The organism is Pseudacidovorax sp. (genome assembly GCF_017991995.1).
Taxonomy (GTDB): Bacteria; Pseudomonadota; Gammaproteobacteria; order Burkholderiales; family Burkholderiaceae_C; genus Xenophilus.
This window is the reverse complement of sequence record NZ_JAGOPN010000016.1, coordinates 56,249-168,931: the sequence shown is the minus strand read 5'-3', so window position 1 is coordinate 168,931 and position 112,683 is coordinate 56,249. Positions and strand designations below refer to the sequence as shown.

105 protein-coding genes (1 of these 105 running past the window's edge) are annotated in these 112,683 nt (G+C 70.5%); 66 read left to right on the top strand and 39 right to left on the bottom strand.

Going from position 1 to position 112,683, the window contains the following annotated elements:
- The 9 genes from KBC94_RS20855 to KBC94_RS20815 form a co-directional block, all read right to left on the bottom strand.
- Positions 1-382, bottom strand: partial view of a PPC domain-containing DNA-binding protein gene (locus tag KBC94_RS20855; protein ID WP_294374566.1) — the 5' portion only. It extends 44 nt beyond the left edge of the window; only the first 382 of its 426 coding nucleotides appear in the window; the start codon lies at positions 380-382; the stop codon falls past the left edge of the window.
- Between the two features lie 33 nt (positions 383-415).
- Entirely contained in the window at positions 416-1,396 is a 981-nt protein-coding gene (gene denD / locus KBC94_RS20850) for a D-erythronate dehydrogenase (protein WP_294374561.1), read from the bottom strand.
- A 14-nt stretch (positions 1,397-1,410) separates the two neighbouring features.
- Complete coding sequence (locus KBC94_RS20845; protein ID WP_294374559.1) at positions 1,411-3,468, bottom strand: amidohydrolase; 2,058 nt, start codon at positions 3,466-3,468, stop codon at positions 1,411-1,413.
- Positions 3,469-3,486: 18 nt separating this feature from the next.
- Positions 3,487-4,476, bottom strand: a complete 990-nt coding sequence (locus KBC94_RS20840; RefSeq protein WP_294374557.1) for a tripartite tricarboxylate transporter substrate binding protein — start codon at positions 4,474-4,476, stop codon at positions 3,487-3,489.
- A gap of 57 nt (positions 4,477-4,533) precedes the next feature.
- Positions 4,534-4,899, bottom strand: coding sequence for a cupin domain-containing protein (locus KBC94_RS20835; protein WP_294374556.1), 366 nt, complete (start codon positions 4,897-4,899; stop codon positions 4,534-4,536).
- A 23-nt stretch (positions 4,900-4,922) separates the two neighbouring features.
- Positions 4,923-5,930 carry a zinc-binding alcohol dehydrogenase family protein gene (locus KBC94_RS20830; RefSeq protein WP_294374554.1) on the bottom strand — a complete coding sequence of 336 codons (1,008 nt, stop codon included), beginning with the start codon at positions 5,928-5,930 and terminating at the stop codon, positions 4,923-4,925.
- Positions 5,927-6,817 carry a 3-keto-5-aminohexanoate cleavage protein gene (locus KBC94_RS20825; RefSeq protein ID WP_294374552.1) on the bottom strand — a complete coding sequence of 297 codons (891 nt, stop codon included), beginning with the start codon at positions 6,815-6,817 and terminating at the stop codon, positions 5,927-5,929. Before KBC94_RS20825 ends, KBC94_RS20830 begins: the two co-directional genes overlap by 4 nt.
- A 79-nt stretch (positions 6,818-6,896) precedes the next feature.
- Positions 6,897-7,661: an SDR family oxidoreductase gene (locus KBC94_RS20820; protein ID WP_294374551.1), complete on the bottom strand. Its 765-nt coding sequence runs from the start codon at positions 7,659-7,661 to the stop codon at positions 6,897-6,899.
- Positions 7,662-7,705: 44 nt separating this feature from the next.
- A complete protein-coding gene (locus KBC94_RS20815; RefSeq protein ID WP_294374548.1) occupies positions 7,706-8,572 on the bottom strand; it encodes a dioxygenase in 867 nt (288 codons plus the stop codon).
- A 124-nt stretch (positions 8,573-8,696) separates the two neighbouring features.
- Between KBC94_RS20815 and KBC94_RS20810 the strand changes: the two genes are divergently transcribed.
- A complete protein-coding gene (locus tag KBC94_RS20810) occupies positions 8,697-9,728 on the top strand; it encodes a LacI family DNA-binding transcriptional regulator (RefSeq protein ID WP_294374545.1) in 1,032 nt (343 codons plus the stop codon).
- A gap of 18 nt (positions 9,729-9,746) precedes the next feature.
- Here KBC94_RS20810 and KBC94_RS20805 read toward each other — a convergent pair whose 3' ends face one another.
- Entirely contained in the window at positions 9,747-10,697 is a 951-nt protein-coding gene (locus KBC94_RS20805) for a tripartite tricarboxylate transporter substrate binding protein (protein WP_294374583.1), read from the bottom strand.
- 110 nt (positions 10,698-10,807) lie between these two features.
- Positions 10,808-11,839 (bottom strand): tripartite tricarboxylate transporter substrate binding protein, encoded by a 1,032-nt coding sequence (locus KBC94_RS20800; RefSeq protein ID WP_294374539.1) that lies wholly within the window; start codon positions 11,837-11,839, stop codon positions 10,808-10,810.
- Between the two features lie 142 nt (positions 11,840-11,981).
- Between KBC94_RS20800 and KBC94_RS20795 the strand changes: the two genes are divergently transcribed.
- From KBC94_RS20795 to KBC94_RS20700, 20 genes are all read left to right on the top strand, one after another.
- The gene (locus KBC94_RS20795) at positions 11,982-13,436 is read left to right on the top strand and encodes an FAD-dependent oxidoreductase (protein WP_294374536.1); all 1,455 of its coding nucleotides are present in this window, start codon (positions 11,982-11,984) and stop codon (positions 13,434-13,436) included.
- A gap of 70 nt (positions 13,437-13,506) precedes the next feature.
- Positions 13,507-14,352 (top strand): IclR family transcriptional regulator, encoded by an 846-nt coding sequence (locus KBC94_RS20790; RefSeq protein WP_294374533.1) that lies wholly within the window; start codon positions 13,507-13,509, stop codon positions 14,350-14,352.
- Between the two features lie 60 nt (positions 14,353-14,412).
- Positions 14,413-15,705 (top strand): aconitase X catalytic domain-containing protein, encoded by a 1,293-nt coding sequence (locus KBC94_RS20785; RefSeq protein WP_294374529.1) that lies wholly within the window; start codon positions 14,413-14,415, stop codon positions 15,703-15,705.
- Positions 15,702-16,205 (top strand): DUF126 domain-containing protein, encoded by a 504-nt coding sequence (locus KBC94_RS20780; RefSeq protein WP_294374525.1) that lies wholly within the window; start codon positions 15,702-15,704, stop codon positions 16,203-16,205. The genes KBC94_RS20785 and KBC94_RS20780 overlap by 4 nt, the downstream gene beginning before the upstream one ends.
- A complete protein-coding gene (gene ilvD, locus KBC94_RS20775; protein WP_294374522.1) occupies positions 16,202-17,914 on the top strand; it encodes a dihydroxy-acid dehydratase in 1,713 nt (570 codons plus the stop codon). The genes KBC94_RS20780 and ilvD overlap by 4 nt, the downstream gene beginning before the upstream one ends.
- Positions 17,915-18,017: 103 nt before the next feature.
- On the top strand, positions 18,018-18,992 hold the full coding sequence (locus KBC94_RS20770) for a tripartite tricarboxylate transporter substrate binding protein (protein WP_294374519.1): 975 nt from the start codon (positions 18,018-18,020) through the stop codon (positions 18,990-18,992).
- Between the two features lie 437 nt (positions 18,993-19,429).
- Positions 19,430-20,239, top strand: a complete 810-nt coding sequence (locus KBC94_RS20765) for a prepilin-type N-terminal cleavage/methylation domain-containing protein (protein WP_294374514.1) — start codon at positions 19,430-19,432, stop codon at positions 20,237-20,239.
- 31 nt (positions 20,240-20,270) lie between these two features.
- Complete coding sequence (locus KBC94_RS20760) at positions 20,271-20,774, top strand: hypothetical protein (protein WP_294374510.1); 504 nt, start codon at positions 20,271-20,273, stop codon at positions 20,772-20,774.
- A complete protein-coding gene (locus KBC94_RS20755) occupies positions 20,771-22,210 on the top strand; it encodes a hypothetical protein (protein WP_294374507.1) in 1,440 nt (479 codons plus the stop codon). The genes KBC94_RS20760 and KBC94_RS20755 overlap by 4 nt, the downstream gene beginning before the upstream one ends.
- Before the next feature lie 23 nt (positions 22,211-22,233).
- A complete protein-coding gene (locus KBC94_RS20750) occupies positions 22,234-22,752 on the top strand; it encodes a hypothetical protein (protein ID WP_294374504.1) in 519 nt (172 codons plus the stop codon).
- Positions 22,753-22,964: 212 nt separating this feature from the next.
- The gene (locus KBC94_RS20745) at positions 22,965-23,375 is read left to right on the top strand and encodes a hypothetical protein (protein WP_294374501.1); all 411 of its coding nucleotides are present in this window, start codon (positions 22,965-22,967) and stop codon (positions 23,373-23,375) included.
- Entirely contained in the window at positions 23,372-24,082 is a 711-nt protein-coding gene (locus KBC94_RS20740; protein WP_294374498.1) for a hypothetical protein, read from the top strand. Before KBC94_RS20745 ends, KBC94_RS20740 begins: the two co-directional genes overlap by 4 nt.
- Positions 24,079-25,752: a pilus (MSHA type) biogenesis protein MshL gene (locus KBC94_RS20735; protein WP_294374496.1), complete on the top strand. Its 1,674-nt coding sequence runs from the start codon at positions 24,079-24,081 to the stop codon at positions 25,750-25,752. Before KBC94_RS20740 ends, KBC94_RS20735 begins: the two co-directional genes overlap by 4 nt.
- Positions 25,749-26,414, top strand: a complete 666-nt coding sequence (locus KBC94_RS20730; protein ID WP_294374494.1) for a hypothetical protein — start codon at positions 25,749-25,751, stop codon at positions 26,412-26,414. Before KBC94_RS20735 ends, KBC94_RS20730 begins: the two co-directional genes overlap by 4 nt.
- A complete protein-coding gene (locus KBC94_RS20725; RefSeq protein WP_294374491.1) occupies positions 26,411-28,102 on the top strand; it encodes a GspE/PulE family protein in 1,692 nt (563 codons plus the stop codon). The genes KBC94_RS20730 and KBC94_RS20725 overlap by 4 nt, the downstream gene beginning before the upstream one ends.
- Positions 28,099-29,349, top strand: coding sequence for a type II secretion system F family protein (locus tag KBC94_RS20720; RefSeq protein ID WP_294374488.1), 1,251 nt, complete (start codon positions 28,099-28,101; stop codon positions 29,347-29,349). The genes KBC94_RS20725 and KBC94_RS20720 overlap by 4 nt, the downstream gene beginning before the upstream one ends.
- Positions 29,350-29,376: 27 nt before the next feature.
- Positions 29,377-30,555 carry a hypothetical protein gene (locus KBC94_RS20715; protein ID WP_294374484.1) on the top strand — a complete coding sequence of 393 codons (1,179 nt, stop codon included), beginning with the start codon at positions 29,377-29,379 and terminating at the stop codon, positions 30,553-30,555.
- A 283-nt stretch (positions 30,556-30,838) separates the two neighbouring features.
- Complete coding sequence (locus KBC94_RS20710; RefSeq protein WP_294374482.1) at positions 30,839-31,612, top strand: hypothetical protein; 774 nt, start codon at positions 30,839-30,841, stop codon at positions 31,610-31,612.
- On the top strand, positions 31,609-32,730 hold the full coding sequence (locus KBC94_RS20705; RefSeq protein WP_294374480.1) for a hypothetical protein: 1,122 nt from the start codon (positions 31,609-31,611) through the stop codon (positions 32,728-32,730). The genes KBC94_RS20710 and KBC94_RS20705 overlap by 4 nt, the downstream gene beginning before the upstream one ends.
- A complete protein-coding gene (locus KBC94_RS20700; protein WP_366934732.1) occupies positions 32,727-33,428 on the top strand; it encodes a prepilin-type N-terminal cleavage/methylation domain-containing protein in 702 nt (233 codons plus the stop codon). The genes KBC94_RS20705 and KBC94_RS20700 overlap by 4 nt, the downstream gene beginning before the upstream one ends.
- Here KBC94_RS20700 and KBC94_RS20695 read toward each other — a convergent pair.
- A complete protein-coding gene (locus tag KBC94_RS20695) occupies positions 33,407-34,345 on the bottom strand; it encodes a LysR family transcriptional regulator (RefSeq protein WP_294374476.1) in 939 nt (312 codons plus the stop codon). The genes KBC94_RS20700 and KBC94_RS20695 overlap by 22 nt on opposite strands.
- Before the next feature lie 95 nt (positions 34,346-34,440).
- Between KBC94_RS20695 and KBC94_RS20690 the strand changes: the two genes are divergently transcribed.
- The gene (locus KBC94_RS20690) at positions 34,441-35,973 is read left to right on the top strand and encodes an MFS transporter (protein ID WP_294374474.1); all 1,533 of its coding nucleotides are present in this window, start codon (positions 34,441-34,443) and stop codon (positions 35,971-35,973) included.
- A 6-nt stretch (positions 35,974-35,979) separates the two neighbouring features.
- On the opposite strand, the gene KBC94_RS20685 is transcribed toward KBC94_RS20690, so the two are convergent.
- The 4 genes from KBC94_RS20685 to KBC94_RS20670 all read right to left on the bottom strand — a co-directional run bounded on the left by KBC94_RS20685 (position 35,980) and on the right by KBC94_RS20670 (position 39,823).
- Positions 35,980-36,858 (bottom strand): EAL domain-containing protein, encoded by an 879-nt coding sequence (locus tag KBC94_RS20685; protein WP_294374473.1) that lies wholly within the window; start codon positions 36,856-36,858, stop codon positions 35,980-35,982.
- Between the two features lie 4 nt (positions 36,859-36,862).
- Positions 36,863-37,609 carry a Crp/Fnr family transcriptional regulator gene (locus KBC94_RS20680; RefSeq protein ID WP_294374468.1) on the bottom strand — a complete coding sequence of 249 codons (747 nt, stop codon included), beginning with the start codon at positions 37,607-37,609 and terminating at the stop codon, positions 36,863-36,865.
- Positions 37,610-37,770: 161 nt separating this feature from the next.
- Positions 37,771-38,487 (bottom strand): hypothetical protein, encoded by a 717-nt coding sequence (locus KBC94_RS20675; protein ID WP_294374467.1) that lies wholly within the window; start codon positions 38,485-38,487, stop codon positions 37,771-37,773.
- A 10-nt stretch (positions 38,488-38,497) separates the two neighbouring features.
- Positions 38,498-39,823, bottom strand: coding sequence for an EAL domain-containing protein (locus tag KBC94_RS20670; RefSeq protein WP_294374465.1), 1,326 nt, complete (start codon positions 39,821-39,823; stop codon positions 38,498-38,500).
- A gap of 263 nt (positions 39,824-40,086) precedes the next feature.
- On the opposite strand from KBC94_RS20670, the gene KBC94_RS20665 reads away from it, so the two are divergent.
- Positions 40,087-40,833 (top strand): GntR family transcriptional regulator, encoded by a 747-nt coding sequence (locus KBC94_RS20665; protein ID WP_294374462.1) that lies wholly within the window; start codon positions 40,087-40,089, stop codon positions 40,831-40,833.
- A 56-nt stretch (positions 40,834-40,889) separates the two neighbouring features.
- Here KBC94_RS20665 and KBC94_RS20660 read toward each other — a convergent pair whose 3' ends face one another.
- Positions 40,890-41,105 carry an acetyl-CoA carboxylase biotin carboxyl carrier protein subunit gene (locus KBC94_RS20660; protein ID WP_294374459.1) on the bottom strand — a complete coding sequence of 72 codons (216 nt, stop codon included), beginning with the start codon at positions 41,103-41,105 and terminating at the stop codon, positions 40,890-40,892.
- Between the two features lie 114 nt (positions 41,106-41,219).
- Between KBC94_RS20660 and KBC94_RS20655 the strand changes: the two genes are divergently transcribed.
- The 6 genes from KBC94_RS20655 (at position 41,220) to KBC94_RS20630 (ending at position 47,773) form a co-directional block, all read left to right on the top strand.
- Positions 41,220-42,485, top strand: coding sequence for a CoA transferase (locus KBC94_RS20655; RefSeq protein WP_294374457.1), 1,266 nt, complete (start codon positions 41,220-41,222; stop codon positions 42,483-42,485).
- The gene (locus KBC94_RS20650; RefSeq protein WP_294374454.1) at positions 42,482-44,056 is read left to right on the top strand and encodes a carboxyl transferase domain-containing protein; all 1,575 of its coding nucleotides are present in this window, start codon (positions 42,482-42,484) and stop codon (positions 44,054-44,056) included. Before KBC94_RS20655 ends, KBC94_RS20650 begins: the two co-directional genes overlap by 4 nt.
- Before the next feature lie 34 nt (positions 44,057-44,090).
- Positions 44,091-45,080 (top strand): tripartite tricarboxylate transporter substrate binding protein, encoded by a 990-nt coding sequence (locus tag KBC94_RS20645; RefSeq protein WP_294374451.1) that lies wholly within the window; start codon positions 44,091-44,093, stop codon positions 45,078-45,080.
- Positions 45,077-46,489 (top strand): acetyl-CoA carboxylase biotin carboxylase subunit, encoded by a 1,413-nt coding sequence (locus KBC94_RS20640; protein ID WP_294374449.1) that lies wholly within the window; start codon positions 45,077-45,079, stop codon positions 46,487-46,489. Before KBC94_RS20645 ends, KBC94_RS20640 begins: the two co-directional genes overlap by 4 nt.
- A 140-nt stretch (positions 46,490-46,629) precedes the next feature.
- On the top strand, positions 46,630-47,190 hold the full coding sequence (locus tag KBC94_RS20635; protein WP_294374581.1) for a dihydrofolate reductase family protein: 561 nt from the start codon (positions 46,630-46,632) through the stop codon (positions 47,188-47,190).
- Between the two features lie 133 nt (positions 47,191-47,323).
- Positions 47,324-47,773 carry a carboxymuconolactone decarboxylase family protein gene (locus KBC94_RS20630; RefSeq protein WP_294374447.1) on the top strand — a complete coding sequence of 150 codons (450 nt, stop codon included), beginning with the start codon at positions 47,324-47,326 and terminating at the stop codon, positions 47,771-47,773.
- 242 nt (positions 47,774-48,015) lie between these two features.
- Here the strand turns inward: KBC94_RS20630 and KBC94_RS20625 are convergent, their stop codons facing one another.
- Positions 48,016-49,344: a sensor domain-containing diguanylate cyclase gene (locus tag KBC94_RS20625; protein ID WP_294374444.1), complete on the bottom strand. Its 1,329-nt coding sequence runs from the start codon at positions 49,342-49,344 to the stop codon at positions 48,016-48,018.
- A 162-nt stretch (positions 49,345-49,506) separates the two neighbouring features.
- Here KBC94_RS20625 and KBC94_RS20620 point away from each other — a divergent pair, with 162 nt between their 5' ends.
- Entirely contained in the window at positions 49,507-49,983 is a 477-nt protein-coding gene (locus tag KBC94_RS20620; protein WP_043117760.1) for a prepilin-type N-terminal cleavage/methylation domain-containing protein, read from the top strand.
- A 5-nt stretch (positions 49,984-49,988) separates the two neighbouring features.
- Entirely contained in the window at positions 49,989-52,595 is a 2,607-nt protein-coding gene (locus KBC94_RS20615; protein WP_294374441.1) for an EAL domain-containing protein, read from the top strand.
- 44 nt (positions 52,596-52,639) lie between these two features.
- Here the strand turns inward: KBC94_RS20615 and KBC94_RS20610 are convergent, their stop codons facing one another.
- Positions 52,640-53,719 (bottom strand): LacI family DNA-binding transcriptional regulator, encoded by a 1,080-nt coding sequence (locus KBC94_RS20610; protein WP_294374438.1) that lies wholly within the window; start codon positions 53,717-53,719, stop codon positions 52,640-52,642.
- 96 nt (positions 53,720-53,815) lie between these two features.
- Here KBC94_RS20610 and KBC94_RS20605 point away from each other — a divergent pair, with 96 nt between their 5' ends.
- The 5 genes from KBC94_RS20605 to KBC94_RS20585 all read left to right on the top strand — a co-directional run bounded on the left by KBC94_RS20605 (position 53,816) and on the right by KBC94_RS20585 (position 59,255).
- Complete coding sequence (locus KBC94_RS20605) at positions 53,816-54,808, top strand: tripartite tricarboxylate transporter substrate binding protein (RefSeq protein ID WP_294374436.1); 993 nt, start codon at positions 53,816-53,818, stop codon at positions 54,806-54,808.
- A gap of 11 nt (positions 54,809-54,819) precedes the next feature.
- Positions 54,820-56,565 (top strand): L-arabinonate dehydratase, encoded by a 1,746-nt coding sequence (araD, locus tag KBC94_RS20600; RefSeq protein WP_294374434.1) that lies wholly within the window; start codon positions 54,820-54,822, stop codon positions 56,563-56,565.
- An 8-nt stretch (positions 56,566-56,573) separates the two neighbouring features.
- On the top strand, positions 56,574-57,383 hold the full coding sequence (locus KBC94_RS20595) for an aldolase/citrate lyase family protein (protein ID WP_294374432.1): 810 nt from the start codon (positions 56,574-56,576) through the stop codon (positions 57,381-57,383).
- A gap of 31 nt (positions 57,384-57,414) precedes the next feature.
- On the top strand, positions 57,415-58,380 hold the full coding sequence (locus tag KBC94_RS20590) for a tripartite tricarboxylate transporter substrate binding protein (RefSeq protein ID WP_294374429.1): 966 nt from the start codon (positions 57,415-57,417) through the stop codon (positions 58,378-58,380).
- A gap of 83 nt (positions 58,381-58,463) precedes the next feature.
- Complete coding sequence (locus KBC94_RS20585; RefSeq protein ID WP_294374426.1) at positions 58,464-59,255, top strand: sulfite exporter TauE/SafE family protein; 792 nt, start codon at positions 58,464-58,466, stop codon at positions 59,253-59,255.
- Between the two features lie 20 nt (positions 59,256-59,275).
- Here KBC94_RS20585 and KBC94_RS20580 read toward each other — a convergent pair whose 3' ends face one another.
- Positions 59,276-60,298, bottom strand: a complete 1,023-nt coding sequence (locus KBC94_RS20580; protein ID WP_294374425.1) for a LacI family DNA-binding transcriptional regulator — start codon at positions 60,296-60,298, stop codon at positions 59,276-59,278.
- Positions 60,299-60,486: 188 nt separating this feature from the next.
- On the opposite strand from KBC94_RS20580, the gene KBC94_RS20575 reads away from it, so the two are divergent.
- The 13 genes from KBC94_RS20575 to KBC94_RS20515 all read left to right on the top strand — a co-directional run bounded on the left by KBC94_RS20575 (position 60,487) and on the right by KBC94_RS20515 (position 72,480).
- Positions 60,487-61,785 carry a sugar ABC transporter substrate-binding protein gene (locus KBC94_RS20575; RefSeq protein ID WP_294374422.1) on the top strand — a complete coding sequence of 433 codons (1,299 nt, stop codon included), beginning with the start codon at positions 60,487-60,489 and terminating at the stop codon, positions 61,783-61,785.
- Between the two features lie 5 nt (positions 61,786-61,790).
- Positions 61,791-62,564 (top strand): SDR family oxidoreductase, encoded by a 774-nt coding sequence (locus KBC94_RS20570; protein WP_366934731.1) that lies wholly within the window; start codon positions 61,791-61,793, stop codon positions 62,562-62,564.
- A gap of 10 nt (positions 62,565-62,574) precedes the next feature.
- Positions 62,575-63,444 carry a carbohydrate ABC transporter permease gene (locus tag KBC94_RS20565; protein WP_294374421.1) on the top strand — a complete coding sequence of 290 codons (870 nt, stop codon included), beginning with the start codon at positions 62,575-62,577 and terminating at the stop codon, positions 63,442-63,444.
- 10 nt (positions 63,445-63,454) lie between these two features.
- The gene (locus tag KBC94_RS20560; RefSeq protein WP_294374418.1) at positions 63,455-64,270 is read left to right on the top strand and encodes a carbohydrate ABC transporter permease; all 816 of its coding nucleotides are present in this window, start codon (positions 63,455-63,457) and stop codon (positions 64,268-64,270) included.
- 11 nt (positions 64,271-64,281) lie between these two features.
- The gene (locus tag KBC94_RS20555) at positions 64,282-65,256 is read left to right on the top strand and encodes an alcohol dehydrogenase catalytic domain-containing protein (protein WP_294374417.1); all 975 of its coding nucleotides are present in this window, start codon (positions 64,282-64,284) and stop codon (positions 65,254-65,256) included.
- A gap of 10 nt (positions 65,257-65,266) precedes the next feature.
- Positions 65,267-66,337 carry a sn-glycerol-3-phosphate ABC transporter ATP-binding protein UgpC gene (gene ugpC, locus KBC94_RS20550; protein ID WP_294374414.1) on the top strand — a complete coding sequence of 357 codons (1,071 nt, stop codon included), beginning with the start codon at positions 65,267-65,269 and terminating at the stop codon, positions 66,335-66,337.
- Positions 66,334-67,284, top strand: coding sequence for a PfkB family carbohydrate kinase (locus tag KBC94_RS20545; protein ID WP_294374412.1), 951 nt, complete (start codon positions 66,334-66,336; stop codon positions 67,282-67,284). The genes ugpC and KBC94_RS20545 overlap by 4 nt, the downstream gene beginning before the upstream one ends.
- A 2-nt stretch (positions 67,285-67,286) precedes the next feature.
- Positions 67,287-68,336 carry a tagatose 1,6-diphosphate aldolase gene (locus KBC94_RS20540; RefSeq protein WP_294374409.1) on the top strand — a complete coding sequence of 350 codons (1,050 nt, stop codon included), beginning with the start codon at positions 67,287-67,289 and terminating at the stop codon, positions 68,334-68,336.
- The gene (locus KBC94_RS20535; RefSeq protein ID WP_294374406.1) at positions 68,333-69,481 is read left to right on the top strand and encodes a mandelate racemase/muconate lactonizing enzyme family protein; all 1,149 of its coding nucleotides are present in this window, start codon (positions 68,333-68,335) and stop codon (positions 69,479-69,481) included. Before KBC94_RS20540 ends, KBC94_RS20535 begins: the two co-directional genes overlap by 4 nt.
- 107 nt (positions 69,482-69,588) lie before the next feature.
- On the top strand, positions 69,589-70,191 hold the full coding sequence (locus KBC94_RS20530; protein WP_294374403.1) for a DUF4337 domain-containing protein: 603 nt from the start codon (positions 69,589-69,591) through the stop codon (positions 70,189-70,191).
- Positions 70,192-70,457: 266 nt separating this feature from the next.
- Complete coding sequence (locus KBC94_RS20525) at positions 70,458-70,811, top strand: alpha/beta hydrolase (RefSeq protein WP_114803130.1); 354 nt, start codon at positions 70,458-70,460, stop codon at positions 70,809-70,811.
- A 323-nt stretch (positions 70,812-71,134) separates the two neighbouring features.
- Positions 71,135-71,923 carry an SDR family oxidoreductase gene (locus tag KBC94_RS20520; RefSeq protein ID WP_294374397.1) on the top strand — a complete coding sequence of 263 codons (789 nt, stop codon included), beginning with the start codon at positions 71,135-71,137 and terminating at the stop codon, positions 71,921-71,923.
- Positions 71,924-71,946: 23 nt separating this feature from the next.
- Complete coding sequence (locus tag KBC94_RS20515; RefSeq protein ID WP_017762155.1) at positions 71,947-72,480, top strand: flavin reductase family protein; 534 nt, start codon at positions 71,947-71,949, stop codon at positions 72,478-72,480.
- A 113-nt stretch (positions 72,481-72,593) separates the two neighbouring features.
- On the opposite strand, the gene KBC94_RS20510 is transcribed toward KBC94_RS20515, so the two are convergent.
- The 10 genes from KBC94_RS20510 to KBC94_RS20465 form a co-directional block, all read right to left on the bottom strand.
- Complete coding sequence (locus KBC94_RS20510) at positions 72,594-72,881, bottom strand: helix-turn-helix transcriptional regulator (RefSeq protein ID WP_294374394.1); 288 nt, start codon at positions 72,879-72,881, stop codon at positions 72,594-72,596.
- Complete coding sequence (locus tag KBC94_RS20505) at positions 72,878-73,198, bottom strand: type II toxin-antitoxin system RelE/ParE family toxin (RefSeq protein WP_294374390.1); 321 nt, start codon at positions 73,196-73,198, stop codon at positions 72,878-72,880. The genes KBC94_RS20510 and KBC94_RS20505 overlap by 4 nt, the downstream gene beginning before the upstream one ends.
- A 137-nt stretch (positions 73,199-73,335) precedes the next feature.
- The gene (locus tag KBC94_RS20500) at positions 73,336-74,343 is read right to left on the bottom strand and encodes an AraC family transcriptional regulator (protein ID WP_294374387.1); all 1,008 of its coding nucleotides are present in this window, start codon (positions 74,341-74,343) and stop codon (positions 73,336-73,338) included.
- A 372-nt stretch (positions 74,344-74,715) separates the two neighbouring features.
- On the bottom strand, positions 74,716-75,108 hold the full coding sequence (locus KBC94_RS20495) for a RidA family protein (protein WP_294374384.1): 393 nt from the start codon (positions 75,106-75,108) through the stop codon (positions 74,716-74,718).
- A gap of 28 nt (positions 75,109-75,136) precedes the next feature.
- The gene (locus tag KBC94_RS20490; RefSeq protein ID WP_294374574.1) at positions 75,137-75,577 is read right to left on the bottom strand and encodes a thioesterase family protein; all 441 of its coding nucleotides are present in this window, start codon (positions 75,575-75,577) and stop codon (positions 75,137-75,139) included.
- A gap of 38 nt (positions 75,578-75,615) precedes the next feature.
- Positions 75,616-77,250, bottom strand: a complete 1,635-nt coding sequence (locus KBC94_RS20485) for an AMP-binding protein (RefSeq protein WP_294374383.1) — start codon at positions 77,248-77,250, stop codon at positions 75,616-75,618.
- 22 nt (positions 77,251-77,272) lie between these two features.
- A complete protein-coding gene (locus KBC94_RS20480; protein ID WP_294374380.1) occupies positions 77,273-78,436 on the bottom strand; it encodes an acyl-CoA dehydrogenase family protein in 1,164 nt (387 codons plus the stop codon).
- A gap of 1 nt (position 78,437) precedes the next feature.
- Complete coding sequence (locus KBC94_RS20475; protein WP_294374378.1) at positions 78,438-79,298, bottom strand: enoyl-CoA hydratase family protein; 861 nt, start codon at positions 79,296-79,298, stop codon at positions 78,438-78,440.
- Positions 79,299-79,350: 52 nt separating this feature from the next.
- Entirely contained in the window at positions 79,351-80,121 is a 771-nt protein-coding gene (locus KBC94_RS20470; RefSeq protein ID WP_294374375.1) for an SDR family NAD(P)-dependent oxidoreductase, read from the bottom strand.
- The gene (locus KBC94_RS20465) at positions 80,118-82,457 is read right to left on the bottom strand and encodes a bifunctional salicylyl-CoA 5-hydroxylase/oxidoreductase (protein ID WP_294374372.1); all 2,340 of its coding nucleotides are present in this window, start codon (positions 82,455-82,457) and stop codon (positions 80,118-80,120) included. The genes KBC94_RS20470 and KBC94_RS20465 overlap by 4 nt, the downstream gene beginning before the upstream one ends.
- A 254-nt stretch (positions 82,458-82,711) precedes the next feature.
- Here KBC94_RS20465 and KBC94_RS20460 point away from each other — a divergent pair, with 254 nt between their 5' ends.
- From KBC94_RS20460 to KBC94_RS20430, 7 genes are all read left to right on the top strand, one after another.
- Entirely contained in the window at positions 82,712-83,965 is a 1,254-nt protein-coding gene (locus KBC94_RS20460) for a styrene monooxygenase/indole monooxygenase family protein (protein ID WP_294374369.1), read from the top strand.
- A gap of 1,055 nt (positions 83,966-85,020) precedes the next feature.
- Positions 85,021-86,619, top strand: coding sequence for an NAD(P)/FAD-dependent oxidoreductase (locus KBC94_RS20455; RefSeq protein WP_294374366.1), 1,599 nt, complete (start codon positions 85,021-85,023; stop codon positions 86,617-86,619).
- A 71-nt stretch (positions 86,620-86,690) separates the two neighbouring features.
- Positions 86,691-87,479, top strand: a complete 789-nt coding sequence (locus KBC94_RS20450; RefSeq protein WP_294374363.1) for a cyclase family protein — start codon at positions 86,691-86,693, stop codon at positions 87,477-87,479.
- Positions 87,480-87,637: 158 nt separating this feature from the next.
- A complete protein-coding gene (gene tcuA, locus KBC94_RS20445) occupies positions 87,638-89,095 on the top strand; it encodes an FAD-dependent tricarballylate dehydrogenase TcuA (protein ID WP_294374360.1) in 1,458 nt (485 codons plus the stop codon).
- Complete coding sequence (tcuB, locus tag KBC94_RS20440; RefSeq protein ID WP_294374356.1) at positions 89,082-90,263, top strand: tricarballylate utilization 4Fe-4S protein TcuB; 1,182 nt, start codon at positions 89,082-89,084, stop codon at positions 90,261-90,263. The genes tcuA and tcuB overlap by 14 nt, the downstream gene beginning before the upstream one ends.
- A gap of 41 nt (positions 90,264-90,304) precedes the next feature.
- Entirely contained in the window at positions 90,305-91,303 is a 999-nt protein-coding gene (locus tag KBC94_RS20435; protein ID WP_294374354.1) for a tripartite tricarboxylate transporter substrate binding protein, read from the top strand.
- A 65-nt stretch (positions 91,304-91,368) separates the two neighbouring features.
- Positions 91,369-92,325, top strand: a complete 957-nt coding sequence (locus KBC94_RS20430; protein ID WP_294374349.1) for a LysR substrate-binding domain-containing protein — start codon at positions 91,369-91,371, stop codon at positions 92,323-92,325.
- Between the two features lie 3 nt (positions 92,326-92,328).
- On the opposite strand, the gene KBC94_RS20425 is transcribed toward KBC94_RS20430, so the two are convergent.
- Both KBC94_RS20425 and KBC94_RS20420 read right to left on the bottom strand, forming a co-directional pair.
- Positions 92,329-92,970: a DUF1109 domain-containing protein gene (locus KBC94_RS20425; protein ID WP_294374346.1), complete on the bottom strand. Its 642-nt coding sequence runs from the start codon at positions 92,968-92,970 to the stop codon at positions 92,329-92,331.
- A complete protein-coding gene (locus KBC94_RS20420) occupies positions 92,967-93,524 on the bottom strand; it encodes a sigma-70 family RNA polymerase sigma factor (protein ID WP_294374343.1) in 558 nt (185 codons plus the stop codon). Before KBC94_RS20420 ends, KBC94_RS20425 begins: the two co-directional genes overlap by 4 nt.
- Positions 93,525-93,706: 182 nt before the next feature.
- On the opposite strand from KBC94_RS20420, the gene KBC94_RS20415 reads away from it, so the two are divergent.
- Genes KBC94_RS20415 through KBC94_RS20400 form a run of 4 tightly spaced genes read left to right on the top strand, consistent with a single transcriptional unit; the run spans position 93,707 to position 96,221 of the window.
- A complete protein-coding gene (locus KBC94_RS20415) occupies positions 93,707-93,997 on the top strand; it encodes a DUF2282 domain-containing protein (protein ID WP_294374340.1) in 291 nt (96 codons plus the stop codon).
- Between the two features lie 18 nt (positions 93,998-94,015).
- Complete coding sequence (locus tag KBC94_RS20410) at positions 94,016-94,870, top strand: DUF692 domain-containing protein (RefSeq protein WP_294374339.1); 855 nt, start codon at positions 94,016-94,018, stop codon at positions 94,868-94,870.
- Entirely contained in the window at positions 94,867-95,712 is an 846-nt protein-coding gene (locus tag KBC94_RS20405; RefSeq protein WP_294374335.1) for a DNA-binding domain-containing protein, read from the top strand. The genes KBC94_RS20410 and KBC94_RS20405 overlap by 4 nt, the downstream gene beginning before the upstream one ends.
- Positions 95,709-96,221, top strand: coding sequence for a DoxX family protein (locus KBC94_RS20400; RefSeq protein WP_294374331.1), 513 nt, complete (start codon positions 95,709-95,711; stop codon positions 96,219-96,221). Before KBC94_RS20405 ends, KBC94_RS20400 begins: the two co-directional genes overlap by 4 nt.
- Here KBC94_RS20400 and KBC94_RS20395 read toward each other — a convergent pair.
- Both KBC94_RS20395 and KBC94_RS20390 read right to left on the bottom strand, forming a co-directional pair.
- Positions 96,183-97,607: a diguanylate cyclase gene (locus KBC94_RS20395; protein ID WP_294374328.1), complete on the bottom strand. Its 1,425-nt coding sequence runs from the start codon at positions 97,605-97,607 to the stop codon at positions 96,183-96,185. The genes KBC94_RS20400 and KBC94_RS20395 overlap by 39 nt on opposite strands.
- Before the next feature lie 52 nt (positions 97,608-97,659).
- A complete protein-coding gene (locus tag KBC94_RS20390) occupies positions 97,660-98,601 on the bottom strand; it encodes a LysR substrate-binding domain-containing protein (RefSeq protein ID WP_294374326.1) in 942 nt (313 codons plus the stop codon).
- A gap of 108 nt (positions 98,602-98,709) precedes the next feature.
- Between KBC94_RS20390 and KBC94_RS20385 the strand changes: the two genes are divergently transcribed.
- From KBC94_RS20385 to hpaI, 4 genes are all read left to right on the top strand, one after another.
- Positions 98,710-99,696 (top strand): tripartite tricarboxylate transporter substrate binding protein, encoded by a 987-nt coding sequence (locus KBC94_RS20385; RefSeq protein ID WP_294374323.1) that lies wholly within the window; start codon positions 98,710-98,712, stop codon positions 99,694-99,696.
- 55 nt (positions 99,697-99,751) lie between these two features.
- On the top strand, positions 99,752-101,278 hold the full coding sequence (locus tag KBC94_RS20380) for a UxaA family hydrolase (protein WP_294374320.1): 1,527 nt from the start codon (positions 99,752-99,754) through the stop codon (positions 101,276-101,278).
- An 84-nt stretch (positions 101,279-101,362) separates the two neighbouring features.
- The gene (locus KBC94_RS20375; RefSeq protein WP_294374316.1) at positions 101,363-102,832 is read left to right on the top strand and encodes an NAD-dependent succinate-semialdehyde dehydrogenase; all 1,470 of its coding nucleotides are present in this window, start codon (positions 101,363-101,365) and stop codon (positions 102,830-102,832) included.
- Between the two features lie 28 nt (positions 102,833-102,860).
- Positions 102,861-103,658: a 4-hydroxy-2-oxoheptanedioate aldolase gene (gene hpaI, locus KBC94_RS20370; protein ID WP_294374315.1), complete on the top strand. Its 798-nt coding sequence runs from the start codon at positions 102,861-102,863 to the stop codon at positions 103,656-103,658.
- Here hpaI and KBC94_RS20365 read toward each other — a convergent pair.
- The gene (locus tag KBC94_RS20365) at positions 103,652-104,623 is read right to left on the bottom strand and encodes a LysR family transcriptional regulator (protein ID WP_294374313.1); all 972 of its coding nucleotides are present in this window, start codon (positions 104,621-104,623) and stop codon (positions 103,652-103,654) included. The two genes, hpaI and KBC94_RS20365, sit on opposite strands and share 7 nt — an antisense overlap.
- A 116-nt stretch (positions 104,624-104,739) precedes the next feature.
- On the opposite strand from KBC94_RS20365, the gene KBC94_RS20360 reads away from it, so the two are divergent.
- Together KBC94_RS20360 and KBC94_RS20355 are read left to right on the top strand one after the other, a co-directional pair.
- Entirely contained in the window at positions 104,740-105,747 is a 1,008-nt protein-coding gene (locus KBC94_RS20360; protein WP_294374311.1) for a tripartite tricarboxylate transporter substrate binding protein, read from the top strand.
- A 23-nt stretch (positions 105,748-105,770) separates the two neighbouring features.
- Complete coding sequence (locus KBC94_RS20355; protein ID WP_294374308.1) at positions 105,771-107,102, top strand: lyase family protein; 1,332 nt, start codon at positions 105,771-105,773, stop codon at positions 107,100-107,102.
- 76 nt (positions 107,103-107,178) lie between these two features.
- Here the strand turns inward: KBC94_RS20355 and KBC94_RS20350 are convergent, their stop codons facing one another.
- The 4 genes from KBC94_RS20350 to KBC94_RS20335 all read right to left on the bottom strand — a co-directional run bounded on the left by KBC94_RS20350 (position 107,179) and on the right by KBC94_RS20335 (position 112,660).
- Positions 107,179-109,425 carry a gamma-glutamyltransferase gene (locus KBC94_RS20350; protein ID WP_294374305.1) on the bottom strand — a complete coding sequence of 749 codons (2,247 nt, stop codon included), beginning with the start codon at positions 109,423-109,425 and terminating at the stop codon, positions 107,179-107,181.
- A gap of 480 nt (positions 109,426-109,905) precedes the next feature.
- A complete protein-coding gene (locus KBC94_RS20345; protein WP_294374303.1) occupies positions 109,906-110,694 on the bottom strand; it encodes a class II aldolase/adducin family protein in 789 nt (262 codons plus the stop codon).
- 103 nt (positions 110,695-110,797) lie between these two features.
- Complete coding sequence (locus KBC94_RS20340) at positions 110,798-111,751, bottom strand: LysR substrate-binding domain-containing protein (RefSeq protein ID WP_294374301.1); 954 nt, start codon at positions 111,749-111,751, stop codon at positions 110,798-110,800.
- A 12-nt stretch (positions 111,752-111,763) separates the two neighbouring features.
- On the bottom strand, positions 111,764-112,660 hold the full coding sequence (locus KBC94_RS20335; RefSeq protein ID WP_294374298.1) for a LysR family transcriptional regulator: 897 nt from the start codon (positions 112,658-112,660) through the stop codon (positions 111,764-111,766).
- Positions 112,661-112,683: the final 23 nt, after the last annotated feature.

The following is a 112,683-nucleotide window of genomic DNA, read 5'->3' as shown; positions in this document are numbered from 1 at the left end:
TCAATTCCAAGTACCCGGTCCCCGCATCCACCTCCCGCCCCAACCGCCACCCCACCATCTCCGCCACGACCAGCTCCACCGTCGTCCGCACCACATTCCCATACCCCACATGCCCGCCCCACACGCGCCCCTGCGCGTCGGCCACGCTCATGTGCAGATGTGCGCCTTGAGGTGACAGCGAGCCCGAGAGGCTGAGGATTTCGAAGGGCCCGGTCCAGCGGGTTTCCTGCTCGGCAGCGGCCAAGCGCAGCACGGCACCGTCCAGGCTGCCGATGCCGGCGACGACGAAGAGGGCCGGGCCGTCGGCGTGATCGACGGCGTGCTGTTCCAGCGTGCGCCGCAGGTCGGCGCCGGGCGGCAGGCGCAGGGGAGTGAAGCTCATGGCGCCATCGTGCCCGGAATGGGCAGTTGGCGCTCAGCGCGCCAGCGCCCGGAACTGCGCGATGACAGCGTCGAAGCTCGCATCCGCCTGCAGCCCCAGCCGCCGTGCACGCTCGCTCTCGAAGCGCGAGGGCCAGCCACCCACGATGCGAGCGACGGCCGCGTCGGGCTTGACGGTGACTCGGGCGGCCACCGCCTGGCCGGCGCTGCGCTCCAGCGCCTGCAGCATCTCCGCCACGGTCACGCTGAGGGCGGGCAGGTTCAACGCGGTACGACCGCCGAACTCGGCGCGGCTGGCCTCGGCCACGCGCAGGATGCCGGAAATGGTGGTGTCGGGCGAGGCCAGGGCGACGGCGGTGGAGGGGTCCACCGGGCAGATGGCGTCGATGCCGGCCAGCGGCTCGCGCACGATGCCCGACAGGAAGCCCGAGGCCGCCCCGTTGGGCCGGCCCGGCCGCACCGACACGGTCATCAGTCGCGCGGCGCGACCATCGATGTAGCCCTTGCGGGTGTAGTCGGCCACCAGCTGTTCGCAGATGAATTTCTGGATGCCGTAGCTGGACTGGGGCGTGGGCAGGGTGTCGTCGCGCACCACGGGCGGCAGCGCCACGGCCTCGTCGCCGCCATAGACGGCGACCGAGCTGGCAAAGAAGAACAGCGGCGCCTGGCCGGTGCGCGCCTGCTGGGCGCGCAGCGCCTCCAGCAGGCGCCGGGTGGCTTCCAGGTTGCTGCGCAGACCCAGCGCGAAGTCGGCCTCGCATTCGCCCGACACGGCCGAGGCCAGGTGGAAGACGGCGTCATGATTGCCCGTCATCAGGCTGTCCAGCCGCTCCAGCAGGTCACCTGCATCGCGCTTGACCCGCCGGTCCGCCAGCAGGCCCGGATCGGCGACCGGATGCAGATCGGTCAGGGTGAGCGTGTCGATGGGCTGGCCGCACAGGGTGCCGCGTTGCAGCAGGCTGCGCGCCAGCAGGGTGCCGAGGAAGCCGGCGCCGCCGGTGATGAGGATGTTCATCCCGCCACTATCGGTTAGATCACCGCGCAGCCACAGCTCATGCGCCAGTTCCCCTGGTCGCCCACGATGATCGGTGCCGACGCAGGCCCGGTGCAACAGCCGGCGCCATGCATCGCCGTCCCACCGGGCGCCCGCGCCATGCCGCTCTTGCGCCGCTGCTGGTAGCCGCCGTACACGTTCACCGGCAGCCAGTCGGGCAGGGGCTTGACCACGGCCGGTGCCTGCGCGGCGAAGCTGCCGCTGCCATGCACCACCGTGCCGCCCACCACCGTCAGCACCGCGGTGATGTCGCGGATGTCGTCCTCGGGCACGGCAAAGTAGTCGTCCGACAGCAAGGCGAAGTCGGCCAGCTTGCCGGGCTGGATGCTGCCCTTGCGGGCCTCGTCGCCGGTGAGGGCGGCGCCCTCCAGCGTCCACATGCGCAGCGCCTCGTCGCGGCTGACCAGGTTGCGGTCGGCATTGAGGCGCGTGTCGCCCATCGTCTTGCCGGTCACCAGCCAGTGCAGCGAGACCCACGGGTTGTAGCTGGTGGCGCGGCTCGAATCGGTGCCGCAGGCCACGGGCAGGCCCATCGCCCGCATGCGGCCGATGGCGGGCGCGTCCGCCGCGGCCTCGCGGCCCCAGGTCTGCGCGAAGACTTCGCCGTCCAGCGACATGCGGTTCTGGATGGCGATGCGTCCGCCCATGGCGGCCACGCGCTCCATGGAGCGCGGCGACAGCGTTTCGCAGTGGTCCAGCGCCCAGCGCACGTTCTTCATCGGCACCTCGCGGTTGACCTTCTCCAGCACGTCGAGGATGCGCGTGGCGGTGCTGTCGTAGCTGGCATGCATGCGGATGGGCCAGCCCTTGCCCACCAGATAGGTCGCCACCTCGGTGAGCTTGCTTTCCATGATGGCCGGCGCGGGCGTCACGCTCTTGCCGAAGTTGGCGGGGTCGGTGGCGGCCCACAGGATGTACTCGCCCGCGCCCACCATGCGCAGCCAGTCGTCGCCCTGGCCGGGCGCGACGCGCTGCGACCAGGCCTGGTAGTCGGCCAGTTCCTGCCCCGGGCGCTGCGCGAACAGGTTGTACGAGATGCGCAGCGTCATCCTGCGCTCGGCCGCGAGCTTGGCGATGCCGCTGTAGTGCTCGGGGTAGTTCTGGCCCCCGCCGCCCGCATCGACCACGCTGGTCAGGCCCAGGCGGTTCATCTCGCGCATGTAGAGCTGGGTCGACAGCGCCTGGTCGTCGTCCGACAGCTTGGGCACGCGCGCGAACAGGGCCACCAGTCCGCCCAGGCTGGTGGCGTTGACCACCAGGCCGGTCGGGTTGCCGGCGGCGTCCTTCTCCAGCACGCTGCCGATGGGGTTGGGCGTGCTGCGGTCGAAGCCCAGCACCCGCAGCGCCGCGCGGTTCAAAAAGGCGCGGTCGTAGAGGTTCATGACGAAGCAGGGCACGTCGCCGGTGGCGGCGTTGATTTCCTGCAGCGTGGGCAACCGCTTCTCGCGGAACTGGTAGGGCGAGAAGCCGCCCACCACCTGCACCCAGTGCGGCGGCTGCGTGCGCTGCGCCTGGTCGCGCAGCATGACCAGCGCATCGGCCAGCGAGGGCACGCCGTCCCAACGCAGCTCCTGCGTGTAGGTGAGCCCGCCGCGGATGAAGTGCGCATGCGAGTCGATGAGCCCCGGCACCACGGTGCGGCCCTGCGCATCGATGACGCGGGTGCGCGGGCCGATCCAGCGCTGCATGTCGGCATCGCTGCCCACGGCGGCGAACTGCTCGCCCACGATGGCCAGCGCCTGGGCCCGCGGGCGCTTGGGGTCTACCGTGGCGATGCGGGCGTTGAGCAGCACCAGGTCGGCCGGGCCGGCGGGCGCGGTGCTGGCACAGCCGGCCAGCGCACCGCCCAGGCCCATGCCCGCGATGCCGCCGGCCGTGGCCAGGCCCAGCGAACTGCGCAGGAACTGGCGGCGCGGCGGCTCGGGCTCGGCCTCGTGGGCGCAGGCGGGGTCGCACCAGTGGCGGTAGCGCGGCGTGTCCAGATTCGTCGTGGTGGCGGCGGCAGTCGCGCCGCCCAGGCTGAAGCGCTTCATGGCGAGGCGGCTCCGGGCTCAGTCGACCTTGATGCCGGAGGCCTTGACGATGCGCGCGCTCTTGGCCGTCTCGTCCGCCAGGAAGGTGTCGAACTGGGCCGAGGGCATGGTGAAGGGCTCGGCGCCCAGCTTGTCGAGGCGGTCCTTGAGGTCGGGCGCCGTCATGATCTTCGCGACCTCGGCCTGCAGGCGGTCGACCACCGGCCGCGGCGTCTTGGCCGGCGCGAACAGGCCGACCCAGAACAGGTACTCGGAGCCGGGCACGCCGGCCTCCACCGTGGTGGGCAGGTCGGGCTGCACCGACGAGCGCTTGCCCGTGCCCACGGCCAGTGCCTTGAGCTTGCCGTCCTTGATGAGCGGCAGGGCCGACACCATGGGTGCGAAGAACCAGTCCACGCGCCCGCCCATCACCTCGGTCATGGCCTCGGGCGTGCCGCGGAAGGGCACATGCTGGGCCTGGATGCCCGCCGCCAGGCGGAACACTTCGGCATTCATGTGCGTGGCCGAGCCGTTGCCGGCCGAGGCGTAGTTGAAGCCGCCCGGCTTGGCCTTGACCTGCGCGACCAGGTCCTTCACATCGGCGAACTTGCCGGGCGAGGTGACCAGCACATTGGGCAGGCTGGCCATGGGCGTAATGCCGGCGAAGTCCTTGAGCGTGTCGTAGCTCAGGTTGGGATAGATCGACGGGTTGACCAGGTGCCCGGCCGAATGCACCAGCAGCGTGTAGCCGTCGGCCGGCGCACGCGCCACCTGCACGGCGCCCAGCGTGCCGCCGGCGCCGGGCTTGTTCTCCACCACCACCGAGGTGCCCAGCGCGGGGCCCAGGCGCTCGGCCACCAGCCGGGCCACGATGTCGGTGCCGCTGCCGGCCGTGAAGGGCACGATCAGCCGGATGGTCTGGCCGCGCGGCCAGTCGCCCTGGGCATGCGCGCTGGCGAAGGCCGTGGCGGCCAGGGCGCCAGCGATGAAGAGGCGGCGGCCGAGGCCGCGGGTCGAGGGGAAGGTCATGTCTTGTCTCCGTCTTTGTCTTCTGTGGGGGATGGGCGATCAGCCGTTGGGGCTGCGCTAAGTCTTCGGCCCTGGCGGCTCGTGCGGCATCACGAGCGCCACCAGCACCGGCCGGTTGCTGCGGTTAACCAGCTGCCGCTTCTCGCCCGGCGCGAAGCGGCAGGAGTCGTAGGGGCCGAGCTCCTGCTCTTCGGTCTGGCCATCGAGCTCGCCGATGACGGTGAGCCGGCCTTCGAGCACGAGGTAGAGCTTTTCCATGGGCGAGCCGTCCAGGCCGGTGTGGCCACCGGGCAGGATCTGGCTCATGCCCATCCACATCTGCTCGGATGGCCCGGCCTCCTTGCCCTGCAGGCGCAGGCAGCGCATGTCGAAATGGCGAGGTGCCTCATAGGCAGGCGCCTGGTCGAAGCGGGTGACGTGCATGGCAATCGTCTCCGTGCTTGCGCTCAGGGCCGCAGCACCACACGGTCGGTGCTGCCCGAGAGCACCTGGCGGTAGGCCTGCAGCGCCTCGTCCAGCCCGAAGCTGCGCGCCACCGGAAAGGGCTTGAGCGTGCCGCGCTCGAAACCCTCGCGCATCGCGTCCAGCTGCGCGGTCGAGGCCACGCAGTCCATGGCCAGCGAGTCGATGCCCACGTAGGTGTGCATGCCCCGATAGAAGGCAAAGATGTCGAAGGGCACCGCCCGGTCGTGGGTGGCGATGAAGATCTGCGTCGCCCCCTTGGCCATGGACTTGTTGGCGGCCTCGAAGTAGGCGCTGCCCACGGTGTTGTAGACCACATCGGCCCCGCGCCCGCCGGTGAGTTCGAGCACGCGGGCGGCCACGTCTTCCTGGCTCGCGTCGATGACGTCGACCGGCGCACAGGCAAAGCCCTCGAAGGGCCCGGGCCGGCGCTGCACGGCGATCACCCTGGCGCCAGCCTGCGCCGCGAGCTGCGCCGCCGCCTGGCCCACCTTGCCGTTGGCGCCCAGCACCAGCACCACCTGGCCCGCCTGCGGCATGCCGCTGCGGCGAAAGCCCTCGTAGGCCGTCACGAAGGGCACGCCCACGGCGCCGGCCTCGTCCATCGAGATGTTGCGCGGGCGCTCGCGCAGCGCGGCCTCGGGCAGCAGCAGGTAGCGCGCATGCGAGCCGTCGCGGGTGATGCCCACGTCGCCGCCGGAGCCGTAGACCTCGCGGCCGATCCAGGCGCTGGGCCCGTCGATCACGGTGCCGGCAAAGTCGCGGCCCGGCGTGCGCGGCCACACGGCCTTCGGCATCAGGCCCAGCGTGGCCTTCACGTCGCTGGGGTTGACGGCGGCGGCACCGACCTGCACCACCGCCATGCCGGCGGCGGGCGTGGGCGCCGGCTGGTCGACGATGGCGAGCTGCAGCGACGCCAGATCGGCGGCCTTCTGCTCCACGCGCAGGGCGCGCGCGGCGCTGTTGACATTGGGGTTCGAGACGGCGTTCATCGTGCGGCTCCTGCGGCCGGCAGGCCGAGCATCTGGCGCGCCTCGGCGGCGCTGGCCACCTGGCCGCCCAGGCTGCGGATGATGTCGCGCGCCTTGGCCACCAACTGGGCATTGCTTTCTGCCAGCACACCGTGCGACAGGTAGATGTTGTCTTCCATGCCCACGCGCACATGGCCGCCCATGAGCCAGGCCTGGGCCACGATCGGGAACTCCATGCGGCCGATGCCGAAGGCGCTCCAGAAGGCGCCGCGCGGCAGCATGTTGCGGGCGTAGAGCAGCGTCTCGGGCGTGGGCGCAAAGCCGTACTTCACGCCCAGCACGAAGGTCCACATGCCGGGGCCGTCGAGCGTGCCGTCGGCGATCAGGTCCAGTGCCAGGTGGATGTCGCCGGAGTCGAAGATCTCCAGCTCGGGCTTCACGCCCGCCTCGCGGATCACGCGGGCCATGCGGCGCACGTTCTTCGGCGTGTTGATCACCACGTCGGGCCCGCTGTTCATGGTGTTGAGGTCCAGCGAGCAGACGTCGGGCTTGATCAGCGCGATGTGCTCGACGCGTCGCTCGGGCGGCAGCAGCGAGGTGCCGGGGGCGTAGACCTTGGGGTCGTCCTCGCTGGGCACGAAGCGCCCGCCCGGGCCGGTCGTGAGGTTGATGACGAGTTCGCGGTCGTGGCGGCGGATGCGCTCGACCACCTCGCGGTAGAGCGCCACCTCCATCGACGGCTTGCCGGTGCCGGGGTCGCGCACATGGATGTGCACCTGTCCCGCGCCCGCCTCGGCCGCGGCCAGGCATTCGTCGGCGATCTGCGTGGGGGTGATGGGCAGGTGCGGGGTCTGCTCCAGCTTGACCAAATTGCCGGTGACCGCGCAGGTAATGAGCGTCTTGTTCATTGGACCCCCACGCTGGTCACTTCGTGTACTGCGCTGCCCCCCGAGGGGGCCTTCGCGCCTTTGGGCAGCCATGCGGCGCTCATAGGTGACGTCCTCCGTCGACGACGATGCGCGTGCCGGTCACGAAGCGCAGCGTGGTGGCCAGCGCCTCGACGGTGGCGGCCACGTCGTCGGGCAGGCCGATGCGGCCCAGCGGCGTGGTGGTGGCCATCTTGGCCTTGAAGTCCTCGCCGCGGCCGGGCACGAAGCCCGACTCCACCGCGCCGGGTGAGACCGACACCACGCGCACGGCCGGTGCCAGCGCCTTGGCCAGCGCATCGCCCACCACGTCCAGGCCGGCCTTGGCGGCCACATAGGCCAGGTTGCTGCCCACGCCGGTGAAGCCGGCGATGGAGGACACGTTCACGATCAGCCCGTCGCCGCTTGACTTGAGCAGCGGTGCGAAGGCGCGGATGGTGGCGAACACGCCGCGGAAGTTGGCCTGCAGCAGCTCGTCGATCAGTTCGTCGGTCAGGCCGTCGAGGTCGGCCGCAGCCACCGGCCGGGTGTGGCCGGCGCTGTTGACCAGGATGTCGCAGCGGCCGTGATCGGCCTTCACCTGCGCGGCGGCGGCCTGCAGGCTGGCGCTGTCGACGATGTCGGCGCGCAGCGCGCCGTGACGCTGGCCTTCGGCCGAGGGCAGGGCGGCGGCGCGGGCGTCGGCGTCCTCGGCCTTGCGGTGCAGCAGCACGCAGGTGGCGCCCAGGGCGGCCAGGCGCTGCGCGCTGGCATAGCCGATGGCGCCCAGCCCGCCGGTGATGACGGCCACCTTGCCGTCCAGGCGTGAAACAGGGGTGAAGCTCATGGTCTTGCAGTCATGAAGAAAAGGGTTGGAAAGAGGAACAGGGATCAGGGAATCGGCGGCCGCGGGAACTTGGTCACGCCCGGTTCCAGCTGGAAGTCGTAGGCCAGCGTGGCGCTCTTGCCATCCGGCTGCAGTGCATAGCGGCCGATCAGCCGGCGCGTGACGCCGAAGGTCGGGTCGCTTTCGAGGTTCTCGTCGTCGTCGGCATAGACCTGGCTGACCAGCACCTTGAAGCCCGGCTTGCTCACCATGAAGTGCAGATGCGCCGGCCGGTTGGGGTGGCGACGCTGGGCCTTCAGCAGAACGCCGCAGGGCCCGTCCACCGGCACGGGGTAGCCGGCGGGGCGCACGCTGCGGAAGTGGTAGCGGCCCTCGGCATCGGTGCGAAAGCGCCCGCGAAGGTTCATGTTCTCCTGCGTCGGGTCCTGGTTCTCGTACAGGCCCACGGGCGAGGCCTGCCACACGTCCACCATGGCATCGGCCAGCGGCCGGCCCTGGCCATCGCGCACCACGCCCGAGACGAACAGCGGCACGCCCGGCGTGCCCGAGCGGGCAATGGAATCGCCACAGGCGCAGTCCGGCGCATTGGCGCGCCAGAAGGGGCCGAGCAGGGCGGAGGGCGACTCGCCCTGCGGATCCTGGTTGTTCTGCAGCGCCACCAGCGTCGAGATGCCCAGGATGTCGGCCGCCAGCACCACCTCGTTCTTCTTCTCGCCGGTGGCCTGACCGAGGGCGACGATGAAGTCCAGCGCCTGCTCGAACTCTTCTTCGCCGAGCTTCACTTCCTGGACGAAGGCATGCAGGTGGCGGGTGAGCGCGGCGATCACCTCGCGCAGCCGGGGGTTGGGGGTGCGGGCCATCGCGTCCAGGGCGATGGGCAGGACCGAGTCGGGGGTCGTCACGATGTTCATGACCGGGGGCTCCGTGTGCAAACGTTTGCACATTATTGGTTCCGATCCAGCGCAAAGCAAAGGGCACAATCGCAGCATTGACACTCTTGACAGCGAGCCCGCTGCCAGGCAAACGTTTGCACACATGAAAGCCACCAAGCCGCCCAAGGTCACCATCCGCGATGTCGCCACCGCCAGCGGCGTGCATGTGTCGACCGTCTCGCGCGCCCTCGATCCGGCGCGGCGCAAGCGCATCAGCAAGGAGGTGCTCGAACTGGTCGAAGAGACGGCCCGCCGCCTGGGCTACCAGCCCAACCGCGCGGCCTCGGCGCTGCGCACCGGGCGCACCCACACCATCGGCGTGCTGCTGCCGGACATCACCAACCCGGTCTTCCCGCCCATCCTGCAGGGCATCGAGGCCGCGGCGGCGGCGCGCGGCTACTTCGTCTTCGTGGCCAACGTGGGCGACCCGCAGCTGGCGCAGCCCATCCTGGCGCGCATGAAGGCGCAGCAGATCGACGGCCTGGTCATGGCCATCGCGCTGCGCGAAGACCCGCTGATCGACTTCGTGCGCGACAGCGGCATGCATGCGGTGATGGTCAACCGTGCCGACGAGAGCGGACGGCTGCCCGCCGCGGTGAGCGATGACCGCCTGGCGATGAAGCTGGCCGTCGACCACCTGGTGGCCCTGGGCCATCGCCGCATCGCCCACCTGGCCGGCCCGCAGACCGTGCCCACCGGCGTGGGCCGCCGCCAGGGCGTGGAGCAGGCGCTGCGCGACCACCGCCTGCCCGCGCCGCGCATCGTCGAATGCGACAGCTACAGCCGCGAGGCCGGCCAGCAGGCCATGCGCGTGCTGCTGGAGAGCGGCGGCAAGCGGCCCGAAGCCGTGGTCTGCTGCAACGACCTGGTGGCGCTGGGCGCCTACGACGTGCTGCGGGCGGCGGGCCTGCGCATCCCGCAGGACATCTCCATCACCGGCCACAACGACATGCCGCTGGTGGACATGGTCGATCCGCCGCTCACCACCATCCGCCTGCCGCACCGCGAGCTCGGCTGGCAGGCGGCGGAGATGCTGTTCCAGGCCATCGAGGGCCAGTCGCTGCTGGCCTCGACGGTGGTGCTGCGGCCGGAACTGGTCGTGCGTGCGTCGACCGCAGCGCCTGCGGCGGCCTGAGCGGCTTCTTCTGCTGAGTTAGCGCTGCACCGCCAGCCCCAGCTGCCGGATGATCCCGCCCCAGGCGTCGTAGGTGGAGCGCGTGAGCGCCGCCAGCTCGCGCGGGCTGGAGGCCTCGGCCTCGTAGGCGCCCTGGCGGAAGAAGGCGCGCGTCTCCGGCTGCGACAGCACCTTGGCGAGCGCGGCGCTCAAGGTGTCGACCACCGCGGGCGGCATGCCGGCCGGGCCGTAGAAGCCCAGCCAGCTCGGCATGTCGACACCGGTGATGCCCTGCTCGCCCATGGTGGGCACATCGGGCAGCAGCGGGCTGCGCTTGGGCGCAGCCACCGCCAGCATGCGCACCTTGCCGCTGGCGCTGTTCTGGATCGCATTGGGCGCGGCGTCGAAGTAGAACTGCACCCGGCCCGCCAGCACATCGCGCGCCGCGTCGGCGCCGCCCTTGTAGGGCACGTGCACCGCGTCCAGCCCGGCCTGGCGGCAGAAGGCCTCGCCATAGATGTGCGACGAGGTGCCGGCGCCGAAGGAGGCATAGCTCACCGTGCCCGGATGGGCGCGCACATAGGCCACCAGCTCCTGCACGGAATGCACCGGCAGGCTGCTGTGAGCCGTGAGCACCAGCGGGCCGCGGGCGCCCAGCGAGATGGGCGTCAGGTCCTTGAAGGGGTCGTAGCGCACCTGCGCCAGCGTCTGCGGGTTCTGCGCCACCACGGACGAGGGCGCATACATCAGTGTGTAGCCGTCGGGCGCGGCGCGGATCACTTCCTCGGTCGCGAGGATGAAGCTCGCGCCCGGCCGGTTCTCCACGATCACCGGGATGCCCAGCACATCGGGCAGCCGGTTGGCGACGAAGCGGGCCTGCGCGTCCGATGCGCCGCCCGCGGCCAGGCCCAGCACGATGCGCAGGGTGCGCCCGGGCTGCGGAAAGGACGCCGCAGCGGCCCGCACCACTGGCCAGGGCGAGAGCACCAGCGCGGTGGCGAGGCCCGTCAGGGCGCGGCGGCGGGACAAGGGAAGGGTGGGGATCGTGCTCACGGAAGGTCCTCGGAGATCGCGTCGGGCGTACAGGGGCATGCGCGGGCTCACTGGGCCGCCTGCAGGCCGACCTGGCGCACCATCGCGCCCCATTGCTCGTAGGTGCGACGGGTCAGCTGCGCAAAGGCATCGGGGCTGTTGGCGCCGGCCTCGTACCCGCCGTCGCGGTAGAACTTGCGCACCTCGGGCAGCGCCAGCACCTGCGCCAACGCGGCATTGAGTCGCTGCACGGTGGGCGCCGCCATGCCCGCCGGGCCGTAGAAGCCCAGCCAGCTCGGCAGGTCCAGCCCGGTGAAGCCCTGCTCCGACAGCGTGGGCACATCCGGCAGGGCCGGGATGCGCTGCTCGGCCGCCACCGCCAGGATGCGCACCTTGCCGCTGCTGGCCGCGATGACGGCCGACGAGGCCGAGTCGAACATGAAGGGCACGCGTCCCGCCATCAGGTCCTTGGCGGCATCGGATCCACCCTTGTAGGGCACATGCACCGAGTCGATGCCCGCCTTGCGCACGAAGGCCTCGCCGTAGATGTGCGAGGAGGTACCCGCGCCGAAGGAGGCGTAGCTCGTCTGGCCCGGCCGCGCCTTCACATAGGCGACCAGCTCGGCCACGTTGGCCGCCGGCACGCCGCTGCTGATCGACAGCACCAGCGGACCGCGCCCGCCCAGCGAGATGGGCGTGAAGTCCTTGAACGGGTCGTAGGGCACCTTGGCGAAGGTGTGGGGGTTCTGCGCCATGGTGGAGGAGGGCGCATACAGCAGCGTGTGCCCGTCGGGCAGGGCGCGCGCCACCTCGCTGGCGGCCAGCATGGTGCTGGCGCCGGGGCGGTTGTCCACCAACACCGCCGTGCCGAGCACCTCGCCCAGGTGCCTGGCCACGATGCGCGCCTGCGCGTCGGTGCCACCGCCGGCAGTGAAGCCAACAACGATGCGGATGGGCTTGCCGTCGACCGGGAAGGCGGCGCCGGCGGCCAGTGCGGCGGGTGCCAGGCAGGCCAGGGCGGGCGCGGCGACCGCGAGCGCCAGCAGGCGGGCCAGCGTGCGCCGACACACGGCACGAGGAAGGAAGGGGCCAGGTCGCATGAAGTCTCCGAGTTCCGTTTTGCACAGACTATCTTTCCGGTAAGCAGCAATTCATGACCGTGTTAACCCTAGATTCGGCGTCATTTGATTGACTTTATGGACCTCATGTCCAAAAAATGAAACCACTTTGACCGACGCCGCCATGAAAACCATCGTCCGCTCCGACGAGCGCATCCTCACTTCCGACATCTTCGACCGCGATGCCCGCGTGGTTCGGCCCGACCATGGCTTCTGGGACGAGCCCGGCCGCCGGGTGCCCATCTACCACCGCTGCGGCGTGCTGGTGGTGGGCGGCGGCCCGTCGGGCACCGCGGCGGCCGCAGCGGCAGCGCGGGCCGGTGCCGACGTGGCCCTGCTGGAGCGCTACAACCACCTGGGCGGCCTGTCGACCGGTGGGCTGGTGATCTGGATCGACCGCATGACCGACTGGGAAGGCCAGCCGGTGATCCGCGGCTTCGCCGAGGAGCTGTTCGACCGCCTGCCGGCCGATGCCGTTGCCGGGCCGGCGCGCGAGGACTGGGGCTCGCAGGACCCGGCCAAGGCAGCCCACTGGTCGCAGCGCACGGCGGCCTATCACGGCGTGGTGACCTGGTCGCCAACGGTGGACCCGGAGCGGCTCAAGCTGCTGAGCCAGGAGATCGTGCTCGAACGCCAGGTCAAGCTCATCTACCACTCCTGGGCGGCCGTGCCCATCGTGCAGGACGGCAAGGTGCGCGGCGTGGTCTTCGAGAGCAAGGAAGGCCGCATGGCCATCATGGCCGACGTGGTGGTGGACGCCACCGGCGACGGCGACCTCTTTGCCCGCGCCGGTGCCGCCTTCGTCAACGACATCGAAGAGGCCGACGTGCACCACTGCATGAACACCTCCTGGCTTTTCGGCGGCGTGGACATGAAGCGCTGGATCGACTTCAAGGCCGGCCAGCCCGAGGCCTTCTCGCAGTTCATGGCGCAGGGGCGCGAGGCCATCGGCCTGTTCGAGCGGCCCTTCGTCTCCTGGCGCGACGACATCGCGCTCTTCATGGGCCCGCGGCAGACCGGCTACTCGGCGCTGGACGTGGACGACCTGACCGCCGTGGAGGTGCGCTCGCACCGCGCCATGGCCGCGCACCTGGACTTCTTCCGCGCCCATGCGCCCGGCTTCGAGAACGCCTTCCTGATGCTGAGCGCGCCGCAGATCGGCGTGCGCCATGCGCGCCGGCTGGTGGGCACGGGCGCGGTGCTGCGCAGCCAGTGGCCGGACGGCGTGCCGCTGGCGGACGAGATCGGCGTCTCGCCCGCGGTGTCGCCCAAGTTCCCCAACATCTCCATTCCCTATGGCGCGCTGGTGCCGCAGTCGCTGGACGGGCTGCTGGCCTGCGGGCGCCACATCTCCTGCGACCGCAACTCGCACGGCTTCATGCGCGAGATCCCTCAGTGCTGGATCACCGGCCAGGCTGCGGGCGTGGCGGCGGCGCTGGCCTCGCGCGGCGGCATCGCGCCGCGCGACGTGGACATCGGCGCCCTGCAGTCGGCCCTGATCGCGCAGGGCGTCTACCTGCGGCCTGGGGCGCCCGCCCGTGCGGCGGCCCCGGCTGGCGAGACCGCCACCACGGCCTGAACACCGGCGTGGCGCGCGCATGACGATCTACAGTGCCCGGTCTTCCTCAGCCGCATCCGCATCCCTGCCCATGACGCCCTCCGACAAGGCCGCCGTGCCCGATTCCTCCGACCTGCGCGCCGAACGCGGTGACACCGTCAGTGCGCTGGAGCGCGGCCTGTCGCTGCTGCGCTGCTTCAGCGAAGACCGGCCCGTGCTGGGCCATGCCGAGATGGCGCGCATGACCGGCATTCCCCGGCCAACCGTCAACCGGCTCGTGGCCACGCTGCTGGCCAACGGCATGCTCAAGCCAGCTGCCGTGGCCGACCGCTTCATGCTGGGCCCGGGCGTGGTGTCGCTGGCGCGCGTCTTCCTCGGCAGCCTGGACGTGCGCGCCGTGGCCCGGCCGCACATGCAGGCGCTGGCGGAAGAGGGCGGGCCCTCGGTGTACCTGGCCGTGCGCGACGGCATGGAGATGGTGCTGATCGAGGCCTGCCGGCCGCGCTCGTCCATGCTCTCGCCGCGCCTGGACGTGGGCTCGCGTGCGCCGCTGCCCAACTCGGCGTTGGGCCGTGCCTACCTGGCGGCACTGACGCCCGCCGCGCGCGAGCAGCTCATCGACTCCATGCGGCTGCTGCGCGGACCGGAGTGGGACGCCATCGCCCAGCCGCTGCAGCGGGCCCTGGCGCAGGCCTCGCGCACCGGCTGGACGCTGTCGCTGGGCGAGTTCCACCGCGAGATCAATTCCGTCTCGGTGCCGCTCATCGGCCCCGGCGAGGAGGTGATGGCCCTCAACGCGGGCGGTGCCGCCTTCGTCTTCACCGAGGAGCGGCTGCGCGAAGAGGTCGGCCCGCGCCTGCGCGAGCTGGCCCGACAGATCGCCGGGGAGATCGGCGGGCGCCTGCCGCTGGAAGCCACGGCCGCACCGCCGCCCTGAGGCGCGCCGCGCACTCCACGACCCCATCCAGAAAAAAAGACAGAGACAAGGACCCGCCCCATGCACCTGAGCGACGAAGAGAAGGCCATGTACGACGGCCGCGACGGCCCGGCCGTGCAGAAGGCCATGGACCTGCTCGTGCGCTACGGCGAAGCGTTGGGCGCCGAGCGCCTGGTGGAGACGCGCAACGTCTGCGCCACCATCACCTCCACCACGCCCTTCCAGCGCGATTTCGCGCAGACCCGCGGCGGCATGGACGCGGTGTTCTCCGAATTCAGCCTGGACAGCCAGGAGGTGGTGCCGATCCCGAAGTTCAAGGTCTTCACCAGCCACCTGCAGCTGGGCTTCGACCCCGGCCAGCCCGAGCGCATGGGCATCGACACCCAGACCCTGCAGTTCTACGAGCGCAGCGAGCGCCACGCCGCCGACCTGGGCGCGCAGATCATGAACACCTGCACGCCCTACCAGGTGGGCAACGTGCCCACCCGCGGCGAGCACTGCGCATGGATGGAATCGTCGGCGGTCGTGTACTGCAACTCGGTGCTGGGCGCGCGCACCAACACCGAAGGCCGCGAGAGCTGCGGCGCGGCCATGCTCACCGCGCGCATCCCCGACTGGGGCTACCACCGCGACGAGAACCGCCATGCCACCCATCTCGTCGAGCTGGACGTGGAGGTCGAATCGGTGCAGGACTGGGGCCTGCTCGGCTACTTCATCGGCGAGCAGGTGCAAAGCGGCGTGCCCGTGGTGCACCGGCGCGAGGGCTTCGGCCGTGCGCCCAACCTGCCGCGGCTCAAGCACTTCGGCGCGGCGGCGGCTTCTTCCGGTGGCGTGGAGATGTTCCACCTGGTGGGCATCACGCCCGAAGCGCCGACGCTGGACCACGCCCTGGGCGGCAGGAAGCCCATCGAGGTCCTGCGCTACGGCCCGGCCGAGCGCCGCGCCGCCTACGAGCGGCTCAACACCACCGCGCGCGAGGCCGAGATCCAGTACGTGATGCTGGGCTGCCCGCACTACACCATCGAGCAGATCTGGGAAGCGGCGCAGCTGCTGGAAGGCCGGCGCCTGCATCCCGATGTGCAGCTGTGGATCTTCACGCCGCGCGCCATCAAGGCGCTGGCCGACCGCAGCGGCCACACCCGCATCATCGAAGAGGCGGGCGGCGTGCTGATGACCGACAGCTGCTCGGCCATGAGCCGCGCCGTGCCGCCGGGCACCCGCGCCGTGGCGCTGGACTCGGCCAAGCAGGCGCACTACCTGCCGGCCATCCTGGGCGTGCAGGCGTGGTTCGGCAGCACAGCCGAGTGCATCGAGGCCGCCTGCACCGGCCGCTGGCAAGGCGGTCTGCAATGAGCGCCCGTCCTGATCTGTCCGACGCTCCGGCCCACGGCGCTAAGGCGGACCCGGCGCCCGACTTCGTGCTGCACGGCCGCAAGGTGGTCGGTGGCGTGGTCGAGGCCGAGGCGCTGGTCACGCACGAGCGCATCTCCGGCTGGGGCGGCATCGATCCGCGCACCGGCACCGTCATCGAGATCGGCCATGCGCTGCGCGGCCAGAGCTTCGCGGGCAAGGTGCTGGTGTTCCCGGGCGCCAAGGGCTCCTCGGGCTGGTCGGCCATGTTCCACACGGCGCGGCTGCTCAAGGCGGCACCCGCCGCCTTCCTGTTCAACGAGATGACCACCAAGATGGCCCTCGGCGCGGTGGTCACCCACGCGCCCGCACTCACCGACTTCGACCGCGATCCGCTGGCCTGCATCGAGACGGGCGACCGCGTCCGCGTCGATGCCGACCGCGGCACGGTGGAAGTGTTCAAGCGGCCCCGCGCCGCCCACGATGGAGACAACCCGGCATGACCGAACGACGACGCACGCTGCGCAGCAACTTCCCGCGCGGCTCCTACCTCTGGTCGGTGCGCAATGCGCACTGGCGCGCCCTGGGCATTCCCGAGGCCGACTGCGAGAAGCCCAAGATCGCGGTGGTCAACAGCTCCTCCGAGCTGGCGGCCTGCTTCAGCCACCTGGACCGCGTGGCCGAGGTGCTGAAGGACGCGATCCGCGCGGCCGGTGGCGTGCCCTTCGAGATCCGCACTGCGGCGCCCAGCGACTTCATCACCGGCGCCGGTGCCCGCGGCGCCTACATGCTGGCGGCGCGCGACCTGGTGACCAACGACATCGAGGTGGCCGTCGAAGGCGCCCAGCTCGACGGCATGGTCTGCCTCACCTCCTGCGACAAGACGGTCCCCGGCCAGCTGATGGCCGCCGCGCGGCTGAACATCCCGACGCTGATGGTGCCCTGCGGCTACCAGCCGAGCGGCGAGTGGCAAGGCAAGCACGTCGACATCGAGGACGTGTTCATCGGCGCCATGCACGCCGTGACCGGCAACCTGCCCGTCGACGACCTGGTGGGCATGAGCCGCGAGGCCATCCGCGGGCCTGGCGTGTGCTCGGGCATGGGCACGGCCAACTCCATGCACATCGTCTGCGAGGCGCTGGGCATGGCCCTGCCCGGCAGCGCCCCGGTGGCGGCGCTGGGCGACAAGATGATGGCGGACGTGCGCGCCGCCGGCACCCGCATCGTGCACATGGTGTGGGACGACCTCAAGCCCCGCGACATCCTGGTGCCCGGCGCCTTCGCCAACGCGGTGCGCGCCGTGCTGGCGGTCGGTGGCTCGCTCAACTGCGCCAAGCATCTGCAGGCGGTGGCCACCGAGGGCGACTGCGGCGTGGACGTCTATGGCCTGTTCGACCAGCTGGGACCGAAGACGCCGGTGCTGGCCGGCGTGCGGCCAGTGGGCGACCAGACCATCGAAGCCTTCGAGGCCGCCGGCGGATGCCGGGCGCTGATGAAGCAGCTGGCGCCGCTGCTGGACCTGGGCGCACCCACCGTCACCGGCGCCACGGTGGCCGACAACCTGCGCCATGCCGAGGTGGCCGACGCCAAGGTGATCCGCCCCATCGACCGGCCGGTCAGCGCCCATCCCGCCATCGTGCTGCTGCGCGGCAACCTGGCGCCGGAGTCGGGCCTCATCAAGGCGGGCATCGGCGAGCGCAAGGTGCGGCGCTTCACCGGCCCCGCGCTTTGCTTCTGGAGCAGTGACGAGGCCATCGCCGCGCTGCGCGATGGGCGGATCCAGCCGGGCCAGGTCGTGGTGATGCGGGGCGCTGGCGTGCGCGGCGGCCCGGCCATGGGCGGGGGCGCCTCGCGCGTGGTCTTCGCCATCGACGGCGCGGGCCTGGGCGACCAGGTGGCGCTGCTGACCGACGGGCATCTTTCGGGCCTGGTGTGCAAGGGCCTGGTCGTGGCCGAGGTGGCGCCCGAGGCCGCGCTCGGCGGGCCCCTGGGCCTGGTGCGCGACGGCGACCTCGTCACCATCGACCTGGACGAGCGGCTGCTGGCCGTGGACTTGAGCGACGCCGAACTCCAGCAGCGGCGCGACACCTGGCAGGCACCGCCGCTGCAGCACGACCGCGGCTGGCTGCAACAGTACCGCCGCATGGTGGGCCCGCTGCCGAAGGGCGCGGTGATGGTGCGCAGCGAGGCGCCCGTCGAACCCGGCGGCTGAGGCCCGGCGCCCTTTCTTCTTCTCTGTATCCCTGTTTCAGGCTGCCGGTCGAAGGCAGCCGGGGCGCCTGTGCGCGCCTTCCTGACGACGAAAGGAATCGACGATGCGACGCAGAACCTTGCTGGGCGCAGGCAGCGCGCTGGCCACGCTCGCCCTGGGCATGGCCACCACCCATGCCGCCACCGACGGCTATCCCAACCGCCCGCTGCGGCTGCTGGTCGGCTTCTCGCCGGGCGGCGGGGCCGATTCGCTCACCCGCGTGATCGCGGAGGGTCTGGGCCGCGAACTGGGCCAGCAGGTGGTGGTGGACAACCGCCCCGGTGCCGATGGCGTGATCGCCGCACAGGCCGTCTCGGCCGCGGCGCCGGACGGCTACACGCTGCTCATGGGCACCAACACGGCGATGGTGGCCGCGCCCACGGTGCGGCCCAAGCCGCCCTACGACCCCTTCAAGGCCTTCACGCCCATCAGCTCGGCCGGGCAGTTCTCGATGTTCCTGGTGGTGCCCGCGAGCCTGCCGGTGCGCAGCGTGGACGAGCTGCTGGCCTGGATCGACAGCGGCAAGGGCGCGCCCTACAACTCGGCCTCCAGCAACAGCGCCTCGGAGCTGGCCATGCTGCAGCTGCTGGGCAAGCGGCCGGTGGTCAACGCCCGCTACAAGGGCGACTCGCAGGCCATGACCGACCTGCTGGGCGGCCAGGTGCAGATGATGTTCACCACCGGCACGCTGGCGCCCGGCTTCGTCAAGGACGGCCGCATCCGCGCGCTGGTCACCCTGCTGCCCAAGCGCAGCGAGCTGCTGCCCCAGGTGCCCACCGCCACCGAACTGGGCCTGGGCAAGCTCACCATCACGCCCTGGGCCGGCTTCTTCGGCCCGCCGGGGTTGCCGCCCGCGCTCACGCAGCGCCTGTCCGAGGCGCTCCAGCGCACGCTGGCCCAGCCGGGCGTGCGGGCCCAACTGGCGGAACAGGCCTTCGATGGGCACGGCATGTCGCCGGAGCAGTTCGCCCGCTTCTTCCGGGTGCAGTACGACGCCTTCGGCGAGACGCTGCGGTCCAGCGGGATCAAGTTCGAATAGCCGGCCCACCAGCGCGGCCTGCTGCGGTCCGCAAGAACGCGCCCCGCGAGTGCGCCCGCGGCAGTGTTCCGGAGCGCAGCCGCCGCGCCTGATGAACGGCGAGGCCAATTCGTTGCTCTCGCGACCTACCACATCTCAGGGCTTATGTTCAGGGTCGAATTGATTGACAGGGGAATTCCCTCGTAGAAAAACCTGTAAATAACTCGACGAGTCGAAATAAACGTTTAAATCGATTGATGATTGACGACTCAAAAAACGTGCAACGCCCACTATTGGTGCAGAACTGACAAGTATTTCACGGTTCATGTAAGAAGAAGGGTTTCTGTCATACCAAATGGATGACAGGCCCCCTAAGCTCCGCCCCCAAGTGAAGTGGCATCTCATTGCCACTTTCCATTGGTGCAATTCGTATTGCGCCCGCAACTTCAGGGGGTTCCATGAATCGTTCATTTGCGCGTATTGCGGCGGGCAGGGCTCGCCAGTCCGGCTTCACCTTGGTGGAAATGGCCGTGGTGCTGGTCGTCATCGGCCTGATTCTTTCGGCGGTCATGATCGGGCGCGACGTCCAGCGCAATGCCGAGTACACGCGCATTCGGCAGACTTTCGTCAATCAGTGGGCAGAAGCCTATAACGCCTACCGACAGCGGATGGGCGTTGCCGTCGGCGATTCACTGGATCACCCGCGTGAAATGGTCAACGGGCGCAACTTCGGCGGCAACGGTACCAGCCTCTCGGGGCAGGACATGACCACCGTGACCGCGCCGCCCGCGGTCTGCAACGCAGCCGCAGGCCCCGGCATGGCGCGGACCATGCAGGCCGATCTGTCGCTGATCACGCTGATGAGACAGGCAGGCGTTGAACTGCCGCCCGGACGCGGCCCGGGACTTGAGGATCGCTACGTCTACCAGGACTCCAACGGCAATCCGCAGGAAATCCAGATCTGCTTCCAGTGGAACCGACCTGGGACACCGTCCGGTTCCGGCAATGTCATGGTGATTTCCGGCCTCACGCCCGACCTGGCACGGGCGCTGTCCGCAGGACTGAAGGGCGCAGTCGACGCCAACAGCGGAACCTTCCGTCAGGAGGGAATTGCCAACGGTGTGATGGCGGCAGGCGCAGTCGGCGCAAATCGCGGCTCGCTCGATTGGACCGTCAACAACACGCAGCGCTATGCACAGCAGGCCAATGCCAACACCTTTGAAGATCAGGTGGCCACGGTCGTTGCCCATTACAGAATGAATCAATAAGCGATTGACTCGGTTTCAACTGGCTTTCGCGATGAATAACAAGTCGGGGCAATTGTTTTCGGCAGCGGTTCGGGGCAGGAATCCGCTGCTCGGCGGTATTGCCGCCTGTCTTTTGCTTTTTTTCTCATGCCTTGCGCTCTGGACTTCTATTTCCTTCTGGAAAAACGCGTCCGCCTCCGATCTAACGACGACCCGCCGGCTCGAATCTGCAAAAGTCGCAGAGCAGCAAGTCGCGGCGCAGAGGGAACGAGCTCGGGCTTCGTCCGAATTCCTGCAGCAGGTGGAGGCAAATCGGCTTGCGCCCGGGCAATGGTCCGAAAGATCGGTGGACACGGGGCCCATCCGCGTCGGCCCGGCCGAAGCCGCCCGCCTGCTGGCACAGGCCCAGACCTTCGATGGCCATGTCTTTGCCCTGGAAGACTTCGACCTGATGGCCAGCGAAGCCGCAGCGTCGATCTTCGGCGAGGGCATCGCCGCGCCGCAGGAACTGGTCATGGCGCTGCGGGGCCGAGCCTACTTCCGGGTGGCGCCGTGAAGCCGTTGTGGAACGTGGCCAGCCTGATCCACTCCGCTCGGGAGTGGATGGAGGGCGGCGTGCTGCACGTGGAGGACGCCAGCGTCGACATTGGCGCGGACACGTTGCTGATCGTCGACTTGGACGACGCAGTGGTCCAGTTCACGCGGCTGACCGGCGATCCGAGGCATGCGGCGGGCCTGCTGGCCCGCCAGATCCGCAGCACGGGATTGATGGATGAACCGCCCGAGGTGTTCTGTCACACCGTCCGCCGCGAAGACCGTCACTATGACGTGCTGAGCACAGCCATGCCGGGCCGGCGCTGGCGCGAACTGCTTGCCTGGACCCAGGCGCAGCGCTTCAACGTCGCCTTGGTACCAGTCGCCGCCCTGCTTTGGCGCAGCCTGCCAGCGGGCGAGGCCCTGGTTTTTCGCAGTGGCAGCCGTTTCACATTCCTGGCGAATGTGGAAGGCCGGCCCGTCCATCTGGGCGTGCAGGCCTTCAGCGACGATCCCGCCGAACTCCGCGCGACTCTCGAACTGCTGGCCGATGGAGCGCTGGCCGAGCTGAGCGCCCAGGATCCGACGCGCGGCACAGCACTGCATTCGCTCACCTGGTACACGCGCCTGGCCCCCGCCGACCGGTTATCGGATCAGGCCGATGCCGATGGCCCCCTTGCCACCCTTGTCGCGGATCGGCTGAAGGTGCCGCTCGTGCATGCGCCCGTGAGTCGAGCGCACCGTGGTGACCTCAGCTTCGTGTCGAGCATCCCGCAGCTCGGCCTGCACTTTCATGTAGGCCTGGCGGCCAATCCCGCGGCACAGCGTTGGGCCCTGCGGGCCGATCAGGCACTGCCCGCTGCCACGCGCGCTGCCTGGGTGCTGGCCTCGCTGACGCTCACCGCGTCGGCGGCGCTCGGCCTGCTTGCCCACCGGGGCGAGGTGGCCAACCAGGCCAGGCTGGCCCAGGCCATCGTCATCGAAGAAGCCATCGCCAGGCACCGGGCCGACGACTCATTGGAAACCACCTATGCGGCCACGGCTGCCTGGGTCGGCAAGCTGGCAGACGCCCGCGCGAATGTGGACATCGTCCAGATGCTGCAGGCACTGCGCCTTGCCTCGGACAAAGGCGTGCGGGTGAACCGGGTCTACACGGTGGCACCGGAGAAAGCACAGGAGAACACGGCGACACCGGGGCCGGCACGTGGCGTCACCGCAGCGACCAGCGCGAGGCCGGCACGCCTGCGGGTCTATGTCGATGCCAACCTCGACCCCGCCTCGGGCCGGCCCGACCATGAGGTGCTGGCGCAGTTTCTGGCGGACCTGGCGCAGCAGGGCTTCAAGGCCGTGCCGGGCGACGGCGCCACGCGTGCCGCGCAGCGCCAAAAGCGCATCGATTTCACCTACGAACTCCAACCCACGGGTGAATCCAACCGTGCGCCGGGGGTGCGGTCGTGATGTTCCAGCGCCGCTGGGCACCCTTGCTGCTGATCGCCGTGCTGGGCGTGGAGGTCGCTGCACTGGGGGCGCTGTCTGTCGGTGCAGGGCTCGGTCCCGCTTCGGCGGGCCGTCCCGGCCCAGCGCCCGCGGCGGTGCCCGCAAAGGGGATGGTTGCAGCGCCCACCCCGGGCATGTCGAACGCCGCCCTCGCGGAAGTCGCAAAACTGGAGGGCCTTCAGCCCCTGGCCGCCGCAGCCCTGCCGATCCGTGCCGCGCGTTCGAACGCGAGCCCGACTCGCACAACGGTCGGCGCAGGCGAAGCCGCTCAGCCGACGGCAGCGCCCCGCTTGAACCTCGTGCTGGTGCGGGAGGGTAGGGCAGGTGGCGTCGCGGTCATCGACGACAAGGTGGTGCGCCCAGGTCAGGTCCTGGAGGACGGCAGTACCGTGACGGCCATCCATCGGGGTGCGATTGCCCTGACGGGACCCTCGGGCGAGGTCACCCGGCTGCCGGTCCTCAACACCTATGCCATCGATGGCAAGGAAAGGAAGCCGAAATGAGGGCGACACGTTGGCTCGTGGCGGCAGCGGGGCTCTTGCTGCTGGGGGCAGCCGGCGGCTACCTGCTGGCACCCTCGGGGCCACAGGCGGAGGCCCCGCCGGCGAGCAGTCCCGCACCAGCGCCTTCTGTGCCCACGCCACAGAAGGCGTCCGAACCGGTATCCGTCGGCCCCCGCGCCATCGATACCACGCCGAAGCAGGAAAGCTCCGCAATGCCCGCCGAGGGCCGCGATACCGCCGCCCCGACCGCGTCTGGTCCTGCCACGGATCGCGTCAATGCCCTTGAGCAGATCAATGCGCGGCTGCAGCGCATGCGCGACGCCAACGACACGGACCCGCTCAAGCTGGAGCAGGCGCTGGCCGATCTGGAGCGGACGTCCGGCATGAAGACCATCGGCGGCGTGGACATCGGTCGGCTGCGCGACAACCTCGTTGTCGTCGCACAGATGCAGCGGCTCACGCAGGAGATGGAGCCCCTGCGCAAGAAGGGCTCCGCGCTGTCCGAAGCCGAGCGCTCGCAGTTGGCAGCGAAGACCCGCGAACTGCAGACGCTCGCGACGCGCCTGAGCGTCGGCACCGCCACACCGCGACAGGCGCCGTCCGAGACGAGGAGCCGTCCGTGACGCGGCAACCCGTGCGTCGCACGGCGGGGGAGCGGGGGAATGCCCGACACGTCTCGGATCGCGAGGCAGGTACGCGCGGCCTTGCGCAGGGCTTCACGGTCGTCGAACTGGCCCTGGTGCTCGTCATCGCCGCCCTGATCGCCGTCTCTGGCCTGCGCTGGCTGCATCTGATGAACACCTCCGGCCAATCGGTGGCCGCGCAGTCGCAGGCCAGCGCTGCGCGAGAGGCTGTGATCGCCTTCGCCCGGGCCAACCGGCGACTGCCCTGTCCCGATCTCATCGGCAATGGGCTCGAAGGAACCTGCGCGTCCGGCACGCGGCAGGGGTGGCTGCCGATCGTTGCCCTCGAAATGGCCGACCGCTCGGACCCGGCCATGCTGGAGACGCGTCCGCGCTATGCAGTCTTCCGGTCCTCCGCCGTCGATCTCGTCCGGCCCGACCAGACGGGCACGGCCGGGCCCGACCAGGCCTTCGTGCGTGCACTCAAGATCGCCGCGGCGCAGCCCTTCGGCGGCGAGCAACCGCATATCGCGCCCACGCCAGCGGGCTGCGCCGCAGCACAGGCCAATGCGGCCTTTGCGTTGCGCGTGCCCGTGCAGCCCGAGGGCCGCGATCTCCCCACGGAGCGGCCCTGCTTCCCGCTCTCGGCCCCCATGTCCAGCGAAACCGCAGCAGGCCTGCTGGCCGTCTTCTCCGACAGAACATGACCCCTTCACGCGCGCTCTCCCTCACCGGCTTCCTGGCCGCCGACCTGCTGTGCCTGGTACTGTCGGGCTGCGTCTCGGGCAAGTCGGCTTTCCTGGGACAGGAAACCGCACCCGGCAACGATCCCGCCATGATGGCCAACGCCGCACAGCAGGTGCTGACCGAGTCGCAGCAGGTGGCCGCTGGGACCGAGGCAATGCGGGCCCAGTTCCAGGAATCCGCCCAGCCGGCAGCCCAGTTGCCCGCCTTCCTGCCTGTGACGCGCGAACCGCTGGAGGAGAGGGTCGTCAGCATCGACATGTACGAGGCGCGGGCCGAGCAGTTCCTCTGGGCCATTGCCAAGGATCTGGGCTTCAACCTGGTGATCGACCCGCAAGTGCTGGCCTCGCCGCAACGGGCCAGCCTGTACCTCAACAAGGTCTCGGCCTCGGAGGCCATGGACGCGGTGGCACGCCTGTTCGACCTGCACGACACACGCCAGGGCAACACGATCCGCTTCTCGGCCGTCGAGCAGCGCCTGTTTCCAGTCGACCTGCTGGGCAGCAAGGTGGCGCTCAACATCCTCTCCGGCGGAGACGTGCTGGGTGCGGACGGCGGCGAGCGCGACGCGCAGCGCGCGCTGCGCGGCACCATCCGCGTGAGCGGCGATGTCGGCATGAAGGAGGATGCCTTCGACACGCTGCTCGCATCGATCGAGGCCATCGCGCTGGACCCTGCAGATGGCAAGAACTCCGAGGAAGGTTCCGTCAAGCCGGTCGTCACCCTCGACCGCCGCAGCCAGACGTTGTTCGTGCGGGCTCGTCCATCGCGCGTACGACAAGTGTCGGAATTCCTCGCGCAGGTCAATGCCGTGCGGCGTCGGCAGGTACAGATCGACATGCAGATCATCGATGTCTCGCTCAGCCAGCGCTATCGGCTCGGCATCGACTGGACCAGCCTGTCCAGCAAGCTGGCCCTGACCTCCGGGGCCCAGCAACTGGCGCTGGAAGCTGCCCGGACCACCTTTCCCAACGGCAGCACGGGGGTGACCCGCGCACTGCGCATTCCCGAGCAATTGCTCGGGCAGGCTCCAGGCGGAGGAAGCGGAGGCGGCGGGCTGGCCTTCAGTTCGGGGGGCGTGTCCGCCGTGGCCAATGCGCTGCGCACCTACGGGACGGTCAAGCTGATCTCCAACCCCACACTGCGGGCGCGCAGCGGCGAGCCGGCCTTCGTGAGCGCCGGGACCAACTACCGCTACGTCTCCAAGGTCACGGCCAATACCACCGCCACCGGAAACCAGGCCGTCACCGCCTACAGCACCGAGACCAGCTCGCTCTTCTCCGGCCTGATGGTGGGCCTGACGCCCGCCATCCGCGAGGACGGATCGATCGAGTTGTTCGTGCATCCGCTGCAGTCGATCGTGCGGCCCAACACGCTTGCGCTTGTCAATCTGGGGCAGGGCAATTCGGTGACCCTCCCCGTGGTCGACTCGAAGAGCGCTGCCACCACGCTGGCCGTCAACAGCGGCGATGTGGTCGTGCTCGGTGGCCTGGCCGACCAGGCCACCGACGTCAACGCGAACGGCGTTCCCGGCTTGAGCGACACACCCGCCGTCGGAGCGCTCTTCGATCAGACCAACAACGGCCAGACCAGCCGAGAGCTCGTGCTGGTGCTGAAGGCGACGCTGCTATGAAGAACCACTCGCTCACGACCCGCCGGCCCTGGCTGCGCAGCCTTAATGCGACCGCCTACCTGGTTCTGATGGCTGGCCTGTGCACAGGTCCCGTCTTGGCGGAGGCGCCCGACGATGCGCAGCCGGCGCCCATCGGCGTGAAGGCCGCCGCCGCAGCGCCGGCCATCATCGCGAGGCCCTCGACGCCGACCGGCGCGCCGCGCGCCGATGGCGCACGCGATGCCCGCACGCGCACGACGGCCGCACAGTCCCCCACCCGGGACCCTCGCCGCATCCCGCGCGAGACCCAGGTCAGTCAGGCGCTGGACCTCTTCGACACCGCCCAGCGCGCGGAAGACCTCGACCTGGCCGGGCAGGCCATCAACGCCCTGAAGGAACTGGTGCCCGAGGACAACCTGGCCCTACTGCGCCGCCGTGCCTGGCTCGAACAGGCCCATGGACACTGGGATGCCGCCCGCGGCCTCCAACAGAAGATATCGATGCGACTGCCGGACGATCTGCAGTCGCAGCTCAACCTGGCGCTGATCGATGCCCGCCAGGGACAGCGGGCCGCAGCCGCCGAGCGGCTGCGCAGGATGAAGCTGCTGCATCCCTCATCGGCCACGGTGGATGCGCTGCTGCGTCAGATCCAGCACCGTCCGCCGGCACAGCCTCAGCCATGAATGCCGTGACGGCCGCCCCCCGCTCCGCGGAGCTGCTGGAGCAGCTGAGCGCGCGCATGTCGACGCTGCTGCAGGAGCGCGGCGCCCTGTCGTCCGTACAAATGGAGTACGCGCGCCAGAAACAGCGTGTCGAGGCCAAGCCGCTTTGGCACGTCCTGATCGATAACGGCCTGGCCCGCGAGCGCGACGTTTGCGAGGCCCTGGCCGCGTTGCTCGGCTGCGACTTCGTGCGCACGGAGCAGATCGGCCCTCCCGATGCCGCCGTGCTGGCCCTCTTCAGCCAAGACATGTGCATGGCCGCGCAATTCCTGCCCCTGCGTCGCGAAGGCCCCGGGCTGGTCCTGCTCCTCGGCGACACCTGGCCAGCCGACGTGGCCCAACTGGTGCTGCGCAGATGCGGCCTGCGCTGCCGCTTCGTCGTCGGCGAGTTCTCGCGCGTGCGCGCGCTGATCCGCGACTGCTTCGTCTTTGCCCAACATCCCGTCGCGCATCTGGTGGACCAGGAGATCCGTCAGCTCGCCCTCGACCAGGAAGGCACGCGCAGCCCCGCCACCTTCCTCGACCACCTGCTGCATCTGGCGGTGCAGGAGCGCGCGACCGACATCCATGTGGTTCCGGGGCCGGCCAGCGCCCATGTACTCTTCCGCGTCGACGGCGTGTTGCATCCCGCCTATGCGCTGCCCACCGGGCTGATGCGCATGGTCAGCTACGTCAAGCTGCTGGCCGAGATGGACATCTCGGAAAAGCGGCGCCCGCAGGACGGCAGCTTTCGCGCGCGGATCGCCGACGTTCCCTACTCGATCCGCCTGTCGACCATCGTGACCGACCTCGGCGAGCGGCTTGTCATGCGGCTTCTTCCCGAGAGCCATGACCTCAAGGGGCTGGTCGAACTGGGTTTCTACGAAGAAGACGCACAACGCATCGGCGCCGCCATGCAGGCACCTTCCGGACTGGTCGTCATTACCGGCCCAACCGGTTCGGGCAAGAGCAGCACCCTGCATGCGGGCCTGCGCATGCAGCGGCTGATCGAGCGCAACGTGCTCACCGTTGAAGACCCCATCGAGTACCGCGTGCCGGTCGCGGGACAGACGGAGGTGAACCGCAAGGCCGGCTATGACTTCCATGTGGCGCTGCGCCACTTTCTGAGGCACGACCCCGACGTGATGCTGGTCGGCGAGATGCGCGATGCCGAGACGGTCGCGGCTGCGCTCGATGCGGCCACCACAGGGCATCTCGTGCTGTCCACACTGCATGTGACGACGGCCATTGGCGTGCTGTCGCGGCTCAATCTGCTGGGCGCCCGACCGCAGGTGCTGGCGGAGAACCTGCTGATGGTTGTCAACCAGCGGCTGGTGCGGCGCAACTGCCCCGCGTGCAGCGTGCCCTTGCCCTTTACCGCGCACCAGAGCGAGTGGCTGGGCCTGCCGCATGGATCGGCCGGCATGCACGGGCCGGGTTGCCCGCTGTGCCGCGGTACCGGCTTCTTCGGCCGTGTGCCGGTGTACGAAATGCTCACCGTGTCGCAACCGCTGGCCGACCTCATTGCCACCGATGCCCCGCGGTCGGCTCTACGCGCGGCCGCCCAAGCCGGCGGCTTCCAGACCATCGACACCAGTGCGAAGCGACGCATCGCCGAAGGCGTCACCACCTGCGAGGAAGTGGAGCGGGCCATGGGGATCGGCCCATGAGCTGGTATTTCTATCGTCTGGTCGATGGTCAGGGTGTCGTGCGCTCCGGCGCACGGCAGTTCGCGGAAAACGACCACGTGCTGGCGCGCGACCGCCTGGAGGCCGAGTTCAACGGCCTGATCCTGCTGTTGACGCCCGTGCCCGCCTGGGCGGTCTCGTGCGGGCAGTCCATCATGGGCCTGTTCGCGCTCACGCTGCCGGAAAAGGAAGTGGCGGCCATGCTGCGCGACCTGGCGGTGATGAGCGGGGCCGGTGTGCCCATTGTGGATGCGGTGACGGTGCTGGCGGAGGACGCCGGCGCAGGCAACAAGACTTTCATCAAGGTGGCCGACCGGATCCTGAGCGACCTGCGCGCCGGCGCGACGCTCAGCCAGGCCTTCGACCGGCAGCCCGCCATCTTCAGCGAACCCGTGCGCAATCTGGCGCGGATCGGCGACGAAACCGGCGCCATGGACCGCATGCTGCAGGAAGCTGCCGACCACCTCGACCGCCTGGTGCAACTCAAGCAAGGCTCGCGACAGGCGCTGATCTACCCGGCCTTCGTCTTTGCGGCGATCTTCGCGGCCGCGGCCTTCTGGCTGTATTACGTCATTCCGAATCTGGCGCTGCTGTTCAAGCAGTTCCACGCCAAGCTGCCGCCGCTGACCGTGGCCGTGATCGACGCCTCCGGATGGCTGGGCCGCAACATCGGCTGGGTGCTCGGCGCCGCGGTGGCACTCCTCGTCGTCGGGGTGGTGGGCTGGAGCGCCAGCGCATCCTTTCGCACATGGGCGTTTCGGGCCTTCCACGCCCTGCCCGTGGCACGCACGTTGAGCACGGCAAGCGGCCTGGCCTTCATCTCCGAATACCTGGCCCTGATGCTGCGCGCCGGCATCGACGTGGTCCACAGCCTGAGCGTGCTCGAGCGCTCCACGCACGACCTGTACTACCGCGAGCGGCTCGTGCTCGTGCGCCAGTACGTCGAGCGCGGCGAACGCCTGTCGAGTGCGATGCGCCGAGTGGGCGGCTTTCCAGCCCTGGTGGTACGCGTCATCGGCGTGGGCGAAGAGTCGGGCACCCTCGACCGGCAACTGCAGCACCTGGCCGCCGACTTCCGCCGAAGGCTCGAACGCGTGGTGGCCTCGTTGGCCGAGATCATCAAGCCCGTCATCGTGCTCGTCGCCGGCGCACTGCTGATCCTGTTCGTCGCAGCCCTCGTGTTGCCGGTCTACGACCTCATCGGACAGGCGATGACGATCCGCCGCTGAGGCGGTTTCTTCGGTGCCCCTGACATCATGACCATGCCCCATTCCAAGCGTCCGATGCGGGTTCGAACCCGGGAAAAGGGCATCGCCCTGGTGGCGGTTGCTGCCTTGGCCACCCTGCTGAGCTTTGCCGGGTTTGCCGCGTACTACGCCGCCTCCACACTGACGCAATCCTCCTCGCGCCTTGGCCAGGACCAGTTGCTGGCGCAGGCCGATGCCATCGTGGAGGCCTTCGCGTCTACCCACGCGAGGCTGCCCTGTCCGGCGGCCCATCGAGGCGGCGCCGAGGACTGCGCGAGTGGCCGGCAGAAGGGCTTCTTTCCCGCCGATGTGGCCGGGGCATACGCTTCCAGCCCGCTGTCGGGCGACGTGATCGGGCTGCGCTACCTGGCCACACCGCGCCTCATGAAAGTGGCGGATGTGTTTCCTGCAGACCCCACGAACTTCGCGCATATCTCCAACGGCCATGACCTGTGTCGTGAGCTGGCGGCCCTGCAGAGCGGGCTCGGGGGCATCGATGGAGGATTGCCCGCGGACGAGATCAGCGCCGGGATGGACGTCTATGGGCTGGCCGCGCCGGGCGCCGCGGGCTTCACCGGTGCCAACACCGACGCCGACGCCCACCTCGAAAGCCCGGGCCAAGAACGGACCCCGACCTACACCGAGCGCGTACAGATGCGCAAGGTGCGTGGTCTTGCGCGCAGCGAATCCTGCGCCACCCAGATCAATGCCCTGAACGTGTTGACCATGGCGCATGCCTGGAACGACGAGATGCCCGCAGTGCGCGAATCGGCCGTGGCGCACTTCACGGAGCTGACGCTGTGGCCGCAGATCAACTCGCTCGCCACCTGGGAGCACGCCGGACTGCGCGTCTTCAAGAAGCAGTTCGAGCAGCGAGAAAAGGTCGTCGAGGGAATCACCGCAGCGGCAGCGAAGGATGCCGCGCTGTGCGCGTTGCTTTATATCCCGGCCTGTGTCGCAGCCGGTATTCAGGAAGGGGCGGCCACCAAGGCCTCGATGGAAGCCATTTCGGCTGCGCGGGAAGAGGCCGTCTTCATCACTCGCATTGCGCAAGCGAACGCCAATCTGATACAGGCGTCGGTCCGGTTGGCACGCTATCAGGCCATCGATCTCTGGCAAGAGCAAAAGACCGTGCTGGAAGCCGTGGACAGACGCGGGCCTCAGATCAATGTGGTTCCGTCCCTCTAAGCAACGTCCACTGAACGCCATGAAAGAGAAGAACACGGGTTTTGCGCTGGTTGACGCTTTGGTCGCCGTCATGGTGGGCGGGGCCATCGTGGCGGCAATCAGCCAGTGGTTGCGCCCGGATGGCATGCACGGCGACTAGACCCAGCAGCGGCGGATCCTGGAACAGGCCCACGCCACACTGACCGGATATGCAAGCGCCAATGCGCGTCTTCCCACCTCCGACGATGGATGGCTGCCTTCTGCTCTTGCACCGAGCGGTGGTGGCAATCGCATCAGGTATTACGTGGCACCCGCGCTCACCAGCATTCCCGCCAGCCACTACACCCCCCATGGCCTGGTTTCAGACGCCAAGGCATCGCCTGGCCTGGACTTCTGTCTGAAGCTTGCCCAGGCGGGCAAAGGCGAATTGCTGGACCTTGGATCGGGAGCCGACTCGGTGAGTGTTGCCGTCGTCCTGGAGTACTCCTCTTCGGCGGCCACGGGAAGCAGTGTCGCGGACGTTGCGCTGCCAGGCACCGAACTGGCCCACGCGCGGGAAGTGCAAGGACGCTTCTCGCGCGGCATTTCGCCGACCGAACTGTTCACTGCACTTGGCTGCCCGGACCGAATCGCCCGCACGGCGTCCGCGACGAAATACAGATGGGCACTCCTGGACATGTTCGAACTGGCGAAGGCCAATACGCAGCACAAGCGAGTGGACCTGCAAGTCGCGCAAGCCCAGATGGACGAGTCGGCGCTGGGACTGGCGCAGTTGCTGGTGACGCAGGCGATCCTGGTGGTGGACGAAGCAGAGCTCGTTCTCGGGCACGGCGGAAAAAAGCCCTACGACGATGAAGCGATCTTCGCGGCGGCGGTGCTGATCTATGCCTCATCGCAGGCGCAACTGGCCACCACCATCGCATTGGTCGTGCAGACCCTGGACAAGTGGCCGGCGCTGCAGGCCACGCTCGTTGCCGCCATCAATGACGCTCAGACCAAGGAGGGCATCGTGGCATTGGCCCTTGAAGACACCGAGCGAGAGCTGAACCATTACCTGGCATTGGGGCTCACGCCATGACACGGAATCTCCAATCTGCAAGGCGGGCGTTTCAAACAGGCGTCACCATTCTCGAAGTCGCAATCGCCCTCGCCATCCTCGGCGTACTCACGATCGCAGCCTGGAAGCTTCAGCAAGGATTTCTCTCGGCAAGCCTGGCCGAGTCCGAAACCGACATGACGAGTCGCGCCGATCAAGCATTGGTCAGCTATCTCGTGCGCAATGCCCGACTTCCCTGTCCCGCGTCCAATGAAAAAGGACTTGAGGACTGCAGCACGATCCAGGGCTATGTCCCGTGGCGAACCATCGGCCTGCCGGACGCCGGCGCCGGAGCTCTCAAGTACACCCTGGGCGCCGACGGGCTGCATATGCGCCCCCCCGGGGCCATCGATGTGTTCGAGCTCGACGGCCGGACCTTTTCCACCATCCAGTTCGACGGGGGCGACCGCGTGGCCCAGCGCTGCGCAACGCTTGGACGTGCGCTGGCTTCGAACCTGGCCCTTGCCTACGAGGTGCAAAGCCCGCTGAAGTCGGATCGGGATCCCGCTGCCGCCGACGCCACCAGCCGGTCGAGCATCGCCCGTGCGCGCACGGCGGCCAATCTATGGCAACTGCTGCACTGCGGCGCAGTCGTCGGCGGCGCGGCTCGCGCTCACAAGGATGCGGCCGTGGCCGCACAGATGATGCGGATCGCCGCTGGCGAGCAGCTGGAGATCGCCGAGCTCAACAACGAAGCCGCACTGGCCGCATTCGTCTTCGCGGTTCTCGACTTCGTCACCCAGCAACTGCGGATCCCGTCGAAGCTCCAGGATGCGGCGATGAACTGCTCCAACGTGACGAGCATCGACGCAGATGACGCTGCAGGGACGGCAAGTCCCGGGCAACTCAGCGCTTCGGCGGAGGCGAAGCTGGCCTGCGCCACCGCGACAACGGATGTCGGTGTCCATCTGAGCTATGTTGCAGCCAGGGCAATGGGTGTGGCCGCCGCCATCGAAAAGCTCACCGGCTCCAACGCCATCGCCCTGCAGAGCCGCCGGGACGAGGACGCGCTCATGGCCCGGCTGGCCCAGCGCACCAGAGACCATGCCAACGAGTCCCTGGCTGGCGGCCTCTATCTGCAGCCGGTGAGCAACCCATGAACACCTCCCGTCGCCCGCGCCCCCGGCATGGCTCGCCACAGAAAGGCTTCAGCCTGGTGGAGCTTTCGGTCGTGCTGATCGTCATCTCCGTGATCCTGGGCGCATTGATGTCCGGCGCCAACATCTACCGTCAGGCCGCGCTGCAGCGCATGTTCAGCGAGTTCGTGCTGGGCTGGCGGGCCAGCTATTTGTCGTATGTGGCGGTCACGCACAACATTCAGCCCGGCGACGACCCAGGCAACCCACAGTACGCCGTCAACGGCGCCGTGGACTCAGCGCTGTGCGGCATTGAGCTGGTCAACGAGATGCTTGCCAGGGGGATCGCGCTGCCCGAAGGTCGTGCGCCCGAGACGCCTGAGCGCTATGTGTACACCGACCAGAGCGGTGCCCCCCACGAATTGCGGGTGTGTCTGGTGACGGTGCCCTGGTCCATCCCTGGGACCGCCCAGGGCAGCTACCAGACCGCGCCGCGGCATGTGCTGCGCATGGAGGGACTGACGCCGGCCGCCGCCATGTCTTTTGACGCGCTGATGGATGGCCGGGTCGATGCCCGATTCGGCGATCTACGCGAGGACTTGGCGGCCGCTGTCACTTCCGCAGCCTCGCAGCCCTGGAGCGGAGACGCCAACGCGCGGCGCAACGACGCGCCCGAGGGCCAGGCCGTGGAACTGATCGGCTACCTGCTGCTGGGGCGCTGAGCCAAGGACGGCGGCACCGTGCTGCGCCCGTCGTGGAACACGCGCGTCACGCAGGTACGCAGCCACTGGTGCGCCTCGTCACCCTCGTGGCGCGGATGCCAGGCCATGCGCGTGGGCTCGGTCTGTACCACCACCGGCAGCTTGAACAAGGCGAGGCCCAGCGGCTCGGCCATCTTGCGGGCGGTGCGGGTGGAGGCGGTGGCCACCAGGTCGGAGCGCGAGGCGGCGATCAGGGCCGTGAAGGTGCTGGGCACCAGCATGGCCACGTCGCGCGCCAACCCCGCCTCGGCCAATGCGCGATCCACGGAGGCGGGCTCGCCCGCGCGGGGCGAGGTGTCGACGTGGCGGGCGCCGGCGTAGCGCGCCAGCGTCATGCGGCCCTTGAGCAGCGGATGACCGGCGCGTGCCGCACCCACCAGCGGCTGCGCGGCCAGAAGCACGGCCTGGGCGCGGGTGTCGGCCCGGCGCACGGCGCCGATCTCCAGGTCGATGCGGCCTTCGCGCAGGGCGCCAGGGTCGTGGGGTGCTTCGGGCAGCCACTGCAGGCTGGCGTGCGGCATGCGTTCGGCCAGCGCCTGGGCGATCACGACGCCATAGGCCACGGCCCAGCCCTCGGGCGCGCTCACGACGAAGCGGCGCGGCTGGGCCTGCCAGTCCTGTCCTGCCGTGGCGCGCAGCGCCTGGGCCTGGGCCAGCAGCTGGCGCACCGGCTCCGCCAGCGCCAGGGCGCGCGGGGTGGGGACCAGCCGGCGGCCGGCTCGAACGAGGATCGGGTCCTCGAACACCTCGCGGATGCGCGCCAGGGTGTGGCTCATGGCGGGCGTGCTCAGGTGCATGCGGGTCGCTGCGGCCGTGACGCTTCCCGTGGCCAGCAGGGCGTCCAGGGCGGCCAGCAGGTTGAGGTCGTACTGTTTCATCGGACGAAATCATCGATTTCGGACATTGCACTGTACGGAATTGCCGGGCATCCGGACACTGCGGCGCATCGCCCATCCCCGGAGCTTCTCCCGCCATGCCGCCGCCCGTTGCCGTGCCGTCGCCCTCGTCCGACTTCCCGCCCGCCCGCCAGCAGCGCATCGCCTTCGCGATGCTCATGCTCACTCTGGCCATGGCGGCGCTGGACCAGACCATCCTGTCCACCGCGCTGCCGGTGATGGCGCGCGAGTTGCCCGGGCGATGGCCGCTCGCCTGGGCCTTCTCCTCGTACCTGCTGGCCGCCACGGTGGTCATCACGCTCTACGGGCGCCTGGCGGACCTGCTGGGCACCCGGCGCGTGCTGCTGTGGGCGCTGGGGCTGTTCCTGCTCGGTTCGCTGGCGTGCGGCGCCAGCCGCAGCGTGCCCCAGCTCGTGCTGGCGCGCGCCGTCCAGGGCGCGGGCGGTGGGGGCCTGATGACGCTGGCCATGCTCAGCGTGGCCAGCCTCTTTCCGCTGGAGCAGCGGCCCCGCTTCCAGTCGCTGCTCGGGGCGGCCTACGGCATCGCGACGCTGTTCGGCCCGCTGCTGGGCGGCACGCTGGTGGAGCACCTGACCTGGCACTGGGCCTTCTGGCTCAACGTGCCGCTGGCCTTGCTGGCCGCAGGCCTGCTGGCCATGACGCTGCCGGCCGGGCGCCGGCATGGCGCGGCCGACGCCCGCATCGACTGGCCGGGCGGTGCGCTGCTGGCCGGGGCGCTGGTGCTGCTGTTGCTGGCCACGCAGCGCGGGCGGCTGGGCCTGCCGCCGGCGCTGGGGCTGGGCCCGTTGCTGGCAGGCGGGCTGGCGTTGGCCGCGCTCTTCCTGTGGCGGCAGCAACGGGCCGCGCATCCGCTCCTGCCGCTGTCGCTCTTTGCGCCTGCGGCCTACCGGGCCGCGAGCCTGATGGCCATGTCCTCGGGCGTGGCGTTGTACGCCGCGGTGGCCCTGCTGCCGCCTTACCTGCAGGACCGCCTGCACCTGTCGCCCACCGGATCGGCCTGGCACCTGCTGCCGCTGATGGGCGGCGTCACCTTCGCCGCCATCGGCAGCGGACGCCTTCTGCGTGCCCGCCGCTCGCCGGTCACCGTGGCCCGCGCGGCCTGCGCGTCGATGGTGCTGGGCTTCGTGCTGCTGGCGGGTGCCCTGCAGTGGTGGCCGACGCAGCCGCTGGCGCTGTCGCTCGGCCTGCTGCCGCTGGGCATCGGCCTGGGGCTGGTCTTTCCGGTGGTGACGGTGGTGTCGCAGCGGACCTCGCCCGTGCAGCACCTCGGCATTGCGACGGCCGTGCCCGTGATGCTGCGCAGCCTGGGCGGCGCGGGCGGCGTGGCGCTGCTGGCGGCGCTGCTGGTGCACCGGGTGGAGGCGGAAATGGCCACGGTCACGGCCGTGGCAGCGGCCGCGCCCGCCGGGCTCGCATCGCCGGCCGTGGCGCAGGCGCTGACCGGCGCCCATGGGCACGGGCTGCGGTCCGTCTTCCTGATCGCCGGGCTGGCCGTGCTGGGCGCCGGACTGTGCACCCGCTGGCTGCCCGTGCGGCTGACGCCCGCAGCCGACGGCGCGGGCAGGCCCGCCGCCCGCCCCGCGACCTGATGGCATTCAGCCGATGAGCGCCGAAGGCGCAGCCCCGTGCTGCGCCGGCGCGTCCGCCGCCCGCATGCGCCCCCGCACCCACAGCGAAAGCTGGGCCGGGGGCAGCGCGGGGCTGAACACGTAGCCCTGCAGCTCGTCGCAGCCCAGGCGCACCAGCGCCTCGCACTGGGCCTGGGTCTCGACGCCCTCGGCCACCAGCCGCATCCCCAGCGCATGGGCCAGGTCGACCGCGGCCTTGACCACGATCTGCACGGCCGGGTCGGCCGCCACGTTCTGCACGAAGTAGGCGTCGATCTTCAGCTCGTTCGCCGGCACGCGCCACAGCCGGCTGAGCGAGGAGTAGCCCGAGCCGAAGTCGTCGATCGACAGGCCGAAGCCGCGCTGGCGCAGCACGCGGAAGAAGTCGTCGGCCGCGCCGCTCGCGGCCAGCGACCAGCTTTCGGTGATCTCGAAGCTCAGCTGGTCGGGCTGCAGTCCATGCTCGCGCATCTGCTCGTCGAAGTAGTCGGCCAGCGAAGGACTGTCCAGTTGCAGCGGCGACAGGTTGATGGAGGCGGCGATCCGCAGCCCTTCCGTCCGCTGCCAGTCCGCCAACTGGCGGCACACGGCGCGCACCACCCAGCGGCCCAGCTGCACGATCAGCCGGTGGCGCTCGCAGAAGGCGATCAGGTCCTCCGGCGGCACCCAACCCACGCGGGGGTGATGCCAGCGCACCAGGGCCTCCACGCCGCTGAGCCGGCCGTCGCAGGCATGCAGCTTTGGCTGGTAGTGCACCTCCAGCTCCTCGCGCTGCAGCGCGTGGGCCAGATCCGCCTGCCATCCGGCCACGGGCCGGACCTGCCGGCGGCGACCGGACTGCAGACCATGGCGGAAGGCGTCGGGCATGGGATCAAAACCGCGACCCGAAGTCGATCGGGAAATCCTTGTCCGGATGATCCGGCGCGCGCGACGGCGGCGCCAGCTCGTCCGGGCCCAGCGGCGCATGGAAGTCGGTGTTGAAGGCCAGGTCGTCGCGCACATGCACGGCGTCGCCGTCGCGCTGGACCACGCCGCGCTCCTCCAGCTCCTTGAGCACCTTGTTGACCATGGGCCGCGACAGCCCCGCGTAGGAGGCGATCACGCCCTGCGAGATCCGCCTGTCGAAGGCATGGTCGCCCTCGGGCGCCAACTGCGTGAGCTCCTGCAGCACACGGCCGACCAGGTGTTCGGCCGACATGGTGGTGCGGCGGCGGATCTGCTTGCGCAGCGCCAGCATCTGCTTGCACTGCATCTGCATCAGCACCAGCGGAACACTGGGATAGCTCTCGCACAGCCGCCGCAGGGTCCACAGCGGCATCACGTAGACCGACGAGGGCAGGGCGGCGATCAGGCTCAGGTCGGACGGCTGCTTCGGGCCGTCCAGGGGCGCGCCCAGGTGCAGGTCGTCGGGGCTGAGGAAGTTGGTGGTGACGGTCGCGTCGTTGGGGCCGGGCACCACCACGCGCAGCAGGCCCGAGCCCACGCAGTACAGGGCGTCGATGTCGTCGCCCACGTTCAGGACGACCTCGTTGCGGCGGAAGTTGCGCAGCTCGATCAGCCGCACCAGCGCCTCGCGCGCGCGGGGCGGTACCGACGAAAGCAGAGGGTGGATGTACATCAGTCGTCTCCTGCACGAGGCCACGGCCCGCGCAGCAGCTTCACGTCAAACCGGATTTCGGGGAAGAGGTGCCCGGCAGGCACCCAGCGTCGCTGGCTGCCGGCCACGCAAGCACCTTTCAGGCCGCACGGGCGCGGTGCGCCCCATTGGCGCACGGATCTTCAGAGCGACGGGGCCGCCGAACGCAGCCAGCGGCCGCTGCCTGGCGGGCGGCCCGGCGGCCGGGTGCCCACGCCACCGAACTGGTAGCCGCCGCCCACGGCGCGCAGTGGCAGATGGCCGCCGGCAATGCGCGCGCGGCCCCGCAGGCTGCGCACCACCTGGTCGATGGCGGCGACGTCGTCGGCGAGCTGGTAGGCCGCAAAGATGGCCTGCATCGCCCCGCGGCCGAGGCGGTGGCCGCGCGTGAGGGCCAGCGACATCATCAGCAGCCGCTCCTCGCTGTTGAGCGGCATGCGCAGACCCGCGCCGGGCAGCACCAGCGTCCAGCCCTCGTCGACCAGCCGGTGGTCGGCGAAGTTCAGGCCGGCCGCGGATGCGCCCGGGGATTCGAGTTGCTCCAGCAGCGGAGCCAGGGCGGGCTCCGCCGAGGCGGCGACGACACGGGAGTGGCGGCTCGCCTGCTCGGCGATGGCCTGCTCCAGCATCCGGTACTGGTGCTGGAGCATGAGATCCAGGCTTTCGCCGTCGTGGCAGGCGCCGTCGGCCGCAGCACCGCAGGTGCAGGCGCTGCGGGCGGCGGGCGCCTCCTTCGGGCCGCGCTCGCGCAGGCCGGCCCAGGGAGAGACCGTCCCCGGCAGCGGCGTGGGCGCGCGGACGGGGGTCATCAACGGCGGGCGCGTCTCGGGTCGCGCCCGAAGGCCGGCGAAGCTGCTCATGCGAATCTCCTCAATGCCAAAAATCGATGTGGGGCCGGGCCACCTCGGGCGCCGCCGCGGCGACCGCCAGCGGCGCCACGCGCCTTGCGGTGGGGCGGCCCAACGCCACTGCCTCGCGCCGGACTGGGCTGCGGGGCACCCCGCGGCCGCAGACCCACTGCGCGCCGGCAGCGCGGGCATGCGCCAGATCCTGTTCGCCGTCGACACCGGCAACGACGGTGTGCGGCACCAGCGCGCCACAGGTGCGCACCATGTCGCGAAGCTCCTGCCGGCCGGCCTCCGAATGGCGGGCACGCAGGATGCAGAGTTCGTCCAGCACCAGCATGTCGGGCCGGCAGGCCTGCAGGCCTTCGAGGCCGATGCTGTCGCTGCCGCTGCCGAAGCGCGAGACGGCGATGCGCACGCCGCGCTCGCGCAGCTTCTGGCAGAAGGCACGGGTGGATTCCAGCACCGGCAGGGCGGCCCGGCCGCCGATCTCGAGCGTGAAGCGGCGTGCCATGGCCGGCCGCTGTGCCAGGGCATCGAACACGCTCGTCCAGTAGGCGTCGTCCAGCGCACTCAGCGGCGAGATGCGGCAGGACAGGTGCAGGCGGGTCATCCGGTCCAGGCGGGCGAGGGTGAGCAGCACCATCGTCCGGTCGAGGTGGCGCGTGAGGTTGAGCCGCTCCAGGGCCGGCACGAAGATGTCGCTGGACAGCGCCTGCATGCCTTCGGCCATCGGCACCAGGCAGGGCGTGCCCCGCAGGCACAGGCTGTCGCCGGGCGACTGGGCGTTGGCCACCTCCTGCCAGTCCAGCGCCACGCGGCTGGCGCCCAGCGCGCCGGCCAGTTCGCTGGCGGCCGACATGTCGGCACGGAAGCGGTCGGCGGCCGCCTGCCAGCCACCGGCCGCACTGGGACTGGGCGTGGCGACGAAATGGGCGTACGCGGACTCTTCCGGGGTCAGCATCCGCGCCTGGTCGCCCTCGATGTCGAGCCAGTCGGCATGCAGGGCGGGCAGGCAGGCCTGGCCGTCCACCGGGAAGGACTCGCGCCCGGCACGGGCCAGCAGGCGCTCCAGCGCGGTGGCATCGCCATCGACCCACAGCACCAGGCAATCGTCGGCCACGCGTTCGGCCCGCAGCGGGTGGCCGAGCCATTGGCGCACGCCATGGAGCAGTTGGGCGCTCAGGCTGGATGCCGCCACCGCGCCGTAGGCCTCGGCAATGGGGGCCGCGTTGGTGATCGAAAGAAAGGCCGCGCGCAGCGGCGGCGCGCTCCGGCCTGCGGCGCAGAAACCGCTTTCAGGATGAGGCGCGACAGCGCCGGCGGGCAGCGGGCCCTGCGTCAGCGCCACGGGCGGAGCGTCGTGCTCTGTACACGCGCCTCCATGCCCAATGCCGCGACTGCCCATGAACCGACTCCTTGACCTTGATGGGGCGGATCGTAGGCAGCGGGTTCCCGGGCCGCAGCCGAAACACAAGTGTTTCTGTAGCGTAGTTAACAAACGTAAATGAAGCCGGTCAGAAACAGGTCAGCGCCTGCGCCAGGCATGGCTGGTGGGAGGGTCAGACTTTGTTGACAATGCGCAGGTTGACCGCCTGAATTGATCCTCATCCTGTGCCCCATCCTTCCGACCTCCTCGCCGATCCCGACTTTTCCCGTTGGGAGAAGGAGGTGGCATTCCGGCTCTTTGCCGACGCCTCCGGCCTCACGTTGACGGTGCCCGAGCAGGTGGCGGCCCGGCTCGGTGACCGGATCCTTTCGGGCGAGCTGGCGCCGGGCGCCCGGGTCGGCGAGCAGGAGGTGGCCGACGAATTCGCCATCAGCCGTGGACCGGTGCGCGAGGCGATCCGCATCCTGGAGCGCGAAGGCCTGATCCAGGTGCTGCCGCGCCGCGGCGCCATCGTGGCGGTGCTGACGGCGCAGGAGTTGCGCGAGCTGTTCGAGATCCGCGCCGGCCTGTTCGACGTCGTGGTGCGCAAGGTGGCGTCGCAGCGGCCACCAGAGCTGCTCGCCCTCATGCGTGCCGGCGTGGCTCGGCTGGAGGCGCTCTCGACCTCGCCCGAGGGCGGCGACGCCTACGCGGAGACGGTGCACCGCCTGCTGCAGCTGACGGCCCGCTTCGCCGGCAACGAGCGGCTGCGCCGGATGATCGCGGCGCTGTCGCTGCAGACTCTGCGCTACAGCAAGCTCGGCCTGGCCTCGGTGGAGCGGCGGCAGCAGTCGGCGCAGTTGTGGATCGAGGCCCGCGACGCGCTGGAGCAGGGCGACACGGCCCGCATGATGCAGCTGGCCCGCGCGCGCAGCGAGGCGTCGGCGGAAGAGGCGGCGCGGCGCCTCGAGGAACAGGCCGGCGGCACGTAGCCCGCCGCGCGGCGCCGGCGCGCCCCGGCTTGGGCCCGCGATGGCCCCGGGCCTTGTCAGCCCAGTACGACCACCGGCTGGCCCTCTGCCACCGCCTCGCCCTCTTTCACCAGCAACTGCCGCACCACGCCGGCAGCGGGTGCGCAGACGGGAATCTCCATCTTCATGCTCTCCAGCACCAGGAGGGACTGGTCGGGCTGCACGGTGTCGCCCTCCTGGACTTCGATCTTCCAGACGGTGCCCGTGACTTCGGATTGCAGGGTGGTGTTCATGGCGTCTCCTTGATGGCCTTGTTGAAGCCCAGATCGTAGTCACCAATAAGATTGTTGACAATAAGAATGTCGGATGCTTCAATGACGCCCGGAGACAACACACGAAAGGGCACCATGACCCGGAATCCGGACGACAAGGGTCCGCAGGCCGACCCCACGCAACGTGCGGGTCGCACCTCGGACGATCCCGCCCCCCGTGGCAGCGCGCTGCAGGGCCTGAAGGTGATCGAGATCGCCAGCACCATTGCCGGCCCGGCCTGCGCGCGGCTGCTGGGCGATTTCGGCGCTGACGTGATCAAGATCGAGCCGCCCGAAGGCGACCCGGTGCGCCAGATGGGCCGCCACGTGCACAGCGAGCAGGGCGATGTGTCGCTGTACGCCGCCTCCATCCTGCGCAACAAACGCAGCGTGGCGCTGGACCTCAAGGACCCGCAGGACCGCGCACTGGCCCGGGCGCTGATCCTGCAGGCCGACATCCTGGTCGAGAACTTCCGCCCCGGCGTGATGGAGCGGCTGGGCCTGGACTACGAGGCGCTCTCGACCCAGAACCCCGGGCTGATCATGGTGCGCATCAGCGGCTACGGCCAGGACGGGCCCTATGCCCAGCGCCCCGGCTACGGCGCCATCTGCGAGGCGCTGGGCGGCGTGCGCCACCTCACCGGCGATCCGGACCGGCCGCCGGCCCGCGTGGCCGTGGCCGCCACCGACTACCTCAGCGCCACCTATGCCGCCTTCGGCGCGCTCGCGGCCGTGCACGAGCGCAGCCGCTCGGGCCGAGGCCAGGTGGTCGATGTGGCGCTCTACGAGGCCGCCTTCACGCAGCTCGAACCGCTGGTGCCCGCATACGAGAAGCTCGGCGTCGTGCCCACCCGCGAGGGGCCCAACTTGCCCTCGATGGCGCCCAACAGCCTGTACCCGGTGCAGGGCGGCGGCTATGTGCTCATCGCCGCCAACAGCAACCGCACCTTCGAGCGGCTGGTGCGCCTGATGGGCCAGCCCGGGCTGCTGGACGACCCGCGCTTCAGCACCATCCGCAGCCGCGGCGAAAAGCCCCACATGCAGGCGCTGGACGCCCTCATCGGCCAATGGACGGCCTCGTTCGACGGTGCCGAGCTGGAAGCCATGCTGCAGGAGGCCGAGGTGCCGGCGTCGCGCATCTACACCATCGCCGACATCTTCCAGGACCCGCAGTTCGCGGCGCGCGCCATGCTGCAGCAGGTGCCGCATCCAGCGCTGGGCCACACCACCCAGGCCGGCGTGGTGCCGCGCCTGTCGGCCACGCCCGGCCGCATCCGCCACACCGGTCCCGAGCTCGGGGCCCACACGCAGGCCGTGCGCGACGAACTGGCGGCCACCCTTTGCGCCCAGGAGACCCCATGAGCATGACCCTACCCCTCGAACTCGATGCCAGCGGCGAATGGGCCGACGAACTGGCCGAGCTGCAGCAACGCCGGCAGATGGCCGCCCGCATGGGTGGCGAGGAAGCCGTCGCCCGCCACAAGGCACGCGGACGGCAGACGGCGCGCGAGCGCATCGACACGCTGTTGGACGCCGGCAGCTTCCGCGAGCTGGGCCGCATCACCGGCCGCGGCCGCTACGACGAGCAAGGCCGGCTGCTGGATCTGCAGCCCGTCAACGCCATCATCGGCACGGGCCGCATGGAAGGCCGCCGCATCGTGGTCTCGGCGGACGACTACACCATCCGCGCCGGCTCGTCCGAGGGCACGCTCTCCGACAAGTGGATCTATGCCGAGCGTCTGGCGCTGGCCCAGCACATGCCGCTGGTGCGCCTGGTGGACACCGCGGGAGGCAGCGTCAAGCTGCTGATGCAGCAGGCCGCCGCCAAGATCCCCGGCTATGGCAACTGGCCCGGCGTGGAACTGCTCAAGACCGTGCCGGTGGTGGGCGTCGCGCTGGGCGCCTGCGCCGGCCTCGGGGCGGTAAAGGTGCTGCTGTCGCACTTCTCGGTGATGGTGCGGGACCAGGCGCAGGTCTTCGCCGCCGGCCCGCCGGTGGTCAAGCAGGCCTACGGCATCGACGTCGACAAGAACGACCTCGGCGGCTACAAGGTCCACCGCAAGAGCGCGCTGGTGCACAACGAAGCCGAGGACGAGGCCGAAGCGCTGCGTCAGGTGCGGCAGTTCCTGAGCTACCTGCCGGCCAGCGCCCATCGGCTGCCGGCACGCACCACGCCCACCGACGACCCGGCCCGTGCGGACGACTGGCTCAAGAACGCCATCCCGCACGACCGCCGCAAGATCTACGACCCGCGCCGCATCATGGCCTCGCTGTTCGACCGTGACTCGGTGTTCGAGATCGGGCGCTGGCAGGGCGGCTCCATCATCACGGCGCTGGCGCGCCTGGATGGCTGGCCGGTGGGCGTGCTGTGCAGCGACCCCAAGGTGGCCGGCGGCGCCATGACCCTGGCCGCGGCTTACAAGACCGAGCGCCATGCCAAGCTGTGCGACACCTTCGGCCTGCCGATGGTCAACCTGGTGGACCAGCCGGGCAATGCCACCGGCCCCGAGGCCGAACTGGCCGGCACGCTGCTCGGCGCCGTGCGCGTGGTGCAGACCATCGAGGACGTGCGCATTCCCTGGCTGAGCATCATCCTGCGGCGCGCTTTCGGCATGGCCGGCGGCATGCATGCGCCCAAGTACTTTCCGGCGCTGAACCACCGCTTTGCCTGGCCGTCGGCGCGCTGGGGTTCGATCCCGATCGAAGGCGGCGTGGACGCGGCCCACAAGGCCGAGATCGAGGCCGCCGCCGACCCGGCCGCCGCCCGCGCCGCGCTGGAGGCGCGCTACCACCGCATCGGCTCGCCGTTCCGCACGGCTGAGCACTTCGGCATCCTGGACATCATCGACCCGCGGGAGACGCGGGCCCTGCTGTGCGACTGGATGGCCGATGCGCGGGCGGTGCTGGAGAACACGCGCGGCGCCCGCGCCTGACGCGCCATCCCGAGAACAAGCAAGGAGACAACCCATGGCCCTTTCCCGCCTCCGGCGCAGCGTCGCCGGCCTGCTGCTCACGCTGCCCCTGCTGGCCACGGCACAGGACTGGAAGCCCGAGCGCACCGTCGAATACATCGTGCCTGCCGGCGCCGGCGCGGCGCTGGACACCGCAGCGCGCGAGATCAAGTCCCTGATCGACCGCGACAAGCTGCTGCCCGTGCCCATGCTGGTGGTCAACAAGCCGGGCGGCGCCGGCATGGTGGCCATGGGTGCGCTGGCCGCGAAGCCGGGCGATGGCCACCTGCTGGCCACGCTGACGCACTCCTCGATCAACAACAAGCTGGTGGGCGAGGTGTCGCTGGGCTACGAGGACTTCACGCCGTTGGCCATCCTGTTCGACGAAACCATCACCGTCGCCGTGCGCGCCGACTCGCCCATCAGGAGCGGTCGCGATCTGGTCGAGACGCTGCGCAAGAACCCGGCGGCGCTGTCCATCGGCGTGGCCACCTCCATCGGCAACCACATCCACGCGGCCATCGCCAAGCCGCTGCAGGTGGCCGGCGTGGACATCGCCAGGCTGACGGTGGTGCCGTACAAGTCCTCGGCCGAGTCCATGACCAACCTGCTGGGCGGTCACCTGGACGTGGTGTCGGCCTCGGCCATCAACGTGGTGCCGCAGCTCAAGGCCGGCAAGATCCGGGTGCTCGCGGTGGCTTCGGCCGAGCGGCTCGGCGGCGACCTGGCCGGCGTGCCCACCTGGCGCGAGCAGGGCGTGGACGCGGTCTATGCCTCGTCGCAGGGCCTGCAGGGGCCCAAGGGCATGACGCCAGCGCAGATCGCCTTCTGGGAAGGCGTGCTGCGCCGCATCTCCGCCACGCCGGAGTGGAATGCCTTCCTTGCGCGCAACTACTGGCGCCCGCGCTTCATGGGCGCCGCCGAGACCGTCAAGTACCTGGACAGCGAGGCCGAGGGCGCACGTGCGCTGCTGGGCGAGCTGCACTTGTTGAAGAAGCAGCCATGAGCGGCCCCGCCGCAGACATGGGCGGCGCGCTCGGCGCGCTGCGCCGGGTGCTGGTCGCCAACCGCGGCGAGATCGCAGTGCGCATCGTGCGCGCCTGCCACGCGCTGGGCCTGGAGGCGGTCGTGGCCGTGTCGGACGCCGACGCGGGCGGGATGGCGTCGCGCCTGGCCGGCGCCGAGGTTCGCATCGGGCCCGCGCCCGCGGCCCAGAGCTACCTCAACATCCAGCGCCTGGTGGACGCCGCGCTCGAAAGCGGCTGCCAGGCCGTGCACCCCGGCTACGGCTTCCTGTCCGAGCGGGCCGGCTTTGCCCGCGCCTGTGCGCACGCCGGCCTGGTGTTCGTGGGCCCCTCGCCCGAAGCCATCGAGGCGATGGGGGACAAGATCGCCGCCACCCGCATGGCCCTGGCCGCCGGCGTGCCCCGCGTGCCGGGCTCGGGCGCGCTGCCCGATCTGGCGGCGGCCGAGGTGGAAGCGGCGCGCATCGGCTATCCGGTGCTGCTCAAGGCCAGCGCCGGCGGCGGGGGCCGGGGCATGCGCATCGTGCGCGAGCCTGCGCAGCTGGCCTCGGCCTTTGCCAGCGCAAGCGCCGAGGCGGGCGCGGCCTTCGGCGATGCCACGCTCTATGTCGAAAAGCTGATCGAGCGCGCCCGCCATGTGGAGATCCAGCTGATGGGCGACCACCATGGGGCGCTCGTGCACCTGGGAGAACGCGACTGCTCCACCCAGCGCCGGCACCAGAAGCTGATCGAGGAAAGCCCGTCGCCCTGCCTCGATGCGGCCACGCGCGAGGCCATGGCCCAGGCGGCGCTCGCGCTGGCGCGCGCCGTGCGCTACCACGGCGCCGGCACCGTCGAGTTCGTACTGGACGAGGCGAGCGGCGCTTTCTACTTCCTGGAGATGAACACGCGCATCCAGGTCGAGCATCCGGTCACCGAGATGGTCAGCGGCCTGGACCTGGTGGCCGAGCAGCTGCGCGTGGCCGCGGGTCTGCCGCTGTCGTTCACGCAGGAGGACGTGCGCCTGTGCGGCCACGCCGTCGAATGCCGCATCAACGCCGAGGATCCGGCCAAGAACTTCCTGCCGCGCCCGGGCACGGTGACGCGCTTCGTTGCGCCGACGGGGGAGGGCGTGCGCTGCGACAGCCATGCGCATGACGGGCTGGTCGTCACGCCGTACTACGACTCGCTGCTGGCCAAGCTGGTGGTGCACGCCCCGACCCGCGGCGAGGCCATCGCGCGCATGCGGCAGGCGCTGGCGGAACTGGTGGTCGAGGGCGTGGCGACCACGGCGGCCTTTCACCGGGAGCTGCTGACGCATCCGGACTTCGTGGCGCGCGGGGTGTGCACGCGGTGGGTGGAGGAGGTGTTGGTGCCGCAGCGGCAGAAGCGGGCGGTGGGGCAAGGCTGAGGAGTCGCGCCGGCAGCGGGCAAGGGCGGCGCCGCAGGGCACAGGGGCCACGGCCGGCGCGCCGATGACTATGCTTGGGCGCGCCCACGGCCGGGCAGGAACGGCCGGCCGCTGCCACTCAAACCCTGCAGCAAAGAACAATGAAGACCCAGTACTACACCGCCACAAGCCTGGATGGCTTTCTCGCCACCGAGGACGACTCGCTCGACTGGCTTTTCGCCCTGGGGAGCGTGAACGAGTCCAGCTATCCCGCATTCATCGCCAACGTCGGCGCCCTGGCCATGGGCTCTTCCACCTACGAATGGATGGTTCGCAACGCCGAGAAGGTGGCCGCCGAAATGGGTTCGCCGTGGCCCTATGCCCAGCCGGCCTGGGTGTTCACGAGCCGCACGCTCCCGGCCATCGACGGTGCGGACATCCGGTTCGTCAACGGCGACGTGCGAGCCGTGCACCAGGAGATGCAGGCCGCCGCGGGCGACCTGAACATCTGGATCGTGGGGGGCGGCGACCTGGCGGGCCAGTTCCACGACGCGGGTTTGCTGGATGAACTCATCGTCCAGATCGGGTCTGCCACCCTTGGCAAGGGAAAGCCGCTGTTTCCTCGCCGCGTGGTCGGGTCAGGCCTGCGCCTGCTTTCCGTTGACCGGATGGGCCCGGGCATGGCGGAGTTGCGGTACGAGGTGCAGCAGGCCGGGCGTTGATGCGATCTGCGCCCGCAGGTCGAAGCGTCGGAACGGGTCAGGCGCCTGTCACAGCGCCTTCGCGTCGAACGTCTGAGGGGATGGGAGGTCGATTCCGGCCTCCGTCCACCCCCAGATCGAAGGAAACCGTTTCATGGATCGCGCTGTCTGGTTCCAAGCATCTCCCGAGGGCGCCAAGGCTGTCGGGGCGCTGCACCACTTCGTCAGCAAGGGCACCGGCCTTCCGAGCCTGCTGACACACCTGGTCTTCCTGCGCGTGTCGCAGATCAACGGCTGCGCGCACTGCATCGACATCCATACGCGGGACCTGCTCGCCGAAGGCATGTCGGTCGAGAAGCTCGTGCTCGTTCCGGTATGGCACGAGGCGCGCTATCTGTTCTCCGAGCAGGAGCGTGCCGCGCTGGCGTGGTCCGAGGAGGTCACGCTGGTGAGCGAGACGCACGCCAGCGACGACGCCTATGCGGCCGCGCTGGCCGTATTCGGCGAGAAGGATCTCGTCGACCTGACGCTCATGATCGCCACCATGAACGCCATCAACCGCATGGGCGTGAGTTTCCGCATGAAGCCGCGGGCGAAGGCGTGAACCGCCGGACCGCCGCGGCGCTTCGGCGTTCGGCGTTCGGCGTTCGGCGCCCATGGGCTCGCGAGGTCCACGGCGTTGTCCTTGCCGAGGGGCACAGGCTGCCGGCGGGCTGCGCGGCGGCAGGGCGGCCGCGATTCGATGCGAGTCTTAAATTAGACATAATACACATTGAATCATTCAAAGCAGTACCGACAGCCCCGTCTGCACCCGGCAGCGCCCCACGGGCGCCGCCCGTCCAGCCCTCATCCCGCCACGCCCACCCGGTTCCGCCCGGCCTTCTTCGCCTCGAACATGGCCAGGTCCGCTTCACGCATCGTCTCGGCCGGGTCGCCCTGGGCGCGCAGCGCGGCCACGCCGACCGAGACGCTGGTGCGGATCGCCTGGTCGGCCGTTCCCGGCAGGGACAGACGCTCCACCTCGGCGCACAAGGTCCGGGCGCGGGACGCCGCCTCGTCCAGGCCGGCATCCTGCAGCACGATGGCGAATTCCTCGCCGCCCAGGCGGGCCAGCACGTCGCCGGGGCGCAGCGCCGTGCGCATGCAGCGTCCCACCTCGGTGAGCACGCGGTCGCCCACATCGTGGCCGAAGCGGTCGTTGATCGACTTGAAGCGGTCGATGTCCACCACGGCCACCGCATGCCGCGCGCCCTCGTCGACGGCCCGCTGCGCGCGCGACAGGGCCGCCTCGAAGTGCCGCCGGTTGGGCAGGCCGGTCAGGCTGTCGGTCTCGGCCCGGTCGCGCAGTTGGGCATTGAGCGCCATCACCTCGCCGTAGGCCGCCTGCAGCGCCTGGCCGCGCTGCATGAGGTCGGTCACGTCGGTCCAGACCGAGGCGACGCCGCCGCGCCAGTCCTCCTCGGCGATGCGGAACCAGTGCCCGGTGCGGGCCTGCAGCGTCACCGGCCGGGGCAGCCGGCCGCCCCCCGGCAGGCCGCAGAGGGCCTCGTAGGCCGGGTCGCCCCCGAAGATCTCGGCAAACTGCCGCCAGAACGCGGCATGGGTGCCGCGGGTGCGCACGTCCGGCAGCGCGGTCAGCACGTGCAGGAACATCTCGGAGAAGTAGCGCGCGTTGCTGTAGAGCAGCCGCCCCTGCGCGTCATGGACGATGAGCCCCACATGGGCCACGGTGAGCAGTTCCAGCATGCCGCGGTCACCGGCATCGGCGGCGGCCTGCTGCTCGGCGGTGACGTCGTTCCAGATCTTGATGCGGCCGCCATCCGGCTGCGGAAACATGCGCAGTTCCAGCCAGCGGCCGCCGTCCGCGCGTTGGTAGCGCACCGGGCCCTCCAGCGCACGGTGGCGGCGCAGCGCCGCCGCGACGCCCTCCTCGATCTCCTGCGCGCCCGCATCGGGATGCTGCAGCCGCAGAAAGGGACGCACCGTGTCCGTGAAATGCAGGCCGACCTTCAGCAGCGGCGCCACCTCGGGGAAGAACTCGGGGTAGCGCGCATTCCAGCGCGTGATGCGCTCCTGCGCGTCATAGACGCACAGGGCCGAAGCGCCATGGGACAGCAGCAGCTGCGCTGCGGCGTCGGCGGGCTCGGGTCGGGTGGTCTTCGGGCGCCGCGGCATGAAATCGTGTCGAGTTTGCAACCGCTGGCATTGCAGCACAGGCCCGGTCCGCTGCGGACACCGACACTGCGCCGTGTCAGAAATAGCATCTGTCCTGCTTTCATTTTTTTACATTCATAGGATGCTGTTGGTATTCCCACTGACTTCTGGATGCCTGCGCGAATGAGAGAACGGCTGCGTGCCGCCACCACCCGTCGACGGTGGTTGTTCGGGTTCACCCTGCTCGAACTGATGATGGTCATCGGCCTGATCGGCGTGCTGCTGGGCATCGCCCTGCCGCGCTATGCCGACTACCGCGACCGCATGAAAGTGGCCGACGCGGTGCGCGACATCGGCGTGATCGCCGCCAAGCTGAGCATGTACGGCCTGGACAACAAGGGCTTTCCGGATTCACTGGCACAGATCGGCTGGACCCAGCCCGACCCCTGGGGCAACCCCTACCAGTACCTGTCGATGGCCGGTGCCACGGTGGGCCAGAAGCGCAAGGACCGCGCGCTGCATCCGCTCAACAGCGACTTCGACCTCTACAGCATGGGGCCGGACGGGCGCAGCGTGCCGCCATTGACGGCCCAGGCCAGCCAGGACGACATCATCCGGGCGAACGACGGCGCCTTCATCGGCAAGGCCTCCGACTACTGACGACGATGCCCGCGAACTGGCAGCGCTTTGCCGTCGTCTTCCGCAGCCGCTGGGGCTGGCGCATCTTCCTGGGCGCCTTCGTCATCGTCGCGCTGCCGCTGCTGGCGGTGTCGCTCATCTCCTACGAGCTGACCGACGCACTGCAGCGCCGTGCCACGCAGCGGCTGATGGCCGAGACGACGAAGGCGGCGAGCCTGAACCTGTTCGACCGCCTTCGCGCGGCCGAGCTGCTGCTGCGGGCCCGGGCGCAGGCCCAGGCCTCGGGCGCGCCCAACGAGGCGCTGGAGCTGCAGGCCGCGAAGGTGTTCGAGGGCATCACGTCCCTGCGCGAGGCGCCCGCCCATGAACGCAGCGAAGTGCTGCTGCAGCCCCTGCCGGGCGGCATCGGCATGCGCCCCGTGATGCGCGTGGCGGCACCCGATGGCGGCGTGGTCGAAGGCCGCATGCGGCCGGAATACCTGCTGGAGAACCTGGCCAGCAGCAGCCACACGATCTGCCTCCAGAGCGAGCAGGCGCCCGGTCCGCACTGCCTCACGCCGCTCCAGGGCGACATGCTGGCACTGGCCCACACCCGCCCGCTGCACCTCGCGCCCGTGTTCGAGGGCGCCAGTTGGCTGATCAGCGCCGCGCCGCAGCGCAATGCCTATCGCTTTCTGCCGCTCGGGACCGGCGCGGCCCTGGCCCAGGCCACGGGCCTGGCCTTCCTGCTGGCGCTGATCGCCAGTTCCTTCTACGCCCGGCGCATCACGCTCCCGCTGGAGACGCTGATCGAGGCCACGCGGGCCGTGCGGACCGGCGATTTCGGCCAGCGCGTCGATGCCTCGGCCATGACCGACGAGTTCCGCGAGCTGGCGGACTCCTTCAACGGCATGGTGGGCGAGATTGGCGCCGACCTGGCCTTCTCGCAGGTGCTCGCGCAAATGGACACCGCCATCCTCGCGCGCCAGCCGCTGCACGACATCGCGGCGCTGGCATTGCAGCACCTGGCACAGTCGGCGCCGCAGCTGCAGTTCATGCTGCGCATCCATCCCAAGGACGGGGCGCCGCCGGAGGCGCTGGTGCTCGACGCCGACCACCGGCGCCTGCGCCACGCACCGTCGTCGCAGGCGTCGTCGCCCGTCGCGCCGTGGCATGCCGAGGTGCTGCCCGTGGCCCAGCGGCCGGACAGCACCTTCACCCTGCAGGTGACGAGCGCCCACGGCGCCCCGTGGCCCGCGCGCACCCGCCACGAGCTCGACGCCCTGTGCGCCCGGCTCGCCGTGGCGGTGCAGGCCGACGAGCGCGAGCGCCAGCTGGTGGCACGGGCCGTGGTCGACAGCCTCACCGGCCTGCTCAACCGCCTGGGCCTGGTCGACGCCGTGGACCAGGCCATGGAGCGCGCCGCGCGCCGCAACCAAAGCCTGGCCCTGGCCTTCATCGACCTGGACGGCTTCAAGGACGTGAACGACGCCTATGGCCACAGCGTGGGCGACCGGCTGCTGCAGCAGGTGGCCTACCGGCTGCGCACGAGCCTGGCCAAGGCCGACGCGCGCCTTGCCCGCATGGGCGGGGACGAGTTCGTGCTGCTGCTGTGCAACGAGCCGCCGGAGGCCCTGCACGCGCTGCTGCACGGCGTGCTGGCGGCCCTGCAGCAGCCCTTCCGCATCGATGCGCTCGACGTGCAGATCGGCGCCAGCATCGGCGTGGCGGCCTTTCCCGACCATGGGCGCGACCACGAGACGCTGCTGAAGAACGCCGACGCCGCCATGTACGCCGCCAAGACGGGCGGGCGCAACCGCGTGGTCGACTACACGAGCACGCTGAACGCGTCCACGGCCGAGCGGCTGGAACTGCGCCGCAGCCTGGCCGGTGCGCTGGCGGCGGAACAGTTCTTCCTGCTCTTCCAGCCGCGCGTGCGTGCCAGCGACGGCGCGGTCGCCTCGGCCGAGGTGCTGCTGCGCTGGCAGCACCCGATCAAGGGCCGCATCCCGCCCGACCGCTTCATTCCCATCGCCGAAGAGGCCGGCCTGATCGGCGAGATCGGCTTGTGGGTGCTGCGCGAGGCGATGCAGCAGGTCAGCCACTGGCGCATGCAGGCCAATCCGCCGCTCACGCGGCTGTCGGTCAACCTCTCGCCGCTGCAGCTGGCGCACCGCGACTTCCTGCCGCAGGTGGAGGCCCTGGCCGCAGAGTTTCCGCAGGCGCGCGGCGCCATCGAGCTGGAGATCACCGAAGGCGCCTTCTTCCGCGACATCGAGGGCTGCGTGCACAAGCTGGGACGGCTGCGCGCCATGGGCTTCGACATCGCGCTGGACGACTTCGGCGTCGGCTACTCGGCGATGAGCTACCTGAGCACCCTGCCGCTGGACACGCTCAAGATCGACAAGAGCTTCGTGCAGGCCTTCGGCCGCCAACCCACGGCCTATGCCATCGCCTCCGCCATCGTGGCCCTGGCCACAGCCCTGGACAAGCGCGTGGTGGCCGAGGGCGTGGAGACCGAGGCGCAGGCGGCCATGCTGCGCCAGCTGGGCGTGGACGAGCTGCAGGGCTATCTCTACAGCGAGCCGGTGCCCGTGGCTGCGCTGACGCAGCCGCCCGACGGCGCCCGCGAACCCGCATCGGTCGGCAGCTAGGGTTGCGCTTGCACGATCCGTGAAGCGCAGCCCGGGCCCGCGCCTCAGCGCCCGACGCGGCTGCTGTCGCGTACGACGAGCGTACAGGGCACGAGCGTGCGGGTGGCCACCGCCGCCTCGTCGCGTGCACCCGCCAGCAGGCCCAGCACGCGCCGGGCGGCCTGCTGGCCGATCTCGTAGCGGGCGGGGCGCAGCGTGGTCAGCGCCGGCCGCAGCCGCACCGAGATCGGTGCGTCGCCGAAGCCGGCAATGGCGGCATCGCGCGGCAGCGCGAGGCCCAGCGAAGACGCCTCCAGGATGGCGCCGGCCGCCATGTTGTCGTTGGCGAAGACCAGCGCCTGAGGCCGGGCACCCGGCGCCTGCGCGGCATGGGCGGCCATCACGCGCGCGCCCGCCTCGTAGTCGTCGTCGACCTCGGCCACGGCCACATCGGGCGGCAGGCCGGCGGCCTGCATGGCCTGGCGGTAGCCGGCGGCCCGCTGTTCGGCGCGGAAGTCCTGGCTGGCCCGCGGCAGCACGAAGCGGATGCGCGTCGCGCCCTGCGCCAGGAAGTGCTCGGCCAGTTGCACGCCCGCCTCGGGATGCGGAAAGCCGACCTGGTGGAAGGGCCGGCCCTCCACCAGCCCCCAGGCCTCCACCACCGGGATGTGGAGCGCCTGCAGCATGGCTTCGGCCGCCGGCGTGTGGTCGTCGCGCGTAAGGATCAGCGCGCTGGGATGCCAGCCCGCGAAGGTGCGGATGGCCGACTCCTCCAGCTCGCGCGAGTACTGCGCATTGGCCAGCAGCAACTGCAGGCCCGAGGCCTTGAGCTCGTCCGTCATGCCGTTGACGAGGTCCGCGAAGGTGCTGCTGGCGATGTTCTGCATCACGGCGCACACCACGCGGCCGCGGCCCGAGGCCAGGCCGCCGGCCATCTGGCTGGGCACGTAGCCCAGGCGGTCCACGATCTCCTTGAGCCGCTCGCGTGCGGCGGCCGACACCTTCTCGGGTGCATTGAAGTAGCGCGACACCGTGATCGCGGAGACGCCGGCCAGGGCGGCCACGTCATGGATGGTGTGCGTGCCCGCCTTGCGGCGCGGCGCGCGGGAAGCGGAGGAGGAAGACGACGAGGAAGCAGGCTTCATGGTTAGCACCGATGGCCGGCAAGCGGCCCGGGCGCCTAGACTAACAGCATGTTAGCGGTAACAGTTACCGCTGACATCCCCAATCAGGAGACTCCCATGCCCGTCGACCGCCGCCTGTTCGCCCAGCTGGGCCTGGCCGCCTGCGCTGCCTGCGCCCTGGGGCCGGCCGCTGCGGCCGAGTCCGCGGCCTACCCCACCCGGCCGCTGACGCTGGTGGTGCCCTACCCGGCCGGCGGCGTGGCCGACCAGTTCGCGCGCAGCTTCGCGCAGGGCCTGTCGGAGCGGCTGGGCCAGCCGGTGGTCATCGACAACCGCGCCGGCGCCAACGGCAACATCGGCTCGGCCTATGTGGCGCGCAACCAGCCGGCGGACGGTTACACGCTGCTGCTGGGCTCGCTGAGCACGCTGGCCATCAACCCGCAGCTCTACGCCAGCATGGGCTACGAGCCGCAGAAGGACCTGCAGCCCATCACCCTCACCCACCAGATGCCCAACGTGCTGCTGGTGGGCGCGCAGACGCCGTACCGCAGCGTGGCCGACGTGGTGGCCGCCGCCAAGGCGCAGCCCGGCCGGCTGGTCTTCGGCTCGGCCGGCAACGGCAACACCATGCACCTGGCGGGCGTGCTGTTCGAGAAGAACAGCGGCACGCAGCTGGTCCACGCGCCCTACAAGGGCGGCCCGCCGGCCCTCACCGATGTGCTGGGCGGGCAGATCCCCATGATGTTCAACAACCTGCCGGCCGTCACCGGCCACAGGCAGGCCGGCAAAGTGCGGGTGCTGGCGGTGGCCGACACCAAGCGCTCGGCCGTGATGCCCGACGTGCCCACCTTTGCGGAGGCCGGCGTGCCGGGCGTGGTCTCGGTGGTCTGGAACGGCATCCTGGTGCGACGCGGCACGCCGCCCGATGTCGCGCAGCGGCTGAACCGCGAATCGGTGGCCGTGCTGCAGCAGCCGGCCTTCCGCCAGCCGCTGGAGGCCCAGGGCTACGAGGTGCTGAACTCCACCCCCGACGAGTTCGAAGCGCTGATCCGCAAGGACGGCATCGCCATGCGCGCCCTGGTCAAGGACGCCGGCGTGAAGATGGATTGAAAGGAAGACGCTTGCGCCGCAGCATCGATCAATTGCGAAGCCAGCGCTGGTTCGCCAGCAACGACATCCGCGGCTTCGCCCACCGCCAGCGCATGCAGCAGCAGGGCCTGTCGCGCGAGGAATTCATGGGCCGGCCCATCGTGGGCATCCTCAACACCTGGAGCGACCTGTCGCCCTGCCACGCCCACCTGCGTGAGCGGGCGCAGGCCATCAAGCGCGGCGTGCTGCAGGCCGGCGGCTATCCGCTGGAGCTGCCCGCCATGAGCCTGGGCGAGGTGATGGTCAAGCCCACCACCATGCTCTACCGCAACTTCCTGGCCATGGAGGCCGAGGAGCTGATCCGCAGCCTGCCGCTGGACGGCGTGGTGCTGCTGGGCGGCTGCGACAAGACCACGCCTGGGCTGGTGATGGGCGCCCTGTCGATGGACGTGCCCGCCCTCTTCTGCCCGGCCGGGCCCATGCTCAACGACCGCTACCAGGGCCAGAGCGTGGGGGCCGGCACCCACACCAAGAAGTACTGGGAGAAGTACACCGTCGGCGAGATCGACCAGGCCGAGTGGATCGCCCTGGAGGCCCGCATGACGCGCGCGCCCGGCACCTGCAACACCATGGGCACGGCCAGCACCATGACGGCCATCGTCGAGGCCATGGGCCTTGCGCTGCCCGGCGCCAGCAGCATCCCGGCCATGGACGCGAGCCACACCCGCATGGCCTGGGCCTGCGGCCAGCGCATCGTCGAGATGGTGTGGGACGACCTCAAGCCCTCGCGCTTCATCACCCGCGCGTCCTTCCTCAACGGCGTGGCGACCTGGATGGCGCTGGGCGGCTCGACCAACGCGGCGGTGCACCTGCCGGCCATGGCGGGGCGCACCGGCATCCCGCTCGGCCTGGACGACTTCGACGCCATGGCGCGCCGCGTGCCGGTGCTGGCCAACCTCTTCCCGGCCGGCGACCGGCTGATGGAGGACTTCTACTACGCCGGCGGCCTGCCCGCGCTGCTGCAGCGCATCGCCGGCGTGCTGGACCTGAACGCGCAGACCTGCACCGGCCGCACGCTGGGCGAGAACATCGCCGGCGCCGTGCCGCTGGACGACGCCGTGATCCGCCCGCTCGACCAGCCCGTGGTGGCCGCCCCCGCCGACTGCCCCGAGGCCGGCCTGGCGCTCGCTGTGCTGCGCGGCAACCTGGCGCCCGACGGCGCGGTGATCAAGCCCTCGGCCGCCAGCCCGCGGCTGCTGCGCCACACCGGGCCGGCGCTGGTGTTCGACTCCAACGCCGACATGCTGGCCGCCATCAACGACCCGGCGCTCGACGTCACCGAGGACAGCGTGCTGGTGCTGCGCAACGGCGGACCGGTGGGCGGTCCCGGCATGCCCGAATGGGGCAACCTGCCCGTGCCCAAGAAGCTGCTGCAGCGCGGCGTGCGCGACATCCTGCGCCTGTCGGATTCGCGCATGAGCGGCACCCACTACGGCACCTGCGTGCTGCACATCTCGCCCGAGTCCGCCGTCGGCGGCCCGCTGGCGCTGGTGCGCACCGGCGACCTGATCCGCATCGACATCGGCGAGCGCCGCCTGGAGCTGCTGGTGCCCGACGAGGAACTCGCCGCCCGCCGGCGCGACTGGACGCCGCCGCCCCAGCCCTATGTGCGCGGCTTCACCCGCATCTACCAGCGCGAAGTCACCCAGGCCCACCTGGGCTGCGACTTCGACGTGCTCGCCGGCAACGCCGCCACCCCCGAACCGCCCATCTACTGACCCGACGCATGCCTGCCTATTCCGATCTGCTCGACAACCCCTTCCGCCGTCGCCTGGGCCAGCCCGGCGCGCCGCTCGGCACCTGGCTCATGTCCGGCGCGGCCAGCACCGCCGAGGCCATGGGCCGCGCCGGCTTCGACTGGCTGCTGGTCGACCTGGAGCATGTGCCCATGGACGAGAAGGACACGCTCGCCGTGCTCCAGGCCATTGCCGGCACCGACGCCTGCCCGGTGGCCCGCCTGGCCGCCAACGACGCCGTGCTCTTCAAGCGGGCGCTGGACCTGGGCGCGCAGACGGTGATGGTGCCCTTCGTCGACAGCGCCGAGGCGGCGGCGCGCGCCGTCTCGTACGCCAAGTACCCCCCGCAGGGCGTGCGCGGCTTCGCGGCCGTGCACCGTGCCTCGGGCTACGGCACCGCGCGCGACTACGGCCAGCGCGCCAACGATTCGGTGTTCACCATCATCCAGCTCGAGACGCCGCAGGCGGTGGCCGCGCTGGAGGAGATCGCCGCCGTGCCCGGCGTGGACGCGCTCTTCCTCGGCCCCGGCGACCTGTCGGCCAACATGGGCCACATCGGCAACATCGCCCATCCGGACGTGCAGGCCGTCATCGCCGACGTGGCCCGGCGCTGCCGCGCGGTGGGCAAACCCTGCGGCATCGTGGGGCCCACGCCGCAGATGGTGGGCAGCTTCGTGCAGCTCGGCTACGACTTCGTGGCCGTGGCCTCGGACATGGGAATGATGATGCGGCAGGCCACGGCCTTCATCGAGGCGATCCGTCCTTCGCTCGCCAAGGGATTCGAGAGCAGCGTGTACTGACGCGCGCCCGACCACATTCAAGGAGACAACGATGAAGATCCGACCGGCCGCCGTGCACGGCCTGCTGTGGGCCGCCCTGGCCTGTGCCGCCGCACTTCCGGCGCAGGCGCAGCCCGCCTATCCCGACAAGCCCGTGACCATGGTCGTGCCCTTCGGGCCCGGCGGCACCTCGGACATCATGGCCCGCATCCTGGAGCGCCACATGGGCGAGCAGCTGGGCCAGGCCATGGTGGTGGACAACAAGGCCGGCGCGGGCGGCGCCATCGGCATGCTGCAGCTGATGCGCGCCCGGCCCGACGGCTACACCGTGGGCCTGTCGGTGATCGGGCCCGAGGTGCTGCAGCCGGCCATCCGCAAGACGGGCTACAGCCACCAGAACTTCGACCACGTCTGCCGCACCTACGCCGTGCCGCTGATGATGATGGTGCCCAAGGACTCGCCCTTCCAGAGCGTGGCCGACGTGCTGGCCTTCGCGCGCAAGAACCCCGGCACGCTCACCTACGGCTCCTCCGGCCGCGGCACGCTGCTGCACCTGGCCATGGAGATGCTGCTCGACAAGGCGCAGGCCAAGGGGCTGCATGTGCCCTACAAGAGCTCGGGCGAGATGGTCACCGGCCTGCTGGGCAAGCAGGTCATGCTGTTCAGCGAGACGCCGACTGTCTCCAAGCAATACGGCCTGCGGCCGCTGGCCGTGTTCGCCGAGCAGCGCCTGCCCGGCTACCCGGACGTGCCGACCATGGCCGAGGCCGGCTGGCCGATCACGGCCTCGATCTGGGGCGGCGTGATCGCGCCCAAGGGCCTGCCCGCGCCCGTGCTGGCCAAGCTGGAGTCGGCCTGTCAGGCCGCGCTGGCCGGCGAGGCGTACAAGAGCGAAGCCCAACGCCTGGAGACGCCGCCCGCCTACCTGGACGGCCCGCGCTTCGCGGCCTTCGCCGCGCAACAATCCGAGGCCTACGGAAAACTCATCCGCGACCTGGGCCTCGCCGACAAGGACTGAACAGCTGAACCCCTCGGCGACGACCGAAGCGGGCTCAGGCGTCGAGGCTCCGTGGCGGCCGCCGCGCCGACCTTTTCTTTCGCATGCCGCCCTCCTTCGCTTCGCTCGCCGCCCTGCTCGGCTCGCCCACCTCGCTGGCCCTGTACCTGCTGTGCGTCGCCATCGCCACCTTCGCCCAGACGCTCTCGGGCTTCGCCTTCGGGCTGGTCTTCCTGAGCCTGGTGGCCAGCTTCGACCTGGCCTCGGTGGCCGATGCGGCCAACGTGGCGACGGTGCTCACGCTGGCCAATGCCTGGGCCTACTTCCGCGCCCACCGGCAGCCGGTGCCCTGGCCGCTGATGAAGCCGGCCATCCTCACGAGCTGCGTCGGCGTGGGCGGGGGCCTGGTGCTGCTGCACTGGCTGAGCGCGGGCGCCACCACGGCGCTCAAGCTGCTGCTGGGCGTGGTGATCGTGCTGTGCGCGTTGGTGCTGCTGCGCCGGGGCGCGGTGCGCGCCACGCTGGCGCCGCCGCGGCAGTTCGCGGCGGCGGGGCTGGTGTCGGGGCTGATGGGCGGGCTCTTCGGCACCTCCGGGCCGCCCATCGTCTACCACCTGTATCGGCAGCCACTGGCGCTGGACGTGGTGCGGCGCGGCCTGCTGCTGATGTTCGCGGCCAATGCGCTGACGCGCATCGCGCTGAACGTGCCCACGGGCGGCTTCTCGCTGCGGGCCGTGCTGCTGTCGGCCATCGCGCTGCCGCTGGTACAGGTGCTCACGCGGCTGGCGTTGCGCCTGCAGCCGCATGTGCCGGCCAACGTGCTGCGCTGGGGCGTGGCGGCGCTGCTGGTGGCCACGGGCGGCTCGCTGGCGCTCGGGGCGCTGCACGCCCGCTGATCGGCCGCGCGTCCGGCGGCTCAGGCGCCCGCGCGCGGCGGCGCGGTGGATTCGCGCACGACCAGCGTCGCGTCCACCTCGTGGTGCATCACGCAGGGCTGGCCGCTCAGCTGCTTGACCAGGTGCTCGCCGGCCCGCGTCCACACCTCGTCGGTGGGCAGGTGCATGGTCGTGAGGCTGGGCCGCAGGTGGCGGCTCCACTCCAGGTCGTCGAAGCCCATGACCGAGATGTCGCCGGGCACCTGCAGGCCGTGGCGCTCGACCTCCAGCAGCACGCCGTAGGCCAGCACGTCGTTGCCGCAGACCACCGCCGTCGGACGCTCGGGCCGGGCCATGAGCGCGCGTGCGGCCTGGCGGGCGTCGTCCAGGCGGTAGTGCACCTCGTAGTACCAGTCGTCGGGCAAGGACAGGCCCTGCTCCTTCAGGGCGCGCCGCACGCCGGCCACGCGGGCCGAGGCCCGGTCGTTGTGGGCCGACATGGCCGCCACCATCGCGATGCGCGTGTGGCCCAGCCCGATCAGGTAGCGCGTGGCGCGCCAGGCGGCGTCCTCGTTGTTGGCGCCGATGGAGGCATAGGGCTTGTCGGGGTGGTAGACGCCCACGTTCACGAAGGGCATCCGCTGCGTGGCCAGCAGGCGCCGCAGGCCCTCGGTGTGCGTGTCGCCGCGCAGGATCAGGCCGTCCACGCCGCGGCTGACCATGTTCTGCGCCTGGCGGAACTCGACCTCGGGGTCGTAGCCGCTGGTGGCCAGCAGCAGCAGGTAGCCCTGCAGCGACAGGTAGCGCTGCAGCGCCTCGATGCCGCGGGCGAACATGGCGTTGTCCACCGTCGGGATGATGGCGCCGATGGTGCGCGTGCGCCGCGACGACAGCGCGCGCGCCGCCGCGTCGGGGATGTAGCCCAGCGCGGCGATGGCCGCGTCCACCTTCAGGCGCAGGGCCGGGCTGACCGATTCGGGGCTGTTCAGCGCCCGCGAGATCGATGCGGTCGACACGCCCGCGTGCTGCGCCACCTCCCGGATGCCGACGGATTTGTTCTTCATCGATGAAACAGTTTACATAAAACCGGTACATCGCCAGCACCACCGTTTTCAAGGGCAAACCCCAATCAAAAACCGTTCTTCTCCCCTGCAAAGGCGGTTGATTGCACCTCTTCAATCACCCACAATTCTGTAAACGGTTACATCGATTCCGCCCGTCGGCATGGCCGACCTGAACAAGGAGACATTCCATGCGTTCCATCCATCGCCCCCTCGCCATGCTCGGCACGGTCGCCCTGGCCACGCTGTCGCTCACGGCGGGCGCCCAGGAGTTCAACTGGAAGAAGCACCAGGGCACCACCCTCACCTTCCTGGCCAACAACAACCCGGTGGCGGCGGCGCTGCTCAAGCACAAGGCCGACTTCGAGAAGCAGACCGGCATGACGCTCAAGGTGGACAGCTACCAGGAGCAGCAGATGCGCCAGCGCATGGTCACCGTGATGAACTCGCGCAGCGACGAGGTGGACCTGTTCATGTCCCTGCCCTCGCGCGAGGGCCTGCAGTTCGCCAAGGCCGGCTGGTATGCCGACCTGACCGACCTCATCAAGACCTCTGCAGCCCCCGACTACGACTTCGCCGACCTCAGCCCCGGCCTGGTGAAGGACGCGAGCTACAACGGCCGGGTGATGGGCGTGCCGCTCAACATCGAAGGCCCGGTGCTCTACTACCGCAAGGACCTGTTCCAGAAGTGCGGCGTGCAGCTGCCCAAGAGCCTGCCCGAACTCGAAGGCGTGGCCGCCAAGCTCAAGAGCTGCGAGCCGGGCGTGACGCCCTTCGTGTCGCGCGGCCTCAAGCCCGCGCTTCCCTTCAGCTACAGCGTGTTCCTGCACAACTTCGGCGGCGACTACATGAAGGACGGCAAGTCGCAGCTGTGCAGCAAGCCGGGCCAGGAGTCGCTGGCCCTGTATGCCAAGCTGCTCAAGGACTACGGCCCGCCCGGCGTGGTGAACTACAGCTTCTACCAGATCAGCAGCCTGTACCGCGAGGGCAAGGCGGCGATGGCCTTCGAGTCCTCCAACGAGCTGCGCAGCGTGATGGAAGGCGGCGCCCGCCTCAAGGACACGGCCATCGCCGTGCTGCCTGCCGGCCCCGGCGGCTCGCGCCCCACGGTGATCGGCTGGACCATGTCCGTCTCGGCGTACAGCAAGAAGAAGGAAGCCGCCTGGTACTTCGTGCAGTGGGCCACCAGCCGCGCCGTGCAGGAGAAGCTGGCGCTGGACGGCGTGGCGCCGCCGCGCGCATCGGTGGCCAACGGCGCCGACTACAAGGCCTGGATGGACGGTGAGCCGGTGCGCCGCGAATGGGCCGCCACCGTCAGCGAGCTGGGCAAGACCGGCACGTCCGAGGTGGGCTACCCCATCGTGGCCAACCCCGCCTCGCGCGAATACGTGGGCCAGGCGGTCAACGAACTTCTGCTGGGCCAGAAGACCGTCGCCCAGGCCTGCGCCGACGCGGACAAGCAGCTCGACGCACTGATCGCCAAGGACTGATGGACGTGATCGCCGAAGACAGCCGCCCGCGGGCGGCCGGGAGCCCCTTCGCCTTGGCGCCGGGCCACCGCGTGCTGGTGGTGGGCGGCGCGGGCGGCATCGGCAGCGCCATCGCGCAGGCCTTCGCCGACGCCGGCTGCGAGGTGGTCGCCACCGGCGTGGACGACGCCGCGCTGGCGGCGTCCACGTTGAAGCCGGCCGCACACCTGCGCCTGACCACGCTGGACGTGACCCGTGACGACGACGTCGCGCGGCTCGCGGGCGAACTGGACGGCCTGCAGACCCTGGTCAACTGCGCCGGCATCCTGGCGCGCTTCAAGGAGTTCGAGGTCGCCACCTTCCAGCGCGTGCTGGACGTCAACCTCACCGGTACCTTCCGACTGTGCACGGCCTGCAAGCCGCTGCTGGCCGCGCATGGCGAAGCCGGGGGCAGCATCGTCAACATCGCCTCGATGAATGCCTTCGCGGCGCTGCCGTGGATCCCGGCCTACTGCGCCAGCAAAGGCGGCGTGGTGATGCTCACCAAGTCGCTGGCGCTGGCCTGGGCCGCCGAGGGCATCCGCGTCAACGCCGTGGCGCCCGGCTATGTCGAGACGCCGATCAACGCCGAAGGCCGCCAGGACGCGGCCCACTACGAACGCATCCGCGCGCGCATCCCGCAGGGCCGCTGGGCCCAGCCCACCGACATCGCGGGCAGCGCGCTCTTCCTTGCCTCGCCGGCCGCCCAGTACATGACCGGCACCGTGCTGGCGGTGGACGGCGGCTTCCTGGCCGGATGAGGAGCCCTGCATGAGCCAATCCATCGGAACCCGCCGGCAGTTGAACATGCTGTCCACGCCGGCCGTGATCTTCACGCTGGCGCTGATCGCCTTTCCCTTCGGCTACACGATCTGGCTGAGCCTGCACGAATTCAGCTTCGGCGGCAGCGCCACGCTCAACTACGGCCGGAACTACCTGCTCATGCTGCAGGACGGCGAGTTCTGGAACGGCCTGAAGATCACGCTGGTGCTGTACCTGCTCTCGCTGGTGCTGCAGCTGGTGCTGGGCACCTACGTCGCGCTGCTGCTGCACTCGTCCAAGAAGCTCTCGGGCATCGTGCGCACGCTGATGATCTCGCCCTTCGTGCTGCCGCCGGTGGTGGTGGGCATGATGTGGCTGGTGGTGCTGGACCCGTCCATCGGCGCGGCCAACTGGCTGCTGCAGAGCGTGGGCCTGCCGCGCTCGGACTGGCTGGCCTCGCCCCAGTGGGTGATCCCGACCGTCGCCTTCATCGACACCTGGCAGTGGACGCCCTACGTGGCGCTGATCGTGCTGGGCGGCCTGCAATCTTTGCCGCCCAACGTGTACGAGGCGGCGCAGATCGACGGCGCCTCGCGCTGGAAGACCTTCTGGCGCATCACGCTGCCGCTGCTGATGCCGACCATCGTCACGGCCGCCATCCTGCGCAGCGTGGACCTGCTGCGCTTCTTCGACATCATCTACATCACCACCCAGGGCGGGCCGGGCAATGCCTCGAACACGCTCAACATCTACGGCTTCCGCAAGGGGTTCGAGTTCTTCGAGATCGGCTACGCGAGCGCGCTGATGATCACGCTCTCCACGATCGTGCTGGGCGCGGTGGTGTTGCTGACCCAGGCGCGCAAGCGCGTGGCCTGGTGAGGAGAGACGCATGCACGACGACGCCCTCATCCGCCGCCTGAACACGTTGCAGATCGCGCTGGTGGGCCTGATCATCCTGGCGCCCATCGCCTGGATGGTGCTGGCCTCCTTCAAGCCTTCCGCCGAGGTCACGGCCTACCCGCCCAAGCTGCTCTTCACGCCCACGCTGGACAACTACCGCCAGCTCTTCGGCACCACGCCCTTCGCCCACTACACCTGGAACAGCCTGGTCATCACCGTCGGCTCGACCGTGATCGGCATCGTGCTGGGCGTGCCGGCGGCCTTCGCGGTCTCGTGGACGCGCATCACCTGGCCGGCCACCGTGACGCTGCTGGCGCGCATGGCGCCGGGCACGCTCTTCCTTCTGCCGTGGTACGTGATGTTCCGCGAGCTGAACCTGATCGGCACCTACACGGCGCTGGTGGTCACGCATGCCGTCATCACCATGCCCATCGTCATCTGGGTGCTGCTGCCCTTCTTCGACAACATCCCGCGCAGCGTGCTGGAAAGCGCGCAGGTAGACGGCTGCAGCGTGCTGCGCATCCTGTGGCGCATCGCCCTGCCGCTGGTGATGCCGGGGCTGGTGGTGTCGGCCATCCTGGCCTTCGTCTTCTCCTGGAACTACTTTCTCTTCGCGCTGGTGCTGTCCAACGGGGACACCAAGACGCTGATCGCCGCCTCGTTCAACTTCATCGGCGAGGGGGCCTCCAACTGGGGCGCCCTGATGGCCGCGGCCACGCTCATCGCGCTGCCGCCGCTGGTGCTCGCCTTCTTCGTGCAACGCCGTCTGGTGTCGGGCCTCGCGCTCGGTGCCGTCAAGGGCTAGGAGCCAATCTCATGCAAGCCGCTGTCTTCCATGGCGACAAGACCATCACGGTCGCCGACATCGAACGTCCCGTGCCCGCCGCCGGCGAGGTGCTCCTGCGCGTGCGCCGCACGGCGCTGTGCGGCTCGGACACCAAGCTCTGGATCAAGGGCGCGACCTTCACGCCCGGCCACGAGATCTTCGGCGTGGTCGAGCAGCCGGGGCACGCCCTCGACGGCCGCCGCTGCCTGGTCTACATCCCGGTGCATTGCGGCCACTGCGAGAGCTGCCGCCGCGGCGACACGCAGATGTGCCTGAACGAATCGGTGCTGGTGGGCTGGAACCGCCCGGGCGGCTACGCCGAATACCTGGCCGTTCCCGAGCAGTGCCTGCTGCCCGTGCCCGACGACATCGAGGACGAGCTCGCGCCGCTGCTGCTGGACACCATCGGCACCGCTGCACACGGCATCCGCTTCGTGCAGAACCTGGTGCCGCCGCAGGGCGCCGGCCCGGTGCTGGTCACGGGCGCGGGTCCGGTGGGCATGGGCGCCATCGTGGCGCTGCTCAACCTGGGCTACACCGAGGTGTACGTGTCCGACCTGAAGGAAGAGCGGCTGCAGCTGGCCGAATCCTTCGGCGCGCGCCGGCATCCGGTGGGCGACAACAGCAAGCGCTTCAAGCTCATCGTCGAGTGCAGCGGCTCGCACGCGGCGCGCTCGCTGGGCATGAACATCGTGCTGCCGCGCGGCGTGCTGATCCTCATCGGCGAGAGCGACGCCCCCTGGCCCGTGCAGGAGACGCCGGCCATCCGCCGCAAGGACTTCTACATGGTGCGCACCTTCTACTTCCCCAAGTCGGACTTCGCGCTCAACGTCGAGCTGCTGCGCAAGGAAAAGGCGCGCTACCGCCAGCTGGTGGACGCGCAATTCGGCATCGAGCAGTTGCCCGAGATGTTCGGCCGCTTCGTGGCGGGCGAGCTGGTCAAGCCGCTGCTGGCTTTTTCCTGAGGCGGCGCGAATGGCAGCGATCCATCTGCGAGGCCTGACCAAGCGCTACGGCGACATCACCGTGGTGCCCGCCATCGACCTGGAGATCCGGGACCAGGAATTCGTCGTCTTCGTCGGGCCCTCGGGCTGCGGCAAGTCCACCCTGCTGCGCGTGATCGCAGGGCTGGAGCCCATCGACGGCGGCGAGCTCTACATCGGCGACACCTGCGTCAACGACGTGCCGCCCGCGCAGCGCGACATCGCCATGGTGTTCCAGGACTATGCGCTCTACCCGCACATGAGCGTCTACCAGAACATGGCCTTCGGCCTGGAGATGCGCGGCATGGACAAGGCCGAGATCGACCGGCGCGTGCAGCGCGCGGCCGGCCTGCTGCACATCGAGCCCTTCCTGCAGCGCAAGCCCAAGGCGCTGTCGGGCGGCCAGCGCCAGCGTGTGGCCATGGGCCGCGCGATGGTGCGCAACCCCAAGGTCTTCCTCTTCGACGAGCCGCTGTCCAACCTGGACGCCAAGCTGCGCGGCGAGGTGCGCACCGAGATCAAGGCGCTGTCGCAGCAGCTCAAGACCACCATGATCTTCGTCACCCACGACCAGGTGGAGGCCATGACCATGGCCGACCGCATCGTGGTGCTCAAGGCCGGCGTGGTGCAGCAGTTCGGCACGCCCGACGAGGTGTACCGCCAGCCGGCCAACCAGTTCGTGGCCGGCTTCATCGGCTCGCCCACCATGAACTTCTTCGACGTGGGTGTGGAAGCCGGCGGCCTGCGCCTGGCCGATGGCACCCTGCTCGCGATGCCCGCCGAGCGGCTGCAGCCGATGCTCGCGGCCGGCCGCGCCAGCGCCGTGCTGGGCATCCGCCCCGAGCACCTGCTGGCGCAGGCCGACGGCCCGCTGCGCACGACCGTGAGCGTGGTCGAGCCACTGGGCTCGGACACGCTGGTGTACTTCGACTTTGACGGCAAGCGCCATGTGGCGCGTGTCGCGCCCGAGCTGGCGGTGAACGCGGGCGCGCCCATCGCGCTGGGCTTCGACGCGGCCAAGGTGCATCTGTTCGACGCCGCCACCGGGGACGTGCTGCGGTGAACGCCTTGTCCCCTTTGCCCGATTCGCTGCGCGAGGCGCGGCCCGTGGTGATCTGCCTGGGGCTGTCGGCCTTCGACCTGACCTGGGGCGTGGACGCCCTGCCCGCGGGCGGCGGCAAGACCCGGGCCGTTGATTTCCACGAAGGCGGTGGCGGCATGGCCGCCAATGCCGCGGTGGCCGCCGCCCGGCTGGGCGCCGACGCGCGCTTCTGGGGCCGTGCCGGCGACGACAGCGCCGGACGCGCCATGCGCGACGAACTGGCCCAGGCCGGCGTGGACGTGGCGCAGTTCCGGCTCTTCGAGGGGGCCCGCTCTTCGGTCTCGGGCATCGTGGTCGATGGCCGCGGCGAGCGCATGATCGTCAACTTCCGCGGCGACGGCCTGCCGGCCGATCCCGCCTGGCTGCCGCTCGATGCGGTGGCCGGCGCGCAGGCGGTGCTGGCCGACCCGCGCTGGCCCGAGGGCGCGCTCGCGCTCTTCCAGGCCGCGCGCCGTCACGGCGTGCCCTCGGTGCTCGACGGCGACATGGCCGAGCCCTGGGTCTTCGACCAGCTGCTGCCGCACACCGATGTGGCCGCCTTCTCGGAGCCCGCGCTCGCCGCCTACAGCGGCGGCGGCCCACTGCACGCGCAACTGGGCGTGGCCCGCGCCCGCGGTTGCCGGCTGGCCGCCGTGACCCTGGGCGAGCGCGGCGTGGCCTGGCTGGACGAAGCCGGCGCCCTGCAGACGCTGCCCGCCTTCGCCGTCGACGCGGTGGACACCACCGGCGCTGGCGATGTTTTCCACGGAGCCCTCGCCTTCGCCCTCGGTGCCGGACTGGCGCCGGTGCAGGCCTTCCGTCTGTCCGCCGCAGCCGCGGCACTCAAGTGCCGGCAGGCCGGGGGCCGCTCGGGCGCGCCCCGGCTGGGCGATGCACTCACCTTTCTTCAAGAGATCCAGGAGCACTGAACATGGCGAACAACCTCCGTCTGGGCAAGCAATGGGGCCTGCGTCGCATGGCCACGCCCGCCGGGCACTTCACGATGGTGGCGCTCGACCAGCGCCCGCCCATCGCCAGCCTCATCGCCAGGAAGCAGGGCATCGCCCCGGCCGACGTGGCCTTCGCCGACATGGTCGCCGTCAAGCGCGTGCTGGTCGACGTGCTGGGCCCGCATGCCAGCGCCATGCTGTTCGACCCCAACTACGCCTTCCCCGCCGGCCTGAAGAAGTTGCCGGCCCACACCGGCCTGGTGGTGACGCTGGAGGACCACCGCTTCCGCGACCAGCCCGGCGGCCGCCTGTCGCATTCGATCAAGGACTGGAGCGTCGAGAAGATCAAGCGCGCCGGCGGCGACGGCGTCAAGGTGCTGGCCTGGTACCGGCCCGATGCCGATGCCGACATCGTGGCCCACCAGCAGCGCTACGTGGCCGAGATCGGCGAGCAGTGCCGCGTCCACGACATCCCGCTGGTGCTGGAGCTCCTGGTCTATCCCTTCCCCAAGAGCGAGCGCCACACCACCGACTATGTGGAGTCGCCCGAGAAGCTGCCCGAGCTGGTACTCGACAGCGTGCGCGAGTTCGCCAAGCCGCATTACGGCGTCGACCTGTTCAAGCTCGAAAGCCCGCTGCCCGGCGCCAGCCTGCCCGCGCATGGCGACAGCGCCGAGTCGCGCCAGGCCCAGGCCCTGTTCGACCAGATGGGCGGCATCTGCCGCGATGCCGGCATTCCGTGGGTGATGCTGTCGGCCGGCGTCACGCCCCAGCAGTTCCTGCGCGTGATGGCGTACGCCTATGCGGCCGGCGCCCACGGCTTCCTGGCCGGTCGTGCCGTGTGGTGGGAGGCGCTGCAGCAGTTTCCCGACCTGGCCGGCTTCGAGGCCCAGTTGCGCCGCGAAGGCACGGCCACGCTGGCCGAGCTGGCCGCCCTCACCGCCCGCGCCGGCAACGCCTGGCAGGCCGACTACAGCGCCTTCGACACGCTCAAGGCCGAGGGCGAGTTCTGCCTGGCCTACGCGGGATGACGGCAGCGGCGACCGACCTGCGCCTCGAACGCATCGAGGCGTTCGTGTTCCGCGCACCGGCGGACCCGCCGGTGCAGACCTCCTTCGGCATCATGCGCGACCGGCCGGCCCTGCTGCTGCGTGCCATCGCGGACGACGGCGCCGAGGGCTGGGGCGAGGTCTGGTGCAACTTTCCGACCGTGGGCGCGGAGCACCGTGCGCGCATGGCGCTGACCTACCTGCCGCCGCTGGCCTGCGGGCCGCAATGGACGAGCCCGCAGCACTGCTTCGAGACGCTCAGCGCCCGGCTGGCCGTGCTGGCCATCCAGTGCGGCGAGCCCGGCCCGCTGGCGCAGATCGTGGCCGGCCTGGACATCGCGCTGTGGGACCTGCTGGGCCGCCGCCACGGCCTGCCGGTGTGGAAGCTGCTCGCGCCTGACCTGGCGGCGCCTGCGCCGGTGCCGCTCTATGCCTCCGGCCTCAATCCGACCGCGCCCGAGAAGCTGGCAGCAGCCAAGCGCGCGGAGGGCTACCGCGCCTTCAAGCTCAAGGTCGGCTTCGGTGCCGACCGTGACGAGGCCAACCTGACTGCCATGCGCGAGGTGATCGGCCCCGCGGCGCCGCTGATGGTCGACGCCAACCAGGCCTGGGACCTGGACGAGGCCATCGCCGCCGGCCGCCGCATGGTCCGGCACGACCTCGGCTGGCTGGAGGAGCCCGTGCGCGCCGACACGCCGCTGGCCGACTGGGCCCGGCTGGCGCGCGAGCAGCCGCTGCCGTTGGCCGGTGGCGAGAACCTGGCCGGCCTGGACGCCTTCGACGCCCACATCGGCGCCGACGGCCTGTCGATCCTCCAGCCGGACCTGGGCAAATGGGGCGGCTTCAGCGGCTGCCTGGCCGTGGGACGGCACACGCTGGCGCAAGGCAAGCGCTTCTGTCCACACTGGCTCGGGGCCGGCATCGGCCTCACGGCCTCCTTCCACCTCAAGGCGGCGGTGGGCGGGCCGGGCTATGTGGAGGTGGACGCCAACCCCAATCCGCTGCGCGACCTGCTGGCCATGCCGGTGTTCTCGCTGGAAGAAGGCGCCGTGCACCTGGGCACGAAGCCGGGCCTGGGCGTGCAGCCCGACCTCGGCGCAGCCCAGGCTTTCCGCATCGCGCTCTAGGCTGCGTCGGCGCCGGCCGTACGGCGTGCGTTCATCGAAGGCTGGGATCATCCCGGCCGCTGCCATCCGGCGGCGTCCAACACCTCCAAGAACGCACGCCTTCCGCCATGTCCTCTTCCGGTTTTCACGTCCACGGTCCGCACGACCACGAACTCCAGCATGCCGCCGAACACGAGGCCGAGCATGCCGCCGCTGCCAAGAAGCAGCGCAGCATCACCAACGAGGTGGCCGTCTTCACCGCCGTGATCGCCACGGTCGGCGCCATCTTTGCCTACATGGGCGGGCTGACGCAGGCCAATGCCGGCCTCTACAAGAACAACGCGGGCATGAAGCGCACCGAAGCCGCCAACCAGTGGAATTACTACCAGGCCAAGAGCACCAAGCAGGCGCTGGCCGAGTTCGCGCGCGACCTGTCGCCCGAGGACCGCAAGCCGGCCATGCAGGAAAAAGCCGCGCGCTACGACAAAGAGAAGGCCGAGATCCAGTTGGCCGCCCAGAAGCTGGACAAGGAGGCCGACGACTGGGACCACCGCTCCGACGCCGCCCTGCACGAGCATCACCGCTGGGCCCAGGCCACCACCGCGCTCCAGGTCTCCATCGCGCTGGCCGCCATCGCGCTGCTCACCCGCAAGCGCTGGCTGGAGTGGGGCATGTTCGGCGTGGCCGGGCTGGGCCTGGTGATCGGCGGCCTCGCGCTCGCCCACGTCTGAGACGACGGTTCGCAGCGCAGCCCCCACGCCGCGGGCCGCCGGTCCGGGGGCCGCGCGCAGAGTTCTATCGATGCAACGACGTAGGTCATCACGCCGCGATTGTTTCGCTGGCGTGAACGTGACGTTCGTCAAAGACAAGGGTTTTCCCTAGATCTTGGGTCCACAATTCATCTCACGGGCCAGCGATTGAACGCAGACCCGAAGCCGGCGAGGCGGGTGCTTTGCCAGCTCTGTTCAACGCAATGCCTGCCTACAGGAGAAAAATCATGACCAAGACCTCGAAGATCATCGCCCTCGCCGCCCTGTCGTTCGCCGCTGTTGCCGGCGCCAGCGCCGAGGAATACCAAGGCGTCGTCGCCCCCGTGTCGGCCTTCAGCCGCGCCGAAGTGAACGCCCAGGGCGTGCAAGCCGCTCGCGCCGAGCAGAACCTGGAATACGTTGGCCAGCAAGTCGCCGTGGCCCCGGCCGCTCCCCGCAGCCGCGCCGCCGTGCAGGCCGAAGCCGTGGCTGCCGCCCACAACCCGACCGCCAACCTGGACTCCAAGGCTTTCGTGAACAGCACGATCCCCACCCAGTACACCCAGGGCAGCCTGTCGGTCTACCGCAAGGCCGGTCTGTAAAAGACCCACGCCGCCCTGCGCCTTGCCCGTTGTCAGCGGGCAAGGCGCAGGGTGGATGCCTTCGGGCACCCCGAAAGCCGGTATGCGAAAGCATGCCGGCTTTCTGCTTTGAGGCGTCGCAGCCGCCTGGGGCCAGGCAGCCCCCGGCCTGCTTCCGTCGCCGGGCTGTCGAGGCCGCGGCCAAGTGTTCGCAGTCTGCGGATAGCCACCGCCGTGCGCGGCTAGGCCCGCGGGGACGGGCGCCGCACCATTCATCCACGCGCCGGGTCGGGCTCGCAGAGCCCGACCTGCGGCGCCGACACCACGGATGAAAGGCAACTCACATGCATCGCTTGGACGGAAAGGTCATCGTGCTGACCGGCGGCGCCACCCTCATCGGCGCGGGCGTGGCCCAGGTGCTCCTGAAGGCTGGCGCGAAGGTGGCGGTGTTCGACATCGACGAGGCCGGCGGCGCGCGCGCCGTGGCCGGCCAGGAGGACCGCGCCCGCTTCTGGCCGGTGGACGTGACCCAGGACGAGGCCCTGAACCAGGCGGTGGCCCAGGTCGCCGCGCATTTCGGCCGCATCGACGGGCTGGTCAACCTGGCCTGCACCTACCTGGACGGCGGTGCCGCATCGGGCCGGCAGGACTGGCTCACGGCGCTGGATGTCAACGTGGTCAGCGCCGTCATGGCCGCCCGCGCGGTGCGCCCGCACCTGGCCCAGGCGGGCGGCGGTGCCATCGTCAACTTCACCAGCATCTCGGCCAAGGTGGCGCAGACCGGGCGCTGGCTGTATCCGGTGTCGAAGGCGGCGCTGGTGCAGGTCACGCGCAACATGGCGATGGATTTCGCGGCCGACCGCATCCGCGTCAATTCCGTGTCGCCGGGCTGGACCTGGTCGCGCGTGATGGACGAGCTGACCCAAGGCGACCGCGCCAAGACCGACCGTGTGGCGGCGGCCTACCACCTGCTCGGCCGCGTCGGCGACCCGGCGGAAGTCGGCAACGTGGTGGCCTTTCTGCTGTCGGAAGGTGCCAGCTTCGTCACCGGCGCCGACTACGCGGTGGACGGCGGCTATTCGGCCATGGGCCCCGAGCAGGCCGTGCCGGCCATTCCGAGGCTGGCCGAATGAGTGCGGTCGCCCATGTCTCCACCATGGCAGCCAACGATGCGGAGCCCGGCGCCGCCACCCTGGCGCCCTGGATCGACGAGGTCCTGCACCCGCGCCTGCTGCGCACCGTGCTCGGCTGCTACCCCACCGGCGTGGCCATCGTGGCCACTCGCACGGCCGACGGCCGGCCGGTGGGCCTGACCATCAACTCCTTCGCCTCGCTGTCGCTGGAGCCGCCGCTGGTGCTGTGGAGCCTGGTGAACCGTTCGCCCAGCCTGCAGGCCTTCCGGGACTGCACGCACTTCACGATCAGCGTGCTGGGCTGCGAGCAGGAAACCCTGGCGCGGCACTTCGCCAATCCGGCGGTCCCCGACAAGTTCGAGGGCATCGCCATCACGGAAGCCCCCGAGGGCGTGCCCGCCATCGCCGGCGCGGCCGCCACGCTGGTGTGCGCCAGCGATCATCACCGCGAGACAGGCGACCATCATCTGCTCGTGGGCCGCGTGCTTCGCGTGGCGCGCAGCGAGACGGCGCCGCTGGTGTTCCATGGGGGGCGATTCACGGGGTTGGCGGCCTGAGACCCGCAGCCGCGCCGAGGTCGCGCTCAGATCGAGCGCAGTGCGTTCGCCACGCTGTTCCGCCGCCAGCTATCCATTGACGCCATGTTTCCCATGGCGAGCGCTCCTCGGCGTCATCGGGACCGAACCGGATCAAAGCTGATCTTGAGGCGGGCCCCGATTGCGTGGGCGAACTTCTCCAGCGTTCGCGTGGATGGCGAACTCCGGCCGGCTTCCAAGCGCGCAATATTGCTCTGCGTCGTTTGCATGCGTTCGGCCACTTCGGCCTGCGTAAGCCCTGCCGCCACCCTCGCCTCCGCGATGGCCTCGGCGAGGGCGAATTCTTCCTCCAGTGCGTCGTAGGCTTCCCGATATGCCGGGTCCTTGGACCACTTCACGTGCAGGTCCTTCAGCTTGGTCATTCGACTTCCTTCGCCCGTTGCCGAGCCAATTCCAGTTCGTGCTTCGGTGTCTTCTGGGTCTTCTTGACGAAGACCCGGACGATCACGACCCGCCGCCTGACCGCGGTCAGGTAGATCGCCCTTGCAATGCCGTCCTTGCCTCGGATGCGCAGCTCCCACAGCTTGTTCTCCAGGTGCTTCACCGTGTCGGAGGGCAATCCGTCGAACCCCACCGCCTCGATGATCGAACCGAGCCTCACCAGCCGGGCCCGCATGTCGATCGGGAGTTGGTCGACTTCGCCATCGACGGCTGCATTGAGGGTCTCGACGGTCCACATGCGCCGATCATATCAAAATTGATATTTTTTCAGGCGTCAGGAACCCGGTTCATTGCTGCGTTGCAGCCCACGCGGCGAGCGCGGCTCGGCACAGTGGCCAACGGCCATCCTGAGCCACGCGGCGGGCCTGCCTGCCTTCAATGCCGCCGCACCGTCTCGCTGGGGTACTCGCCGAAGCGCGCGCGGTAGTCGGCGCTGAAGCGACCCAGGTGGCCGAAGCCCCAGCGCAGCGCGACGCCGGCCACATGGGTGCTGCCACCCAGCAGTTCGGCGCGGGCCCGCTCCAGCCGCAGGTCCTTGAGGTACTGCATGGGGCTCACGCCAAGGAATTCCTTGAAGCCCGCATACAGGCTGCGCACGCTCACGCCGGCCACCTCGGCCAGCTGGTCGGCGCACAGCGGCTCGTGCGCATGCGCCTGGATGTGGTCCTGCACGCGGCGCACATGACGCGGCAGCACCGTGTTGCAGCGCGCGGGCGACGCATGGCTGTGGCTGTGGGGCTGCACCGACAGCAGCGTGGCCGCCACCAGTTGTCCGACCTGCTGGCTCACCAGTCGGTGCTGAGACACGTCGATGTCCTGCGCCATCATTTCCTGCAGGTAGCCCAGCAGGTGCATCCACATGGCGTTGTCGCGCCAGCCGAAGCCCAGCTGGAAGCGCACCGGCGCATCCAGCGCGCGGCCCAGTTGCAGCGCCAGCGTACGCTCCACCAGCGCGCGCGAGACACGCACCATCAGCTGCTGGTTGTCGGCCGACCAGCGCATCACCGTGGCCTCGCTCGGGCTGAGCACCGTGGCCTCGTGCGGGCCCGAGTCGCTGTGCTGGCCGCCGCTGTCGACCTGCGCGCGCCCCGCCAGCGGCATCTGGACCAGGAAGAAATCCTCCAGCGGACCGGGCTGGATCTCGACCTCCGCCCCATAGGCCAGCAGGCTCAGCGACACGTCGCCGAAGCTGGCGTGGTGCATGCGCGCATCCAGGCGCTGGGCGCGGCCGGCCACGTCCAGCCGGTCCGGCTTCATCACGCTGCCCACGCGCAGCCGCGTCTCTTCGAGATCGGCCGAGGTGAAGAAGGGCCGCAGCGGCCGCTTCTCCGGCAGAGGTGCCGAGGGTTGGCGGGAGAAGAAGGCACTGGCAGTGGGGTTCATGACGGGCCTTGTGTCGCGCGTAGCCGGTGGCCGGCGGGTTTAGCCGCGCTGCGATCGATGCAGCGACGGCTTGATCGAAAGCAAGATCGGCGCCACCACTTGCGCGCCGCCGTGGCGCAGTTAATTTAGTCCTCAAGCAATACGGACGCACTCAGGACAAGCACGGACATGCACTGGCGGGGTGCACCTCCTCTCGTCGCCGGGCCTTCCGCGGGAGGGGAAGCCCACTCGACAGGGGGCCGCGCGGCGGCGGCGTGTCGCCCCGCGCTCGCACGCGGCCGCACCGCCACGCGGCACGCCTTCGCTGCCCGCAAAAAGACGAGGCGGCCCGCTGGGGGCCGCCTCGGCAGTGATGAACGAGCAGCCTGCCGCTCAGTCCGGCACCACCGCCGTGACCTCGATCTCCACCTTCGCCCGGTCCTCGACCAGCGCCGAGACTTCCACCGCCGTCATGGCGGCGTTGTAGCAGTTGATCAGCTCGCGGAAGTGCTTGCCGATGGCGGGATAGGCCGCCACGTACTCGCGTTTGTCGGTCACGTACCAGGTCATGCGCACGATGTGCTCGGGGCTGGCGCCGGCCTCGCGCAGCACCTCCACGACGTTCTGCAGCGCCTGGCGTACCTGCTCGCCCAGGTCGTCGGTGTGGAACACGCCCTGCGCATCCCAACCGATCATGCCGGCCACGAAGACCATGCGGCCTTTGGCGGTGACGCCGTTGGCATAGCCCTTGGGGCGCGGCCAGCCGGGAGGAAGAAGAACTTGCATGCGGGACTCCTGCGGGAAAAACGTGGATTCAGTGGGGGGCCGGATCGGGCGCGAAGCGGGTCAGCGCCTCGCGCACGTCCGGCGGGATGTCGATGGCGCGGTGGGTCTGCAGGCTGGTGAAGACCAGCACCTGCCGCGAAGCCACGCGCAGTTCGCCGTCGGCGCCGGTGCACTGGAGCGCCAGCGTGAGCGAGCGGCCACCCGCGCGCTCCACCGCCAGGCCCAGTTGCACCGTGTCGCCCAGCCGGCTGATGGCGCGAAAGTCGCATTCCAGCCGCACGATGGGCAGGCCGATGTGGCGGCCGGCGATCATGCCGGCGTAGTTGACGGCCAGGCCCTCGTTGAACCAGTCCTCCACCAGCTGGTTGAACATCACCAGGTACTGGGGAAAGAAGACGATGCCGGCGGGGTCGCAGTGCGAGAAGCGGATGAGCTGCGTGCGCGCGAAGCGGCCCGGCGGTGCGTCGATGGCGGCCTCGCCCTGGTCGGCGGGGGTGGCGACGCGGATCACGGGGTGGCTCCCGTCTGCGCCGCCTGCTTGAGCACGAAGCGCTGCAGCTTGCCCGTCTGCGTGCGCGGCAACTGCGCCACGAAGACCACCGAGCGCGGGTACTTGTAGGGCGCCACGGTGGCCTTCACGAAGTCCTGCAGCGTGCGGACCATGGCCTCGCCCGGCTCGCCCTGCCCGGCGCGCAGCACCACGAAGGCCTGCACGATCTGGCCGCGCTCGGCGTCCGGCGCCCCGATCACGGCGCATTCGGCCACGGCCGGGTGCTGCATCAGCGCCTCTTCCACCTCGGGCGCAGCGATGTTGTAGCCGGCCGAGATGATCATGTCGTCGGTGCGCGCCTGGTAGAAGAAGTAGCCGTCGGCGTCCATCACGTAGGCATCGCCCGTGAGGTTCCAGCCGCCCTGGACGTACTGCGCCTGGCGCGGGTCGGACAGGTAGCGGCAGCCGGTCGGGCCCTGCACGGCCAGGCGGCCGATGGTGCCCGGTGGCAACTCGTTGCCTTCCTCGTCCACGATGCGGGCGCGATAGCCGGGCACCGGTTTGCCGGTGGCGCCGGGCCGTGCACCGGCCTCGTCGTGCGAGATGAAGATGTGCAGCATCTCGGTGGCGCCGATGCCGTCGATCAGCTCGATGCCGGTCGCCTTCTTCCACAGCGCGCGGGTGGTGGCGGGCAGCGCCTCGCCGGCCGACACGCACTTGCGCAGCGGCGTGGCGCGCAGCACGGCGCCCTGCTCGGCCAGCAGCCGATACGACGTGGGCGCGGTGAACAGCACCGTGGCGCCGAAATCCTGGATGCCCTGCAGCAGTTGCGCCGGGCCGGCCCTCTCCAGCAGCACGGTCGATGCGCCCACATGCATGGGAAAGAGCACCAGCCCGCCCAGCCCGAAGGTGAAGGCCAGCGGCGGGCTTCCGATGAACACATCGTCGGCCGTGGCGCGCAGCAGGTGCGGCGGCCAGCAATGGCACACCGCCATCACGTCGCGATGGAAATGCATGGTGGCCTTGGGCACGCCGGTGGTGCCCGAGGTGAAGCCGAAGAGGCAGGTGTCGTCGGCGGCCGTGTCCACGTTGTCGAAGACCGGCGAGGCCGCGGCCATCAGTGACTCCAGGCCCTCCGGCCCTTCGGCGTGGAAGTGGCGGACGTGCTTCAGCACATCCGTCTTCTGCGCCGCCAGCGCCAGCTCCTCGGCCAGCGCGGCGTCGCACAGGGCATGCGTCACCTGGCCGATCTCAAGGATCGGCACCAGCTCCTTGGCACGCAGCAGCGGCATGGTGGCGACGGCGATGCCGCCGGCCTTCATCACCGCGAACCAACAGGCCGCAAGCATCGGGTTGTTGGGCGCGCGCAGCAGCACGCGGTTGCCCGGCACCAGGCCCATCTGCTTCACCAGCACGTTGGCGATACGGTTGGCCTTGTCCTGCAGCTCGGCATAGGTCCAGCGCAGTCCGGGTGCCAGGATGCAGGGCCGGTCGCCCCGGCCTTCGGCCACGTGGCGGTCCAGCAGTTCGGTGGCGCAGTTCAGCCGCGCGGGCATCTGCAACTCGGGCAGTTCGAAGATGAACTGCGGCTGCTGCTCCGGCGGCGGCAGGTGGTCGCGCGCGAAGGTGTCGACGTGGGCGCTGGCGGTCATGGCGGTCTCCGGCCGTGTCCGCTCAGGCCGCCTTGGGCGCGCCGGCTTCGCGCAGCAACTCGCGGGCGATGATCAGCTGCTGCACTTCGGTGGCGCCCTCGTAGATGCGCAGGGCGCGGATCTCGCGGTAGAGCCGCTCCACCGGCTGCTCGCTGACCACGCCCAGCCCGCCGAACATCTGCACCGCGGCGTCGATGACCTGCTGCGCGCTCTCGGTGGCCGTGAGCTTGGCCATGGCCGCGTCCTTGGTCACCGGCTCGCCGCGGTCGCGGCGCCAGGCGGCGCGGTAGGTCAGCAGCGCGGCGCTGTCGATGGCGGTGGCCATCTGCGCCAGCTTGGCCTGCGTGAGCTGGAAGTCGGCCAGCGCGCCGTTGAACATGCGGCGCGTGGTGGCGCGGGCCAGGGCCTCGTCGAAGGCGCGGCGCGCGAAGCCCAGCGCGGCAGCGGCCACCGAGGTGCGGAACACGTCGAGCGTGCGCATCGCGACCTTGAAGCCCTCGCCCGCCGCGCCCACGCGCTGGCCGGCGGCCACGCGGCAGCCCGTGAAGCGCAGGCGCGCCAGCGGATGCGGCGCGATCACCTCGATGCGCTCGGCGATCTCGAAGCCGGGCGTGCCGGCCTCGACGATGAAGGCACTGATGCCGCGCGCACCGGGCGCCTCGCCGGTGCGCGCGAAGACCACATAGAAGTCGGCGATGCCGCCGTTGGAGATCCAGGTCTTCTCGCCGTCGAGCACGTAGTGGTCGCCCTCCTGCCGCGCGCTGCACTGCATGGCGGCGACGTCGGAGCCGGCATTGGGCTCGGAGAGGGCGAAGGCCGAGATGGCCTCGCCGCGCGCCACGCGCGTCAGATAACGCTCGCGCTGCTCAGGCGTGCCGTGCAGGCTGATGGCGCCGCTGCCCAGGCCCTGCATGGCGAAGGCGAAGTCGGCCAGACCGCTGTGGCGGGCCAGCGTCTCGCGGATCAGGCAGATGGCGCGGGCGTCCATGGTTTGCGCCGATTCGCCGACGGCGTGCTGCAGCCAGCCGCCCGCGCCGAGGGCCTTGACCAGCGCGCGGCATTCGGCGTCCACGTCGTGGCCATGGTCCTGCGAAATGTTCTGCGCGGCCCAGGCGTCGACGGCCTGCGCGAGTTCGCGGTGACGGGGCTCGAAGAAGGGCCAGTCGAGGTAACTCTGGTCCGCCATGTCAGTCCCCTTTGAAGACGGGCTTCTGCTTTGCGACGAAGGCCTCGTAGGCCCGCGTGAAGTCCTGCGTCAGCATGCACAGCGCCTGGGCCTGCGCCTCGGCCTCGATGGCCTGCTCGATGGTCATGGCCCATTCCTGGTGCAGCATGGTCTTGGTGATGCCGTTGGCAAAACTGGGCCCTTCGGTCAGCTGGGCAGCCAGCTTCTGCGCCTCGACCAGCACCTCTTCGGGCGCGCACAGCCGGTTGAAGAAACCCCAGCGTTCGCCCTCCTCGCCACCCAGCGCGCGGCCGGTGTAGAGCAGCTCGCTCGCCCGGCCCTGGCCCACGATGCGCGGCAGCATGGCGCAGGCGCCCATGTCGCAGCCGGCCAGGCCCACGCGGTTGAACAGGAAGGCGGTCTTGCTGCGGGCGGTGCCCAGGCGCAGGTCCGAGGCCATGGCCAGGATGGCGCCGGCACCGGCGCACACGCCGTCGATGGCGGCCACGATGGGCTGCGGGCAGGCGCGCATGGTCTTGACCAGCTCGCCCGTCATGCGGGTGAACATCAGCAGCTCGGGCGCCTTCAGCCGCACCAGCGGGCCGATGATCTCGTGCACGTCGCCGCCGGAGCAGAAGTTGCCGCCGGAGCCGGTGAGCACCACCGCCTTCACGTCGTCGGCCCACTTGAGCTGGTGGAACAGGTCGCGCAGCTCGGCATAGCTGTCGAAGGTGAGCGGGTTCTTGCGCTCGGGCCGGTTCAGCACGATGGTGGCCACGCCGTCGGCGACGGACCACTGGAAGTGCTTGGCCTCGTAGCCGGCCAGGGGGCGCTGGTTGCCGGCCACCAGGGCCGGGTCCACGCGGGGAATGCTGTCGCTCATGCGGTCTCCGTTCTTTGCTGCTGCGTTGGGGGGGTGGAAGGCGACGGCGCGGTCACATGACCTCGCCGCCCGCCACGGAAATGGATTGGCCGGTCACGGCGCCCGCGCCCTGGCCGCACAGCCAGGCCACGGCATCGGCCACCTCGTCGGGCTGCACCAGGCGGCCCTGCGGGTTGCTCTTGACGAATTCGGCCCGTGCGGCCTCGGGGCTGCGGCCCGTCTTGGCGACCACGCGCGCGATGCTCTGGCGCACGATGTCGGTCTCGGTGTAGCCGGGGCACACGGCATTCACGGTGATGCCCTTGGTGGCCAGCTCCAGCGCCAGCGAGCGGGTGAGCCCCACCACGCCGTGCTTGGCCGCGCAGTAGGCCGACACGTAGGCATAGCCCACCTGCCCCGCCGTGCTCGCCACGTTGACGATGCGGCCCCACCCCGCCGCCAGCATGCCGGGGAGCACGGCCTGGCTGCAGACCATGGTGCCGGTCAGGTTGACGGCCAGCATGCGCTGCCAGAGCGCCATGTCCATCTTGTGGAAGGGCGCGCTCTCGGCCTGACCGGCGTTGTTGACCAGGGCGGCGACGGGGCCGAAGCGGCTTTGCGCCTTGGCCAGCGCGGCCGCCACCGCCTCGGCATCAGCCACGTCGGCGCTGACGGCGAACAGGTGCTCGGCATCTTCGGCCGCCACGGCCTGCACGGCCTCGGCGCTGCGGCCCAGCACGGTCACGTGCCAGCCCTCGGCCACCAGCCGCCGCGCGATGGCGGCGCCGATGCCGCGTCCGCCGCCGGTCACCAGCGCGTGGCGCGGGCCCGTGGTGCCGCTCACTTGCCGGCCCCCGCCGCCTCGGCCAGGGCCTTCTCGCGCGCGAAGTTGGCTTCCATCTGTGGCTTGGCCGAGCGGTACTGCTTGGGCCACGCGATGGCCGTGTAGCCGATCTTGGCGGCCTCGGTCAGCGTCCAGGCGGGGTTGGCCAGATGCGGACGGGCCACCGCGCACAGGTCGGCGCGGCCCGCGGCCAGGATGCTGTTGGCATGGTCGGCCTCGCTGATGGCGCCGACGGCGATGGTGGGAATGCCCGCCTCCTGCCGGATGCGGTCGGCGAAGGGCGTCTGGAACATGCGGCCGTAGACCGGCTTTTCCTTCTTGCTCACCTGGCCGGAGGAGCAGTCGATCATGTCCGCGCCCGCGGCCTTGAAGGCACGGGCGATTGCCACGGCGTCCTCGGGCGTGATGCCGCCCTCGACCCAGTCGTGGGCCGAGATGCGCACCGAGATCGGCTTGTCCGCCGGCCAGGCGGCGCGCACGGCGGCGAACACCTCCAGCGGATAGCGCAGCCGGTTCTCCAGGGAGCCGCCGTATTCGTCGGTGCGCTGGTTGGTCAGTGGCGAGATGAAGCTCGACAGCAGGTAGCCGTGGGCGCAGTGCAGCTCCAGCCAGTCCGCACCGGCTTCCGCGGCGGCGCGGGTGGAGGCGACGAACTGCGCCTTCACCTCGGCCATGTCCTCGTGCGTCATGCCGCGCGAGAGCTGGCTCACGCCCTCCAGGTACTGCTGCGGCGATGCCGACAGCAGCGGCCAGTTGCCCGATTCCAGCGGCTGGTCGATGCCGTCCCAGGCCAGGCGGGTGGAGGCCTTGGCGCCGGCATGACCGATCTGGATGGCGAACTTCGCATCGCTGTTGGCGTGGATCCAGTCCGCGATGCGCTTGAAGGCCACCGTATGCTCGGGCTTGTAGAGGCCCGGGCAGCCGGGGGTGATGCGGCCCTCGGGGCTCACGCAGGTCATCTCGGCGAAGACCAGGCCGGCGCCGCCCATGGCGCGGGCGCCCAGGTGCACCAGGTGGTAGTCGCCGGCCACGCCGTCCACCGCCGAGTACTGCGCCATGGGCGAGACCACGATGCGGTTCTTGAGCGTGACGCCGCGCACCGTGTAGGGCGTGAACATGGGTGGCGGTGGCGTCCTGCCCTCGGGCACCGGCACGTCGGCGCGCTGCGCGAACCAGCGCTCGTAGCCTTCGAGCCAGCCGCGGTCGCGCAGGCGCAGGTTCTCGTGGCTGATGCGCTGGCTGCGCGTGAGCATCGAGTACATGAACTGCTCGGGTTCCAACTGGTCGCAGTAGCGCTTGCCGCAGACCTCGAACCATTCCATGGCGTTCCAGGCGGCGTTCTGGATGCGCAGCGTCTCCACGCGGCGGGCTTCCTGGTAGGCCTTGAGCACCTCGGGGATGTGCGCGCGGGTGTCGCCCTGGGCAACAAACAGGCGGGCCAGCTCGATGGCGTCCTCGATGGCCAGCTTGGTGCCGGAGCCGATGGCGAAGTGCGCCGTGTGCACCGCGTCGCCCATCAGCACCACATGGCTGCCGTGTTCGTTCTGCAGCGACCACTGCTCGCAGACCACGCGCTGGAAGTTGATCCAGGCCGAGCCGCGCAGGTGCCGCGCGTTGGTCATCAGTTTGGCGCCCTGAAGGTCGCCGGCAAAGATCTTTTCGCAGAACTCGATGGACTGCTGCTGGTCCGCCTGGTCCAGGCCGTGGGCCTTCCAGGTGTCCTCTGTGGTCTCGACGATGAAGGTCGAGGTGGTGTCGTCGAACTTGTAGATGTGGGCCTGGAACCAGCCGTGCTCGGTACGCTGGAAGTCGAAGGTGAAGGCCTCGTAGACCTTGTTGGTGCCCAGCCAGATGAAGCGGTTGGGCCGCGCCACGATGTCGGGCTTGAAGACGTCGGCGTACTTGCTGCGGATGCGCGAGTTGACGCCGTCGCTGGCGATGATGAGGTCGGCGTCGGGATAGTCGGCGTCGCTGTCGGCCTCGGTCTCGAACACCAGGTTGACGCCCAGCGCCTCGCAGCGCGCCTGCAGGATGTTCAGCAGCTTCTTGCGGCCGATGCCCACGAAGCCGTGGCCGCCCGAGCGGATGCGCCGGCCCTTGAACAGCAGCTCGATGTCGTCCCAGTGGTTGAAGGCCTGCTCGATCTCATCGGCCGTCTCGCGGTCGCAGGCGCGCATGTTCTCCATGGTCGCGTCCGAGAAGACCACGCCCCAGCCGAAGGTGTCGTAGGGCTTGTTGCGCTCGACCACGGTCACCTGGTGACCGGGGTTGTGCTTCTTCATCAGCAGTGCGAAGTACAGGCCGGCCGGTCCGCCGCCGATGCAGACGATGTTCATGGAGAGGCTCCTTTGCGATGGCTTGGGCTGGAGTCTCCTCCTCAATTAGTTTAGTTGTCAAGCAATTTGGACGACACCCGGGTCGCGTCCGCAACTCCTGCAGCGGGCGGACAGGCGCTGCGGCCAGCGGATAGCGGCGGCGCCGGGCGCTTCCTAGCATGGCCCTGCCACGGTCGGGGAAGCCCCGGCTGGCGCATCGCGAATCCCTCCTTCCTTTCCTTCCTCTTCGTCTGCATCCGCCAGGAGAACCATCCATGAGCCGCAAGATCGCCATCGTCGGAGCGGGCCAGTCCGGCCTGCCCCTGGCCCTCGCCCTGCAGGGCCGGGGCGACCACGTCACCCTGCTCACCAATCGCAGCCCGGACGACCTGCGCCGGGGCAAGGTGATGTCCAGCCAGTGCATGTTCGACAACGCGCTGCAGATCGAGCGCGACTTCGGCCTGGACCTGTGGGCAGACGACTGCCCGCCGGTCGAGGGGATCGGCCTCACGGTGCCGCACCCCGAGCAGCCCGGCGAGCGCCTGATTGACTGGTCCGCCCGGCTGGACCGCCCGGCCCAGGCGGTGGACCAGCGGCTGAAGATGCCGGCGTGGATGGAGCTGTTCCGCGAGCGCGGCGGGCACCTGGTGCTGCAGGACGCCGGCATCGCCGAGCTGGAAGAGCTGGCCGCGACGCACGACCTGGTGGTGGTGTCGGCCGGCAAGGGCGAGATCACGCGCCTGTTCGAGCGCGACCCGGTGCGCAGCGTGTTCACGCAGCCGATGCGTGCGCTGGCCCTGACCTATGTGCATGGCATGGCGCCGCGCACGCCCTACTCGCGCGTGTGCTTCAACCTGATCCCGGGGGTGGGCGAGTACTTCGTCTTCCCGGCGCTCACGCTCAGCGGCCCGTGCGAGATCATGGTGTTCGAGGGCGTGCCGGGCGGCCCGATGGACTGCTGGGGCGAAGTCCGCACGCCCGAGGAGCACCTGCGGCAGAGCCTGAAGATCCTCGACACCTACCTGCCCTGGGAGGCCGAGCGTTGCCGCGACGTGCGCCTGACCGACGCCGGCGGCGTGCTGGCCGGCCGCTTCGTGCCGACGGTGCGCCGGCCGGTGGGCACGCTGCCCTCGGGCCGCCAGGTCTTCGGGATGGGCGACGCGGTGTGCGTCAACGACCCGATCACGGGCCAGGGCTCCAACAATGCGACCAAGGCCTTCAAGGTGGTGCACGACGCCATCGTGGCGCGTGGCGATGCGCCCTTCGACGCGGCCTGGATGAACGCGACCTTCGAGCGCTTCTGGGACTATGCCCAGCACGTGGTGCGCTGGACCAACACGCTGCTGGAGCCGCCGCCGCCCCATGTGCTGAACCTGCTGGGCGCGGCGGGCCAGATCCCGGGCGTGGCGCATGCCATCGCCAACAACTTCAACCATCCGCCGGGGTTCTTCCCGTGGTGGACCGATGCGCAGGCATGCGAGCAGTTCATCGCGGAGCACGCGGGGGGCGGGGTGGCGGTGGCGGCCTGAGTGGGCGAGGTTGGTCGGTTCGTCGATGCGTCGCTCGTGGGCTCGTGGGCTCGTCGGTTCGTCGTTCCACGGTTGGCGGTCAGCGGCTGTGGTTGGCTGTGCCCGGTGATCGGCGGACCGGGGCGGTGGTCCGGCCCTGGCGCCGGTGAGGGCGTGTCGGCGCTTCAAGTGGGGCGGTCGGCGCTGCGCGCCGACTCCCCTCCGGTGCTCGGACAGACGGGCCGCGGCAGAACTCGCTACGCGCTTCGCGCTGCGCTCAAACAACTGCCGCGAGTCAGATCACGAAGCGGGCCTGTCCTTCGGCAGGCCCGCAGCCCGTCCGCCCTGCGCTCCTCGGCGCCCCACAGGCGCGCCGCCACGCCCTCACCGGCACCAGGGCCTGCACTGGGGGTGATCGGCCGGCACTACGTCCTGCACCCCACACCCCACACCCCACACTCCACACTCCGCACCCTGTGCCTGTCCCTGTGCCTGCACTCTGCGCCGAAGCGTGCTCACTTGCCGTCCTGGCTGGACTCCTTCCCCCACTGGGGGAAGGCAGGGATGGGGGCCAGTGCGCCGTCGGTTGTTGTGCAGACAAGCCCTGCCCCTTTGATGCCCAACGTGCGTCTCCACGCGTCGGCGCCGGGCCCAGGGCGCGCGGGCGATTTCGGGGTCGGCGAGGAGCGCAGGATGGACGGGCTGCAGGCCTGCCGAAGGACAGGCCTGCTTCGTGATCTGACTCGCGGCGTTTGTCTGAGCGCAGCGCGGAGCGCGTAGCGAGTTATGCCGCGTGCCCGTCCATCCGAGCACCGCAGCGGAGTCGGCCCGCAGGGCCGACCGACCCCGTATGAGCCCGCGCGCCCTGGGCCCGGCGCCGGCGCGCACCCCATGCCCGGCACCGGCGCGCACCCCGGCCCCCCCACCGAGCACACGGAACCCGCCGCCCTCTGAACACCTCGTTCATGGCAACTGCGAGAGACCCGACAACCGAGCCACAAACTTCCGTCGCGATTCGGATAGCCGCCCGCCCGAACCGGATAGCCCCGAACGCAAGCCAAGGCAAAGATGCTCCCATGGCAAGCCCCGCAAACCCAGCCCCCGACGACGTGCTGCTCATCGGCAGCGGCATCAACGGCCTCGTGTGTGCCGCCCTGCTCGCCCGCAAGGGCCGCAAGGTGCGCGTGCTGGAGCGCGAGGCCACGCTTGGCGGCTGCATCCGCACCGACGAGCTGACGCTGCCCGGCTTCCAGCACGACACGCTCTCCACCGCGCATCCGCTCTTCCTCGTCGGCCCTGCCTACGCTGCCCTGGGCAAGGCGCTGCACGAGGCGGGCCTCTCCTACTGCAACACCGACAGCCCCACCGGTGTGCTGATGCCCGATGGTCGGCATCTGGTGCTGTCCACCTCGCGCCAGCTCAACCGCCAGCGCATGGAAGCGCTGCATGCCGGCGACGGCGCGGCCTTCGTGCAGACGCTGGAGGGCATGGCCGAGCGCGCCCCGCTCGTCTTCTCGCTGCTGGGCAACGAGCTGTGGAAGCTGAACACCGCCCGCACCCTCGCCGGCGCCGCGTGGAAGGACGGCCCGCATGCCCTGGCCGGCTTCTTCGGCGAAGCCCTGACGCCCGCCCGGCCCTGGCTGCAGCAGCGCTTCGGGTCGGACCTGGTCGGTGCGCTGCTCGCGCCCTGGGTGCTGCACTGCGGCCTGGGGCCGGATTCGCCGCTCTCCGCGCTCATGGCCCAGGTCGTCGCCTTCACGCTGGAAGCCGTCGGCATGCCACTGGTGCAGGGCGGCAACGCCAACACCGTGCGCGCCTTCGAGCGGCTGATCCGCGAGGCCGGCGGCACGCTGGAGACCGGCTGCGACGTCGAACGCATCCTGGTCGAACGCGGACGCGCCGTCGGCGTGCGGCTGGTCGGTGGCCGCGAACTGCGGGCCGGCGAGGTGGTGGTCAGCGCCACGCCCACGCAGCTCTATGGCCGCCTGCTGGCGCCCGAGCACACCCCGCCCGAGATCGCCGGCCAGGCCCGTCAGTGGCGCTACGGCAAGGGCAACATGCAGATCCACCTCGCGCTCTCCGAGCCGCCGCAGTGGCCCGACCGGTCGCTCGACAAGGTCGGTTATCTGCACCTGAGTGGCGGGCCGGACGCCATCTCGCGCGCCGTCAACGAGGCCGAGCGCGGCCTGCTGCCTGCCGCGCCCACCATCTGCGTCGCGCAGCCCACCGCGCTGGACCCCAGCCGCGCGCCCGAAGGCCGCCACATCCTGTGGATCCAGCTGCCCGAATGCCCACGCGAGCCCATCGGCGATGCGGCCGGCGAACTGGACGTGCCGGCCGGCGGCCAATGGACGACCGCCCTGCGCGAGGCCTATGCCGACCGCGTGATCGCGCAGATCGCCCGCCATGCGCCCAACCTTCCCGGCAGCATCCTCGGCCGCGCCGTGCTCTCGCCCGCCGACCTGCCGCGCCTCAACATGAACCTGGTCGGCGGCGATCCCTATGGCGGCGACTGCGCCCTCGACCAGTACTTCCTCTGGCGACCCCTGCGCGGGCTGCGCAACCACGAGACCCCGGTCGCCCATCTCTGGCACATCGGCGCCTCCACCCACCCCGGGCCGGGACTCGGCGGCGCGTCGGGCGTGCATGTGGCCCGGGCCCTCGGGGCACTGTGACGACTGCATCCGCGCCCCCTTCCCTCTTCATCGCTTCCCTGCTCGCACTCTTCCCCACGGAGCCCACGACCATGACCGCCTCCCTCGCCCAGTTCGCCCAGGACATCGCCACCGGCGCCCTGCGCGTCGTCGACCTGACGCAGACCCTGTCGCCCAGCTTCCCGGCCCTGCAGCTGCCGCCGCAGTTCGGCCAGGTGTGGGCCTTCAAGATGGAGCGCATCTCGCAGTACGACGAGGCCGGCCCCGGCTGGTACTGGAACAATTTCTCCTGCGGCGAGCACACCGGCACGCACTTCGACGCGCCCGCGCACTGGATCACCGGCAAGGACCATCCGGCCAACACGGTGGACACCATCGACCCGAGCGTGTTCATCGGCCCGGCCTGCGTGATCGACGCCAGCGCCCCGGTGGCCGACAACCCCGACTGGCTGCTCACCGTGGACTTCCTGCGCGCCTGGGAAGAGACCCACGGCCGCATCCCGGCCGGCGCCTGGGTGCTGCTGCGCACCGACTGGTCCCGACGCATCGACGACCCCGCCGCCTTCGTCAACATGCGCGAGGACGGCGCCCACACGCCCGGCCCCACGCAGGAGGCCGTGGAATGGCTGATCCGCGAGCGCAACGTGCGCGGCTTCGGCGTCGAGACCATCAACACCGACGCCGGTCAGTCCTATGCCTGGCCGGTGGCCTACCCCTGCCACACGCTGATGCATGGCGCCAACAAGTACGGCCTGCAGTGCCTGAAGAACCTCGACCAGTTGCCGCCCCAGGGCGCCATCGTGCTGGCCGCGCCGCTGAAGATCGAGGGCGGCTCGGGCAGCCCGCTGCGGGTGCTGGCGCTGGTGGGCGCCCAGCGCTGAGCACACCGTCACGCGGCGGAAATGCGCGACCATCTCGCCGCGTGATACCCCCATGACTGCGCCCCCCTGCACCGCAGACTTCCTGCTTCCTAAAGTGCGCCTCGTCCGGCCCGCCCTCGCGGCCGGCGAGACCCCACCAAGGAAGAGACAGTCCCACGATGCAACCCGACGTGCTCGTCATCGGCGGCGGCAATGCCGCGCTGTGCGCCGCGCTGATGGCGCGCGAGGCCGGCGCCAGCGTGCTGCTGCTGGAGGCCGCGCCCCGTGCCTGGCGCGGCGGCAATTCCGCCCACACCCGCAACCTGCGCTGCATGCACGATGCGCCGCAGGACGTGCTGGTCGATGCCTACCCGGAAGAGGAGTTCTGGCAAGACCTGCTCAAGGTCACCGGCGGCCAGACGCAGGAGCCGCTGGCGCGGCTGGCCATTCGCCATTCGGGCCACTGCCGGCCCTGGATGCGGCGCCACGGCGTGCACTTCCAGCCGCCGCTGTCGGGCGCGCTGCATGTGGCGCGTACCAACGCCTTCTTCATGGGCGGCGGCAAGGCGCTGGTCAATGCCTACTACCGCAGCGCCGAGGCGCTGGGCGTGCAGGTGCGCTACGAGGCACCGGTCGCGCAGCTGGAGATCGAGGACGGCCGCTTCGTGGCCGCCCACACGGCAGCGGGCGAACGCATCGCGGCCCGCAGCTGCGTGCTCGCGGCGGGCGGCTTCGAGTCCAACCGCGACTGGCTGCGCGAGGCCTGGGGCCGCAATGCGCGCGGTGAGTTCCCCTCCGACAACTTCCTGATCCGCGGCACGGCCTACAACCAGGGCGTGCTGCTGCGCCACCTGCTGGACGCGCAGGGCGCCGACCGCATCGGCGACCCCACCCAGGCCCACATGGTGGCCATCGATGCCCGCGCGCCGCTGTACGACGGTGGCATCTGCACCCGCATCGACTGCGTGTCGCTGGGCGTGGTGGTCAACCGCGAGGGCGAGCGCTTCTACGACGAGGGCGAGGACTTCTGGCCCAAGCGCTATGCCATCTGGGGCCGGCTGGTGGCCATGCAGCCGGGGCAGATCGGCTACTCGATCATCGACAGCCAGGCCATCGGCCGCTTCATGCCGCCGGTGTTCCCGGGCGTGAAGGCCGACAGCCTGCCCGAGCTGGCCACCCAGCTGGGCCTGCCGGTCGAGGCCTTTATGCGCACGCTGGAGGCCTACAACGCCGCCTGCCGCGTGGGCCGCTTCGACCACACCGTGCTGGACGACTGCCACACCGAAGGCCTGGCGCCCGCCAAGACGCACTGGGCACGGCCCATCGTGCAGGCGCCGTTCTACGGCTATGCGGTGCGGCCCGGTGTGACCTTCACCTACCTGGGACTGCGCACCGACGACACCGCGGCCGTGCGCTTCGGCGGCGTGCCGAGCGCCAACCTCTTCGTGGCCGGCGAAATGATGGCCGGCAACGTGCTGGGCAAGGGCTACACCGCGGGCGTGGGCATGAGCATCGGCACGGCCTTCGGCCGCATCGCCGGCCAGAACGCCGCCCGCGCCGCCCGGCAGCAGCCGCCACGCACCCTGGCGAACGTGATCGCCGACGACAAGGAAAGAGACACCCATGCAAGCGCTTGATGCCATGGTCAAGGAGGCCCGGCAGCTGGCGCTGGGCGAGGTGGTGCCGGCCTCCACCGCCGCCGAGGACGAGGTGGCCCGCCAGCTGCAGATCTGCAATGCCTGCCGCTACTGCGAAGGCTTCTGCGCCGTCTTCCCGGCCATGACGCGGCGGCTGGCCTTTCCGGTGGCCGACGTGCACTACCTGGCCAACCTCTGCCATAACTGCGGCGCCTGCCTGTATGCCTGCCAGTACGCACCGCCGCATGCCTTCGCGGTCAACGTGCCGCAGGCCATGGCCCGGGTGCGGGCCCGCACCTACCAGGACTACGCCTGGCCGCCGGCCCTGGGCCGGCTGTACGAGCGCAACGGCCTCACTCTGTCGGTGGCCCTGGCGCTGGGCCTGGGGTTGTTCCTGGCGCTGGCCGTGGCCCTGAGGGGCGGGCTGTGGCGGGCCATGCCTGCGGGCGGAAATTTCTACGACCTGTTCCCGCACAACCTGATGGTGGGCCTGTTCGCGCCCGTGTTCCTGTTCGCGGTGCTGGCGCTGGCGCTGGGCGTGCGGCGCTTCTGGCGGGCCGTGACGCCAGTGACCGGCGCAGTGGCCGTGAGCGGCCCGGCCGGTGCCGAGGCCGCGGCGGCCATCGCGCAATTGCGCTACCTGGACGGCGGCCATGGCGAAGGCTGCCACGAGGCCGACGATGGTCCCACGCTGGCGCGGCGGCGCTTCCACCACCTCACCTTCTACGGCTTCCTGCTGTGCTTCGCGGCCACGGCCGTGGCCACGCTGTACCACTATGCGCTGGGCCTGCCCGCGCCCTACGACCTGCCCAGCCTGCCGAAGCTGCTGGGCGCCGTGGGCGGCGTGATGCTGATGGCCGGAAGCGCCGGACTGGGCTGGCTGCACCTGCGGCGCCACCCCCTCCACGGCGATGCGGCCCAGCGGCCGATGGACCGCGGTTTCATCGCGCTGCTGTTCCTCACCAGCGCCAGCGGCCTCGCGCTGTGGCTGGCCCGCGGCAGCGCTGCCATGCCGCTGACCTTGTGCCTGCACCTGGGTGCGGTGATGGCGCTGTTCGCCACCCTGCCCTACGGCAAGTTCGCCCACGGCATCTTCCGCAGCGCCGCGCTGCTGCGCTTCGCCGTCGAAAAGCGGCTGCCCAACCCGGCAGCGGCCGGCGGCGAATGACGCCCGCGCCTTCCCCTTTCCAGACCTTGCTCGGAGACACCATGAGGACTTCCACCCACCGCCGCGCCCTGCTGGCGCGCCTGGCCTGCACCGCCCTGGGCGGCGCAGCGCTGCTGCCCGCCCTTCACGCCACCGCCCAGGCGCAGGACTTTCCGCCCCGCAAGCCGGTCACGCTGGTGGTGGGCTTCGCCCCCGGCGGCGCGGCCGATGCCGCCGCGCGGCTGATCGCCAAGAAGCTGTCCGAGAACATCGGCCAGCCGGTGATCGTGGACAACAAGGCCGGCGCCGGCGGCAACATCGCGCACCAGTACGTGGCCGGCCAGCGCACCGACGGCACGGTGCTGCTCTTCGGCTCGGTCGGGCCGCTGACCATCGCGCCGCACCTCATGAAGCTGAGCTACGACCCGTTCAAGGACCTGGCGCCCGTCTCGGGCGGCGTGTACTTTCCCAACGTGCTGGTGGTGCACAAGGGCCTGGGCGTGCACAACCTGCAGGAGTTCGTGGCGCTGGCCAAGCGCAAGAGCATCGACTTCGCCTCCACCGGCGCGGGCTCGGCCTCGCATTTGGCGGGCGAGCTGTTCAACCAGCGCGCAGGCGTGAACATGGTGCACGTGCCCTACAAGGGCGGCGCCCCCGCCCTGCAGGACCTGCTGGGCGAGCGCATCGCCTCGTACTTCGCCGCGCCGCCCACGGCCATGCCGCATGTGGAGGCCGGCACGCTGATCCCGCTGGCCACCACCAGCCTGAAGCGGCCGGCCTACCTGCCCAACATCCCGACCATGGCGGAGTCGGGCTACCCGGGCTTCGAGGCGCTCAACTGGTATGCCTTCGTCGCGCCCGGCAAGACGCCCGCGCCCATCCTCGACGGCTGGAACCGCGAGATCGTCAAGGTGCTGAACGACCCGGCAGTGAGCGAGGCGCTCACCAAGCACGGGCTGACGCCCCAACCGACCACGCGCGCCGAGTTTGCGGCCTTCATGCGCAAGGAATACGACCAGTGGGGCGCCATCGCCCGCGCACGCAAGCTGACGGCGGAATGAGCGCCTGCGCGGCCCCTGGCATGACCGGGCGACGGCGGCCCGGGCGCTGAGGACAATCGCGGGCCATGGAACTGCGCCAGCTGCGTTACTTCGTCCGCATCGTCGAGGCCGGCTCGATGAGCCGCGCCGCCCTGGAGCTGGACGTGGTGCAGTCGGCACTCAGCCAGCAGGTCTCGCGCCTCGAAGGCGAGCTGGCCACGCGGCTGCTGCAGCGCACGCCGCAGGGCGTCACGCCCACCGAGGCGGGGCTCGCCTTCTTCCATGAGGCCAAGCTGACCTTGCGACATGCGGAGCAGGCCGTGCGCTCGGCACAGCAGGCGCGGCTGTCGGGCAGCGTGAGCATCGGTCTGGCCCCCACCACGTCGGCGCTGCTGGGCCTGCCGCTGATGCAGGCCATGCGCGAGCGCTATCCCGAAGTACGGCTGCACATGGTCGAGGGCATGTCGGGCCACCTGGCGGCCATGCTGCGCGCCCGCGAGCTTGACCTCGCGATCCTCTTCGGCCACCGGCCCGATGCGCTGGCGCTGCACGAGCCGGCCAGCGGCGCGGGCCGCGGCTGGCAGGTGCTGCCGCTGATGGAGGAAGCGCTGTTCCTGATCCGGTCGATCAGCCAGCCCGCCCTGCCGCCGGAGGTCGACATCGAGGCGCTGCGCACCGAGCCACTGATCCTGCCCACCGGCCCGCACGGGCTGCGCAGTGCCATCGACGCCGCCTTCGACCGCGCAGGCATCGCGCCGCAGGTGGCGCTGGAGGTCGATTCGCTGGCGATGGTGATGGCCGCCGTGGACGCGGGCCTGGGCGCCACGCTGCAGCCCTGGGCCGCGCTGGGTCGCTATCCGGATGCCGACCGGCGCTTCCACCACGCGCGGCTGGATGCACCGGTGGCCCGCCGCGTCAACCTGCTGTGCAGCCGAGCCGACGAAGAGCTGGCACCCGCCGTGCTGGCGGCGCGCGGCGTGATGCGCGACAGCGTGCGCGCGCTGGTCGAGGACGGCCGCTGGGCGGGCGTCACGCTCGTCTGACGCTCACCAGCGCAGCAGCCGCGGCCCCAGCACGGCGCCGGCAGCCACCGGCAGCAGCATCCCGAGCACGTACCAGGTGGCCAGGAAGGGCGCCGTCAGCTCGGGGCAGTGCAGCGCATACACCGTGGCGCCCGCGCCGCCGGCCAGCAGGCCGGCCGCGGCCCCCGCGCGGCGCGGCCGCGTGGCGGCCATGCCGCGCAGCATCCAGAAGGCGGCCACGAACACGGGCAGCCCGATCAGGCCGATATTGACCACGCAGGTGCGCCAGGTCTGGCCCATCAGGGCCGGCATGCGCACGGTCTGCGGCATGTCGATCCAGCGCCACACGGCCAGCGCCCACAGCAGGCCGACCGCCACCACGGCCAGCCAGCCGGCGCGGCCCGGCCCCACGCCCGGGCTGGCCAGGCGCCGCACCATCAGCAGCCCGGCCGCCGCCACGCACAGCGACACGGCCAGCTTGACCCACAGCATGGGCAGCACCATCACGCGCCACAGGTCGCCGCGCATGCCGTAGCCTGCCTGCATGATCAGCAGCGACAGCGGCAGGCTGCAGGCGAGTGCCAGCCACAGGCGGCGCGCGTTGGCGCCCGCAGGCACCGGCGCCGCGTCCTGCGCCAGCAGGGTCACCAGGTCATCGGTCTTCATGCGGCCGCCTCCTTGTCGATGCCGAGCCGGGCGGCCAGGGCCTTGAGGCCGCGGTGCACGCCCACCTTCACGGCCGATTCGGACATGCCGGTCAGCTGCGCCGTCTCGGCCACCGACAGGCCCTGCAGCTTGGTGTGCACGATGGGCAGGCGGTGGCGGTCGGGCAGCGTCTCCAGCAGCACCAGCAGGTCGCGGCGCGCCTCCTGCGCGTCGGTGTCCGAGTCGGCCACCAGTTCGAGCGCGTCGTCCAGCGGCTCGTGCAAGGCCTCGCGCGAGGACTTCTGGCGCAGGTGATCGATCAGCTTGTGGCGGGCGATGGCATGCGCCCAGGCCGTCACCGGATGGTCGCGCAGGTAGGTGTGTCGCTGGTTGTGCATGGCAAGAAGGCACTCCTGGACCAGGTCCTCGACGTCGTCGGGCCAGCCGAACAGGCGCCGCCGCAGAAAGGCGCGCAGGTGCGCCGCCAGCTCGGACAGGAACTGGCGGTAGGCGGCTGCATCGCCATCGAGTCCCCGAAGGAACAGCATGCGCAGATGGGCTTCGGCGGTACTCATTCGGACAGGCCTCTTTCCATTCGCCTCGGCGGGCCTGCGGGTTACAGGCGCGGCGCTTTTATTTTTTCGTCGGCGATTGTGCCGCCGCGTAACGGCCGCCGCGCCGGGACGGAACTAGCAGACGGTCGCCGCGATGGCGGTGCCGATTCCGACCTTCAACCTTTTCATCAGGAGCCTTCACCATGACCTCGACCCGCCCCCTCGCCTCCACCGCCTTCCTGCTCGCCGCCCTGGCCGGTGGCATCGCCCATGCGCAGGACAGCAAGCCCGCCGACAGCATGGCCAAGATGGAGAAGTGCTACGGCGTCGCCCTGGCCGGCAAGAACGACTGCGCCGCCGGCCCCGGCACCACCTGCGCCGGCACCTCCAAGGTCGACTACCAGGCCAACGCCTGGAAGAACGTGCCGGCCGGCACCTGCACCAGCATGAAGACGCCCAAGGGCATGGGCTCGCTGACGCCGATGAAGTCCTGATCGCCAGGCCGCATCGCCATGCCGCAACCGCCATCGCAACCCGGCGCGGGCCTGGGCCTCAAGCCGCAGCATTTCGACGAGGCGCTCCCCGCCGATGCCGAAGGCCTGTGGTTCGAGGTGCATCCCGAGAACTACATGGTCGACGGCGGCCCGCGCCTGGCCTGGCTGGAGCGCATCGGCGCGCGGCATCCGCTGTCGCTGCACGGCGTGGCGATGTCGCTGGGCGGCACCGAGCCGCTCGACGAAGCCCACCTGCGGCGCCTGCGCGCGCTGGTGGACCGGCTGCAGCCGGTTTTGGTCTCCGAGCACCTGGCCTGGTCGCGCGCGGGCGGCCGCTACCTGCCCGACCTGCTGCCCGTGCTGCGTACCGACGCCGCCCTGGCCCGCCTGGCCGAGCGTGTGGACCAGGCGCAGCAGACGTTGGGCCGCCGCCTGGCCATCGAGAACCCGTCGCACTACCTTCGCCTGCAAGGCCATGCCTGGACCGAGATCGACTTCCTGGCCGAGTTGGTCGCCCGCACCGGCTGCGGCCTGCTGCTGGACGTGAACAACGTGCACGTGTCCTGCCGCAACCTGGGCCAGGACGCGCAGGCCTACATCGACGGCTTTCCGGCCGAGGCGGTGATGGAGCTGCACATCGCCGGCCATTCGCCCGACCCGGTGCATGGCGATGCCCTGCTCGTGGACACCCACGACCGCGCCGTGGCGCCCGAAGTGTGGGCCCTGCTCCGGCACTTTCTGCGCCGGCACGGACCACGGCCCGTACTGCTGGAGCGCGACGGCGACGTGCCCGCCTTCGCCGACCTGATGGCCGAGCGCACCCAGGCGCAGCAGTGCCTGGATGAAGCGTCCAGGCAGGAGGCCCTGGCGTGAGCGCCCGGCCTGCCGTCGTTGCGCGGGTCCGCAAGGCTGGCGACGACGAAGCGTCTCGTGCCAGGACGGGCTGCGCCGGCGACGCCGCCGAGGACTTCGAGCACCTGTTGCACGCCGCCCTGCTCGCGCCCCACGCCGAAGGCCCGCTGGCAGCCCAACCCGGCCTGGCCGTCTACCGCAATGGCTTCCGCCGTGCCTGCATCGACGCGCTCATCGCCAACCATCCAGCCACGGCACGGCTGGTGGGCGAGGACTGGCTGCGCAGCGCCGCCGCCGAATACCTGCAGCACGAATTGCCCACCGAGGCCAGCCTGATGCGCTACGGCGACGGCCTGCCCGACTTCCTGGCCGGGCTGCCGTCCACCGCCGGCCTGCCCTGGCTGGGCGCGGTGTGCCGGCTCGACCGGCTGTGGCTGGACGCCCACCAGGCATCCGACGCGCAGGCGGTGGATGCCGCCGTCCTCGCGCGACTGGCGCCCTCGGCCCTGGGCGCCCTGCGCTTGCAGCCGCTGCCTTCGGCTCGCTGGACCTGGCATGCCGACACGCCGGCCTTCGCGATCTGGCAGGCCGCACGGGCCGGGACGGACGAAGCGGCCCTGGCGCAGCTGCCCTGGCAGCCCGACGGCGCACTGCTCGTGCGGCCGGGTGACACGGTCGAGTGGCATGCGCTGGGCCGCGGCGGCTGTGCCTTCCTCGACGCCTGTGCCCGGCGACAGCCGCTGGTCGAAGCCACCGCCCTCGCCCTGGATGCGGAACCCGGCTGCGCCATCGCCCCGCTCATCGGCCAGTTGCTGGGCTGGCAGGCGCTGTGTCTCGACCTCACCTGGACGACCGAACCATGAACCCGATCGCTGTGCCCCTTCCTCCCACCACCCTGGGCGAGCGCCTCGCCGCCTTCGGCCGACGCGCCGCCTGGCACGACGCCCTCGCGCTGATCGACCGCGTGGCCGTCGCGGCGATCTTCTGGCAGTCCGGCCGCACCAAGGTCGACGGCTGGTTCCACATCAACGACAGCGCCTACGAGCTGTTCCGCACGGAATACCGGCTGCCGCTGCTGCCGCCCGAGCTGGCCGCGCAGATGGCCGCCACAGCCGAGCATGTGCTGCCCCTGCTGCTGGTGATGGGCCTGTTCACCCGCCTGCCGACGCTGGGGCTGCTGGGCATGACGCTGGTGATCCAGCTCTTCGTCTACCCGTCCGCCTGGCCGACGCACCTGTCGTGGGCGGGGCTGCTGCTGTACCTGCTGGTGCATGGCGGCGGCCGCTGGTCGGTCGACGGCTGGCTGCAGCACCGGCGTGGTCGCCCGGCCGGCTCAGGGCTGCGCGGCGTCGACCACCACGAAAGGCACTGACTTGTCGCGCTTGGCCCGATACATGGCGGCGTCGGCCTGGTGCAGCAGGTGTTCCGCACTCGCCTGGTCGGCAGTGGCGGTGGCGAAGCCGATGCTGCAGCCGACGGCCAGCACCCGCCCGGCAATATGCAAGGGCGCACCCAGGGCTGCCTGGATGCGCTGCGCCATCGCGGCCAGGTCCACCGCTGCCGGATTGGCGTGGTCCAGGAAGAGCACGAACTCATCGCCCGCCAGCCGCGCGATGTAGTCGCCCTGGCGGCATGCGCTCTGCAGGCGGTGCGCACATTCGCGCAGCACCGCGTCACCCACCGCGTGGCCATGGGCATCGTTGATGTCCTTGAAGCCGTTCAGGTCGATGAAGGCCACCACCGCCGCGACGCCCGCACGCCGGGCGCGCGCCAGGGCCCGTTCCAGCTCGGCGAACCAAGCCATGCGGTTGGGCAGGCCGGTGAGCGCATCGGTCATGGCCAACACCTCCATCTGGCGGGATTCATGCGCCTGGGTGGTGATGTCGTGCATGGTGCACACCGCCCCCAGGCTGTGGCCGTCGGGCGCGCGCAGCGGGCTCGCATTGCAGCTCACGGTGCGCGGCTCCATGCCCGGTGTGCGGATCACGATGGCCTGGCCCCGCACCTTCTCGCCCGCATAGGCCCGGGCGAGCGGCACCCGCTCGGGCGCCAGCAGGGTGCGGCCGTCGGCCTCGCACAGGCCGAAGTAGGCCGGCCACTGCGCTGGCGGCAACGCACGGGGATCGACGCCGTGCCAATCGCGCGCCGTCTTGTTGAACTCCTGCAGCGTGCCGCTGCCATCGCAGGTCACCACGCCGTCGGGCAGCGCCTCCAGCAGTTCGGCGATGGCGGCGGCGCGGCTCTCACCCAGGATGCGCAGGCGGCGGCTTTCGAGCAGGTCGGCCGCCCGTGCCGCCAGGCGCCGCAGCGCTTCCTGCTGCCGCTCGTCGAGCCTGCGCGGCTGACGGTCCATGACACACAGCGTCCCGTAGCGCCAGCCGGCCGGGCCGATCATGGGCATGCCGGCGTAGAAGCGCAGGTGCGGCGGACCCACCACCAGGCCGTAGTGCGCGAACCGGCGGTCGGCCCGCATGTCGGGGATCTCCAGCAGCTCGGAGCGTTCGATGGCATGGCTGCATACGGCCTGGCTGCGCGGGGTGCCCTCGATCTCCAGACCGCACCGGGCCTTGAACCATTGGCGCTGTGCGTCGACCAGCGTGACAAGCGCGACAGGCACCTCGCAGATCGAGGCGGCTAGCCAGGCCAGGTCGTCGAAGGCCGCTTCGGGCGGCGTGTCCATGATCTGGAGTTCGGCCAGGGCGCGCAGGCGTCCTGCTTCGGTCATGCCGAGGTCGGTGTCGTGGTGGGTGCTGGTCAAGGGCGCCTCCTCAGGTCTTCGTCCGGCTGATGCTAGCCAGGACACGGCGCGCTCAGGGTAGGCCGTGGCGCACTGTCGCCGCGCGCAGGCACTCGAGCAGCTGCACCGCGGCCGGTGGCCTGCGCCGTCCGCGCAGGGTGATGACGCCGACCGGCGGCAGCTCGATGGGCACCGGCAGCGCGATGGCATGGAAGCCCTCGGCCTCGAAGCGCCGGGCCACCGTTTCGGCCACGAACCCGACCGCCCGCAGATCGCGCACGAAGGCAAAGGTGGCGAGGAACGACGCCGTCTCGACCACATCGGCCGGCGGCACCAGCTGGTGGCGGTAGAACTGCTGGTTGAGCTTGATGCGCGACGAGGCCCAGGGCGGCGGCATGACCCAGGGCTGGCCCGCCAGCTCGGCCCAGCTTGGCTTGCGTCGACGCGCGGCGAAGGCGTGGTCGCGGTGCACCACGATGCACATGCGCTCGGTGTACAGGGCCTCGGTCTCCAGGTCGGGCGAGGCATAGCCCGGCTCCAGCCGGCCGACGATCAGGTCCAGTTCGCCCACGCGCAGGCGCGGCAGCAGGCGGGTGAGGTCGCCCTCCTCCACCAGCACGGCGGTGAGCGCGCTGCGCTGCTTGAGCAGCCGCACGGCATCGACCAGCAGGCCGGGCATGGCCACCACCATGGCGCCCACGCTTACGCGGCCGGCGCCGCCGCTGGCCACGGCGGCAATCTCCTCGCGGGTGCGCTGGTAGTCGGCCAGCACCGAGCGGGCAAAGCGCACCACGGTGGCACCGTAGGCCGTAGGCTCGGTGCCACGCGTGGACCGGGTGAACAGCTGCAGCTCGAACATGCGCTCGATCTCGGCGAGCACCTTGGAGACCGCCGGCTGCGTGACCGACAGGAACTCGGCAGCCCGGCCCAGGTGCCGGAATTCATCGAGCGCCACCAGCAGCTGAAGATGCCGGAGCTTGAGGTTGGAGCGCAGCACGCGGTCGATGTCGGCCATGCCGATGAGCATAACCAGAACGGCATGAAGCCAGTCCGCTTCTTCATTGGCTTCTCATGGCCCGGCCGCCCAGAATCCGGCGCACCCCAAAAGAACGGAGACACCGCGATGAACACCACCCGCCGCCATTTCGTGCTGGGCAGCCTGGGCACGGCCGCCGCCACCGCCCTGCCCGCGCTGCAGAGCGCCCATGCCGCCGACTACCCCGAGCGCGCCATCATGTTCCTGTGCCCCTGGCCGGCCGGCGGCACCGCCGACGTGACCATGCGCGCGCTGTGCACCGCCGCCTCGCGCGAGCTGGGCCAGGCCATCGCCGTGGAGAACAAGACCGGCGCCTCCGGCATGATCGGCCTCAAGGCCCTGGCCTCGGCCAGACCCGACGGCTACACCATCGGCCAGATCCCGATCTCGGTCACGCGCTTCTCGCAGCTCGGCATGGTGCAGGTGGACCCGCTGAAGGACCTGAGCTACATCGCCCGCGTGTCGGGCCAGACCTTCGGCATCGCGGTGCGCAGCAACGCACCCTGGAAGACGCTCAAGGACCTGGTGGCCGACGCCAAGGCCCGGCCGGGCCTGGTCACCTACGGCACGGCCGGCTTCGGCGGTGCCACCCATGTGGGCATGGAGGAATTCGCAATGGCGGCCGGCGCGAAGTTCAACGCCATTCCCTTCAAGGGCGGTGCCGATGCGCTGGCCGCGCTGATGGGCGGTCATGTGGACATGCTGGCCGATTCCAGCTCCTGGGCGCCGCAGGTGCGCGCCGGGCAACTGCGGCTGCTGTCCACCTGGGGCGAGCAGCGCTCGGCCGAGTTCAAGGACACGCCCACGCTGCGCGATGCCGGCTACGACGTGGTGGTCGACGCGCCCAACGGCATCGGCGCCCCCGCCGGCGTGCCGGCGCCCGTGCTGGCGCGGCTGCGCAGCGCCTTCAAGGCCGCCGCCGCCAGCCCCGAGTTCACCGCAGCCTGCGCCCGCATCGATGCGCCGCTCATGTACCTGGATGCGCCCGACTACCAGAAGTACGTCGCCGCCACCGTGGACAAGGAGAAGGTGCTCATCGAGCGCCTGAACCTCAAGGCGCTCCTCAAGAGCTGAACCCCTGCAGGTCGCCCCGCCAGGGTGACCGACACAACCGCCCCGCCCCACGACGATGCCCGACGCCGCCACCCTGATCCGCCTGCACGCCAACGACAACGTGCTCATCGCCCGCGCGCCCCTGGCGCTGGGCCAGCCGCTGCCGGAGCTGGGGCTGTGCCTTCGTGCCCAGGTGCCGGCGGGCCACAAGATCGCGGCACGCCGCATCGCTGCCGGCGAGCCGGTGCGCAAGTACGACACCGTCATCGGCGCCGCCGCGCGCGACATCGAGGCCGGCGAGCATGTGCATTCGCACAACATCGTGCTCATCGACTTCGACCGCGACCCGGGCTTCGGCCAGGATGTGCGGCCGGTGGACTATCTGCCCGAGGCCGAGCGCGCCCGCTTCATGGGCATCGTGCGGCCCGACGGGCGGGTGGCCACCCGCAACTTCGTGGGGCTGATCTCCTCGGTCAACTGCTCGGCCACGGTGATCCAGCGTGTGGCGGCGCATTTCACGCCCGAGCGCCTGGCGGCCTATCCGAACGTCGACGGGGTGGTGGCCTTCGCGCAGACCAGCGGCTGCGGCATGTCCTCGCCCAGTGAGCATTTCGATGTGCTGCGTCGCACGATTGCCGGCTATGCCAATCATCCCAACCTGGCCGCGGTGCTGATCGTCGGGCTGGGCTGCGAACGCAATCAGGTGGACGATCTGGTCGCCTCGCAGGGCCTGGCCGCCGGCGAGCGCCTGAAGACCTTCGTGATGCAGGAGGTGGGCGGCACCCGCGCCACCATCGAGGCCGGCATCCGCGCGGTGGAAGCGATGCTGCCCGCGGCCAACGACGTGCACCGCGTGCCGGTGCCGGCCAGCCACCTCAAGATCGGGCTGGAGTGCGGGGGGTCGGACGGCTTCTCGGGCATCACGGCCAACCCGGCCCTCGGCGCGGCGATGGACATCCTGGTGCGCCACGGCGGCACGGCCATCCTGTCGGAGACGCCGGAGATCCACGGCGTCGAATACATGCTCACCCACCGTGCCATCAGCCCGACCGTGGGCCAGAAGCTGCTGGACCGCCTCGCCTGGTGGGAGCGCTACACCCGCGGCCACAACGGCCAGTTCAACGGCGTGGTGGGCCCGGGCAACCAGGCCGGCGGCCTGGCCAACATCTTCGAGAAGTCGCTCGGCTCGGCCATGAAGGGCGGCACCACGCCGCTGCGGGCGGTGTACGAGTACGCCGAGCCGATCACCGAACACGGCTTCGTCTTCATGGACTCGCCCGGCTACGACCCGGTGGCCACCACGGGGCAGATCGCCAGCGGCGCCAACCTGATCTGCTTCACCACCGGCCGCGGCTCCATGTTCGGCAGCAAGCCCGCGCCCACCATCAAGCTGGCCAGCAATACGGCCATGTACAGCCGGCTGGAAGAGGACATGGACATCAACTGCGGCCTGGTGCTCGACGGCGAGCTGGACGTGGCGCAGATGGGCGAGCGCATCTTCGGGCAGATCCTGCGGCATGCCAGCGGCGAGAAGACCAAGAGCGAGGCGCTGGGCCTGGGCGACCACGAATTCGTCCCCTGGCACCTCGGGATCGTGAGTTGACATCCCCCCATGCCGCTCCGCGGCCTTCGGGCGCCCCATGCAACCCTGACGCCTTCCACTCGCCACATTTTTGAGCCTCGCCCCATGTCCCTGACCCTTTCGCGCGCCGAGCTGGTGCGCACCGCCAATTTCATCGATGGCCACTGGCGCGACGACGTCGAGGACTGGCTGCCCGTGACCGACCCCGCGACCGGCGAGCGCATCGCGCAGGTGCCGGATTCCGGGCCGGCCCAGGCCCGTGCCGCGGTCGATGCGGCCCAGGCGGCCTTCGGCGCCTGGCGCAAGGTGCCGGCGCGTCAGCGCGCAGCCATCCTCAAGCGCTGGAACGACCTGGTGATGGCGCATCAGGAAGACCTGGGCCGCCTCATCAGCCGCGAGCAGGGCAAGCCGCTGGCCGAAGGCAAGGGCGAGGTGGCCTACGCGGCCAGCTACATCGAATGGTTCGCCGAGCAGGCCACACGCATGAACGGCGAGGTGATCCCCGCGCCCATGCCGGGCCGGCGCATGTTCGCGCTGCGCGAACCGGTGGGCGTGGTGGCCGCCATCACGCCCTGGAACTTCCCGGCCGCCATGATCGCCCGCAAGATCGCGCCCGCCCTGGCCGCCGGCTGCACTGTGGTGTGCAAGCCCGCCGAGGACACGCCGCTCACCTCGCTGGCCCTGGTGCTGCTGGCCCACGAGGCCGGCGTGCCGCCCGGCGTGCTCAACATCGTCACCGCCTCGCGCGAGCGCACGCCTGCGGTGGTGGATGCCTGGCTGGACGATCCGCGGGTGCGCAAGATCACCTTCACCGGCTCCACACCGGTGGGCAAGCACTTGGCGCGGCGCAGCGCCGACACGCTCAAGAAGCTGTCGCTGGAGCTGGGCGGCAATGCGCCCTTCATCGTCTTCGAGGACGCCGACCTGGACGCGGCCGTCGAGGGCCTGATGGCGGCCAAGTTCCGCAACGGCGGCCAGACCTGCGTCTGCCCCAACCGCGTGTTCGTGCACGGCGCGGTGCACGATGCCTTCGCGCGCAAGCTGGCCCAGCGGGTCGGCGCGCTCAAGGTCGGCCCGGCCAGCGATCCCGCCTCGCAGATCGGTCCCATGATCAATGCCCGCGCGGTCGAGAAGATCGAGCGCCATGTGCAGGACGCCGTCGCCCAGGGCGCGACCGTGCTCGTCGGAGGCCGGCGGCTGGACGCGCTGGGCCCGCACTACTTCGCGCCCACCGTGCTCACCGGCGCCACCGCGCAGATGGCCTGCAGTTGCGAGGAGACCTTCGGCCCGGTGGTACCGCTGACCCGTTTCGACGACGAGGCCGAGGTCATCGCCGCCGCCAACGACACGCCCTTCGGCCTGGCCGCCTACTTCTACAGCCAGGACGTGCGGCGCATCTGGCGCGTGGCCGACGCGCTGGAGACGGGTATCGTCGGCATCAACGAAGGCGCCCTGGCGGCCGAGGCCGCGCCTTTCGGGGGTGTCAAGGAATCGGGCTACGGCCGCGAGGGCTCGGTGCACGGGCTCGACGACTACCTGCACATCAAGTACGTCTGCCAGGGACAGCTGGACTGAACGAGACGAGAGAACGAAAGACTTCGCCATGAGCAATCCCTTCAAGAACGCCCTGGCCGCGCGCCAGGCCCAGGTCGGCCTCTGGCTGTCGATGGCCGATGCCTACGCGGCCGAGGCCTGCGCCACGGCCGGTTTCGACTGGCTGCTGATCGACGGCGAGCATGCGCCCAACAACGTGCTCAGCATCCTGCCGCAGCTGCAATCGGTGGCGGCCTACCCCAGCCATCCGGTGGTGCGGGCCGTCAACGGCGACACCGCCCTCATCAAGCAACTGCTGGACATCGGCGCGCAGACGCTGCTGGTGCCCATGGTGGACACGGCCGAGCAGGCCGCGGCGCTGGTGTCGGCCACGCGCTATCCACCCGAAGGCATCCGCGGCGTCGGGGCCGCCGTGGCCCGGGCCTCGCGCTGGGGCGGGCGGCGCGACTACCTGGACGAGGCCAACGACGAGGTCTGCCTGCTGGTGCAGGCCGAGACCCGCACGGCGCTGCAGAACCTGGAGGCGATCTGCGCCGTCGATGGCGTGGACGGCGTCTTCATCGGCCCGGCCGACCTGGCGGCGTCGATGGGCCACCGCGGCAAGGCCGGCCATCCCGAGGTGCTGGCGGCCATCGACGATGCCATCCGCACCATCGTGGCGAGCGGCAAGGCCGCCGGCACGCTGACCAGCGATGCCACGCTGGCACGCCGTTACCTGGACCTGGGCGCCACCTTCGTGGCCGTGGGCCTGGACATCACGCTGCTGGTGCAGGCCACGCGCAAGCTGGCGGCCGACTTCGGCCGCGGCGCGGGCGTGGGCGCCGCCCCGCAGGCCGGTCCCTACTGAGCATCAGGCCTGGCGCTGTGTTCACCGCCTGAGGCCCACCGCACCAGGTGCGTCAGCACGGTGGCCGCCGCCTCCGACGCCGGCTGCTGCGGATGCAGGCAACCGATGGGCACCGGCGCCCCCGGTACGTCGATGGGCAGCCGGTGCAGCCGACCCGATGCGACGAAGCGGTCCATGTGGCTGTCCAGCCCCACGTACAGCAGCCGCAGTTCGCACACCAGCGCGACGCCGAGCGCCAGCGTGCGCGTGCTCACCCGCGCCACCGGCGGCGGGGCACCGAGCGTGTCGCACAGCGCCGCGAAGGCCGCGTGCGGCGGCGAGCCCTCGGGCGGCAGCAACCAGGTCTCCTTGGCGCAGCGTTGCAGGTCCACGCTGCTGCGCCGCGCCAGCGGATGGTCGCTCGCGCAGTAGACGCCGATGCGGTCCGCGCGCAGCGGCGTGAAGTCATGGCCCGCCGGCACCTGCACCGAGGCCCGGCACAGCACCAAGTCGGCCGTGCGGTCCTGGCACACGGCGGCAATGTCGGCGGCCTCGATCTCACGGTAGTCGAGCCACAGCGCCGGCTGGGCCGCGCACAGGGCCGGCAGCGCCGGCGCGGCGATGGCCGTGCTGGCCGCCGCAATGCCGGCAAGTCGCACCAGGCCGCCGGCGCCGTGCGCGATGCGGGCCGCATCGCCGGCCAGCAGGTCGAACGCGTCCAGAGCGCGCCGCAACGCCGGCAGCAGCAGCGCGCCCTCGCGCGTGAGGCGCACGCCGCGCGCGTGGCGGTCGAAGAGCGTGAGGTCCAGCAGCGCCTCGACCCGGTTGAGCGCCTCGGTGGCCGAGGGCTGGCTCATGCCCAGATCGGCAGCGGCCTTCTGCATCGCCCCCAGCTCGGCCATGCGTACGACCAGTTGCAGTTGCCGCGGACGGGCGTAGTGCAGCAGACGGCGGGCGAGGGAGGCGGCGGCATCGGCGGCGGGCATGGGTCGGGATGGGTTTGGCTATAGGTTGGCCCTATAGCTTAGGCCCAGTCGTGCGTTGCTGCCTGGACAGGCGGCGCCAAGAATCTGCCGCACCCCACATCGCCGGAGACGACCTCATGCAGACCTTCCGCCGCCATGCCCACGCCGGCCTCGACCGCCGCACGCTCCTCGCCCGCGCCGCCTTCGGCGCCGCGCTGGCGCTGTCCGGCGGCCTGGTCGCTGCCCAGAACTACCCGGCCAAACCGATCAGCCTGGTCGTGCCCTTCCCGGCCGGCGGGGCCACCGACACCGTCACGCGGCTGGTCGCCCAGCACCTGGGCCAGGTGCTGGGCCAGACCGTGGTGGTGGACAACGTGGCCGGCGCGTCGGGCGCCATCGCAGCGCAGAAGGTGGTGCGCGCCGCGCCCGATGGCTATACGCTGCTGGCCGGGACCGTCAACGAGGTGGTGCTCGCGCCCATCGTCACGGCCGGCACGCCCTACAAGCATCAGGACCTCGCGCCCATCGGCGAGATCGGCGTCACGCCCTTCGTGCTGGTGGCCAACCCCAAGCTGCCCGCCAACACCATCGATGAGTTGCTCGCGCTGGCGCGCCGGAAGCCCGGCACCCTGAACGTCGGCGTGCCCGGCCTGGGCACACTGCAGCATGTGGCCACCGCCATGCTGGCCAGCCAGGCCAAGGTCGACTGGCTCACCGTGCCCTACAAGGGCGCCGCGCCACTCAATGCCGACCTGCTGGGCGGCCAGGTCGACCTGGCCGTCATCACCCTGCCCTCGGCCATCGGCTACATCCAGGACGGCAAGATCAAGTCGCTGGGCCTGATGAGCCTGCACCGCGACGAACGCGCCAAGGACATCGCCACCATCAACGAAGGCCGCGAGATCAAAGGCTTCACCACCGACGCGTGGATGGGCCTGCTCGCGCCGGCGAAGACGCCGGCCGCCGTGATCGCGGCCATGAACGCAGCCCTGACGCAGACCCTGGCCAAGCCAGAGGTGCGCGAAGGCCTCGCCAAGCTCGGCTACCGCGTCGAACCGGGCACGCCGGCGCAGTTCGGGGAACTGATGGCGCGCGAAGACGCCCGCTACCGCAAGCTCGCCGCCACGGTGAAGCTCGACCGCTGAAGACGACGCCGAGGACGACCGCCTTGCTCTGCCTGTCCGACGACCCCAGTGCCACGCCCGAAGGCGCCGCGGTGCGCCAGATCTTCTCGGCCCGCGCCAGCGTGGCCGGCATCCTGGCCTTCGAGGCCGCACTGGCCCGCGTGCAGGCGCGGCGCGGGCTGATCCCGCAGGCCGCGGCCGAGGACATGGCCGCCAAGGCGCAGCTGTCCTTCTTTCCCGAGGACGAATGGGCCCGGCATCGCGCGGAGGTGGGCCATCCGCTGGTGGCGATCCTCGACACCTGGCGCGCGCAGCTGGCGCCCGAGAGCCGCGAATGGCTGCACTACGGCGCCACCACCGCCGACCTGTTCAATACGGTGCTGGTGCAGCAGTTGCAGGCAGCCGGCACGCGGCTGGTGTCGCAGATGCGCGGCATCGAGCAGCGCCTGGCCGACATTGCCGCCGAACACCGCGCCACGCCCATGGTGGCCCGCACGCTGGGGCGCCATGCGCTTCCCTTCACCTTCGGCATGAAGGTGGCGACCTGGCTGGCCGAGCATGGCCGCAGCATCGAGCGGCTGCAGGGCTGGCTGGCGCGCTACCGCACCGGCATCCTGAGCGGGGCCGTGGGCACCTATGCCTCCTTCGGCGATGCCGGCCCCGCCATCGAGCGCGAGGTGATGGCCGAGCTGGGCCTGGACACGCCCGAGGCCGTGGACTGGAAGGGCAGCCGCGATCGCTTCGCCGAGTTCGGCTGCGCCGTCGCCCTGGCGGCCGGGACGGCGGGCCACATCGGGCAGGAGATCTTCCTGCTGTGCGGCGACGACCTGGACGAGCTGCGCGAGGCCACCGGGGCGGTCGGCTCCTCGACCATGCCGCACAAGAGCAACCCCTCGCTGAGCATCGAGGTGGTGTCGCGCGCGCGCGAAGTGAGCGGTCGTCTGCAGCCGCTGCTGGCCTGGATCGGCATCGTGTACGAGCGCGACTCGGCCCAGCATGGCGAGGTGCTGCGCGACCTGTGCGTCGGCATGGGCGACCTGCTGGCGATGCTGCAGCGGCTGCTCGACGTGCTGGTGGTGATGCCACAGAACATGGCGGCCAACCTGGCGCGCAGCCAGGGGCTGGTGCTGTCCGAAGCCATCACCTTCGCCCTGGCCGGCCGCCTGGGCAAGCACAGCGCGCACGAGAAGATGAAGCAGCTCGCCCGCACCGCCCAGGCGCGGGGCTGCTCGCTGCAGCAGGCGGCCCTGGCAGACCCCACGCTCGCGCCGCTGCTGGCCGAGACGCCAGGGTTGTTCGACGCCACCAGTCACCTTGGCCAGGCGGTGGCGATCACCGATGCGGCCGTGGCTCGGGTGCGCCAGCGCCAGCGCTAGGGCGGACGGTCACACCACAGGCACCGCACGGGGCCCGGCGTCTGGCATCACGGGCCGCCGCAGGCGCGGTCGGTCCTCAGTACCCGCTCGCCCCGCCGTTGCGCCGGTTGTCCGCCGCGCCGCGATAGATGGGGAAGCCGTTGGCGTCGTAGCCCACGGCGATGCCCGACAGGCCGCTGGTCAACCCCGTCACCTGCGCGTTGCTGCTGGTGTTGCCATAGCCGCTGATCAGGCGCGCCACTTCGTCCGCGATGGGCTTGCCGGCTTCGAGCTGGGCGATGCCGTTCTGACCGGTGAAGTTGTCGGCGTTGATCGCGGCCTGCAGGTCCATGCCGTAGACCACATGGCCCAGGAAGGTCTTGACGATGTAGTCGGGGATCGGGCCGCCGCCGGCCGAACCCCACACCAGCCGCATGCGCCCCTCCGCATCGAAGGCGATGGCCGGCGCGATGGAGCTGCGCGGGCGCTTGAATGCGGCGTAGCCGTTGACGTCCAGGCCCGGCGTGCTGGCAGAGAAGTTCGACATGACGTTGTTGATCATCATGCCCGCCGCCTCGATGTGCGCCCCCCAGTGCGTGTTGATGGTGGTGGTCATCGACAGCGCATTGCCCCAGCCGTCGATGATGGCGACGTTGCTGGTGGTGTTCCAGTCCTCCTGGCCGGCCTCGGCCGCGGCTTTTGCCAGGCGCGTCGACCGGGGCGCAGTGTGGCGCGCCAGCACGACGGGCGAGGTCCGGGCACTGGCCATTGGGTCGTAGACCGTCGGATCGGTGCTGCTGAAGGCGGGAATGCCGTCGCCCGTGCCGCCGGCCGAAACCGTCCCCAGCGCCGTGTCGCCGATGAGCGCAGCCCGGCTGGCCAAGTAGGCCGGCGACAGCAGGGCCGCCACGCGCTCGTTGATGTTGGAGTACGCCGGATCGCCCACCACGTTGCGGCGGTCGGCATTGGCCAGCCGGCTTCCTTCGGTCACCAGGTGCAGCCACGCGGTGCTGTTGAAGGCCGTGTCGGCAATCGCCTTGCGCTCCAGCAGCGCCAGGTTGTAGAGCGTGACCACGCCGCCGAAGGACGGCGCCGGCTGCGTGTAGATGGTCATGCCGAAGCGCGTGCCCACCAGCGGCTTGCGCTCCACCGCCTTGTAGCTGGCGAAGTCCGCCGCGGTCATCAGGCTGGGGATGCGGGCGATGGTGCTGGCAGTGCTGGGGTTGCTGCTGGTGCCGGCCGAGGGCAGGACCGACGCACAGGGCAACTGGCCGGTGGTGAGCTTGGCCACGATGGCCGGCGCGATGGTGCCGGCCGGATCGTAGAAGGCGGCGGCGCCGCCGTCGCGCACCTTGGTCAGCGTATCGGCCAGCTCGGCATTGCGGATCAGCGTGCCCACGGGCAGCGGCTGCTGCTTGGTGGTGTCGCTCGGCAGGCAGTAGCGGGCGTTGATGTCGGGGTATTTGCAACGGGCCGCACCGCGCACCGTGCCGGCCGAATTGACCCAGGCCGGCACGCCGCTGCCGGCGGACACCGGGTTGCCGTCGTCGTCGTACTCGCCCGAGTCGGCGTACAGCGTCTGGTACATGTACTTCGTCATCGGAAAGCCGTTGGCGGCGGTGGCGATGCTCTCGTCCCACAGCTTGTTCCATGCCAGGCGGCCATAGGACTTGTGCACCAGGTCCAGCACCGCCAGCGTGCCCGGCACGCCGGCCGCGCGGGCGGAGATGTTGGTATTGCCCTGCTGCGAGGAGATGCTGGAGCCCGCCGCGAGGCCGGTCTTGCAGACATTGAAGCCGTTGGTGGTGCTCACGTCCTGCGCCACGGCCCGGTAGATGTCCGCCACGCCGCCGGTGGTGGCCGGGGCGGCCGAGAAGCCGTCGAAGGCGCGCACCTTCTTGGTCGCGGCATCGTAGTAGGTGATGACCGTGCCGCCGCCCAGGCCCGAAGCGAAGGGCTCCGTCACGTTGAGCATGGCCTGCACCGTGATGGCCGCATCGATGGCGGAGCCCCCCGAAGCCAGGATGCGGCAACCCGCCATCGAGGCCTGCACGTCGGCCGAGGTGACCATCATGTGGGTGCCCGTGATGCCCACGGTCTGGCCATAGGGTGCGCCCGCCTGGAGCGTGCACAGCGCCGGGTCGAAGCTGACGGTGCGCGTGGGCGCCGTGGGCTCGGGGGTTGCGGGTGCCGGCGCCGGTGCGGGCGTGCCTGCGGAAGGCGGCTGTGGGAGGGCTGCGGCCAGGGAAACGTTGGCGCCCGAGCCGCCACCGCAGCCGGTGAGCCAGCCGGCCGCAACGGCGAGGAGCGTCGCCGTCACGGTACGGGAGAGAGGGAAGTGCATGGGATGAAGGGGGTTCAGCGGAAAGGTCCGGAGGACCGATTGAACGTGAAAAAGCACGGAATGTGCCCGCCCCGCTGCGATGCAGATGTCACGCCCTTCACAGTCGAAGGGCGGGTGCAGGGGATAGAGCCGAGGAGCAGGTGCGTTCGGCGACGCGCGGTCCGTCGCGCCTGCAGGCCCTGCCACCCTTTGTTAACGTCAATTCGCTTTTCGTTGCTCCATCAACCGAAAGGGGAATGGACAAACAGTGAAGAATTTCCTATCCCGATACGACACCTCCGCCCTTAAACTTCGCCTGCCTCGGCAACGGGGTGTTTGGCGCCTCCCTGCCAATCCGCAGAAATGCGTTGAAGCCCGACCTGGTCGGGCTTTTTTTCTGGGCTGTCCCCCGATACCACCGGAGCGGCCAGCATGCCGCCATCGCCCCAGCGCCACGCCGCAGGCCACGTCCGGCACGCGTGGCCCGGCCGCTGAGCCCTTTCACTGCCGATAACCCGGATCCGTCTGGTCCAGCATGCGCCTCAGCGCCTGCCAGTCGCGGTTGCGGATGTAGCTGTTCGAGCCGGCGAACTGCTCGGCGGCATGCGCGCACACCGCGGGTGGGGGCAGCACCACGGGCCGGCCGCTGGCGGTGGCATCGAGCTGGATCTGGCAGGCCAACTCCAGGTAGTACATCTCCTCGAAGGCATCGCGCACCGTGGCGCCGGCCGTGAGCAGGCCATGGTTGCGCAGGATCAGCGCCTTGTGCGGCCCCAGGTCGCGCACCAGGCGCTGCTGCTCGTCCAGGTCGAGGGCGATACCCTCGTAGTCGTGGTAGCCGATGCGCTGGTAGAAGCGCATCGCATGCTGCGAAAGCGGCAGCAGCCCTTCCTGCTGCGCAGAGATGGCCACACCCGCACGCGTGTGGGTGTGGAAGACGCAGTCCACGTCGGGCCGGGCCTTGTGCACCGCCGCGTGGATGACGAAGCCGGCCGGGTTGGCCTCCAGCTCGGTCTCGTCCACCGGCTGGCCGTCCAGGTCCACCTTGATGAGGTTGGAGGCGCTGACCTCGCTGTAGAGCAGGCCGAAGGCATTGATGAGGAACTGATCGTGACGGCCCGGCACCCGCAGCGAGATGTGGTTGTAGATCATGTCCGTCATGCGGTAGTGCACGCACAGCCGGTAGCAGGCGGCGAGGTCCTCGCGCGCCGCCCACTCCTGCGCGCTGACCTGGCCGCGCACCTGTTCGCGCCGCGCCTGCAGCACCCGTTGCCAATCCTGGTCGTCCATCTTGCCGGTCTCCTTGAGTGGGAATGCACGGCAGTCTAGGAAGCGACGTGCCGAGGCCCCCATGACATCGGCGCGCGATGCCATAGCGGATCGGTATGCGGTGTTAACCCCGAGCCGCCCGCCGGGGGCGCCGCGGCGCCGCCGAGGATGGCAGGGCCGCCACCTGCTTCAGCAGTTCGTCGCGCAGGGCAGCGGCCGCCGGCGGCAGCAGTCCACGGCGACGCTGGTACAGCGCAAAGCTGCGCACCGCCTGCACCTCGCGAACGGGCAGCACCTCGATGGGCCGGGGCATCGGCTGCGCGCCGCCGAGCAGCAACCGGGGCATCCAGCTGAGGAAGCCGCGGGTCGCCACCAGCGCGCGGATGGCGTTGATCGAGCGCGCCTCCACCGCCACCGCCGGCGCGGGCAGGCCGTGGTCCCAGAAGAGCTGTTGCCATTCCTCGCGCGGACCCATGCGCCGGGGCGGCAGTACCCAGCGCTCGCCCCCCAGGTCGGCCAGGCCCACCGGCGAGCGCGCCAGCAGCCGATGGCCCGCTCCGCAGACCACATGGCAGCCCTCCTGCCAGCCGCTTTCCGAGACCAGCGCCACGTCCTCGTCCTCGGCCGCCGAAAAGCCCAGGGCCAGGTCCACCTCGCCCCGGGCCAGCGCCAGCAGCAGCTCGTCGGACAGCCCCTCCACGATCTGCACCTGCAGTGGCGGATGGGCCGCGAGCAGCCGCTCGATGGCCGGCGGCAGCAGGTGCTCCACGGCGCTGGAGACCGCGCCGATGCGCACCGTGCCGCGCGACAGGCCCAGCAACTCGTTGACCGCGCGCAGCGCCTCGTCCGAGCCGCTGAGCAGCAGCCCCGCATGCGGCACGAGCGCCTGCCCATAGCTCGTCAGCGCCATGCCGTGCGGATGGCGCTCGAAGAGCGGCACGCCCAGCTGCCCTTCCAGCCGCTTGAGCGTGCGGGTGAGGGCCGGCTGCGTCAGCGACAGCGCCTCGGCAGCCCGGCCCAATGAGCCGAGTTCGGCGATGGCCTTGAAGGCCTGGAGTTCGCGCAGGTTCAGCAGCATGGACGGCCCTCCTCAGGCAAGCGTGGGGTTGGCCAGCAGCATGTCCACGAAGCTGGCCGCGGCTGGCGACAGCGAGCGCCGGGCCGGCGTGTAGACGCACACCTCGCGGTGGAAGTCCGGCTCGGCCAGCCGCACCATCGCCAGGCCCCAGGCCCGCACCAGCGGCGCCGAATAGGTCGGACAGACCGTGAGGCCCAGGCCGCTCGCCACCATGCCGAGCGCGGTGGTCATGTACGACACCTCCTGTGTCTGCGGTCCGTTGAGCAGGGCGCGCACCTCGGCGTCCACCTCCGGCGCGATGCGCTGGCGGAAGTCGCGCGTCGGCGCGATGAAGGTCCAGGGGCCCAGCTCGCGCCAGCGCACGCTGCGGCGCCGGGCCAGCGGATGGTCCGCCGGGCAGATCAGCCAGTGGCGGTCGCGCAGCAGCGGGCGTCGCAGCACGGCCTCGTCCACCGGCATGTCCTGGCCCACGGCCACCTCCACGTCGCCCGCGCGCATGCCGGCCAGCAGCTGCTCGGGCAGCGTGTCGGAGACGCGCACCTCCACCTCCGGGTGGCGCTGCCGGTAGGCCGCCACTGCGCGCGGGATGAAGGTACAGGCCATCAGCTGGGGCGCGGCCAGACGAAGCAGGCCCTTCTTCTTGTCGCGCAGGTCGGTGACGCTCGCCACCGCGGTGCTCAGCTCGGCGAGCAGGCGGTGCACCGAGGGCAGGAACTCGCGGCCCGCCTCGGAGAGTTCGACCGCACGCGTGTGGCGATCCAGCAGCTGCACGCCCATCTCGCGCTCGAGCTCACGCACCAGCACGCTCAGGGCCGACTGGGTCAGGTGCAGCTGCCGCGCCGCCGCCGTGAAGCTGCCGGCCTCGGCCACGGCGGCGAAGGCGCGCAGCTGGCGCAGGGTGAGATTCATGGACTTCCTTCATCAATCGATGA

Bases quoted from the DNA above. Each gene is read 5' to 3' on its own strand.
- KBC94_RS20555 (WP_294374417.1), top strand. From the start codon at position 64,282: ATGCAAGCCGCTGTCTTCCATGGCGACAAGACCATCACGGTCGCCGAC.
- KBC94_RS20675 (WP_294374467.1), bottom strand. From the start codon at position 38,487: ATGAGCAGCTTCGCCGGCCTTCGGGCGCGACCCGAGACGCGCCCGCCG.
- KBC94_RS20540 (WP_294374409.1), top strand. From the start codon at position 67,287: ATGGCGAACAACCTCCGTCTGGGCAAGCAATGGGGCCTGCGTCGCATG.
- ilvD (WP_294374522.1), top strand. From the start codon at position 16,202: ATGACCGAACGACGACGCACGCTGCGCAGCAACTTCCCGCGCGGCTCC.
- KBC94_RS20495 (WP_294374384.1), bottom strand. From the start codon at position 75,108: ATGCAAGTTCTTCTTCCTCCCGGCTGGCCGCGCCCCAAGGGCTATGCC.
- KBC94_RS20630 (WP_294374447.1), top strand. From the start codon at position 47,324: ATGGATCGCGCTGTCTGGTTCCAAGCATCTCCCGAGGGCGCCAAGGCT.
- KBC94_RS20835 (WP_294374556.1), bottom strand. From the start codon at position 4,899: ATGCACGTCACCCGCTTCGACCAGGCGCCTGCCTATGAGGCACCTCGC.
- KBC94_RS20725 (WP_294374491.1), top strand. From the start codon at position 26,411: ATGAATGCCGTGACGGCCGCCCCCCGCTCCGCGGAGCTGCTGGAGCAG.
- KBC94_RS20425 (WP_294374346.1), bottom strand. From the start codon at position 92,970: ATGAAGACCGATGACCTGGTGACCCTGCTGGCGCAGGACGCGGCGCCG.
- KBC94_RS20415 (WP_294374340.1), top strand. From the start codon at position 93,707: ATGACCTCGACCCGCCCCCTCGCCTCCACCGCCTTCCTGCTCGCCGCC.
- KBC94_RS20765 (WP_294374514.1), top strand. From the start codon at position 19,430: ATGAATCGTTCATTTGCGCGTATTGCGGCGGGCAGGGCTCGCCAGTCC.
- KBC94_RS20430 (WP_294374349.1), top strand. From the start codon at position 91,369: ATGGAACTGCGCCAGCTGCGTTACTTCGTCCGCATCGTCGAGGCCGGC.
- KBC94_RS20505 (WP_294374390.1), bottom strand. From the start codon at position 73,198: ATGTGGACCGTCGAGACCCTCAATGCAGCCGTCGATGGCGAAGTCGAC.
- KBC94_RS20820 (WP_294374551.1), bottom strand. From the start codon at position 7,661: ATGAGCTTCACCCCTGTTTCACGCCTGGACGGCAAGGTGGCCGTCATC.
- tcuA (WP_294374360.1), top strand. From the start codon at position 87,638: ATGCAACCCGACGTGCTCGTCATCGGCGGCGGCAATGCCGCGCTGTGC.
- KBC94_RS20655 (WP_294374457.1), top strand. From the start codon at position 41,220: ATGACCCGGAATCCGGACGACAAGGGTCCGCAGGCCGACCCCACGCAA.
- KBC94_RS20685 (WP_294374473.1), bottom strand. From the start codon at position 36,858: ATGCCCGACGCCTTCCGCCATGGTCTGCAGTCCGGTCGCCGCCGGCAG.
- KBC94_RS20815 (WP_294374548.1), bottom strand. From the start codon at position 8,572: ATGAACATCGTGACGACCCCCGACTCGGTCCTGCCCATCGCCCTGGAC.
- KBC94_RS20500 (WP_294374387.1), bottom strand. From the start codon at position 74,343: ATGAACCCCACTGCCAGTGCCTTCTTCTCCCGCCAACCCTCGGCACCT.
- KBC94_RS20365 (WP_294374313.1), bottom strand. From the start codon at position 104,623: ATGCCCGCCGCCGATGCCGCCGCCTCCCTCGCCCGCCGTCTGCTGCAC.
- KBC94_RS20390 (WP_294374326.1), bottom strand. From the start codon at position 98,601: ATGGCCGACATCGACCGCGTGCTGCGCTCCAACCTCAAGCTCCGGCAT.
- KBC94_RS20770 (WP_294374519.1), top strand. From the start codon at position 18,018: ATGCGACGCAGAACCTTGCTGGGCGCAGGCAGCGCGCTGGCCACGCTC.
- KBC94_RS20520 (WP_294374397.1), top strand. From the start codon at position 71,135: ATGCATCGCTTGGACGGAAAGGTCATCGTGCTGACCGGCGGCGCCACC.
- KBC94_RS20640 (WP_294374449.1), top strand. From the start codon at position 45,077: ATGAGCGGCCCCGCCGCAGACATGGGCGGCGCGCTCGGCGCGCTGCGC.
- denD (WP_294374561.1), bottom strand. From the start codon at position 1,396: ATGAACATCCTCATCACCGGCGGCGCCGGCTTCCTCGGCACCCTGCTG.
- KBC94_RS20595 (WP_294374432.1), top strand. From the start codon at position 56,574: ATGCCTGCCTATTCCGATCTGCTCGACAACCCCTTCCGCCGTCGCCTG.
- ugpC (WP_294374414.1), top strand. From the start codon at position 65,267: ATGGCAGCGATCCATCTGCGAGGCCTGACCAAGCGCTACGGCGACATC.
- KBC94_RS20385 (WP_294374323.1), top strand. From the start codon at position 98,710: ATGAACACCACCCGCCGCCATTTCGTGCTGGGCAGCCTGGGCACGGCC.
- KBC94_RS20735 (WP_294374496.1), top strand. From the start codon at position 24,079: ATGACCCCTTCACGCGCGCTCTCCCTCACCGGCTTCCTGGCCGCCGAC.
- KBC94_RS20605 (WP_294374436.1), top strand. From the start codon at position 53,816: ATGCCCGTCGACCGCCGCCTGTTCGCCCAGCTGGGCCTGGCCGCCTGC.
- KBC94_RS20590 (WP_294374429.1), top strand. From the start codon at position 57,415: ATGAAGATCCGACCGGCCGCCGTGCACGGCCTGCTGTGGGCCGCCCTG.
- KBC94_RS20565 (WP_294374421.1), top strand. From the start codon at position 62,575: ATGAGCCAATCCATCGGAACCCGCCGGCAGTTGAACATGCTGTCCACG.
- KBC94_RS20695 (WP_294374476.1), bottom strand. From the start codon at position 34,345: ATGAAACAGTACGACCTCAACCTGCTGGCCGCCCTGGACGCCCTGCTG.
- KBC94_RS20360 (WP_294374311.1), top strand. From the start codon at position 104,740: ATGCAGACCTTCCGCCGCCATGCCCACGCCGGCCTCGACCGCCGCACG.
- KBC94_RS20705 (WP_294374480.1), top strand. From the start codon at position 31,609: ATGACACGGAATCTCCAATCTGCAAGGCGGGCGTTTCAAACAGGCGTC.
- KBC94_RS20380 (WP_294374320.1), top strand. From the start codon at position 99,752: ATGCCCGACGCCGCCACCCTGATCCGCCTGCACGCCAACGACAACGTG.
- KBC94_RS20730 (WP_294374494.1), top strand. From the start codon at position 25,749: ATGAAGAACCACTCGCTCACGACCCGCCGGCCCTGGCTGCGCAGCCTT.
- KBC94_RS20515 (WP_017762155.1), top strand. From the start codon at position 71,947: ATGGCAGCCAACGATGCGGAGCCCGGCGCCGCCACCCTGGCGCCCTGG.
- KBC94_RS20375 (WP_294374316.1), top strand. From the start codon at position 101,363: ATGTCCCTGACCCTTTCGCGCGCCGAGCTGGTGCGCACCGCCAATTTC.
- KBC94_RS20660 (WP_294374459.1), bottom strand. From the start codon at position 41,105: ATGAACACCACCCTGCAATCCGAAGTCACGGGCACCGTCTGGAAGATC.
- KBC94_RS20790 (WP_294374533.1), top strand. From the start codon at position 13,507: ATGACGCCCTCCGACAAGGCCGCCGTGCCCGATTCCTCCGACCTGCGC.
- KBC94_RS20560 (WP_294374418.1), top strand. From the start codon at position 63,455: ATGCACGACGACGCCCTCATCCGCCGCCTGAACACGTTGCAGATCGCG.
- KBC94_RS20785 (WP_294374529.1), top strand. From the start codon at position 14,413: ATGCACCTGAGCGACGAAGAGAAGGCCATGTACGACGGCCGCGACGGC.
- KBC94_RS20350 (WP_294374305.1), bottom strand. From the start codon at position 109,425: ATGCACTTCCCTCTCTCCCGTACCGTGACGGCGACGCTCCTCGCCGTT.
- KBC94_RS20525 (WP_114803130.1), top strand. From the start codon at position 70,458: ATGACCAAGACCTCGAAGATCATCGCCCTCGCCGCCCTGTCGTTCGCC.
- KBC94_RS20745 (WP_294374501.1), top strand. From the start codon at position 22,965: ATGCCCGCCGAGGGCCGCGATACCGCCGCCCCGACCGCGTCTGGTCCT.
- KBC94_RS20760 (WP_294374510.1), top strand. From the start codon at position 20,271: ATGAATAACAAGTCGGGGCAATTGTTTTCGGCAGCGGTTCGGGGCAGG.
- KBC94_RS20465 (WP_294374372.1), bottom strand. From the start codon at position 82,457: ATGAACATCGTCTGCATCGGCGGCGGACCGGCCGGCCTGTACTTCGCA.
- KBC94_RS20530 (WP_294374403.1), top strand. From the start codon at position 69,589: ATGTCCTCTTCCGGTTTTCACGTCCACGGTCCGCACGACCACGAACTC.
- KBC94_RS20475 (WP_294374378.1), bottom strand. From the start codon at position 79,298: ATGAGCGACAGCATTCCCCGCGTGGACCCGGCCCTGGTGGCCGGCAAC.
- KBC94_RS20575 (WP_294374422.1), top strand. From the start codon at position 60,487: ATGCGTTCCATCCATCGCCCCCTCGCCATGCTCGGCACGGTCGCCCTG.
- KBC94_RS20510 (WP_294374394.1), bottom strand. From the start codon at position 72,881: ATGACCAAGCTGAAGGACCTGCACGTGAAGTGGTCCAAGGACCCGGCA.
- KBC94_RS20690 (WP_294374474.1), top strand. From the start codon at position 34,441: ATGCCGCCGCCCGTTGCCGTGCCGTCGCCCTCGTCCGACTTCCCGCCC.
- KBC94_RS20400 (WP_294374331.1), top strand. From the start codon at position 95,709: ATGAACCCGATCGCTGTGCCCCTTCCTCCCACCACCCTGGGCGAGCGC.
- KBC94_RS20635 (WP_294374581.1), top strand. From the start codon at position 46,630: ATGAAGACCCAGTACTACACCGCCACAAGCCTGGATGGCTTTCTCGCC.
- KBC94_RS20825 (WP_294374552.1), bottom strand. From the start codon at position 6,817: ATGAACAAGACGCTCATTACCTGCGCGGTCACCGGCAATTTGGTCAAG.
- KBC94_RS20410 (WP_294374339.1), top strand. From the start codon at position 94,016: ATGCCGCAACCGCCATCGCAACCCGGCGCGGGCCTGGGCCTCAAGCCG.
- KBC94_RS20840 (WP_294374557.1), bottom strand. From the start codon at position 4,476: ATGACCTTCCCCTCGACCCGCGGCCTCGGCCGCCGCCTCTTCATCGCT.
- KBC94_RS20420 (WP_294374343.1), bottom strand. From the start codon at position 93,524: ATGAGTACCGCCGAAGCCCATCTGCGCATGCTGTTCCTTCGGGGACTC.
- KBC94_RS20780 (WP_294374525.1), top strand. From the start codon at position 15,702: ATGAGCGCCCGTCCTGATCTGTCCGACGCTCCGGCCCACGGCGCTAAG.
- hpaI (WP_294374315.1), top strand. From the start codon at position 102,861: ATGAGCAATCCCTTCAAGAACGCCCTGGCCGCGCGCCAGGCCCAGGTC.
- KBC94_RS20720 (WP_294374488.1), top strand. From the start codon at position 28,099: ATGAGCTGGTATTTCTATCGTCTGGTCGATGGTCAGGGTGTCGTGCGC.
- KBC94_RS20485 (WP_294374383.1), bottom strand. From the start codon at position 77,250: ATGACCGCCAGCGCCCACGTCGACACCTTCGCGCGCGACCACCTGCCG.
- KBC94_RS20535 (WP_294374406.1), top strand. From the start codon at position 68,333: ATGACGGCAGCGGCGACCGACCTGCGCCTCGAACGCATCGAGGCGTTC.
- KBC94_RS20610 (WP_294374438.1), bottom strand. From the start codon at position 53,719: ATGAAGCCTGCTTCCTCGTCGTCTTCCTCCTCCGCTTCCCGCGCGCCG.
- KBC94_RS20615 (WP_294374441.1), top strand. From the start codon at position 49,989: ATGCCCGCGAACTGGCAGCGCTTTGCCGTCGTCTTCCGCAGCCGCTGG.
- KBC94_RS20580 (WP_294374425.1), bottom strand. From the start codon at position 60,298: ATGAAGAACAAATCCGTCGGCATCCGGGAGGTGGCGCAGCACGCGGGC.
- tcuB (WP_294374356.1), top strand. From the start codon at position 89,082: ATGCAAGCGCTTGATGCCATGGTCAAGGAGGCCCGGCAGCTGGCGCTG.
- KBC94_RS20340 (WP_294374301.1), bottom strand. From the start codon at position 111,751: ATGCTGCTGAACCTGCGCGAACTCCAGGCCTTCAAGGCCATCGCCGAA.
- KBC94_RS20715 (WP_294374484.1), top strand. From the start codon at position 29,377: ATGACCATGCCCCATTCCAAGCGTCCGATGCGGGTTCGAACCCGGGAA.
- KBC94_RS20700 (WP_366934732.1), top strand. From the start codon at position 32,727: ATGAACACCTCCCGTCGCCCGCGCCCCCGGCATGGCTCGCCACAGAAA.
- KBC94_RS20625 (WP_294374444.1), bottom strand. From the start codon at position 49,344: ATGCCGCGGCGCCCGAAGACCACCCGACCCGAGCCCGCCGACGCCGCA.
- KBC94_RS20620 (WP_043117760.1), top strand. From the start codon at position 49,507: ATGAGAGAACGGCTGCGTGCCGCCACCACCCGTCGACGGTGGTTGTTC.
- KBC94_RS20435 (WP_294374354.1), top strand. From the start codon at position 90,305: ATGAGGACTTCCACCCACCGCCGCGCCCTGCTGGCGCGCCTGGCCTGC.
- KBC94_RS20845 (WP_294374559.1), bottom strand. From the start codon at position 3,468: ATGAAGCGCTTCAGCCTGGGCGGCGCGACTGCCGCCGCCACCACGACG.
- KBC94_RS20480 (WP_294374380.1), bottom strand. From the start codon at position 78,436: ATGGCGGACCAGAGTTACCTCGACTGGCCCTTCTTCGAGCCCCGTCAC.
- KBC94_RS20335 (WP_294374298.1), bottom strand. From the start codon at position 112,660: ATGAATCTCACCCTGCGCCAGCTGCGCGCCTTCGCCGCCGTGGCCGAG.
- KBC94_RS20645 (WP_294374451.1), top strand. From the start codon at position 44,091: ATGGCCCTTTCCCGCCTCCGGCGCAGCGTCGCCGGCCTGCTGCTCACG.
- KBC94_RS20585 (WP_294374426.1), top strand. From the start codon at position 58,464: ATGCCGCCCTCCTTCGCTTCGCTCGCCGCCCTGCTCGGCTCGCCCACC.
- KBC94_RS20680 (WP_294374468.1), bottom strand. From the start codon at position 37,609: ATGTACATCCACCCTCTGCTTTCGTCGGTACCGCCCCGCGCGCGCGAG.
- KBC94_RS20800 (WP_294374539.1), bottom strand. From the start codon at position 11,839: ATGCGACCTGGCCCCTTCCTTCCTCGTGCCGTGTGTCGGCGCACGCTG.
- KBC94_RS20460 (WP_294374369.1), top strand. From the start codon at position 82,712: ATGAGCCGCAAGATCGCCATCGTCGGAGCGGGCCAGTCCGGCCTGCCC.
- KBC94_RS20795 (WP_294374536.1), top strand. From the start codon at position 11,982: ATGAAAACCATCGTCCGCTCCGACGAGCGCATCCTCACTTCCGACATC.
- KBC94_RS20450 (WP_294374363.1), top strand. From the start codon at position 86,691: ATGACCGCCTCCCTCGCCCAGTTCGCCCAGGACATCGCCACCGGCGCC.
- KBC94_RS20455 (WP_294374366.1), top strand. From the start codon at position 85,021: ATGGCAAGCCCCGCAAACCCAGCCCCCGACGACGTGCTGCTCATCGGC.
- KBC94_RS20650 (WP_294374454.1), top strand. From the start codon at position 42,482: ATGAGCATGACCCTACCCCTCGAACTCGATGCCAGCGGCGAATGGGCC.
- KBC94_RS20830 (WP_294374554.1), bottom strand. From the start codon at position 5,930: ATGAACGCCGTCTCGAACCCCAATGTCAACAGCGCCGCGCGCGCCCTG.
- KBC94_RS20345 (WP_294374303.1), bottom strand. From the start codon at position 110,694: ATGGACGACCAGGATTGGCAACGGGTGCTGCAGGCGCGGCGCGAACAG.
- KBC94_RS20810 (WP_294374545.1), top strand. From the start codon at position 8,697: ATGAAAGCCACCAAGCCGCCCAAGGTCACCATCCGCGATGTCGCCACC.